The sequence below is a fragment of the Streptomyces sp. NPDC096193 genome, from assembly GCF_040302905.1.
Lineage (GTDB): Bacteria > Actinomycetota > Actinomycetes > Streptomycetales > Streptomycetaceae > Streptomyces.
In genome coordinates, this window is record NZ_JBEOSJ010000012.1 from 57,672 (window position 1) to 170,126 (window position 112,455).

General features: G+C 69.7%; 105 protein-coding genes and 7 pseudogenes (2 of these 112 running past the window's edge). 52 read left to right on the top strand and 60 right to left on the bottom strand.

Annotation, left to right across the window (positions count from 1 at the left end; all coding sequences use genetic code 11):
• Positions 1 to 835, top strand: the 3' portion of a protein-coding gene (locus tag ABTX78_RS19030) for a DMT family transporter (RefSeq protein ID WP_352207924.1). It extends 80 nt beyond the left edge of the window; the window shows 835 of its 915 coding nt (coding positions 81-915); the start codon falls outside the window, past its left edge; the stop codon is at positions 833 to 835.
• An 18-nt stretch (positions 836 to 853) separates the two neighbouring features.
• Here the strand turns inward: ABTX78_RS19030 and ABTX78_RS19035 are convergent, their stop codons facing one another.
• Positions 854 to 2,272, bottom strand: a complete 1,419-nt coding sequence (locus ABTX78_RS19035; protein WP_352207925.1) for an alpha/beta hydrolase family protein — start codon at positions 2,270 to 2,272, stop codon at positions 854 to 856.
• Between the two features lie 905 nt (positions 2,273 to 3,177).
• Between ABTX78_RS19035 and ABTX78_RS19040 the strand changes: the two genes are divergently transcribed.
• The gene (locus tag ABTX78_RS19040) at positions 3,178 to 3,807 is read left to right on the top strand and encodes an RDD family protein (protein ID WP_352207926.1); all 630 of its coding nucleotides are present in this window, start codon (positions 3,178 to 3,180) and stop codon (positions 3,805 to 3,807) included.
• Between the two features lie 153 nt (positions 3,808 to 3,960).
• Here ABTX78_RS19040 and ABTX78_RS19045 read toward each other — a convergent pair whose 3' ends face one another.
• From ABTX78_RS19045 to ABTX78_RS19135, 19 genes are all read right to left on the bottom strand, one after another.
• Positions 3,961 to 4,446, bottom strand: coding sequence for a flavin reductase family protein (locus ABTX78_RS19045; protein ID WP_352207927.1), 486 nt, complete (start codon positions 4,444 to 4,446; stop codon positions 3,961 to 3,963).
• 91 nt (positions 4,447 to 4,537) lie between these two features.
• Positions 4,538 to 6,106, bottom strand: coding sequence for an MFS transporter (locus tag ABTX78_RS19050; protein WP_352207928.1), 1,569 nt, complete (start codon positions 6,104 to 6,106; stop codon positions 4,538 to 4,540).
• On the bottom strand, positions 6,103 to 7,665 hold the full coding sequence (locus tag ABTX78_RS19055; RefSeq protein ID WP_352207929.1) for an alpha/beta hydrolase: 1,563 nt from the start codon (positions 7,663 to 7,665) through the stop codon (positions 6,103 to 6,105). The genes ABTX78_RS19050 and ABTX78_RS19055 overlap by 4 nt, the downstream gene beginning before the upstream one ends.
• Positions 7,666 to 7,737: 72 nt before the next feature.
• Entirely contained in the window at positions 7,738 to 8,538 is an 801-nt protein-coding gene (locus ABTX78_RS19060) for a class I SAM-dependent methyltransferase (protein WP_352207930.1), read from the bottom strand.
• 5 nt (positions 8,539 to 8,543) lie between these two features.
• Positions 8,544 to 9,446 carry an alpha/beta hydrolase family protein gene (locus ABTX78_RS19065; RefSeq protein WP_352207931.1) on the bottom strand — a complete coding sequence of 301 codons (903 nt, stop codon included), beginning with the start codon at positions 9,444 to 9,446 and terminating at the stop codon, positions 8,544 to 8,546.
• A gap of 48 nt (positions 9,447 to 9,494) precedes the next feature.
• The gene (locus ABTX78_RS19070) at positions 9,495 to 10,664 is read right to left on the bottom strand and encodes a LuxE/PaaK family acyltransferase (protein ID WP_352207932.1); all 1,170 of its coding nucleotides are present in this window, start codon (positions 10,662 to 10,664) and stop codon (positions 9,495 to 9,497) included.
• Positions 10,664 to 11,743, bottom strand: coding sequence for an LLM class flavin-dependent oxidoreductase (locus tag ABTX78_RS19075; RefSeq protein WP_352207933.1), 1,080 nt, complete (start codon positions 11,741 to 11,743; stop codon positions 10,664 to 10,666). The genes ABTX78_RS19070 and ABTX78_RS19075 overlap by 1 nt, the downstream gene beginning before the upstream one ends.
• Positions 11,744 to 11,799: 56 nt before the next feature.
• On the bottom strand, positions 11,800 to 13,254 hold the full coding sequence (locus ABTX78_RS19080) for an aldehyde dehydrogenase family protein (protein WP_352207934.1): 1,455 nt from the start codon (positions 13,252 to 13,254) through the stop codon (positions 11,800 to 11,802).
• Between the two features lie 6 nt (positions 13,255 to 13,260).
• Complete coding sequence (locus ABTX78_RS19085; protein WP_352207935.1) at positions 13,261 to 13,962, bottom strand: PIG-L deacetylase family protein; 702 nt, start codon at positions 13,960 to 13,962, stop codon at positions 13,261 to 13,263.
• Entirely contained in the window at positions 13,959 to 14,645 is a 687-nt protein-coding gene (locus ABTX78_RS19090) for a WbqC family protein (RefSeq protein WP_352207936.1), read from the bottom strand. The genes ABTX78_RS19085 and ABTX78_RS19090 overlap by 4 nt, the downstream gene beginning before the upstream one ends.
• A complete protein-coding gene (locus tag ABTX78_RS19095; RefSeq protein WP_352207937.1) occupies positions 14,642 to 15,580 on the bottom strand; it encodes a GNAT family N-acetyltransferase in 939 nt (312 codons plus the stop codon). The genes ABTX78_RS19090 and ABTX78_RS19095 overlap by 4 nt, the downstream gene beginning before the upstream one ends.
• Positions 15,573 to 16,817 carry a DegT/DnrJ/EryC1/StrS family aminotransferase gene (locus ABTX78_RS19100; RefSeq protein ID WP_352207938.1) on the bottom strand — a complete coding sequence of 415 codons (1,245 nt, stop codon included), beginning with the start codon at positions 16,815 to 16,817 and terminating at the stop codon, positions 15,573 to 15,575. The genes ABTX78_RS19095 and ABTX78_RS19100 overlap by 8 nt, the downstream gene beginning before the upstream one ends.
• Positions 16,814 to 17,854 carry an NAD-dependent epimerase/dehydratase family protein gene (locus tag ABTX78_RS19105; RefSeq protein ID WP_352207939.1) on the bottom strand — a complete coding sequence of 347 codons (1,041 nt, stop codon included), beginning with the start codon at positions 17,852 to 17,854 and terminating at the stop codon, positions 16,814 to 16,816. The genes ABTX78_RS19100 and ABTX78_RS19105 overlap by 4 nt, the downstream gene beginning before the upstream one ends.
• The gene (locus ABTX78_RS19110; protein WP_352207940.1) at positions 17,851 to 19,050 is read right to left on the bottom strand and encodes a DegT/DnrJ/EryC1/StrS family aminotransferase; all 1,200 of its coding nucleotides are present in this window, start codon (positions 19,048 to 19,050) and stop codon (positions 17,851 to 17,853) included. The genes ABTX78_RS19105 and ABTX78_RS19110 overlap by 4 nt, the downstream gene beginning before the upstream one ends.
• Entirely contained in the window at positions 19,037 to 19,990 is a 954-nt protein-coding gene (locus ABTX78_RS19115) for a sugar phosphate isomerase/epimerase family protein (RefSeq protein ID WP_352207941.1), read from the bottom strand. Before ABTX78_RS19115 ends, ABTX78_RS19110 begins: the two co-directional genes overlap by 14 nt.
• On the bottom strand, positions 19,987 to 21,237 hold the full coding sequence (locus tag ABTX78_RS19120; protein WP_352207942.1) for a nucleotide sugar dehydrogenase: 1,251 nt from the start codon (positions 21,235 to 21,237) through the stop codon (positions 19,987 to 19,989). Before ABTX78_RS19120 ends, ABTX78_RS19115 begins: the two co-directional genes overlap by 4 nt.
• Before the next feature lie 97 nt (positions 21,238 to 21,334).
• Positions 21,335 to 22,273, bottom strand: coding sequence for a glycosyltransferase (locus ABTX78_RS19125; RefSeq protein ID WP_352207943.1), 939 nt, complete (start codon positions 22,271 to 22,273; stop codon positions 21,335 to 21,337).
• A gap of 41 nt (positions 22,274 to 22,314) precedes the next feature.
• On the bottom strand, positions 22,315 to 23,250 hold the full coding sequence (locus tag ABTX78_RS19130) for a class I SAM-dependent methyltransferase (protein WP_352207944.1): 936 nt from the start codon (positions 23,248 to 23,250) through the stop codon (positions 22,315 to 22,317).
• Complete coding sequence (locus ABTX78_RS19135; RefSeq protein ID WP_352207945.1) at positions 23,243 to 24,163, bottom strand: fatty acid desaturase family protein; 921 nt, start codon at positions 24,161 to 24,163, stop codon at positions 23,243 to 23,245. Before ABTX78_RS19135 ends, ABTX78_RS19130 begins: the two co-directional genes overlap by 8 nt.
• Before the next feature lie 533 nt (positions 24,164 to 24,696).
• Here ABTX78_RS19135 and ABTX78_RS19140 point away from each other — a divergent pair.
• The 3 genes from ABTX78_RS19140 (at position 24,697) to ABTX78_RS19150 (ending at position 27,080) form a co-directional block, all read left to right on the top strand.
• The gene (locus tag ABTX78_RS19140; RefSeq protein ID WP_352207946.1) at positions 24,697 to 25,200 is read left to right on the top strand and encodes a GNAT family N-acetyltransferase; all 504 of its coding nucleotides are present in this window, start codon (positions 24,697 to 24,699) and stop codon (positions 25,198 to 25,200) included.
• A 608-nt stretch (positions 25,201 to 25,808) separates the two neighbouring features.
• On the top strand, positions 25,809 to 26,300 hold the full coding sequence (locus ABTX78_RS19145) for a sortase (protein WP_352207947.1): 492 nt from the start codon (positions 25,809 to 25,811) through the stop codon (positions 26,298 to 26,300).
• Positions 26,301 to 26,402: 102 nt separating this feature from the next.
• Positions 26,403 to 27,080, top strand: coding sequence for a class F sortase (locus ABTX78_RS19150; RefSeq protein WP_352207948.1), 678 nt, complete (start codon positions 26,403 to 26,405; stop codon positions 27,078 to 27,080).
• A 241-nt stretch (positions 27,081 to 27,321) separates the two neighbouring features.
• On the opposite strand, the gene ABTX78_RS19155 is transcribed toward ABTX78_RS19150, so the two are convergent.
• Positions 27,322 to 27,906, bottom strand: a complete 585-nt coding sequence (locus tag ABTX78_RS19155) for an HD domain-containing protein (protein ID WP_352207949.1) — start codon at positions 27,904 to 27,906, stop codon at positions 27,322 to 27,324.
• 179 nt (positions 27,907 to 28,085) lie between these two features.
• On the opposite strand from ABTX78_RS19155, the gene ABTX78_RS19160 reads away from it, so the two are divergent.
• Positions 28,086 to 28,637 carry an AAA family ATPase gene (locus ABTX78_RS19160; protein WP_352207950.1) on the top strand — a complete coding sequence of 184 codons (552 nt, stop codon included), beginning with the start codon at positions 28,086 to 28,088 and terminating at the stop codon, positions 28,635 to 28,637.
• Positions 28,638 to 28,726: 89 nt separating this feature from the next.
• On the opposite strand, the pseudogene ABTX78_RS19165 reads toward ABTX78_RS19160, so the two are convergent.
• From ABTX78_RS19165 to ABTX78_RS19175, 3 genes and pseudogenes are all read right to left on the bottom strand, one after another.
• Positions 28,727 to 29,881, bottom strand: a pseudogene (locus ABTX78_RS19165) (FAD-dependent oxidoreductase).
• A gap of 392 nt (positions 29,882 to 30,273) precedes the next feature.
• A complete protein-coding gene (locus ABTX78_RS19170; RefSeq protein ID WP_352207951.1) occupies positions 30,274 to 30,927 on the bottom strand; it encodes a TetR family transcriptional regulator in 654 nt (217 codons plus the stop codon).
• Between the two features lie 58 nt (positions 30,928 to 30,985).
• Positions 30,986 to 31,606, bottom strand: a complete 621-nt coding sequence (locus ABTX78_RS19175; RefSeq protein ID WP_352207952.1) for a TetR/AcrR family transcriptional regulator — start codon at positions 31,604 to 31,606, stop codon at positions 30,986 to 30,988.
• Between the two features lie 145 nt (positions 31,607 to 31,751).
• Between ABTX78_RS19175 and ABTX78_RS19180 the strand changes: the two genes are divergently transcribed.
• The 3 genes and pseudogenes from ABTX78_RS19180 (at position 31,752) to ABTX78_RS19190 (ending at position 33,661) form a co-directional block, all read left to right on the top strand.
• On the top strand, positions 31,752 to 32,111 hold the full coding sequence (locus tag ABTX78_RS19180) for an SgcJ/EcaC family oxidoreductase (RefSeq protein ID WP_352207953.1): 360 nt from the start codon (positions 31,752 to 31,754) through the stop codon (positions 32,109 to 32,111).
• 6 nt (positions 32,112 to 32,117) lie between these two features.
• Positions 32,118 to 32,493, top strand: a pseudogene (locus ABTX78_RS19185) (glyoxalase superfamily protein).
• Positions 32,494 to 32,529: 36 nt separating this feature from the next.
• Positions 32,530 to 33,661 (top strand): annotated as a pseudogene (locus tag ABTX78_RS19190) (IS630 family transposase).
• A 207-nt stretch (positions 33,662 to 33,868) separates the two neighbouring features.
• Here the strand turns inward: ABTX78_RS19190 and ABTX78_RS19195 are convergent.
• Together ABTX78_RS19195 and ABTX78_RS19200 are read right to left on the bottom strand one after the other, a co-directional pair.
• Positions 33,869 to 34,156 carry a hypothetical protein gene (locus ABTX78_RS19195; protein ID WP_352207954.1) on the bottom strand — a complete coding sequence of 96 codons (288 nt, stop codon included), beginning with the start codon at positions 34,154 to 34,156 and terminating at the stop codon, positions 33,869 to 33,871.
• 260 nt (positions 34,157 to 34,416) lie between these two features.
• Positions 34,417 to 34,959, bottom strand: coding sequence for an EF-hand domain-containing protein (locus ABTX78_RS19200; protein WP_352207955.1), 543 nt, complete (start codon positions 34,957 to 34,959; stop codon positions 34,417 to 34,419).
• 464 nt (positions 34,960 to 35,423) lie between these two features.
• Between ABTX78_RS19200 and ABTX78_RS19205 the strand changes: the two genes are divergently transcribed.
• The gene (locus ABTX78_RS19205) at positions 35,424 to 36,359 is read left to right on the top strand and encodes a glutaminase (protein WP_352207956.1); all 936 of its coding nucleotides are present in this window, start codon (positions 35,424 to 35,426) and stop codon (positions 36,357 to 36,359) included.
• A 16-nt stretch (positions 36,360 to 36,375) separates the two neighbouring features.
• On the opposite strand, the gene ABTX78_RS19210 is transcribed toward ABTX78_RS19205, so the two are convergent.
• The gene (locus ABTX78_RS19210) at positions 36,376 to 37,380 is read right to left on the bottom strand and encodes a MerR family transcriptional regulator (protein WP_352207957.1); all 1,005 of its coding nucleotides are present in this window, start codon (positions 37,378 to 37,380) and stop codon (positions 36,376 to 36,378) included.
• A 6-nt stretch (positions 37,381 to 37,386) separates the two neighbouring features.
• Positions 37,387 to 38,049, bottom strand: a complete 663-nt coding sequence (locus ABTX78_RS19215; RefSeq protein WP_502993904.1) for a HEAT repeat domain-containing protein — start codon at positions 38,047 to 38,049, stop codon at positions 37,387 to 37,389.
• Positions 38,050 to 38,462: 413 nt separating this feature from the next.
• On the opposite strand from ABTX78_RS19215, the gene ABTX78_RS19220 reads away from it, so the two are divergent.
• Together ABTX78_RS19220 and ABTX78_RS19225 are read left to right on the top strand one after the other, a co-directional pair.
• Positions 38,463 to 40,904, top strand: coding sequence for a SpoIIE family protein phosphatase (locus ABTX78_RS19220; RefSeq protein ID WP_352207959.1), 2,442 nt, complete (start codon positions 38,463 to 38,465; stop codon positions 40,902 to 40,904).
• 138 nt (positions 40,905 to 41,042) lie between these two features.
• Positions 41,043 to 41,528: a MarR family winged helix-turn-helix transcriptional regulator gene (locus tag ABTX78_RS19225; protein WP_352207960.1), complete on the top strand. Its 486-nt coding sequence runs from the start codon at positions 41,043 to 41,045 to the stop codon at positions 41,526 to 41,528.
• 78 nt (positions 41,529 to 41,606) lie between these two features.
• On the opposite strand, the gene ABTX78_RS19230 is transcribed toward ABTX78_RS19225, so the two are convergent.
• On the bottom strand, positions 41,607 to 42,257 hold the full coding sequence (locus tag ABTX78_RS19230; RefSeq protein WP_352207961.1) for an FMN-dependent NADH-azoreductase: 651 nt from the start codon (positions 42,255 to 42,257) through the stop codon (positions 41,607 to 41,609).
• Between the two features lie 146 nt (positions 42,258 to 42,403).
• On the opposite strand from ABTX78_RS19230, the pseudogene ABTX78_RS19235 reads away from it, so the two are divergent.
• The 6 genes and pseudogenes from ABTX78_RS19235 to ABTX78_RS19260 form a co-directional block, all read left to right on the top strand.
• A pseudogene (locus ABTX78_RS19235) lies at positions 42,404 to 43,063 on the top strand (nitroreductase); the annotation flags it as partial.
• A 252-nt stretch (positions 43,064 to 43,315) separates the two neighbouring features.
• Positions 43,316 to 44,380: a patatin-like phospholipase family protein gene (locus tag ABTX78_RS19240; protein WP_352207962.1), complete on the top strand. Its 1,065-nt coding sequence runs from the start codon at positions 43,316 to 43,318 to the stop codon at positions 44,378 to 44,380.
• A complete protein-coding gene (locus tag ABTX78_RS19245) occupies positions 44,377 to 45,588 on the top strand; it encodes a macrolide family glycosyltransferase (protein WP_352207963.1) in 1,212 nt (403 codons plus the stop codon). The genes ABTX78_RS19240 and ABTX78_RS19245 overlap by 4 nt, the downstream gene beginning before the upstream one ends.
• A gap of 3 nt (positions 45,589 to 45,591) precedes the next feature.
• Positions 45,592 to 46,074, top strand: a complete 483-nt coding sequence (locus ABTX78_RS19250) for a hypothetical protein (RefSeq protein ID WP_352207964.1) — start codon at positions 45,592 to 45,594, stop codon at positions 46,072 to 46,074.
• Entirely contained in the window at positions 46,071 to 47,009 is a 939-nt protein-coding gene (locus tag ABTX78_RS19255; RefSeq protein ID WP_352207965.1) for a hypothetical protein, read from the top strand. The genes ABTX78_RS19250 and ABTX78_RS19255 overlap by 4 nt, the downstream gene beginning before the upstream one ends.
• A complete protein-coding gene (locus tag ABTX78_RS19260) occupies positions 47,006 to 47,641 on the top strand; it encodes a TetR/AcrR family transcriptional regulator (protein ID WP_352207966.1) in 636 nt (211 codons plus the stop codon). Before ABTX78_RS19255 ends, ABTX78_RS19260 begins: the two co-directional genes overlap by 4 nt.
• Before the next feature lie 75 nt (positions 47,642 to 47,716).
• On the opposite strand, the gene ABTX78_RS19265 is transcribed toward ABTX78_RS19260, so the two are convergent.
• Positions 47,717 to 48,190, bottom strand: a complete 474-nt coding sequence (locus ABTX78_RS19265) for a carboxymuconolactone decarboxylase family protein (protein WP_352207967.1) — start codon at positions 48,188 to 48,190, stop codon at positions 47,717 to 47,719.
• 279 nt (positions 48,191 to 48,469) lie between these two features.
• Here ABTX78_RS19265 and ABTX78_RS19270 point away from each other — a divergent pair, with 279 nt between their 5' ends.
• The 5 genes from ABTX78_RS19270 (at position 48,470) to ABTX78_RS19290 (ending at position 53,677) form a co-directional block, all read left to right on the top strand.
• Positions 48,470 to 49,366: an RNA polymerase sigma-70 factor gene (locus tag ABTX78_RS19270; protein ID WP_352207968.1), complete on the top strand. Its 897-nt coding sequence runs from the start codon at positions 48,470 to 48,472 to the stop codon at positions 49,364 to 49,366.
• Between the two features lie 47 nt (positions 49,367 to 49,413).
• Complete coding sequence (locus ABTX78_RS19275) at positions 49,414 to 49,839, top strand: oxidoreductase C-terminal domain-containing protein (protein WP_352207969.1); 426 nt, start codon at positions 49,414 to 49,416, stop codon at positions 49,837 to 49,839.
• 209 nt (positions 49,840 to 50,048) lie between these two features.
• On the top strand, positions 50,049 to 50,798 hold the full coding sequence (locus ABTX78_RS19280; protein WP_352207970.1) for an SDR family oxidoreductase: 750 nt from the start codon (positions 50,049 to 50,051) through the stop codon (positions 50,796 to 50,798).
• 160 nt (positions 50,799 to 50,958) lie between these two features.
• Positions 50,959 to 52,704 (top strand): L-aspartate oxidase, encoded by a 1,746-nt coding sequence (locus tag ABTX78_RS19285; protein ID WP_352207971.1) that lies wholly within the window; start codon positions 50,959 to 50,961, stop codon positions 52,702 to 52,704.
• Positions 52,705 to 52,918: 214 nt separating this feature from the next.
• The gene (locus tag ABTX78_RS19290; protein ID WP_352207972.1) at positions 52,919 to 53,677 is read left to right on the top strand and encodes a sigma-70 family RNA polymerase sigma factor family protein; all 759 of its coding nucleotides are present in this window, start codon (positions 52,919 to 52,921) and stop codon (positions 53,675 to 53,677) included.
• A 14-nt stretch (positions 53,678 to 53,691) separates the two neighbouring features.
• On the opposite strand, the gene ABTX78_RS19295 is transcribed toward ABTX78_RS19290, so the two are convergent.
• The 3 genes and pseudogenes from ABTX78_RS19295 to ABTX78_RS19305 form a co-directional block, all read right to left on the bottom strand.
• Positions 53,692 to 54,420 (bottom strand): SDR family oxidoreductase, encoded by a 729-nt coding sequence (locus ABTX78_RS19295; RefSeq protein ID WP_352207973.1) that lies wholly within the window; start codon positions 54,418 to 54,420, stop codon positions 53,692 to 53,694.
• A 110-nt stretch (positions 54,421 to 54,530) separates the two neighbouring features.
• The gene (gene qcrB / locus ABTX78_RS19300) at positions 54,531 to 56,153 is read right to left on the bottom strand and encodes a cytochrome bc1 complex cytochrome b subunit (protein WP_352208070.1); all 1,623 of its coding nucleotides are present in this window, start codon (positions 56,151 to 56,153) and stop codon (positions 54,531 to 54,533) included.
• A gap of 1,025 nt (positions 56,154 to 57,178) precedes the next feature.
• A pseudogene (locus tag ABTX78_RS19305) lies at positions 57,179 to 58,047 on the bottom strand (helix-turn-helix domain-containing protein).
• Here ABTX78_RS19305 and ABTX78_RS19310 point away from each other — a divergent pair.
• Together ABTX78_RS19310 and ABTX78_RS19315 are read left to right on the top strand one after the other, a co-directional pair.
• On the top strand, positions 57,959 to 58,696 hold the full coding sequence (locus ABTX78_RS19310) for an alpha/beta hydrolase (protein WP_352207974.1): 738 nt from the start codon (positions 57,959 to 57,961) through the stop codon (positions 58,694 to 58,696). The pseudogene ABTX78_RS19305 and the gene ABTX78_RS19310 overlap by 89 nt on opposite strands.
• A gap of 76 nt (positions 58,697 to 58,772) precedes the next feature.
• A pseudogene (locus tag ABTX78_RS19315) lies at positions 58,773 to 59,936 on the top strand (low temperature requirement protein A).
• Positions 59,937 to 59,991: 55 nt separating this feature from the next.
• Here the strand turns inward: ABTX78_RS19315 and ABTX78_RS19320 are convergent.
• On the bottom strand, positions 59,992 to 60,360 hold the full coding sequence (locus ABTX78_RS19320; protein ID WP_352207975.1) for a low affinity iron permease family protein: 369 nt from the start codon (positions 60,358 to 60,360) through the stop codon (positions 59,992 to 59,994).
• Positions 60,361 to 60,423: 63 nt separating this feature from the next.
• Here ABTX78_RS19320 and ABTX78_RS19325 point away from each other — a divergent pair, with 63 nt between their 5' ends.
• From ABTX78_RS19325 to ABTX78_RS19335, 3 genes and pseudogenes are all read left to right on the top strand, one after another.
• A complete protein-coding gene (locus ABTX78_RS19325; RefSeq protein ID WP_352207976.1) occupies positions 60,424 to 60,675 on the top strand; it encodes a hypothetical protein in 252 nt (83 codons plus the stop codon).
• 72 nt (positions 60,676 to 60,747) lie between these two features.
• Positions 60,748 to 61,496 (top strand): annotated as a pseudogene (locus tag ABTX78_RS19330) (metallophosphoesterase family protein).
• Positions 61,497 to 61,821: 325 nt separating this feature from the next.
• The gene (locus ABTX78_RS19335; protein WP_352207977.1) at positions 61,822 to 62,559 is read left to right on the top strand and encodes a class I SAM-dependent methyltransferase; all 738 of its coding nucleotides are present in this window, start codon (positions 61,822 to 61,824) and stop codon (positions 62,557 to 62,559) included.
• Positions 62,560 to 62,604: 45 nt separating this feature from the next.
• Here ABTX78_RS19335 and ABTX78_RS19340 read toward each other — a convergent pair whose 3' ends face one another.
• The gene (locus ABTX78_RS19340) at positions 62,605 to 63,306 is read right to left on the bottom strand and encodes an alpha/beta fold hydrolase (protein WP_352207978.1); all 702 of its coding nucleotides are present in this window, start codon (positions 63,304 to 63,306) and stop codon (positions 62,605 to 62,607) included.
• A gap of 267 nt (positions 63,307 to 63,573) precedes the next feature.
• On the opposite strand from ABTX78_RS19340, the gene ABTX78_RS19345 reads away from it, so the two are divergent.
• The 3 genes from ABTX78_RS19345 to ABTX78_RS19355 all read left to right on the top strand — a co-directional run bounded on the left by ABTX78_RS19345 (position 63,574) and on the right by ABTX78_RS19355 (position 65,383).
• Positions 63,574 to 63,969 carry a GNAT family N-acetyltransferase gene (locus tag ABTX78_RS19345; RefSeq protein WP_352208071.1) on the top strand — a complete coding sequence of 132 codons (396 nt, stop codon included), beginning with the start codon at positions 63,574 to 63,576 and terminating at the stop codon, positions 63,967 to 63,969.
• Positions 63,970 to 64,138: 169 nt separating this feature from the next.
• Positions 64,139 to 64,744, top strand: coding sequence for a TIGR04222 domain-containing membrane protein (locus ABTX78_RS19350; RefSeq protein WP_352207979.1), 606 nt, complete (start codon positions 64,139 to 64,141; stop codon positions 64,742 to 64,744).
• Positions 64,745 to 64,918: 174 nt separating this feature from the next.
• Complete coding sequence (locus tag ABTX78_RS19355) at positions 64,919 to 65,383, top strand: pyridoxamine 5'-phosphate oxidase family protein (protein WP_352207980.1); 465 nt, start codon at positions 64,919 to 64,921, stop codon at positions 65,381 to 65,383.
• Between the two features lie 37 nt (positions 65,384 to 65,420).
• On the opposite strand, the gene ABTX78_RS19360 is transcribed toward ABTX78_RS19355, so the two are convergent.
• The 8 genes from ABTX78_RS19360 to ABTX78_RS19395 are packed head-to-tail and all read right to left on the bottom strand — an operon-like array spanning position 65,421 to position 69,323.
• Entirely contained in the window at positions 65,421 to 65,747 is a 327-nt protein-coding gene (locus tag ABTX78_RS19360) for a gas vesicle protein K (protein ID WP_352207981.1), read from the bottom strand.
• On the bottom strand, positions 65,744 to 66,004 hold the full coding sequence (locus ABTX78_RS19365) for a gas vesicle protein (protein WP_352207982.1): 261 nt from the start codon (positions 66,002 to 66,004) through the stop codon (positions 65,744 to 65,746). Before ABTX78_RS19365 ends, ABTX78_RS19360 begins: the two co-directional genes overlap by 4 nt.
• Positions 66,001 to 66,966 carry a GvpL/GvpF family gas vesicle protein gene (locus tag ABTX78_RS19370; protein WP_352208072.1) on the bottom strand — a complete coding sequence of 322 codons (966 nt, stop codon included), beginning with the start codon at positions 66,964 to 66,966 and terminating at the stop codon, positions 66,001 to 66,003. Before ABTX78_RS19370 ends, ABTX78_RS19365 begins: the two co-directional genes overlap by 4 nt.
• A gap of 5 nt (positions 66,967 to 66,971) precedes the next feature.
• Complete coding sequence (locus tag ABTX78_RS19375; protein ID WP_352207983.1) at positions 66,972 to 67,334, bottom strand: gas vesicle protein; 363 nt, start codon at positions 67,332 to 67,334, stop codon at positions 66,972 to 66,974.
• Between the two features lie 52 nt (positions 67,335 to 67,386).
• Entirely contained in the window at positions 67,387 to 67,710 is a 324-nt protein-coding gene (locus tag ABTX78_RS19380; RefSeq protein ID WP_352207984.1) for a gas vesicle protein GvpG, read from the bottom strand.
• Between the two features lie 3 nt (positions 67,711 to 67,713).
• Positions 67,714 to 68,460 carry a GvpL/GvpF family gas vesicle protein gene (locus tag ABTX78_RS19385; RefSeq protein WP_352207985.1) on the bottom strand — a complete coding sequence of 249 codons (747 nt, stop codon included), beginning with the start codon at positions 68,458 to 68,460 and terminating at the stop codon, positions 67,714 to 67,716.
• A gap of 2 nt (positions 68,461 to 68,462) precedes the next feature.
• Positions 68,463 to 68,963, bottom strand: a complete 501-nt coding sequence (locus ABTX78_RS19390; protein WP_352207986.1) for a gas vesicle structural protein GvpA — start codon at positions 68,961 to 68,963, stop codon at positions 68,463 to 68,465.
• A gap of 39 nt (positions 68,964 to 69,002) precedes the next feature.
• Entirely contained in the window at positions 69,003 to 69,323 is a 321-nt protein-coding gene (locus tag ABTX78_RS19395) for a gas vesicle protein GvpO (protein WP_352207987.1), read from the bottom strand.
• Positions 69,324 to 69,622: 299 nt separating this feature from the next.
• Between ABTX78_RS19395 and ABTX78_RS19400 the strand changes: the two genes are divergently transcribed.
• Positions 69,623 to 71,041, top strand: coding sequence for a DUF2252 domain-containing protein (locus ABTX78_RS19400; protein WP_352207988.1), 1,419 nt, complete (start codon positions 69,623 to 69,625; stop codon positions 71,039 to 71,041).
• Between the two features lie 44 nt (positions 71,042 to 71,085).
• Here ABTX78_RS19400 and ABTX78_RS19405 read toward each other — a convergent pair whose 3' ends face one another.
• Positions 71,086 to 71,730 carry a TOPRIM nucleotidyl transferase/hydrolase domain-containing protein gene (locus tag ABTX78_RS19405; RefSeq protein WP_352207989.1) on the bottom strand — a complete coding sequence of 215 codons (645 nt, stop codon included), beginning with the start codon at positions 71,728 to 71,730 and terminating at the stop codon, positions 71,086 to 71,088.
• Positions 71,731 to 71,925: 195 nt separating this feature from the next.
• On the opposite strand from ABTX78_RS19405, the gene ABTX78_RS19410 reads away from it, so the two are divergent.
• The 3 genes from ABTX78_RS19410 (at position 71,926) to ABTX78_RS19420 (ending at position 73,395) form a co-directional block, all read left to right on the top strand.
• A complete protein-coding gene (locus ABTX78_RS19410; RefSeq protein ID WP_352207990.1) occupies positions 71,926 to 72,279 on the top strand; it encodes a cupin domain-containing protein in 354 nt (117 codons plus the stop codon).
• Between the two features lie 130 nt (positions 72,280 to 72,409).
• Positions 72,410 to 72,964 (top strand): hypothetical protein, encoded by a 555-nt coding sequence (locus tag ABTX78_RS19415; RefSeq protein ID WP_352207991.1) that lies wholly within the window; start codon positions 72,410 to 72,412, stop codon positions 72,962 to 72,964.
• Between the two features lie 119 nt (positions 72,965 to 73,083).
• The gene (locus ABTX78_RS19420; RefSeq protein WP_352207992.1) at positions 73,084 to 73,395 is read left to right on the top strand and encodes a hypothetical protein; all 312 of its coding nucleotides are present in this window, start codon (positions 73,084 to 73,086) and stop codon (positions 73,393 to 73,395) included.
• Positions 73,396 to 73,530: 135 nt separating this feature from the next.
• Here ABTX78_RS19420 and ABTX78_RS19425 read toward each other — a convergent pair whose 3' ends face one another.
• Positions 73,531 to 74,181 carry a helix-turn-helix domain-containing protein gene (locus ABTX78_RS19425; protein WP_352207993.1) on the bottom strand — a complete coding sequence of 217 codons (651 nt, stop codon included), beginning with the start codon at positions 74,179 to 74,181 and terminating at the stop codon, positions 73,531 to 73,533.
• A 310-nt stretch (positions 74,182 to 74,491) separates the two neighbouring features.
• On the opposite strand from ABTX78_RS19425, the gene ABTX78_RS19430 reads away from it, so the two are divergent.
• The 4 genes from ABTX78_RS19430 to ABTX78_RS19445 all read left to right on the top strand — a co-directional run bounded on the left by ABTX78_RS19430 (position 74,492) and on the right by ABTX78_RS19445 (position 76,947).
• Positions 74,492 to 75,280, top strand: coding sequence for an SDR family NAD(P)-dependent oxidoreductase (locus tag ABTX78_RS19430; RefSeq protein WP_352207994.1), 789 nt, complete (start codon positions 74,492 to 74,494; stop codon positions 75,278 to 75,280).
• Positions 75,281 to 75,369: 89 nt separating this feature from the next.
• Positions 75,370 to 75,903, top strand: a complete 534-nt coding sequence (locus ABTX78_RS19435) for a GNAT family N-acetyltransferase (protein WP_352207995.1) — start codon at positions 75,370 to 75,372, stop codon at positions 75,901 to 75,903.
• 74 nt (positions 75,904 to 75,977) lie between these two features.
• On the top strand, positions 75,978 to 76,556 hold the full coding sequence (locus tag ABTX78_RS19440) for a hydrolase (RefSeq protein WP_352207996.1): 579 nt from the start codon (positions 75,978 to 75,980) through the stop codon (positions 76,554 to 76,556).
• 229 nt (positions 76,557 to 76,785) lie between these two features.
• Positions 76,786 to 76,947 carry a hypothetical protein gene (locus ABTX78_RS19445; RefSeq protein ID WP_352207997.1) on the top strand — a complete coding sequence of 54 codons (162 nt, stop codon included), beginning with the start codon at positions 76,786 to 76,788 and terminating at the stop codon, positions 76,945 to 76,947.
• Between the two features lie 156 nt (positions 76,948 to 77,103).
• Here the strand turns inward: ABTX78_RS19445 and ABTX78_RS19450 are convergent, their stop codons facing one another.
• Positions 77,104 to 80,469, bottom strand: a complete 3,366-nt coding sequence (locus ABTX78_RS19450; protein ID WP_352207998.1) for a S8 family peptidase — start codon at positions 80,467 to 80,469, stop codon at positions 77,104 to 77,106.
• A gap of 233 nt (positions 80,470 to 80,702) precedes the next feature.
• Here ABTX78_RS19450 and ABTX78_RS19455 point away from each other — a divergent pair, with 233 nt between their 5' ends.
• Entirely contained in the window at positions 80,703 to 81,068 is a 366-nt protein-coding gene (locus tag ABTX78_RS19455) for a hypothetical protein (protein WP_352207999.1), read from the top strand.
• 136 nt (positions 81,069 to 81,204) lie between these two features.
• Here the strand turns inward: ABTX78_RS19455 and ABTX78_RS19460 are convergent, their stop codons facing one another.
• On the bottom strand, positions 81,205 to 82,998 hold the full coding sequence (locus ABTX78_RS19460) for a S8 family peptidase (protein ID WP_502993898.1): 1,794 nt from the start codon (positions 82,996 to 82,998) through the stop codon (positions 81,205 to 81,207).
• 282 nt (positions 82,999 to 83,280) lie between these two features.
• Between ABTX78_RS19460 and ABTX78_RS19465 the strand changes: the two genes are divergently transcribed.
• Positions 83,281 to 83,565 carry a WhiB family transcriptional regulator gene (locus ABTX78_RS19465; protein WP_352208001.1) on the top strand — a complete coding sequence of 95 codons (285 nt, stop codon included), beginning with the start codon at positions 83,281 to 83,283 and terminating at the stop codon, positions 83,563 to 83,565.
• Positions 83,566 to 83,830: 265 nt separating this feature from the next.
• Here the strand turns inward: ABTX78_RS19465 and ABTX78_RS19470 are convergent, their stop codons facing one another.
• From ABTX78_RS19470 to ABTX78_RS19485, 4 genes are all read right to left on the bottom strand, one after another.
• Positions 83,831 to 84,511 carry a pyridoxine/pyridoxamine 5'-phosphate oxidase gene (locus tag ABTX78_RS19470; protein WP_352208002.1) on the bottom strand — a complete coding sequence of 227 codons (681 nt, stop codon included), beginning with the start codon at positions 84,509 to 84,511 and terminating at the stop codon, positions 83,831 to 83,833.
• A 125-nt stretch (positions 84,512 to 84,636) separates the two neighbouring features.
• Positions 84,637 to 85,266 carry a C39 family peptidase gene (locus tag ABTX78_RS19475; protein WP_352208003.1) on the bottom strand — a complete coding sequence of 210 codons (630 nt, stop codon included), beginning with the start codon at positions 85,264 to 85,266 and terminating at the stop codon, positions 84,637 to 84,639.
• Positions 85,267 to 85,815: 549 nt separating this feature from the next.
• Positions 85,816 to 86,166, bottom strand: a complete 351-nt coding sequence (locus ABTX78_RS19480; protein WP_352208004.1) for a hypothetical protein — start codon at positions 86,164 to 86,166, stop codon at positions 85,816 to 85,818.
• A 97-nt stretch (positions 86,167 to 86,263) separates the two neighbouring features.
• Positions 86,264 to 86,686, bottom strand: a complete 423-nt coding sequence (locus ABTX78_RS19485) for a hypothetical protein (RefSeq protein ID WP_352208005.1) — start codon at positions 86,684 to 86,686, stop codon at positions 86,264 to 86,266.
• Between the two features lie 303 nt (positions 86,687 to 86,989).
• On the opposite strand from ABTX78_RS19485, the gene ABTX78_RS19490 reads away from it, so the two are divergent.
• Together ABTX78_RS19490 and ABTX78_RS19495 are read left to right on the top strand one after the other, a co-directional pair.
• A complete protein-coding gene (locus tag ABTX78_RS19490) occupies positions 86,990 to 90,811 on the top strand; it encodes a S8 family peptidase (RefSeq protein WP_352208006.1) in 3,822 nt (1,273 codons plus the stop codon).
• A 227-nt stretch (positions 90,812 to 91,038) separates the two neighbouring features.
• The gene (locus ABTX78_RS19495) at positions 91,039 to 92,037 is read left to right on the top strand and encodes a helix-turn-helix domain-containing protein (RefSeq protein WP_352208007.1); all 999 of its coding nucleotides are present in this window, start codon (positions 91,039 to 91,041) and stop codon (positions 92,035 to 92,037) included.
• A 372-nt stretch (positions 92,038 to 92,409) separates the two neighbouring features.
• Here ABTX78_RS19495 and ABTX78_RS19500 read toward each other — a convergent pair whose 3' ends face one another.
• Entirely contained in the window at positions 92,410 to 92,589 is a 180-nt protein-coding gene (locus ABTX78_RS19500; RefSeq protein WP_327685898.1) for a hypothetical protein, read from the bottom strand.
• Between the two features lie 179 nt (positions 92,590 to 92,768).
• Here ABTX78_RS19500 and ABTX78_RS19505 point away from each other — a divergent pair, with 179 nt between their 5' ends.
• The 4 genes from ABTX78_RS19505 to ABTX78_RS19520 all read left to right on the top strand — a co-directional run bounded on the left by ABTX78_RS19505 (position 92,769) and on the right by ABTX78_RS19520 (position 95,975).
• Positions 92,769 to 92,918, top strand: a complete 150-nt coding sequence (locus ABTX78_RS19505) for a recombinase family protein (RefSeq protein WP_352208008.1) — start codon at positions 92,769 to 92,771, stop codon at positions 92,916 to 92,918.
• Positions 92,919 to 93,437: 519 nt separating this feature from the next.
• The gene (locus ABTX78_RS19510) at positions 93,438 to 93,923 is read left to right on the top strand and encodes a MarR family winged helix-turn-helix transcriptional regulator (RefSeq protein ID WP_352208009.1); all 486 of its coding nucleotides are present in this window, start codon (positions 93,438 to 93,440) and stop codon (positions 93,921 to 93,923) included.
• Positions 93,924 to 94,022: 99 nt separating this feature from the next.
• Positions 94,023 to 95,492: a DHA2 family efflux MFS transporter permease subunit gene (locus ABTX78_RS19515; protein WP_352208010.1), complete on the top strand. Its 1,470-nt coding sequence runs from the start codon at positions 94,023 to 94,025 to the stop codon at positions 95,490 to 95,492.
• A gap of 42 nt (positions 95,493 to 95,534) precedes the next feature.
• Positions 95,535 to 95,975 (top strand): pyridoxamine 5'-phosphate oxidase family protein, encoded by a 441-nt coding sequence (locus ABTX78_RS19520; protein WP_352208011.1) that lies wholly within the window; start codon positions 95,535 to 95,537, stop codon positions 95,973 to 95,975.
• A 278-nt stretch (positions 95,976 to 96,253) separates the two neighbouring features.
• Here ABTX78_RS19520 and ABTX78_RS19525 read toward each other — a convergent pair whose 3' ends face one another.
• From ABTX78_RS19525 to ABTX78_RS19555, 7 genes are all read right to left on the bottom strand, one after another.
• Complete coding sequence (locus ABTX78_RS19525; RefSeq protein WP_352208012.1) at positions 96,254 to 97,000, bottom strand: class I SAM-dependent methyltransferase; 747 nt, start codon at positions 96,998 to 97,000, stop codon at positions 96,254 to 96,256.
• 288 nt (positions 97,001 to 97,288) lie between these two features.
• Complete coding sequence (locus tag ABTX78_RS19530; RefSeq protein WP_352208013.1) at positions 97,289 to 97,660, bottom strand: VOC family protein; 372 nt, start codon at positions 97,658 to 97,660, stop codon at positions 97,289 to 97,291.
• A gap of 234 nt (positions 97,661 to 97,894) precedes the next feature.
• Positions 97,895 to 98,833 carry a carbohydrate ABC transporter permease gene (locus ABTX78_RS19535; RefSeq protein WP_352208014.1) on the bottom strand — a complete coding sequence of 313 codons (939 nt, stop codon included), beginning with the start codon at positions 98,831 to 98,833 and terminating at the stop codon, positions 97,895 to 97,897.
• Complete coding sequence (locus ABTX78_RS19540) at positions 98,830 to 100,167, bottom strand: ABC transporter permease (protein WP_352208015.1); 1,338 nt, start codon at positions 100,165 to 100,167, stop codon at positions 98,830 to 98,832. Before ABTX78_RS19540 ends, ABTX78_RS19535 begins: the two co-directional genes overlap by 4 nt.
• A 10-nt stretch (positions 100,168 to 100,177) precedes the next feature.
• On the bottom strand, positions 100,178 to 101,509 hold the full coding sequence (locus ABTX78_RS19545) for an ABC transporter substrate-binding protein (protein ID WP_352208016.1): 1,332 nt from the start codon (positions 101,507 to 101,509) through the stop codon (positions 100,178 to 100,180).
• Positions 101,510 to 101,546: 37 nt separating this feature from the next.
• Positions 101,547 to 103,220, bottom strand: coding sequence for a glycoside hydrolase family 13 protein (locus ABTX78_RS19550; RefSeq protein WP_352208017.1), 1,674 nt, complete (start codon positions 103,218 to 103,220; stop codon positions 101,547 to 101,549).
• 201 nt (positions 103,221 to 103,421) lie between these two features.
• Positions 103,422 to 104,690, bottom strand: a complete 1,269-nt coding sequence (locus ABTX78_RS19555; RefSeq protein ID WP_352208018.1) for an ABC transporter substrate-binding protein — start codon at positions 104,688 to 104,690, stop codon at positions 103,422 to 103,424.
• A 166-nt stretch (positions 104,691 to 104,856) separates the two neighbouring features.
• Between ABTX78_RS19555 and ABTX78_RS19560 the strand changes: the two genes are divergently transcribed.
• The 5 genes from ABTX78_RS19560 to ABTX78_RS19580 all read left to right on the top strand — a co-directional run bounded on the left by ABTX78_RS19560 (position 104,857) and on the right by ABTX78_RS19580 (position 112,244).
• Positions 104,857 to 105,363, top strand: coding sequence for a PadR family transcriptional regulator (locus ABTX78_RS19560; protein ID WP_352208019.1), 507 nt, complete (start codon positions 104,857 to 104,859; stop codon positions 105,361 to 105,363).
• Positions 105,360 to 106,151: an ABC transporter ATP-binding protein gene (locus tag ABTX78_RS19565; protein ID WP_352208020.1), complete on the top strand. Its 792-nt coding sequence runs from the start codon at positions 105,360 to 105,362 to the stop codon at positions 106,149 to 106,151. The genes ABTX78_RS19560 and ABTX78_RS19565 overlap by 4 nt, the downstream gene beginning before the upstream one ends.
• Positions 106,152 to 106,153: 2 nt before the next feature.
• Positions 106,154 to 108,472, top strand: a complete 2,319-nt coding sequence (locus ABTX78_RS19570) for an ABC transporter permease (protein WP_352208021.1) — start codon at positions 106,154 to 106,156, stop codon at positions 108,470 to 108,472.
• Positions 108,473 to 108,613: 141 nt separating this feature from the next.
• Positions 108,614 to 111,379 carry an ABC transporter substrate-binding protein gene (locus tag ABTX78_RS19575; protein WP_352208022.1) on the top strand — a complete coding sequence of 922 codons (2,766 nt, stop codon included), beginning with the start codon at positions 108,614 to 108,616 and terminating at the stop codon, positions 111,377 to 111,379.
• 55 nt (positions 111,380 to 111,434) lie between these two features.
• Positions 111,435 to 112,244: a Cof-type HAD-IIB family hydrolase gene (locus ABTX78_RS19580; protein WP_352208023.1), complete on the top strand. Its 810-nt coding sequence runs from the start codon at positions 111,435 to 111,437 to the stop codon at positions 112,242 to 112,244.
• A 64-nt stretch (positions 112,245 to 112,308) separates the two neighbouring features.
• Here the strand turns inward: ABTX78_RS19580 and ABTX78_RS19585 are convergent, their stop codons facing one another.
• A protein-coding gene (locus tag ABTX78_RS19585) for an aminobutyraldehyde dehydrogenase (RefSeq protein ID WP_352208024.1) crosses the window boundary here: on the bottom strand, positions 112,309 to 112,455 show its 3' end. The gene runs 1,269 nt beyond the window's last position; only the last 147 of its 1,416 coding nucleotides appear in the window; the start codon falls outside the window, past its right edge; it ends in the stop codon at positions 112,309 to 112,311.

The following is a 112,455-nucleotide window of genomic DNA, read 5'->3' on the forward strand; positions in this document are numbered from 1 at the left end:
GAAGGTGCCCGAATCCGAGTCGAAGCGGTTCGGCCTGCTCCGGAACCTGCTGCACAATCCGGCCTGGTTCGGCGGAATCCTCGGTGTGGCGGTCGCTGCACTCTTCCAGGCGCTGGCCCTGGCGGCAGGGTCCCTGGCCGCCATCCAGCCGATCTTCATCCTCGAACTACCGCTTGCTCTCCTGATCGGCAGCGTTGTGTTCCGGGTCAGGATTTCCCGGACGGCATGGCTGTGCGTGGTGTTCATCTTCGCGGGACTGGCGCTCAGCCTGTTCTCCACTGCGCCCAGCGGCGGGCGTTCCCAGGTTCCCGGGGTCTGGTGGGTACCCGCCCTCGCCGCCACCGGCGGGTTGGCAGCGATCCTCGTCGTGACGGGGCTGCGGCGCCCTCACGGCGTGGCTCGGGCGGCGTGCCTGGCCGGCGCGGCCGCCATCGGCAACGCCGTCACAGCCGCGCTGGTCAAGTCGGCCATGACCATCCTGTCCGACAAGGGGGCCACCGGGTTCTTCCTTGCATGGCAGACCTACACCTTCGTGGTCGTGGGCTCGGCGTCCGTCTTCCTGCTCGGGTATGCACTGCAGGCAGGGCCGCTCATCGCCTCGCAGCCCGCCCTCACACTGGGTGATGCGGTGGTGAGCTTCGTCCTGGGCATCACGCTCTACGCCGAGTCGATGCGTCAGGGGCTGTGGCTCGTGCCCGCCCTGTTCGGCGCCGCCCTGCTGTGCTACGGCGTCTTCACCCTGTCCCGCACCCGGTGCCTCGAACAGTGCATCACCCCGGGGGCCGAAGACAAACCGCGCCACCAGGACCAGCACTCCACTGCCCCAACGGCGTGACGACCGCGCACACCGCGCTCAGCTGCCCTGCATAGCCTCCCGGAGCCAGTCGAAGACGACCTCGCAATGCAGCTGGGGGGCCATGGGAGAGCAATGCAGTTGTGCGCCCTGCGCGGCCGTGAGCTTCAGGTAGTCCTTGGGTGACGTGAGAGCGTCGTACATCTGGCGTGGTTGGCCGGGGTAGAACTGTTCACCCTCGTAGTCCAGCACCAGGGTGGGAGCCTTGATCCGGCGGACGACGTCGGTGATCGACAGGGATTGGACACGCGTTGCGGGAGTGTAGAAGTCGGTGAACAGCTTGCCCTGGCGGGCTTCGAGCATCGCGGGGACGGAGAACGGCTCGAAGCGCTTCTTCATCACCGCGGCCGCCGACGGGGGCAGCTCCGGGACGACCTCCTTGTTCCAGATGTCGTTCGTCTCCTGCTTGTCCGGCGTGAGGATCTTGCGGATCTCGGGCGGGAAGCCCAACCACGGCTCCACGCACCCCGGCATTGCCACCAAGGCGGCGATCCGGGTCTCGAACGCCGCGGCCCGGGGCGCGAGATTGCCTGCCATGCTCAGCCCCGTCAAGGCGATCCTGGCCGGGTCCACGTCGGAGCGTGCCGTCAGCCAATCGACGAGAGGTGTGACGACCTTCTCCCACGTGGGCGTGAAGACGACCCGGTCGACGAACAACAGCTGGCCCTGCCCCGGCCCGTCGTAGACGAGGGCATTCCATCCGCGATCGAGCGCTGCCGGAACTCCGTACGTCCACATATCGACGTTCTGGCCGTCGCTGCCGTTGGTCAGGATCACGGTGGGGCGGCGTGTGTTGGACGTGTCGGGCCGGAAGAACCACACGGGCAGCGGTGTCTTGCCGTACGGGACAGTGGCCTGGACGGGGGCGGGTTCGCACAGGCCGCAGAAGGTGTCCCAGGCCCCGCGCCCGGCCCGGTAGAGCTTCTCCTCGCTGCCCGGGTCGTCCGAGCCGAGTACGAAGAACAGCGCCTGGCCGTAGTACTGGGCAGCACGCAGCGCCCGGAACCGCTTGGTCTGGTTGTCGGCCGGGGCGCCGGGAGGTGCCTCGAGGAGTTGGTCGCCCAGCTTGCGGAACCTCTCGACATAGGTCTGAGCTGACAGCCCCGCACTGTTGATCGCATTCACGGCGGTCAGGACCTCGCCGACCTCGGCAGAGCCCGCACCGGAGGCGCCGAGCGCGAGGAGTCCGTTGAAGTTGTACTCCGGATCCTTGAAGAGCGTCATCGCGCCCGGAGTGATCCCGCCCGCAGCGGCACTGGGCGCGGCGGAGCCGCTCGGGGTGGCGGCGGCCGCCGCCGGGACCCCCGTCGCACCTCCGTCCGAGCAGCCCGTCACGAGCGCAGCACCTGCACCGGCGCCGGCGGTGAGCAGGGCGCGCCGGCTGGGGCTACTGGGCCGCTGGCCCGGTCTGTGCTTCATGTCATCGGAACGTAGCTGTGGCCAGGCATGGCCGCATCCCGTCCGCTGTGCGTGAGCCGCGCCGACCCCCCTGCCACCTCTCCGCCCGGCAGGTGATTCGCCAGGTCATGGGCCCCATGCACCGACCGGCCCCCGCCGCGGGCCCGACACGGACCGCGTTGGTCCGCCCGAAGGATCCGAGAGGGGACCTCTGGGCCCTGCTCACGGTCTTCGCGGTCTTCACAGGGCTCCCGGCCATGGCGTGGGGCGAGCGAGCGGGAGGACCCGGAAGCGGGCCTCTTCTCCGCCCTGCTCAGGACCGGATCGACCAACCGCCCCACGCTCAGCGTCCTCGTCGGCCGCCTCACCTCGCCGGAAACGCACCTGATCGGGCCGCAGTGAAACGTAGGCGGAACGGACCACGAGACGTCGTGGAGCGTTGCCTCCACGTTGGATAGCAAGGGACTGGCTCGCACGAGACGGAGTACGCCTTCTCCTCCAGAGCCGCAAGTGACGCTCCCTCAGGCACGAGCGTGGTCTTCTCATCGGCGAAGCCCCGCGCCACCGGGCAGCCGTGCGCGGCGTCGCACGTACCGACCCCGGACGTACGGGACCTGGACGTACCGGTGCGCCTGTCCGCCCGGGAAGAACCTCGTCCGCCCCAGAACTTTCGGCAAGTCGTTGGAGCAGTGGCGTCACAGGCTCCGTTCGACGTGCGTTGCCCGTGGTGATTCGTCACGCGTTGCCGGGGTTGGTTCGACGTGCATCGCCGCCACAGGCCGGTGATCAGATTGGACAAGCGGCCGGTTTATGAACACGATGGGCTCGCAAGATCGCGGCTGCACGGGGGGCACATGGCTTATGCCGCGAAACAGCTCTCCGTTCCGGTTGCTTCGTCCCCATTTCAGGCATGGAGAGTCTTCGCCATGAGCTTCGGCGACCCCAACAACCCTTACAACCAGCAGCCTCCGCAGGGCCAGCCCGGCTATCCGCAGCAGGCACCGCAGAACGTGCCTCCGCAGTACGGCTATCCGCAGCAGGCTCCGCAGCAGTACGGCTACCCGCAGCAGGGTCAGCAGCCGTACGGGGCGTACCCGTCTCCGGGAATGCCCGGCATACCGGGAGCGGGAATGCCGCCGCTGGCCCACTGGGGGCTCCGCGTCGGCGCGTACCTGCTCGACGCACTGATCATCGTGGGCCCGATGTACGCCCTGGGGTTCATCGACCTGGCCGGCAGCGACGACCCGGCGAACGCCGGCCCCGGGCCCTTCTTCGCCATCGGTCTCGTCTACGCCATCGGTATGGGCTTCTTCCAGCTGTTCAAGGAAGGCAAGACCGGTCAGACGATCGGCAAGAAGGTCGCCGGCATCAGCCTGCTCCGGGAGGCCGACGGCAGCCCGCTCGGCTTCGGCATGGCGTTCGTGCGCAAGCTCGCGCACTTCCTGGACAGCATCGCCTGCTACATCGGCTGGCTGTGGCCGCTGTGGGACGCAAAAAAGCAGACCTTCGCCGACAAGGTGTGCAACACGGTGGTCGTCAAGGTCCCCAAGGGCTGAACCACCCTCCGCTGCCGGTCGGGACGACCGCACCGGGCAGAGGGGCGGGAGCGGGGCGGCAACCGGTGCCGTGCGGCATACGGTTGCTTTCCCGCCGCCGGCCGCCACCAGCCGGCGCAGCACAAGGGACCCCGGTGCTCCGCGCGTTCGCCTCTAGTCGGCGCTCGCCTTCGTGAGGGCCACGGCGGTCACCGGCTGCAACTCGCCGTGCAGATGCACCAGTCCGTCTCCGTGCGCGCCCGCCCGGGTGTGTTCCACGGCGCCGACGACCAGGTGATGGTCTCCGAGTCTGATCCGGTCGTACCGGGAGCAGACCAGCCATGACAGGCAGTCGTCGAGCAGCGGGACTCCGTGCGGACCGGTGTGCCAGCGGGTCGGCGGCGCGAAGCGGTCGATGCCGGAGGTCGCGAAACGCCGCGCCGTCTCTCTCTGATCCCCGCCCAGGATCTGGATCCCGAACCACTGACAGTCCTTGATCCGGGCCCAGGTGGAAGACGCGTCGGCCAGAGCGAAGGAGATCAGCGCGGGTTCCGTACTGATCGAGGTCAGTGACGTGATGGTCACTCCGGCGGGGCCCGCCGCGTCGGCGGCGGTCAGCACCGCGACCCCTGAGGCGTAGGGCCGCAGGGCGGTGCGCAAGGCCGTTCCTTCCACCGTCGCGGCCGGGCCGCGGGGCGCGCTCACCGCCTGGCCCTCCGGTCGGCGGGGACGAGAGCTGAGCCGGCCCATGTCACTCCCCCTCACGCTGTGGATCGATACGGACCGGGCGCAGCGCGACGGCAGCGACCACGGCGACGAACAGCAGAATCCCCGCCCCGGTGAGCACCGCGACCTGGAGCCCGTCCGTGAACGCCTCGATGCTGCCCCGTTCGAGCGCCTCGCCGGCCGGCGCGGGCAGAGTCCTGGCGACCTCCAGCGCAGCCTGCAGCGTGCCGCGGGCCGCCTCACCCGCCTCGGCCGACAGCTGTGCGGGCATGACGTCCTCCACCTCGCGGCGGTACACCGTCAGTGCGATGCTCCCGAGCATCGCGATGCCGATGGCGCCGCCGAACTCGTTGCTCGTCTCCGACAGCGCGGAGGCGGACCCGGCTCGCTCCGGCGGAGCGGTCGCGACGACGACGTCGGTGGCCAGCAGCACGACCATGCCCACGCCGCAGGTCATGATGCTGCTGCCGACGACAATGACGGCCAGGCCGCTGTCGGCTGTGACCAGGCTCATCACGGCAAAGCCCACGGCGGCGATGGTGAGGCCGGTGCAGACGGTGAACGCGGGTCGGATCCGCTGGGCCAGCACACCGGCCAGGGTGAGTCCGAGGAACAGCGTGGCGATCGCGGGCAGTTGCCACATCGAGGCGACGAGCGGCCGCAGCCCCAGTACCGACAACGCGTACTGCGAGCTCAGCATCATCATGCCGAGCATCGCGAGCTGCACCACCGTGGTGGTGACGATTGCGGTGCTGAACGCCCGGTCGCGGAAGAGCCGGGTGTCGATGAGGGGGTCGCGCGAGCGGCGCTGGCGGTGGATGAACAGCGCACCGACCGCGAGTCCCAGGACGACCGAAGCAACCGACGTCCCGTCGAGGTGGCCCTCGGCGAACTTCTTCGCGCCGTAGACCACGGGCAGCACAGCGGCCAGGGACAGGCCCGCGCTGAACAGGTCGAACCGTTCCGGGCTGGGGCTGCGGAACTCCGGGAGCAGAATAGGCCCGAGGACGAGTACCAGCAGCATCACCGGCACGTTGATGAGAAACACCGAGCCCCACCAGAAGTGCTCCAGCAGCACGCCCGCGGTGATGGGGCCGAGCATCGCACCAGCGGCGAACCCTGCGGTCCACAGCCCGACAGCCGCCCGGCGCTGCCCCTCGTCGTGGAACATGTTCCGGATCAGCGACAGCGTCGACGGCGCGAGTGTCGCTCCCGCGACTCCCAGCAACGCCCTGCTCGCGATGAGGAGTTCGGGGCTGCTCGAATAGGCCGCGAGGACGGAGGCCACACCGAACCCGGCCGCACCGAACAACAGCAGTCTGCGCCGTCCGATCCTGTCGCCCAGCGCCCCCATCGTGATGAGCAGCCCGGCGAGCAGGAATCCGTAGATGTCCATCATCCACAGCACCTCGGAGGTACTGGGGGTGAGATCGGCCGACACGAACGGCACCGCGTAGAAAAGCACGCTGATGTCCATCGCCACGAGGACACAGCACAGCACGATCACCACGAGGCCGAGCCACTCCTCGTACGTGGCCCTGACCGGAGGTGTTTCGGTGCTGGGGGCCGTCGGCGCGCCCGATGCCCCAGTCACCTCCGTTCGCCGCCGGTGATCGCCGCGTTGAGTGCGGGGGACGCCGACGCGGTACAGGTCGTGCCCGGCGACGGAACGCGTCCGGTCACGAGGTACTCGGCCTCATGGCCGCGCGCGCACGCGGAGTTGAGGATGCCGGTGTGACCGTCCCCCTCGACGGTGAGCAGGCTGCTGCCGTCGACCTTCGTCGCGAGCCGCTGCGCCCACAGATGCGGAGTCGCCGCGTCGAAGCGGGTGTTGACGAGCAGAATCGGCGGCGCGCCGCGGACCTTCAGCGGGGCGGGCGGGTTGGCGGGCTTCACCGGCCAGCCGGCGCAGCCGCTGGTCCAGTCCCAGAATTCCGAGTAGCGCCAGGTGTGCGGAGCCACCGATCGCAGGTGCGCGGACTGCACGGCCATGTCGAGGAAGCCGCGGGTGTTGGGCGCGAAGTCGTGGCAGCCAACGGCCCGGTATGCCTTGTATTCCGGCTGCAGGAACGACGCGGGGGTCACCAGGCCCGTGGCGTCGGCGTCGCCGGCGGGTCCCGCCGCCTGCGCGAGCGCACCGGCGAGGAGGGGCCACGCGGACGGCTGGGTCAGGAAGGTGTACGCGCCGTTGGCGAGCTCCTCGGCGGTGGCGTTTCGGCCGAGGTCGGAGGCGGGGATGCCCGAAACTTCGGCCGCCTTCATGACGGTGTCGTACGTCGCGAGCACGTCGGCGCCGCGCAGCACGCACTGTTCGTCCGTCTGGCACCAGTCGGCGAAGCGCCGCAGTGCCTTCTCGGTGGCACGTGCCTCGTCGACCGCGGCGAGGCGCGCGGGCCTGCTGTGGTCGACGACTCCGTCGAGCACCATGGTCCGTACCCGGTCGGGGTGGCGCTGGGCGTAGAGCGAGCCGATCTCCGTGCCGTACGACAGGCCCAGCCATGAGATCTTCTTCGCCCCGAGAGCCGTGCGAAGGGCCTCGACGTCGGAGACGACACTGCCGGTGTCGACGTGGTCGATCAGCGGTCCGGTCGCTTCGCGGCAGGCCACTCCCGCCTTCTGGTTGAAGCGCTTGAGCTGGTGGAAGGCGGCCGGAGTGCGAGGGAAGGAGCTCACGGCGGAGTCGTGCAGCGGCTCCGGGCAGGTGATGGGAGTGCTCTGGCCGACGCCCCGCGGATCGAAGCCGATCACGTCGAACCGCTGGCGCAGGGGTGCGAACTCGGGGGCGGCGGACAGCAGGTCGCTGTAGGCCACCGCCGCCACGCCCGAACCGCCCGGGCCACCCGGATTGAACAGCAGCGGGCCGATCCGGTTCGCCGGGTCCAGCGCGGGCAGCTTCGACAGCGCCAGGGTGATCTTCCTCCCGTTCGGCTTCGCCCAGTCCAGCGGCACCTCCACCGCCGCGCACTGGGCGCCGGGCACCGAGCCCTCGCCGCAGTCCGCCCAGTCGATCCCGGCCGCGCCGGCGGCACTCTCCTCCTGGGGCCGGTCCTGCGCCTGGGCCAGGCCGGGCATGACCACTGCGAGGGCCATGGTGCTGCCTGCGGCGACCATCCCCCGGACGCGGCGGGACCACCGCGCTCGATGTTCCGACATGTCAGATTCCTTCACTGTTTCCGGATCTCGACCCGGTAGGGGCTCGATGGACGCCGTGCTGGTTCCGGCCCGTCACGGTGTCCGTGCGACGACCGCGATGAGGGAGCTGCCGGCAGGCGACGGGAGCCTGCGGGTCAGCCAGTGGTCGATGCGGCTCAGCCGGTACATCAGCTGGTTGACGGGTGCTGCGGGGGCCTTCACGAAATGGCTGTACTCCGAGGTCGCCGCCTTGAAGAACAGCCTGCGCAGGAACAGCGGCAGGACCGTCCACGCGTAGTAGTACCGAATCTCCAGCACCCGCAGCCCGGCGGATTCCAGCGCCACACGCAGGGACGCGCGGGTGTAGCGGCGGAAGTGGCCGCTGAGTTCGTCGAACTCGCTCCACAGAGCCATGAGCGCGGGCACCGTGATGACGGCGCGGCCGTCGGGTCCGAGCAGGGAGGCGACCCGGCGCAGCGCCGCGTCCTGGTCGTCGATGTGTTCGAGCACATCGAGCATCAGCACCAGGTCGTGGTCGGCGCCGCGCGGCCGTCCCTGCGCGAAGTCGGCGACCTCGATACGGTCGCGCACCGGCGAGTCGGGGGCCACGAGCACACGGTCCGGCTCGATCCCCTCGACGTCACCGAAGGGCTCCAGCCGTCGCCAGATGAACCCGTCGCCGCAGCCGACGTCGAGGACCTTCGCCCGCCGGCCCTTCCACCGGCCGTGCTTGCGGACGTAGTGCAGCACCTGGTGTTCGCGGGCGCGCCACCACCAGTGCGTGCGGTAGATCTCGCCGTAGACGCCGCTGTAGCCGGCGTCCATGAGGGTCGAGTCCACGGTCGAGTCGGCCGTCACGTCGCCGTGGTCCTGAGTGGCCGGGTCCACGCTCATCACACCTACTCCGTGGGGTCTGCCTGGCCGCCCTCGCGGGAGACCAGGTGGTGGCGCTCGAGTTCACGTTCGGAGCCACGCAGCGAGACGATCTCCTCGAAACTCGGCATCGCCGGTTCACCCTCACCGGGGATCAGACTGCGGGTCACGTCCACCAGCAGTTGCTTGAGTGCCACCGGGTTGCGCAGCAGGGCATGACCGGAGACGGCGACCTCGACGACGTTGTCCTGGTCGAGACCGGCCGACTCGAACGCCTTGCGCACATCGGCGATGTCCACCCAGTCGTCGTCGGCGGCGACGAAGTTGCGCACCGGGATGTCGAGCACGGACAGGGCATCGGTCGTGGCCGACAGCTCCCACCAGTTGACGACCCTGGTCTCCGCGACGATGGGACGCGGGTCGACGGAGTGCTTGTCGATCTGCACCCGAGGGGGTAGGTCATCCAGCTCCCAGTCGAGGTAGTCGGTGTCGAGAACCTTCAGCAGTGTCTGCCGGCCGTTCACCACGCCAAGCATCAACGCGATGTTGTCGGCGCACTGGCGGTCCGCGGCGAACTGCACCACGGGCAGCGCCGAGAGACTGGTGGCGACCATCGAGACCGCCTCGACCCCCTCGCGTTCGAGCGCCGTGTCGACGACCGCGGTGAGGGCTTCCATCAGCTCGGTGACGGAGTAGTCGACGATCTCGCCGTCACTGAGCCCGACATGGTCGAGCGCGTCGAAGCGGTACACCGTGGCACCGTTGTACGTCAGCATCAGCGCGAGCACGCCGGCGCTGCGCATGCGCTGGCCGAACCCCGGCGCCATGATCACGACCGGCCCGGTGGCGCCGTCGTCCGCCGGACCGTCCCGCCACACCGCGACTGTCCGGCCGTCCTTCGTCCTCACGTCGAAACACTCTGTCGACATGACTCCCCCTCCTGTGAACCGTGTGCTGTTGGCTGTGTGTCGTGCTCGTCAGGTGGTCCGCACCGTCTCGGCCAGGCGCAGCGCACAGCCGTGGTGGGTGGACGTGCGCATCCTGCGGTGGATCTCGACCGTGGTGCCGCCTCGCCCGCAGGGGCAGACATCGGTCTGGGCGGATCCGAAGTCCTCCGCCAGCAGGAAGCACGGGTAGCTGCGCGCCGTCGGGTCCAGGTAGGACATCAGGCCCGTCTGCCCGTCGGGCACCGGGGACAGATCACGCGGGTCGCGGACGATGACCTCGACCCACGGCGGGACGTGCTTGCGGTGGTGCTCGCACTCGATGAACGCGGTGTTCAGCTCGACCTGGTTGAACACATCACGCACCTGCGACTGCGAATCCAGCCCGAAGGTGTCCACGGCAAGGGACCGCAGCTGTGCCGGGTCGAGCCGGCTGGACTCGTCCTTCTTCCAGCCGCCGCCGGTGATCACCGCCATCCGGTCGCCGGCGGACAGCTTCACACTGTTGTCCGACATGTGCCGCAGCAGCGCCGCCACGAACACCGGAGGGCCCGCCACGCACACGAACCGGCCGTCGGCCAGCGCGCCCTCCAGGTCCCGCACGACATCGTGAAGGCGCAGCACGCCCTCACTGACGTACGAGCGGGTGGAGGCGAACATCTCGACCAGCGTCATGATGTAGCTGATCCACACGCCGTCCGCCTCGCGCCGGTTGGGCCCGAGGTGGAACATCTCGCCGTCGTCGTCGAGGTCGATGTCGCCGTAGAGGTCGACCCAGATGTCGCCCTCGGGGCGCAGCGAACCCGCCAGCCGCTCCAGCGACGGCTCGTCACGCCAGACCATGCTGCGGGTCCCGCTGGTGCCGCTGGACTTGAAGACGTCGCAGTCCAGCGCCGGCACGCTGCGGACGTCGACGCGCTTGAACATCCGGGTGGGGAACTGCGGCACGTCAAGCAGCCCAGCGGGCTCGTCGAGGTCGGCGACGGCGAACCCTCGCGCCTCGGCGAACCTGCGGTAGTCCGCGTTGTGCTCCAGATGATGGGCGACGGCCGCGGTGATGAGCCGATGGCGCAGCGCGGCCTGGTCCGCGCTCGCCATCGACCACCAGTCGTCGTCCTCGAAGATCAGCCGGTCGAGTTCGGCGAACTCGGTGCCGATCAGCACGCCGGACAGCGGGTGCCCGGCATCGGTCCGGGTGACCATCAGGCGTCCTCGCTCGGCTTCCAGCCGATACGCGGCAGGACTTCCTCGGCGAACATGTTCATGTTCTCGAGGATCCGGTCGCGGTTGAGGGTGGCCTCCACGCCGAGCTGGAAGTTGCGCACCCCGGTGACCTCCATGGTGCGGCCGAGGCGGTCCACACACTCCTCCACGCTGCCCACGATGCTGTTCTCCAGCATGTAGTTGGTGAAGTCGGCGTTGGTGCGGTCGCCCCGGAGTGCGGCGGCCTGCCACTCGCCGTACTGGAACCGGTAGTTGGGCAGCTTCTGGAGCTGCTCCATGGTGAACGCGGCGTCGTCGTGCTCCTGCTCCCACCAGCACATGTGCTTCCAGATCTCGTCGTGCGCCTTCTGCGTGGTCTCGGCCACGTGGGCGACGGTGCACAGGGCGTGCGGCACGGTGGTGGGGTCGATGCCGTGGCTGTCAGCGGTCTCGTTGTAGAGGTCGATGATCCCGCGCATCGCCTCGTACGCACCGATGGCTGGCATGATCAGCGGAATACCGCGCGAGGCGGCCCACTCGATCGTCGACGGCGACTGACCCACGCCGTACATCGGCGGGCTCGGCTTGGTGTACTGGGTGGGGAACGGCGTCACGTCGGGGAGCGTGATCTCCTGGCCCTCCCACTTGGCGCTGCCGGTCTCCCAGATGCTGCGGATGATGTCGACGTACTCGGTCTGCAGGGTGTGCGACTTGGCCGGGTCGATGCCGAAGGCCTCGAAGTCCTTCGGGAAGTAACCGCGGCCCACGCCCAGGATGAACCGGCCGTGGCTGAGCTGGTCGAGCATGTTGGTCTGCTCGGCGATACGGATCGGATGGTCGAGCGGCAGGATGACCACCGCGGTACCGACCTTGATCTGCTTGGTCTTGCCGAGGACATAGCCCGCCATGGTGAGCGTGTTGGGGCACAGACCGTAGCGGGTGAAGTGGTGCTCCAGCAGCCACGCCGACTGGTAGCCGATCTTGTCGGCCTCGACGGCGAAGTCGATCGAGTAGTCGAAGACCTCCGTCTCGGTCCAGTGGTCGGGGTGGGCCGTCGTCAGCATCACGCCTACGTCCATCAGATTTCTCCTCTGTGTGGTGCGGTTTGGGAAACTTGGCGGTCGGCCGGAGGCCGTCACATGAGCAGGTCGCGCAGGCGCCGGTGCTCCAGGAACTCGGACTGGTCGATGGGGACGACCATGCCCTTGCCGTAGTTGAGCCTCGGGGCCTCGACGGCGACCATGCGGGTCATCATCTGGAGCGGCTGGAGGCCGTCGTGCGAGCCGCCGAGCCGGAAGAAGGGAGACAGGCCCGCCTCGACGAACCGACAGGCGCCGCGCCGGGCGAGCTCGTGGCGCAGCTGTTCGTGCAGCGACCAGGGAGCGAGGCCGATGGTCTGCACCGTCGGGTCGACCCACTGGGAGACCTCGGCCAGGTCGGCCACGGGGTGCACGAACACCGTGCGGGCGCTCGGGAGTTCGCTGACGGTGTCCGGTTCGGTGATCAGGATCGAGCCCCAGGAGCCGGTGCGGACGCGCTGCCCGAGGAACTGCTGGGCGGTGACCTCCATCGCTGCCTGCGCGGCCTCGTCGGCGGTCACCGAGGTACGCGGCAGCATCTCCTCGTAGCGCTCCAGCTCCTTCTGCAGCTGGTCGGCGAACTCCTCGGGCTCGGCGTCGGTGAACACCTGGTGGGTGGAGAAACAGGCGCGCTGCTCGTACATCGACGCGTCATGGGCAACGCCACGGGTGGCCCTCGCCATGTCGGCGTCCTTGCCGACGACGGTGAAGCTGCGCCGCGGGCCGTAGGGCACGACGATCGCCTCGGACGAGCAGTTCCGGTAGGCCGCGTTCACGGCCTCGGCCCCGCCCCAGGCGCAGATGACGTCGGCGCTGCCGATCAGCTGCCGGCCGAGGTCGCTGTCCCGCTCCCAGAACACCGCGCTCACGGACCTCGTCACCGGATGCGTGGGGTCGATGTCGGTGAAGCTCTGGGCCAGCGCGACGGCGGTGGCGGGCTCGCCGGCGGCGTACTTCAGCACCGAGGTGTTCTTGGTCAGGAGCGCGCGGATCAGGGAGACCGTGGTCGAGTACGGAACGTTGCCGGGCAGGATGTGGACGCTGCGGCCCCGCGGATAGGCGCGCACCTCGGCGTCCTCGCGGGGGATCCAGCGGTCCATGATCTGCCGGTGGCCGAGCTCGACGGCCACCATGTCGTGCAACTGCGCGTGCGCGCGCAGGGTCGCCGAGATCAGGTCGGCCTCGGCGTCGGCCATCTGCTGGGAGTAGCCGTGCATCCGCTTGAGTTCGCGGACGTAGAGCCTGCGGCGGGCGTACTCCTCGTTGTTCCAGAGGTGGCCGATGCGGTTGAGGTAGGCGACGATCTCCTGCAACGGGGTCTCGGCGAGGTCGGTCGGCGGGTTTTCCAGCCGTTCGACGAGCGCCGGGGTCAGCCGCGGGACGGCTGACTTCGCGCCGTTGGGGAATTCGAGGATGCGGGGGTCGCCGTCGGGCTCGATGCGCTCACCCCACACCATGAACGGGTGGGCCTTCACCTTCGTCGGCGCCGGCAGTACCACGTGACCGGTCACGAGCGGTCACACCTCCTTCGACTGGCTGATGTGTGTGTCCCAGGTCCCGCGCAGCACGCTGAAGGCCTCCGCCGCGGCGGTGTCGGCGTGTGCGCCGAACAGTTCGGCCTGCAGACCGATGGCCTTCAGTGAGCGCGGGTGCGGGAAGTCCCGCAGCTCCGAGGCGTAGCAGCGCATCGCGTCGAGCTTGAGCGCAAGCGTGTCGCTGATGTCGCTGTAGAGGGCGGGCACGAACGGTTGGCGTCCCGCGTAGCCCGCGTCGGTGGCCGACAGGGTGGAGAAGCCGAGCAGCCAGCGCACCGGACTCACATGCGGCCGGCACGCGATCATGCAGGCGCGGGCGGTGAGTTCGTGGTCGATGTTGAGGTCGCCGCTGTGGTGGGTGTAGACGGTGTGCGGGGCAAGCCGTTCGACCACGTCGCCGACCCGCTGCGCCAGGGTGAGCAACGGATATGTGTCGAGCTGGTTGTCGGCGAGGTCGAGCCGGTGCACCCCGGCGGCGCCCAGGACCGCGCAGGACGCGGCCGTCTCCCCGGCCGACAGCACCGCGCTGCCCTCGGGGTCGGGATCGTCCGCCCGTGACGTCTTGCCCTCGGCGAGGATCAGTACGTGCACCTCGTCGCCGGCCTTCGCGTGCCGGGCCAGCGTGCCGCCGGGGCCGATGACTTCGTCGTCGGGGTGCGCGACAACGGCGAGCACCGTGCTCATACGGGGGTCCCCCTGACGATGTCGGCGCTCTCCGGTCCGCAGTTCATCAACAGGTCCAGCACCGACAGATGCGAGTGGAAGCCGTTGCCCGCCTGCGGATACACCGGGTGCGCGTAGTGGAAGTACTCGATCCGGATGCCGTCCAGGCCGTCCGTGTCCAGGTAGTTGACCGCCTGGGGTCCCGCGACGAACGCGTCGGCGCCGAACCGCTTGCACAGCAGCGGAATGATCGTCTGACGGTCGAACGCCGGCAGGTCCAGTTGTGAGATCCGGTGCACCGGACTGTCGATCTTCAGATGCTCCAGGCAGTAGTCGATGAACGGGAGGCACACCTCGTTGAGCGTGGTGAACTCCGTGGCGTAGTAGGACTCCAGGAACTCGGCGTGGGCCCGGAAGTGGGGCGCACGGCGGTAGGCCATCTGGACGGCCTTCCAGTGCCTGCGACGCCAGCCGTCGTCGGCCAGGCGCACCTCGTCGATGGGCCGTTCGGCCCGCAGGTCCTCGTGGGCGAGGGGAATGGTCAGGAGCAGGTCGCCGCCCGGGCCGCCGATCCTGTTGCGGTTGAGCATGTTGCGCCGGCCGATCCGGCTGCGGTCGTGCAGGACGAACAGATCCGCTCTGGCGATCTTGGCGAAGTAGCCGAGCCACGGCAGGTAGGCGGGCTGGTGCGCGCTGATGATCACCGTGACTCCCCCTTCGGCCACTCGACGACACGGGCGACGGCCGCGTACGCCCCCCAGCCCGCCTTGAACCTCTCCTGGCCGTCGCCGGCCGCCGCCCCGAGGTCGACCGTGCCGATACCGCGGTCGGCGAGCGCCGTGAGCGCCGACCAGAACGCCAGATGACCGGCGTTGAGCTGCCGGCCCCGCTCGGAGGTCAGCTGCAGAAGGTGGAACGCGCCCGCCCCGCCCACCGCGAACACCGATGCGGCCTGCACTCCTTCACCGTCGGAGGCCACGGTGGTGACGGTGTGGTGGTCGCCGTCGGCGAGAAAGTCCAGGTCGGCCGCGGTCGCGGCCGACCGGACGCCGTTGCGTTCCAGCGTCTGGTGCCGCAACCGCACCAGGTCGGCCCGCTGCTCGGGCACCGCGGCCGACGCCACGAGGCCCTGCGTACCCGCCCGGCGCACTGCCGTACGGGAGCTGCCCCTGGCGGCTTTCCACACCGCGTCGGCCCCTGGGGTGAGATCGAGGAGGTAGGTGCTGCCGCCGGGCCCGGTGGGCCAGTGTCCGAGCTGCCGCTCCAGGCCCGGGCAGGCGCCCTCGGGCGGCAGCAGGGTCGACAGATGGGTCAGCCCCTGTTCCCGGCATACGGTCTCGGCCAGCTCGCCGAAGCCGGGCAGCTCCCCCCGCCAGTTTGCGGACACGGCCACCGAGCCGTAGCCGAAGCAGCCGATCTGTGCCCGTCGGCCTTTCACGCACAGCGGCAGCAGCACCTCCCCGGCCCGTCCCCAGCCCACCGCCGTCGGCACGAACCGGAAGTCCGGCGCGTCCGCCAGCCCGAGTGTGAGCCAGCGCCTGCGAGCGAACGGCAGCTCCTCGCGCGACTCGGCCAGCCGTGCGTCCCAGGCGGACTCCGCCACCACCGAAACGGTGTGCCTCTCCCGCAGATCAGTCACGGTGCGCCTCCTGGTCCCGCACCGACCGGTCGGCCGCGATGATCGCCCTGCCCAGCAGTCGGGCGGTGAGCCGCGGCTGCGGCTGCTTGGCCACCGTCAGCACGCGCGGCCACAGGGATTCCGCGCGGTCCATCGCACCGGCCGCGAAGTCCGCGTAGGGAGCGAGCTTGTGCAGCGGGTAGTAGTTCCAGGTGCTGGACACCCCGTGCTCCGCCAGTGCGGACGCGAACCGGAACCGCTGACCGGGACGCCGGAACAGCAGCTCGATCCCCGGCCCCAGATCGGGGTCCGCGGCGACCGGCGCACAGGTCGTCAGCTCTCCGGTGACCATCGTGCGGACTCGCTCGTGGGTGGCCGCGGCCTCGTCGGCTGCCTCCGCGGAGGTCTCCCACAGTGCGGCCGCCGCGGCCACTTCCCAGCGGGACGGGGAGTCTTGGCGGACGGTGCCCACCTCGGCCGGCAGATGGTCGGCCTTCGTGTGCGACCAGCCCGGCGTACGGGACTGCGCACGCTGGAGGGCCGCGCGGGCCGGGCCGGGCGCGTGTGCCATCAGCCGCGATCCCACCGCCCGTCGCAGCGGGGCCAGTGCGCCTCGCCGTCGCAGTGTTCCGGGGTCGGCGACAGGAGCCGAGGTCAGGAGGGCTCCCCCGCCGATACCGCCGAGTTGTTTGCCCTCGCCGAAGCTCAGCACGATGGGGCAGTTCGTCCGGCGGAACCGGCCCAGCACCCGGGGCGAGACGCCGGCCTGGGCCAGATCGAGCACCACGGTGCCGCCGAGCGTCTCGATACGGCCCGCGTGGCACCACTCGTTCAGCCCGAGGGCGTTGGTGAGCACGACGGCGCGACCGCTCAGGTCCACCGAGTCGAACGCGGGCCCGTCAGCGGCGTCGGCGTCGACCAGCACAGGCCGGGCGCCCGCCGCGAGTACGGCGTCCGCCACCGCGGGGCAGTTGAAGGTCGACAGCACGACCTCGGCAGCACCGGTCTGCCGCACGGCGAGTTCGAGCGCGGCCCTACCGGTGGCGGTCAGCACGCACCGGTCCCGTCCCGCCTGCTCGCGCAGCCGCGCGGCGAGGCCCGCCCTCGCGTATTGGGGCCTCGCGGCGGCGCGCGCCGTCGCGGCAAGGCGACCCGCGGTCATACGGGACGGGTGGAGGTAGCCGACCGGACGCCGCGGCACCGGCGCGTACCACAGGTCGGACTCCGCCTGGTCGGACTCTGCCTGGTCGTGGATCACGGCTGACGTTCACCCACCGCGTCGGCCGTCCACTGCGGCCAGTCGGTGCGCTCCAGGCGCAGCGGGACCTCTCCGCAGCCACCGCGCACCCACTCGATCGTCTCCCGCAGTCCTGCCTCGAAGTCACGCGCCGGCCGGTAACCCAGCAGGGTGCGGGCCTTCGTCAGGTCGGGCTTGCGCGACTGGATGTCCGGGCCGGTGTGCGCGATGTGCCGGATCTCGGCCCCGGTGCCGCTGAGTTCACGGGTCAGCGTCGCGAGTTCGGACACGGTCACGTCGTTCGTCTCGTCACCGATGTTGAAAGCCTCACCGGCCGCCTCGGGCGCGTGCAGGCAGCGGATCAGACCGGCGGCGAAGTCCTCGGCGTGGCACCACGCCCGCGACTGCGAGCCATCGCCGTGCACCGTGATCGGCTGCCCGGCCACGGCCTGAGCCGCCAGGACTCCGACGGCGTACGCGCCGGTCCGCAGCGGGCCGTACACGTTGAACGGCCGCACGATCGAGAAGGGCAGGCCGTCCTCGGTACCCCAGGCCGCGGTCATCGACTCGGCGGTGACCTTGCTGACGGCGTAGGACCAGCGCGGGTCGTCGGAACGGACCGACAGCCACTCGCCCTCCTCGGCGCCCTTGGCGTCGCTGCCGTACACCTCACTGGTACTCAGCAGCAGGAAGCGGCGCATGTTCGGGTTGCGGGCGGCGTAGTCCAGAGCGACGGCGGTGCCGTCGATGTTGACCCGCAGGGTCTCCCGGGGTGCGCTGCGGACCTTGTTCACGCCCAGGAGGGCGGCGGCGTGCACGACGTAGTCGGCCTCACCGAACCGGTCGAGCGACCCGCGCTCGGTGATGTCGGCTTTGCCGGTCTCGACGCCCGAGTGGCCGAGCAGCCCGGACAGCCAGGCGGGGGTGCCCTCCGGCTCGCGGTTGTCGACCAGGACCACCCGGTGTCCCGACCGGACCAGGCCGGCGGCGACCCAGGTCGCCAGAAAACCGAAGCCGCCAGTGATCAGAGTGCGCGGCGCGGTGTGCTGATTGCTCATGACCTGCCCCTCGGTTGAGTCGACCCGTGCACGATGTCGGTGACGACACCGATGACCCGGTCGCAGTCGTCATCGGTCATCCCGCGCCACAGCGGCAGCGAGACCAGTCCGGGGAAGGCGGCATCCATGGCCTTGAAGTCCGTCGTCAGCCTCGGCTCGTTCTCCGCGAACGCGGGCAGCCGGTGCAGGGGTGTGTAGTGCACCTGGCACCTGATCCGCCGGTCGAAGAACGCGGCCAGCAGGTCCTTCTTGGACAGGCCGAGGCCCTCGACGTCGAACACCACGGGAAACAGGTGGTGCGCGGATCCGGCACGTCGCCCCTCGGGCACGGCCCGTACGTAGGGCAGACCGTCCAGGGCATCGTGATAGCGCGCGGCGAGCCGGGCACGCGCGAGCCGGGACTCCTCCGCCCTGCCCGCCTGCACCGCTCCGACCGCCGCGTTGAACTCCGACAGGCGCAGATTCATCCCCGGTGCCTCGATGGTGTACGGCCAGGGACCGTGGTCGCCCATGTGTTCCTCCACCGGCGCCATGTTGTGGTTGCGCGCCAGGCGCAGCTGCCGCAGCAGGCCCGCGTCCGTCGTACTGACCGCGCCGCCTTCTCCGGCGGCGATCGGCTTGGTCGGGTGGAAGCTGAAGTACGCGGCGACCGATGCCGGCCACGATCCCACCGGGCGTACGCCGTCGTAGGTGCCCCCGACCGCGTGGCAGGCGTCCTCGACGAGATCCGCTCCGTAGCGCTCGCACCGCGCCGTCAGCGCGACCATGTCCGCGCAGTGGCCGGCGTAGTGCACCGGCAAAACCACGATCCTGGCGTAGTCGCCGTGCACCCGCTCCAGCAGCTCACCGAGACTCTCGGGACAGAGGGTGAGGTCCTCCGGGGAGACGTCGCAGAGCGCGACGTCCCAGCCGAGCAGTCGGGCCGACGCCGGTCCGGCGGCGAAGTTGAGTGTCGGCGACACCAGGAGCTTGGGCCCGGTCACTGCGCGCCCCAGTGCGTGCAGCAGCGCGAACACCGCGCTGGTCCCGCTGGACAGGGTGACCGTGGGGGCGCCGGTGAGCCGCTCCAGTTCCTCCTCGAAGCGCGCCACCTGGCTGCCGTTGGTCCAGAACCCGGACTCCAACGTCGCCATCAGGGCGTGCGCTTCCTCGGCGTCCCAGTGGGGGCGGGCGTAGGGCAGGTCAGCCTCGGTCATCGCCCCTCCCCCCGCAGTCGACCCGCTCGGCGAGGCCGGGGACGGAGGACAGCCATTCGTAGGTCACCCAGCAGTTCTTTCGGTCCTCGTAGTCGTCCTCCTGCACCTCGAAGACGACTCCGACCTCGTCGCTGTGGGAGGCTGCCGCGTCGAGTGCGACGGCGAGCATGCCGGCGAGCAGGTCGGGCGCGATGTCGCCGTGCTGCGGCGGCACGCCTTCGACGCACTGGTCGGGCCAGGTCGGCATGGCATGTCCGGAGAATGACGCGAAGTGCAGATGCCTGACGGGCAGCGCCGGGAGGTCGAACGGGCCCACCGGGTCCGGGCGTTGCTCCAGTCGCGCCATCGCGGTCAGCGTCGTGTACGACACCGCCCAGTGGCATACGTCCCAGGTCACCCCGACCCGGTCCGAGCCCAGTTCGGCGAGGGGCTCGAAGTCGGCCGGCCGTACGAAGACCGAGTCGAAGTCGATGCCCTGCGCACCGATGACGGGCATGTTCTCCATGCCGATCCACACCGGCGAGTCGCCGAGATACTCGTCGAGTTCGGCGACCCGCTCCACAACCCTGGCCCGCGCGCCGGGCAGATCGAATGCAGGCCAGTCGGCCAGCTGGACGAACTGGTTCGCGTGCAGGACGACACCGAGCGCACCCACGTCTGCGGCCAGGTCGCAGAACCGGCGGAGTCTGTCGTACACGGCGCGGTCGCCGACCCAGTCGGCGTTCTCCGTCGGGAAGTGCAGGGTCAGCCGCCGGGCGCCGACGTCGGACGCGTGGCGCAGGTTCGCGCCGAGCACGCGCCACTGGTCCTCGTTCTCGATGTCGCAGCCGTCGAAGACGTACGCCTCGAGGCCACCGAGTTCGCGGGCCCAGCGCGTTTCGATCTGCTCGCGCCGCAGCCCGTCGAAGGTGAGCCGCAGCGTCGCCGGGGCGCTGGTCACAACTGCTCGACCTCCGCCGCGTTGAGCATGCCCCGGCAGTCGAAGATCAGGTTCGCCGAGGCGAGCACCGTCTCGTAGTCGATCTCCTGGTGGTCCGTGACCAGCAGCACGGCGTCGGCCGCGCGGCACTCGGCCGCGGTGAGTTCGACGGCGGTGAAAGCGTCCGCGTCCATGTCGATGCCCAGCCACGGGTCGGTGACCTTGACCGTGGTGCCCATGCTGACGAGTTCGGCGCCGATGGCGAACGCGGGTGAGTTGCGCGAATCGGCAACGCCCGACTTGAAGGCGACGCCGAGGATGAGCACAGTGGCGCCGTCCAGGGTCTTGCCCTGCTGCTCCAGCGACGCGGACAGCCGCTGCATCACATGGCGTGGCATCGAGTCGTTGATCTCGGCCGCCGCATGGAGCAGTGCGCTCTTGTGTCCGGCCGAGTTCAGCGCGTGGTTGAGGTAGTGCACATTGTTGGGCAGACAGTGCCCGCCGACGCCGGGGCCGTGGTGGAAGGGCATGAACCCGAACGGCTTGGTCGACGCCGCGGAGATCACCTCGCGCAGGCTGATGTCCATCTCCGACGTCGCCTTGCTCAGCTCATTGACGAAGGCGATGTTCAGGTAGCGGAAGGTGTTCTCGAGCAGCTTGGTGAACTCCGCCACCTCGCAGCTGGAGACCGGCACGACCTCCTTGAAGACCGTGCCGTAGAAGCTCCGGATCGCTTCGAGGGCCTGCTCGCCGAGCCCCGACACCAGCTTGGGTACATCGCCGAGCACGCCCTCGCGTCCGGGGTCGACCCGGTCCGGGCTGTAGGCGAAGAACACGTCGACACCCGACGTGAGGCCGGAGAGCCGCTCAAAGAGGGGCGCGACGTGCCTGCGCAGGGCGCCGGGGTAGACCGTCGACTCGATCACGATGAGCGCACCCGGCGCGGCAACGGCGGCTATCTGCGCCAACGCCCTGTCGACATACGTCAGATCAGGTGTCTTGTCCTCGGTGAGCGGAGTGGGCGTGGAGATCAGATAGACATCGACCTCCGGCACGTCGGCCAGGTCGGACACCGGCACATAGCGCCCGCTCGCGGTCTCCCTGCGCAGTTCCTCGTCGGCGACGTCGACGATGTACGACCGGCACGCCCGCAGTGAGTCGAACCGGACCGGATCGATCTCGACCGCGTACAAGGTGTGACCGGAGGACGCTATGGCGATGGAAAGCGGCAAACCCACGTATCCCTGCCCGATAGCCGCGACTCGCACGTTCCCCTCCTTTCGTCGTAAGCCGTTGTGGCAGCACTCGGACCAGGACATGCCGACGGCACTGTCCGATGGTGGAAGGACTGGATGGAACTGATGCTCAGATCTGCTCGGGGGCCGCCGCTTCGCCTTCGAAGATCGGCAGCGCCTTGGTGGCCACCTGCAGTGAGCGCCGGTTGAACCGCGCGGCAGCGACCACCGACCCCAGCGACACCGCCGCCGTCACGGCGGCGGCCGTTCGCGCGGCTCGCGATACGGTGCGGGCGCCGGCCAGGCTGGCGAGCACCCCGCCCACCAGGCCGAAGCGGCTCAGCACCCCGGTCAGGGCCAGCGAACCCACGGCCTCCTCGACATGACCGCGCAAACCCAGCCGGGAGTCGTCCCGGTAGCTCTTGGGTTTGACGTACGTGACCGTGCGCATCTCGAGACCGAGCGCGGCCATGATCGCTCCGACGTTGCCCTTCGTGAACGTCAGGTGGCCCAGCCGGCGGGCGACGTCCTGACGCATCACGAAGAAGGAACTCGCACCGTGCGGAATCGGGTGCCGGCCGAACCGGGTCTCCAGGAAGTAGAACACCGCTTGGCCGACCAGCAGCCGGGTGGGATCGTCGCGCTTGCGGGTGGAGGTCACACCGAACACCGCGGCGACCTCCGGGCCCGCGTGTTCGAGGGCCGCGACCAGCCGCGACACCTCCTCGGGGGGCGTCTGCATGTCGGCGTCGAGCACACACACCATCGCTCCGCGCGCGGCGATCATGCCCGCCTTGCTGGACGCGGGCTGCCCGCAGTTGGGACGGAGCTGCACCCACCGGAACTCCGGTGTCGTGGCGCGCAGTTCGGCGAGAACACGGGCCGTGGAGTCCGTGCTGCCGTCGTCCACCGCGAGCACCTCGAAGGAGCGGCCCCAGTTCTTGCCGGCCTTCACCGCCCGCTCCACGGCCTCCCTGGCGATGTCCTCCTCGTTGTACATGGGGATGACGAAGCTGAGGTCCACGCCGTCGGCGGTGTCGGTCAGCTGCTCGTCGAGTGTCCGGCTCATGACTTCCCTAGGGTCGTGGTCGCTTCTGGCGCTCTCCGTCATCAGCGGGACCGCTTGAAACTGATCATCATCTGGGCGGTGGGGGCGAACCGGGCGCGCAGGAAGTCCACTCCGGCGAAGAACGCGGTCAGCGGCTCGTACACCCAGTTCGTATAGGCCGGCTTCTCCCGGCTGACCTTGATCCAGCCCCGGTCGCTGAGCCACGCCATGACACTGATCGCCCACTGGGGCGCGCCCTGCGTGTAGTAGCTGTCGGACTTGGTGAGGCCCACCTGGGAGCCGAGCCGGGCGAGACCTGGCTCGGTGAACAGCACGAAGTGCCGGGGACAGTGCAGCCCGCCCCAGTTGCGGTGCCGGAAGATGCGGGCGTCGACAGTGGCGGTGTTCGGCGTCTTCATCAGGAGCACACCGTCCTCCGAGAGGAGTCCCGCCATGGTGGCCATGACCTTCCGCGGATCGGGCACGTGCTCGATGATGCTCATCATCAGGATCAGGTCGAAGGGCTCGTCGGAGGTGAACTCCTCGATGGGCATGCAGTGGTAGACATGGCCCGCCGCCTCGGCAAGCGGCGCGGCCGCGGCCTGGAGGTCGACCTCATGGGTCTCCACCACACGGTCGTCCACCCGGCGCACATTGGTGAGCAGCCAGCCGGACCCGCCGCCGACGTCGAGGACCCTCAGCTTTTCGCCGGGAATTCCCTTCAGCACCTTCGACAGCATGCGGCCGTCGAGCTTCTCCTTGATCCGCTCGGTGAAAGTCGTCGACTCTACGATTCCGCCGTACGAATAGTAGTTGGTCGGATAGATGAAATCGAGGCGGTCTGCCGGCGGGGAATCCAGATAGACAGCGGTGCACGACGGACAGAGCGCATAGCTGTACTCCTCGTCGCTGGTGAAGTACTCCTTGTCGTACGCCTTGGCGAACAACTCGACGGCGGTCTCCCCGCATACGGGGCAGGCCATCAATGTTTCAGCCACGACGAGCCTCCGTTATCAGCGTCCTGACGGCCGCGCCGTATCCGGTGCGGCTTGCCTCCATGTCGGCGGCAAGCGGGGTGCGCAAGAAGAACAGCGCCATATCCGCGAAGCGGGTGTAAGAGATCGCCGGGTCCCAGTGATGCAGCAGGTGCTGGTTGAAGCCGGCCGAGCCGAAGGTGCGCGACACCGGCCCCGTACCGAACATGCGGTTCACCGGGCCGTGCAGTTCCACCGAGAAATCGACGTCGCACGGGGCGTCGAGGTGGCGGTGTTCGACGATCGTCCGGATGGTCGCGAGGAGCGGGAACACGGCGCCGACAGCGATGATCCAGGTCAGCGCCCCGAGGTACGCACCGGCGACGACGAGCCCGGCCAGGATCGCCGCGTGCACGGCGAACGAGCGCAACGACGCCAGCAGTCCGCTGGTTGTACGGCTGGACTTCTTGCGCGGCTCACTGAGCTCTCGCTTGCGCAGCAGGACCTCCAGCACATGGATCCCGGTGACCGCCTTGAGCATGTTCAGCACGGAAAGGCACAAGTGGTAGGTGGTCTCCGTGTCCTCGTGGTCGCCCAGGTGCGCGTGGTGGGCCATGTGCGTATAGCGGTAGTTGACGGTGGTGGACCCGTAGAGGATCCACACGAACCAGTCGCCCAGGCTGTCGTTGGTCCTGCGGCGTGGCGCCAGGTTGGAGTGCGCCGCCTCGTGGCCGAAGAGGAACAGCGAGTGCAGCCAGAAGCCGGTCCAGCAGGCCGCGGTCGCCACCAGCAGGACATCTGCCCAGACGGGCCACGACGTTGGCGCGAGCGCGACGACGAGGACGCCGACAGCCAGGAACAGATAGCACAGACCGATGTCGCGCCACACGATCCCGAAGCGCGGACGCAATGTCTTGCGGTAGTCGACCCACCGCACCCCGTCCTCGGAGACGATCGACGGTAAGTGCGGGGATCCGGGATTCCCTCTCCCCCGAGTCTCGCCTCTTGCTGACTCCATAACTGATTCCCCGGTTAGTCCTAGGCCTGTTGAGCGGACCGAAGCATCGATCCGCACGCACGGCAACTTCCCCAATTCATCCCGAGCCTGTCCGGCAGATCACAGAAACACGATCCGCTCGCGCGCCGTCGTCAGGTTTTCAGGCACAGGCATGCACCGGGTGCGGAACAATGGGCTCCGCCCACACCCGTACGAGCGCCTGCTATCTCTGCACCGCGGGCCCCTATGAGCTCAGGGCACCTCGGTAGAGACCACAGACGTGAAAAACTCCCCCAACATTTCCCCCCGGATTCAGGTCTGGAAGAAGTGAAGCACAGCCGCAACGCTCCGCACAGGCTCGGCCACTACTTTTTTGTCCACTGTCTAAGAGCTGACATGCTGACACGGCGGAACCACCTGCGCCGTTGGGTACTGTGCCTCCCAACGACCACTGGACAGGACGAAGGAGAGCCGTGATCCGGTTAGCCACAGCGGCGGAGCTGACGCAGCTTCAGGACATTGAGCGCGCCGCCGGGAAGTGTTTCGCCGACATCGGCATGGCCGCGATCGCCGAGGACGAACCACCGTCGCTCAAGGTCCTCGGCTCGTACGCACAGGACGGCCGCGCCTGGGTGTGGGCGGACGACGACGACCTGCCTGTCGCCTACCTGATCGCGGAGCTGGTGGACGGCAACGGACATGTCGAGCAGGTGTCCGTACACCCCGACCATGCCGGGAGGAGGATCGGGAAGGCCCTCATCGAGCACGCCGGCGAATGGGCCAGGGCGCAGGGAGCGCCGGCCCTGACCCTCACCACCTTCACCGAGGTGGTGTGGAACGGGCCGTACTACGAGAAGCTCGGATTCCGGCTCGTGCCCGAGGCGGAGCTGACGCCCGGCCTCCGCGAGATCAGGGCTGCGGAGGCCGCACACGGTCTGGACAGGTGGCCGCGCGCCAGCATGCGCAAGGAGCTCTGAGCCGCCCGTCCATCCCGGTCGCCCGCCCCGGCCGCTTCTGCCGGGCCGGGACGCTGCCGCGCTCCGAGATGCGGATGACCCTGATCATGTGCATGGTCGCCCGGTCGACCGCATCGAGGGTCTACAGGGCGGGGAAGGGCCGGGACGGCCGCCCGCCCTGGTGTCCCGCACGGCTCCGGACTCGGCGTCTGGCACCCCGGTCGCCGGTTCCTGCGGGCCGGACGCCGGCGGCCACAGCCGCTGGGGCGTCGAACACGCCACCGCCCGGCTGCACGGAGTCCGCCGCGCACGCAACCGCTGGGAACCTGGCGACGACATCCACGAAACCTGCCTCGACCGCGCCACCTGCCTCATGGCCCAGCGACACGTCCAACCCTTTGTGAGGATCCCTTAGGCCGTTCGCTCACACCCTGCCGTCGCGTTCGACGCGGTGTTCCCACTGCGCCGACCTGCGGAAACGCCGAAAGGAGGGCGGTTGTAAGACTGACTGAGTGACAGATGCGTCGACGTGTCGCATTGCAGTGATCACGGACTGTCGGTTGGCTCGTGCACGCAGCACACCACAGGCGCCGCGCAGACAGCCCGGACGCTGGTCACCTGGAGGAAACATGCGCATCGCACGTGCCGGTCTCAGGGCCGCCCTGGTCGTCGGCGTCCTCGCACTGTCCGCGCCGGTTGCCGCGGCGGCCGGGGAAAGCGACGGGGAAGTCCGTATCAGCCCGGAGCAAGCATCACCGGGCACCACGGTCACCGTCACCACCACCGCCTGCGGCAAGGAGATCTACGGCAAGGGCGAGTCGGACGCGGGCGGGAAGTTCCACCTCCTCGAGGGAGACCGCAAGGGCGTCCTGGTGGGTGAGTTCCAGGTTCCCGAGGACGCCGAATCCGGCACCGACACCGTCACTCTCAAGTGCCCGCCACGGACCAAGGCCACTGCCGAATACAGCATCGCCGACCGCCCCAGCGGTGCGCTCGACGCCGGCTTCGGCGACCCCGGGGACAAGGGCAGTCAGCTCGCCGTCGGTAGCCTGCTGCTCTCCGGAGCGGTCGTCGCCGGGGTGGTCAGGGCGCGCCGCCACCCTACCGGGGTCCGGGTCTGACAGTCGTCCCGCGGGCCCCCGGCACCGCAACGGTGCGGGGGCCCGCAGGGTTTCCCCACCCCCGCCGCTGCCCGCTCCGCTACCCAGCAAAGGCCCGCACCGATGCACGACTGCCCGAGGACGAGCGACGCCGACACCGACGCACCGTCACCCGGGGGCCCCTCGTTCAAGCTGCTCGCCTGCACCGCGATCATCGGGGCCTTGCTGGTGGCCAATGGGCTGCGCGACGACCATCCCCCACAGCCTTCGTCCGCCCACGCCCGGCCCTCGTCCGCGCAGCCCGCACTCCGCCACGCGCCCGACCCCTCTGCCGTACGCCACCTGCCCCCGGCGGATCCCGTACGGCTCCTGATTCCCGAGATCGGCGTGGACGCACCCATGATGCCCCTGAAGTTGGACGGCGAAGGAACGCTGCAGACGCCGCCCGCCGACAGCCCCGGCATGGCCGGCTGGTACGCCGACGGAACGGCCCCCGGCGCGGTGGGCACGGCCGTGGCGGCCGGGCACGTGGACACCCCGCTCGGGCCCGGCGTCTTCTACCGGCTCGGTGCACTCGAGCAGGGCGACACCATCGAGGTCGTACGGGAGGACCGGCGCACCGCCGTCTTCACCGTCGACGCGGTGGAGGTCCACGACAAGGCGGACTTCCCCGACGACAAGGTCTACGGCAACTCCGGCCGGCCGGAACTGCGGGTGATCACCTGTGGTGGCGACTACTCCAAGGGCACCGGATATCAGGGCAACGTCGTCGTCTACGCCACGCTCGAACCGGAGAACTGAACGTCCGGCCCGGGGATGCAGGGGCTCCCCGGTGCATCCGGCCCCGGCCGCGATACCCGCCACCGAGTTCCCGACTCAGGACACTGGGCGCTCATGGCGAACCCGCGGTACCGGGCAGGCCACGACCCTGGACGAAGGGTCGCCCTGGCGGCGCGCTTGCGCAGTGCGATCGCCGCCCTGTGAACGTACGTTGCCGCGGATCGGCGGCGCAGGGCCCCGGGAGCCGCAGGTGCCGTGCGTGTCACTGAGGGCGTGCGTGGGCACCATCGACGGCGAGATGGCCGAACGTCTCCCGCCAGACCGCATACCACTGGCGGAACCACGGGTGGGACTGGGCGAGCGGAACGATGGAGCGCACCGTCTCCTGGTAGTACGAACGGCGCTTCGCCGGCCGGGGATGAGTGTCCAGCCGCTGCACATTGCTCAGCCGGTCCGCCAGTTTCACCAACAGAGCACCGTCCGGGGCGTGTTGCAGGCGTGCCAGATAAGCCGCCCGGGCTTCCTCGCGCGTCTGTCCCTCCGTCGGCGCGGGCTTGGTGACCCAGTCGACCAGGACCGCGACGCGGTCACCGAAGCGCTCCCGCACTTCCTCCGGAGAACACTCCGTGTCCTCCACGACATCGTGCAGCACGGCGGCCCGCAACACATCGATGTCGGTCGTTCCCACCGCCTCGACCAGCACGCATACGGCCTCGAGTAGATGCTCGACATAGGGTTCACCCGCCGGCCGGGTCTGGTTTCCGTGCCACCGCACGGCGAACTCGACCGCCTCATCCAGCAACACGAGGTCCGGATCCGCGATCTGTCGCACCCATCGCTCGCGCACGGACGGCCATCCCCCCGCTGCCTCGAAAACCCTCAACATGACGAAGTCCCAACCCCCTTCAGCACGCCAGGTCGTGGTCGCCCGCCCGACAGGCCCAGCAAACCAGACTCTTCAGCAGCGACAGAACAGCTGGGAACATACGATTGCCGACACCCTGGGCCCACTGGGACGATGTCGGAGTGACCACTGTTGCGGCGCCGGACTGCGTGCTGGTGACAGGCATGCCGGGGGCCGGGAAATCAACCGTGACCAGGTTGGCCGCTGAGCGGCTGCCTCGTTCCGCGCGGCTCGACGGCGATGAACTCAACAGAATGATCGTCAGTGGCTTCGTCTGGGCTCTGGGTGAGCCCGCGGACGAAGCGGCGCGGCAAGTGGAGTTGTTGCACCGCAATCTGTGCACGCTGGCGAACAACTTCGCCGACGCCGGCTTCACGCCACTGATCGACGCCATGATCGCCTCACGTGAGAAGCTGGACTTCTTCCTCGATCTCCTCACACCTCGCCGGGTCTTGTTCGTTGTGCTCACACCAGGCATCGAGGTCTGCCGGTACCGCAACACCATCAGGGATCCGGAAGATCGGTTCGATTTCGACGGCTACGAAGCCCTCGACGCCGACATGAAGCGCGAATTCGGCGCCGTCGGCTGGTGGTTCGACACCGCAGCACTGACACCCGAACAGACCGCCGATCGTCTTGTCCACGCAGCGCCCCGCCATGCCATGGTGAACTGACCGCAGTCAGGCTGCAGAGGGAACCTGTCGTACCCCGCCCTGGGCGGCCGCCCGGGGGGCGGCGCGAAACAGGCCCTGGCGCGCGGCTTTCAGGGAGTCTGGACGTCGTCGAAGAGGGCGAGGGCTTCGGAGGGGTCCGGGCTCACGAGGCGTTCCAGACCAGTGATCGTGATGTTCGCCCACGTGCCGGCCCGCGCCCACATCTGTTCCTCGAAGGCACGTACGGCCTTGTCCAGATCCTGTGGGCCGGGGGAGGCGGCGATGGACTCGGCGAGTTCGGCGCCTTCCAGCATCGCGAGGGTTCGCGCCCGCCCCCAACGGAGGCATCAGGTGGGCGGCGTCGCCCAGCAGCGTCACCCCGGAGACGTGGGCCCAGGTGTGGGACGCGGGAAGTGTGTAGAGGGGACGGTGGACGAAAGCTGTGCCGTGGCGGCGAGTACGGGAGCGGCCCAGCCGTCGAACATGGACAGCAGGCTCGATCGCACGCCCTCGACGTCGGCCGGCCCCAGGTCCGCGCCCTGGTTCGGGCCCACATGCCGGTCCGGGTTCGCGTGCCAGTCCGGCGGCACGCGGAACTGGGCGTACACCTTGACGTGGCCGCCGCTGTTGCGCTGGGCGACGAGCGCGCGGTTCACGCCGTACACAGCCACGGAACCGTCACCGACCAGCCGGGCGAGATCGGGGTGGCGGGTGTCGACATCGTCCAGGGACGTCTCGACCAGGGTGACGCCGGTGTACTGCGGCGCCACGGACGAGACGGTGGGGCGGACCCGGGACCAGGCACCGTCCGCGCCGATCACGAGGTCGAACGTCTCCTGTCGCCCGTCCTCGAAATGGACGACTACGCCGTCCCGGCTCTCCGGCACCACCTCCGTCACGAGCCGCCCCCACTGCACGTCCACAGGCCCGAGCAGCAGGTCGCGGAGTTGCCCGCGGTCGATCTCGGGATTGGCCCGCTCACCCGGATGAGGTTGCCAGTCGCGGAGGACGGTCCCGTCCGTGTCCAGGATGCGCATGGCCTGCCCCTCGGGACGGGACAGCGCCTGGAACTCCTCCAGCACCCCCGCCTTCTCCAGCGCCAGTTGGCCCAGCCCCTCGTGCAGGTCCAGCGTCCCGCCCGCGGGGCGGGCATCGCGGGCCGGATCGCGTTCGAAGACGGTGACAGGGTGACCATGCCGGTGCAGGACGCAGGCAAAGGTAAGGCCGGCGGGGCCGCTGCCGATCACGGCGATACGGGGTCTCATGCCAATGCAACGTACGGCCCCGAACCAAGCCGGTCGCCCCCCGTCACCAAACCGGAACGACGGCATGGGGACGGCTTGCCTGCGAACCGAACGTCGACCGGAGTCGCCCGACGGATCACCGACATCGATGAGAGGACCGCCGTCCGCTACGCGGGCTCGGCGGGGGCTGTTGCCGCGTCCACCGAGCGCGCAGTGCAGCGGCTTCGAGCGGCGCTGGACGCACACGGTGCAGTCGACGGATTCTGGTTCGACTCCCGCGCCTGGCTGGTCATCGCGCGCCGACGTCGACCACTGGCAAGGGACGTCCGGGAAGCGTTCGCAGCGGGGCCCGCTCCAGTACGCGGTCGAGTGCTTCCGTCGTCGGCTGCGAGGCGCGCGAACGGTGCAGGGGGTCAGTGCGGGGCGGACACCACCGCGGCGGCAGGGGCGCTGGGCGTGCAGGTGCCGGACGCCACCAGCGACGCGAGACACGAGGCAGCAGCAAGCCGAGGCAGCAGCAGTGCCCAGAACCGGGTCAACGGAGTCTGCGACAGCCACTGCGGATCCTGCCGGCCCAACGTCTCCAGACCCGCCGTCACCGCCACCACCGCGGTGACCGCATCACCCACCGACCGCCCCCGCGCCCCCTCCCCCTCCGCCCGCCGCAAAACGTCCTCCACCCACTGCTGCCACATCACGCGCAGCCCCGCGCCGTCACTCAATCCGAACCCGGCCCGCAGCACAGCATCGTGATCCAGAGCCCGTACCAGCGCATGTGTCGCATCGATCGACACCTGCAACGCGCCACCCGCCTCCCGGCCGGTACTCACCTCCAAGCGCAGCGCCGCTTCCCGCCCCACCGCATCAGCCAGCGCCGCCTTGTTGGAGAAATGAAAATGCAGCGCACCGCTGCTCACCCCCGCCCGAGCACTGATCGTCGACAACGACGCCACCTCGAAACCGTCCCGGTCGAACAACACGGCAGCAGACTCGAGGACCCGCTTGACGAAGCCGTACCGGGCCGCGAGTTCGGCCGGGAAGTCATCCGCACCCCGCACGATCTCCATCACTCTCCCCCGGCCCACCAGCCGGGCCGAGGCGTCCCATCGGGTTCCGCCCGGCACGTTACGCGCGGGCTGCTTCCTCCTGCGGGACCCGAGCGCCCAGCAGGGCCAGGCAGTTCCCCCAGAGGACGCTCAGCCGGGAGGTGTTGTTGTAGAGCTTGGCGAACAGCACCTGTCCTTCGAGCTGCGCAACGACGGACCGAGCAGCGTCACGCGTGTCGGCGACGGCGACCTCGCCCCGCTCGAAGGCCTCGGCGACGACCGTCTCGACCATGTCGACCTGGGCGTCGAAGATCTCCTGCAGGCGCTTGCGAATGGCCTCGGTCTGGTTGCTCATCTCCAAGGTGAGATTGCCGAAGAGGCATCCGGAGACGGTGCCGCAGGTCTGCTGACCGGCGAGCTGAGCGGCCTCGGTCTCCTGGAAGAGCCGGCGCAGCCGCTGAAGCGGCTCGGCATCGCTGTCCAGGATGCGGGTCCAGTCGCGCTGCTGAGCGGCCCAGTGCTCGTCGATGACCGCCAAGGCCAGGGCCTCCTTGGACTCGAAGAAGTAATAAAAGCTGCCCTTGGGCACCCCAGCGGTCGTACAGATCTCGGCCACACCCAACGCCGAGTATCCGCGCAGCTCGATGAGTGTCTGCGCGGCACTGATGATCTTCTCTTTGGCGTCGCTCGTGCGTCCCATGCTTGCAAGTATACGACCGCTCGTCTAGTTTTAATAGACCGGTCGACTACGAATACACAGGGTGACACTCATTGCGCGGAGTAGTCGCCAGGCAGAGCGTGGATGACACCACCCACCCGTCCCACGAGAAGCAGGAGCCACTCCGATGAGCAACCCGATGCACGAGGTACTGCGGCGCTGGAAGTCCGCCTTCGACGGGCACCAGCCAGACGTCATGGCCGACCTCTTCACCTCCGACGCCCTCTTCCAGGGCTTCGGACCCGAAGTCCTCTCCGGCCGCGAGTCCGTACGGGGCTACTACGACGCCGTCGCGCGCGACCGCAGCGCCGACGTGACGGTCCTCCACACCTACGAGATCGGCGACGAGGTGGCCGGAGGGTTCGCGGACGTCACCTTCCGCGGTGACGGAGGCTGGGTCGCTCCGGTGCACATGTCGCTGACCCTCCAGCGGGACGGCGGGACCTGGCGGATCCGCCAGTACCACGTCTCCAGGATCATGACCTAGTGCCGCATCAGGCAACGTTCGCCCTGGGCGGTCTGCGACGATGGCGCCAAGGACGAGGAAGTCATTCCCATTCTTCGCGTCGAGGACGCTGCGGCGGCGGTCGCGTGGTATGAGCGACTGGGCTTCGCCAAGCAGTGGGAACACCGCTTCGAATCGGGGCTTCCCGCGTTCGTCGAGGTCGCCCGGGGCGGGGTGCGGTTGTTCTTGTCGGAGCACAAGGGTGATGCCCGATCCGACACGTTGGTCTACCTCCGCGTTCGTGATGTCGAGGCCATCGCCTCCGAGTTCGGTGTGCAGGCGAAGGACGCTCCGTTCGGCGCGTGAGATTGAGCTGCGCGATCTTGACCGCAACCGGCTTCGGATCGGCACGCCGACGGAATGACACTCGCCAGCAGCGCGCGGCAGGGAAGCTGTGCTGGTGGCTGAGCGAGTACGCGTCCGCGAGATCGATGACGACGAGGGGAAGCGCCTGCTGCGGATCATCCGCAGAGGCAGCGGGTCGGTGGTGACCTGGCGGCGGGCCCAGATGGTGCTGTTGTTCGCGCAGCGCATGCCTGTGGCGAAGATCGCCGAGGTGACGTTCACCAGCGCGGACCGAGTCCGGGACGTGATCCACAATTTCAACGCTGACGGTTTCGACTCGCTCTACCGAAGTACAAGGGCGGCCGACCCATGACCTCACCCTCCCAGAACGCCGCGAGATCAAGAAGATCGCCAAGTCCAGGCCGGCCGAGCACGGCCTGCCGTTCTCGACCTGGAGCCTGGCCAAGCTGGCCGACTTCCTGGTCGCTGAGGGGGTGGTCGACGACATCAGCCATGAGGGCCTGCGGGTCCTGCTCCACGAGGAGGGCGTGTCCTTTCAACGCATAAAGACCTGGAAGACCTCCCGCGACCCGGACTATGCCGCCAAGAAGGCCCGCGTCGAGCACCTCTACGCGATCGCTGATGGCGAGGTCATACCCGAGGAAGGCGAGCCCGAAGTCGTCTTATGCCTGGACGAGTTCGGCCCGCTCAACCTCCAGCCCCATCCTGGGCGGCAATGGGCCGAGCGCGGCGGACGGCACAAGGATCCCGACCGGGAGCCCAGGCCCCGACGGCGGGCGACCTACACCCGCCCGCACGGGGTCCGGCACCTGTTCGCCGCCTACGACCTGGCCAAGGACAAGCTCTACGGCCACATCAAACCGAAGAAGAACCGGACGAGGTTCCTGGAGTTCTGCCGCTACCTGCACAGCCTCTATCCGCGCAAGATCCGCATCGCGATCGTGCTCGACAACTTCTCCCCGCACCTGACCACGAAGAAGGACACCCGAGTCGGCGAGTGGGCCGCAGCCAACAACGTCGAATTCGCCTACACCCCGACCAACAGCTCCTGGCTGAACCGCATAGAGGCCCAGTTCACCGCCCTGCGCTACTTCGCTCTGGACGGCACCGACCATGCCGGCTACAAAGAGCAGGGAAGCATGATCCGCCGCTACATCATCTGGCGGAACAAGCACACCGCAAACGAACGCCTCCGCGAGGTCGTGAACAGGGCGAACGTGGCCTGAGCCAGTGGAGCACCCGGTGGTTCACACCCGCGGCAGACAGGCTCCCGGGACTGCGGCTCCAGGATGACCTGACGGTACTCCGCCGCGAGCTCCTTCCTGTTGCGGCACTGGCTGACCTGACGCTGTTCGATCGCGTGAGGAGGCTCCCCGTCGGCGGCATTCGCGCCGCTGGGACGGGCCCAGCACTGCCTCGAGGCAGCTGATCACCTAGGCGGACACATATGTGAGTGCCGGATACACCTCCGGGTCGCCCTCGACACCGGCCTCACGGAGGATCGGAATGAGGATCTCGGCGAAGCGGTTGAGGGCCTCCTGGGACTCCCAGACGTCGACGACGCGGAAGGTGCTCTCGCCCTGTCCCGCGATGTGTGCGAGCAAACCTTCTACGGGCCAGTCGGCTGGAGATTCCATCCGGTTCTTGCCCCCCGTCAACTTGCGGTTGGTCTGCTCGTACTGCTCCTGTGTGAACTCGGGGGAGATGAGGACGATCGGCATTTGCGTCCTTCCAGATCGCGGAGACGCGGCATGGGGCTGCCACGTCTGGGCCGGAATCAGGCGACGGCGACGTCCGCCTGTTCACATAGCGATCCTGGGCCGCGTCGCATCATCGCGCATGACTTGCTGCTCCACACGAGAGGGAGTCACGCCCGTCGAGAGGGCGAACGTTGCCTGATGCGGCACTAGCACTGACCGGTGCCGGCGGACGACGGAACCGTGGCCGCTGGTGGCACCCGCTCCGTCGCCGAGACCGCCCGCTACGCGGTCGCGAACCGGCCGCAGACCCAGTTGCCCGGCTCCTCCGGATCGTCGCTCATCCAGTACTGCCGCCACAACAACGCGAACTCCTCGCGGCTGAGGTGACCGTCACCGTTCAGGTCGAGCAACTCGAAGACACCGGTGGCGTCCAGCGGCTGACCGGTCCAGGTCTCCACGAGCCTGCGGTGTTCCTCGGCGCAGATCCGGCCGTCGCCGTCGGCATCAACCGCGTCGAAGACGGTGTCGGCCGTCGCGGTGACGTCCCCGGCCATGGCGGGCAGTTTGTCCACGAGCGAGAGCAGGTCGTCCATGTCGACCGCGCCGTCCCCATTCCTGTCCCCGGCTTCCCGCAGCGCTGACCACCATCCCATGAACAGCGTCGTCACCCGGGTTTGCAGGTCCGTCCCGGGGCCCACGCCCGGCAGCCGGCTCCACCGGGCTACGAGCGCCTTGAAGTCCTCCTCGCGCAGAAAGCCGTCGCCGTCCGCGTCGAATGCGGCGAACATCCCCTTGAGCTTGCGCTCCTGGAACGCGCTGGCCATGTGCAGCCCCTTCCCCCACGCCGAACCGAACCATGAACCGTCGGTAGCCGCCCCGGAACATGTCGGACTGCACATCACTTTAGGGCGGGCGTGCCCACGCTCCCACGGGCACATGTGAGCGAATGGCCACCCGGGCCCGGCACGGACACGCGCCGGTCAAGCTCCTCTCCGCTGCCGTTGCTCATCCTGGCTGCGGGTCGGCACTCGCACCCCGGCGCGATCACGCAGGTGGTGGCGACGTCACTGTTGGGGGCAGGTCGCCGCGAGAGTTCCGCACGCTCCTGTGCCAGGCGCACCCCCTACACGCTCCCGTCCCTGCCGGGCGCCGGCGTCCCTCATACCCCCGCGGTGCAGAATGTGCGAGTGCCTCTCCTCAGCGACATCGGACTCCTCCCCCGCGTCACCGTCCGCCCCCGAACGGCGGCGCCCCGCCCGGCCGCCAGGCCGCGATAGGTCGCCCCCGCATGGACTATCCACCGGACTACCGACTGGACTACCAAGCCGTCCTGGAGCAGATCGTTCAGGACATCGCACCGCAGATCGGCGGTGGTCGGCCCGCCGAGTACATCCCGGTACTGGCCAGTGTCGACCCGAGCCAGTTCGGTATGGCCATCGCCGAGGTGGACGGCACCGTCCACGGCATCGGTGACTGGCAGCGGCCCTTCTCCACCCAGTCGATCACCAAAGTCTTCACCCTGGCGCTGGCGCTCGCCCAGGGAGGCGACGGACTCTGGACGCGCGTCGGCCGCGAGCCCTCGGGCAACCCGTTCAACTCCCTGGTCCAGCTGGAGTACGAGAACGGCATCCCGCGCAATCCGTTCATCAACGCCGGTGCTCTCGTGGTCACCGACCAGCTGCTGACCCTGAACGGGGACGCCGGCAACGGTCTCCTCGACTTTCTGCGGCAGGAGAGCGGCAATCCACAGCTGGGATTCGACGCACAGGTCGCCGCATCCGAGTCCGAGTTCGGGGACCGCAACGCAGCGCTGGCCCACTTCATGGCGAGTTACGGCAACATCGCCAATCCCGTCCCCACGCTCCTCGAACACTACTTCCGGCAGTGCTCGATCGAGATGAGCTGCGCGGATCTGGCGCTCGCCTGCCGTTTCCTCGCCCGGCACGGCCTGCGCGCCGACAACACACGCCTGCTCACCCGCAGCGAGGCCAAGCAGATCAACGCGGTGATGCTCACCTGCGGCACCTACGACGCGGCGGGCGAATTCGCGTACCGGGTGGGGCTGCCGGGCAAGAGCGGGGTCGGCGGCGGGATCGTCGCCGTCGTGCCGGGGCACTGCACACTGTGTGTCTGGAGTCCCGGGCTGGACGCGCGCGGCAACTCGGTCGCGGGTGTCGCGGCGCTGGACCGCTTCACGACCCTGACCGGGCTCTCCATCTTCTGACCGCGGCCCCGGCTCTCTACGGGGCGCCTCGCAGCGTGAGGAGGTAGGTCGCGGTGAGCGCCACGGCACGGTCCTCGTCCTGGGACAGTTCCACGAGGGCCCTTGACGTCGTGGTCCCCGGAATGTCCGCGAGCGCTTGTGTCAGCCGTCGACGTGCGGCCGGTTCGACGGCCCCGGGGGCGAGGCAGGCGACCAGCCTGGTGGCAATCTGCTCCGCCGACGTACGACGTTTCGCCAACGCGCCCAGCGCATCGGCCGCTTCGACGTCATGTACCCCCTCGACGATCATGCCGATGAGCGTCGGGACAGCGTCCGCGACCCCGCGTGGTCCGAGTGCCAGAGCGGCATACCTGCGGACCACGACGTCGGGGTTCGTGAGGGCCTCCTGCAGCGGTACCTTCGCCTCGTCGTCCGGAATCTCGGCGATCGACTGCACGGCACGCTTTCGTACGTCGGCGACCGGTGAATCCAGGCCCTCCGCCAGGAGTGCCACACCGCTGTCCCCGGATTGCGCCAGGGCCCAGCGAAGGGCTCCGGCGACGTGCGGGTCGGTCTCGCTCAACACTGCCTCGACCAGTGCTTCCACCGGAACGGGTACCTCGTCGACCGAGGACAGCGCCGCACGCTGGCGCTTGCCCGCGCTCTCCGACCCCAGGGCCTGAAGCAGGGTGACGATCTGCAGGACGTCCTCCCACTCGGCCGGTTCCGCGGCACCGATCCGACGCAGCCGCCTCAGCAACGCCGTCTCAGCCGCAATGCGTTCCCGCGTCCGGCGGATGAGGTCGTCGACGAGCTCCGCGGGCTGAAAGCCGGGATCATCCAGTGCGCTGCGGACCTCGCGCAGCGACAGCCCCAGTGACCGCAGGCTCTCGATGTGGAAGATCCGCCGGATGTCCTCACCGGAGTACTCCCGATAGCCGGCGTCGGTACGTTCCGTGGGCCGCACCAGGCCGAGAGAGTCGTAGTGCCTGAGCATGCGGGCGCTGACCCCTGACCGTCGTGCCACCTCACCGATCAACACTGCCTGTCACCCGTCCTGGCTGTTCGGTCCCAGAGCTACGATGCGCTTCGCCTCCTCGATCGCGAACTCGAATCCGGCATCCGGATCGCGCGACAACCGTTCCGTGGCGATCGCGTGCTGACGCACATGAGGAGCACCGTCCATCATCGCGGCACGCAGGGCCGGCACCGCCGCCTCACCGAGCGCGATCACGGCGCGGCTGAGACTCAGTTGCGTGTCCCTCTCACCGCGCCCGAACTGTGTGGCCAGGACCTCTGCCAACGCAGATCGTTCACCCGCGGGCACGAGCGCGACGGCCGCTCGCCATGCGCAGCGAGCCACCTCGTCGTCGACGTCGGTCAGCAGCACCCGTGTGATCGCCGGCCACGCCTGCGGGTCCCCGATCTTGGACAAGGTGTGCAATGCCTGGCTGCGTGCCTGCGCCCGCTCCGAGCCGAGTTCGTCGATGAGTCTCGTGACCGTCGTCGGTGAGGGGTGGCGCGTGAGCGCCCACGTGAGCATTTCGCGCACGGAGAACTCGGGCTCGAGCGCGCACCGTTCGATGAGATGGTCGATGAACCCCTCGTGCGGTGTCGTACCGACCGCCAGGGCTGCCCGCAGCCGCACCGACGGGCTGCCGTTCTCCAGCCCCTGGAGAGCTCGCAACGTGTTCGTGTCCTGTTTCGGCATGGCCACCGGAACCACCTCCTCGGCCCCAGTGAAGACCTTGTCATCGTGACAAGGTCAAGCCCGGGCGACGGCGCGGTGCGCGCACCGGTGCCCCGCGGAGGCAGCAGAGCCGACAGATGTCCTCCTCCCCGCGCGACCCCCCTCACGTCCATCGGTCCGGAGATGCGTACCGGGACGGGGGCCGCGCCCAAGACGGCCCCCTGCGCGGCGGTCCCCGCTTTCCCGCGCGCATGACCCGCGTCGTCTTCGGCTCGACGAGTGGTGTCACAGGTCAGAGCGCCATCCGGTCAGTCGCCCAGAAGGTTCGCATCGCAGTCCGCGGTGGTTCCTGTCCGCCGCAAGCCGTGCACGCCTCGGCGATCGGCACCCGTCGGGCCCCTCCCCATCTACACGAGGACGACAGCTTGATGACCATGACTGATCAGGTGGCCTTCGGTCGCCGAGAGCCGAAGACGCGTGAGACCTCCGAGTCCGCGATCGCGATGGTCGACGAGCTGGGGGAGGTGGTCGCGTGGACGCAGGTCGCCGAGCGGCTTCTCGGGTACTCCGCGAGGGAGGTGGTGGGCGGGTCCGCCGCCCGCGTACTACCGGGCTCGGAGGACGCGCCGACGACATCGGCGTTCGTCGAGCAGTGCCGTGCCCTGAACGGCTGGCCGGGCACCACGGCGGTACGCCACCGAAACGGCAGCATGCTCGACATCAACCTGCGGTTCTCGATGGTGAGCGGGGACAGCGGTTCGGTCCGGTGGATCCTGTCCATGAGCGACATCGGCCCGGTCGCCGGCCGAGAGATGAACGCATCCGCACGGCAGTCGCTTCTCGTCCGCGCTCCGATCGGCATCTCCGTTCGCGACCCGGAGCTGCGCTGCACCTGGGTGAACGACACGATGGAGAGGCACGACGGCGTTTCCCGTGACCGACGGCTCGGGCGTCGCTTCAGCGACGCGCTGCCCGGCGCCAAGTCCGAAGCGGTCGAGGCCGTGATGCGGCAGGTAATCCAAACCGGCACGACCACGGTCCACGAGTACCGGGCGTGGCTGGCGACAGGCCCGCTTCAGGATCACACCTTCGCCGCTTCGTTCTTCTCCCTCCAGGGCGCCGACGGCCGGGCGCTCGCGGTGTGCACCGTCACCGTCGATGTCACCGAGACCCGGCGGGTGCGCGAGCGCCTGGCCGTTCTGGGCCAGGCCGGTACACACCTGGGCGGAACACTGGACGTGATGCAGACCAGCCAGGAACTGGCCGACCTCGCCGTGACACTGTTCGCCGACTACGCCTCCGTCGATCTGGAGCAGTCGGTCCCGTTCGGCGAAGGGCCCCCGGTCCACATCGACCCGATGGACGAGCGCCTCCCCTCATTCCGACGTGCAGGTGTGGCCTCCATCCACCACGGGGCCCCTGAATCCGCGTGGGGGCGCGGAGAGCCGGTCCCCGTGCCGTCCGTCTCCCCCATCGCCGACGTCGTGCACACCGGCACTTCCCACCTGGAGCCGATCGTGGACACCGCTCCGGGCACCTGGATCGACGAGGACCCGGTTCGGGCGCAGAAGATCCATGAGAGCGGCATGCACTCCCTGATGGTCGTGCCCATCCGCACGCGGCGTGCCCTGCTGGGCGTGGCGTTGTTCATCCGAACCGGGAACCCGGCGCCGTTCCAGGAGGACGATCTCGCGCTCGCCGAAGAACTCGTCGGCCGCGCCGCCCTGGCGTTGGACAACGCCCGCCAGTACACCCGCGAACACTCCGTGGCTCTGGCGCTGCAACGCCACCTGCTCCCGCACCGTCTGAGGGGTGGTCTGGCGGTCGACGCGGCCTCGCGCTACCTGCCTGCCGACATGGACCACGGCGTCGGAGGTGACTGGTACGACGTGATCCCGCTCTCCGGCGCCAGAGTGGCCCTCGTTGTCGGTGATGTGGTGGGGCACGGCATCAACGCCGCCGCGACCATGGGCAGGCTCCGCACCGCCGTCCACACGCTCGCCGACATGGATCTTCCGCCAGGCGAGCTGCTGGCCCACCTCGACGACACGGTCCAACGACTGGCGGAGGAGGACGCGGACGCCCTGGACGAGGCCCCCGCGGTCGTCGGCGCCACGTGCGTCTACGCCGTCTACGACCCGGTCACCCGCAGGTGCACCATGGCAGCGGCCGGGCACCCTCCTCCCGCGATCGTCGACCCGCAGGGCCACGTCACCTTCCCGGAGCTGCCCACCGGTACACCGCTCGGCATCGGGCTTGGTGGCCCTTTCGAGGCCGTGGAGTTCGAGCTGCCCGAGGGCAGCCTCATCGCCCTGTACTCCGACGGACTGATCGAGACCCGCGACAACGATCTCGACGTGGGAATGCGGCGCCTGGGCGTCGCCTTGGCCGAGCCAGGACGATCCCTGGAAGACCTCTGCACCGGGGCGATGGACACCCTCCCGGGTCATGGACCGCGCGACGACGCCACGCTGCTCGTCGTACGGACCCGTTCACTAGGCCCGGCCCGCATCGCCACCTGGACGCTGCCGAACGACGAGACCGCTGCCGGCACCGCCCGTCAGCTGGCTGCCCGCCGGCTGGCCGAATGGGGTGTGGAGCACCTGGAGGACTCCACGAAGATCATCGTCAGTGAACTGATCACCAACGCCGCTCGTCACAGTGACGGTCCGATCCAACTGCGCCTGATCCAGCATCAGGTCCTGACCTGCGAAGTGTCCGACACCGACCTCTGCTCCCCACGTCTGCGGCGCGCACGCACCATTGACGAACACGGCCGCGGCCTCAGTCTGGTCGCCCACCTGTCCCGTAGATGGGGCTTCCGCTCGATACCGAACGGCAAGATCGTCTGGGCGGAACAGGACTTGGTCGGTTGACTGTGCACGCCTGCCCGAAGCACTCTCCGAGCGTCGGCGCGGCCCGCTCGGGGCGCGGCGGGGCAGGCGTCGGACAGCAGACGGGTCAATTTCATTTGAAAATATCTCAAGTGAAACGATACCTGCTAAAATGTCCTCATGACCGCCGATGCATCCCACGCAGCCACCGCCTCGCGCGCAACGGACCGCCCCGGGGACACCTCACCCTTCGCGCTCGGCCTGCTGCTGCGCCGGGCGCACTGGCGCGCGGCCGCGGCCATGACGGAGGCGCTCCGCCCGCTCGGCATCGAGCTGCGCCATTTTGCCGTACTGATCGTTCTGGTCGACCGCGGCGCGACGGTGCAGCGGGACTTGGCGGAGGCGACGGGGACGGACAAGGCGGGCATCATGCGGGTGGTGGACGACCTGGAGCGGATGGGCCTGGCGGTACGCAAGGCTGTTCCCGGGGACCGCCGGGCGCGGGCGGTGGAGATCACACCGCAGGGCGTCGAGCTTTTCGACGCGGCCCATGAGGCGGCGACGCCGTTGAACGAGCGCCTGGTTGCCGACCTGGATCCCGGCGAGTCCGAGAAGCTGATGGACCTGCTGACCCGGTTCGCCCATCCCGCCGACGGCGCGGTCTGAGAGCGCACGCGCCAGGCACCGAGGGGCGCCGCGTGACGCACCGGGCCGGCAGCGTCACACAGCGCCCCTCGCCTGCCATCACACGGCGAGGCGCTCCGCGAGTTCCTTCGCCTTCGTCGTCGCGTCCGCGAAGGCGCGCTCGCGAGAGGCGCGGTAGAGCGGGATCAGGTCGGACATGGCCGGGTTCCGCGGGGCCATGGTGAGCTCGGCGACGATGAACTCGGGCTCCAGACCGAGGCTGCCCCTGAGGACGGCCTCCAGGTAGTTCTGCACGAACTCGTAGCCTTCGCGGGGCGTGCCCGGCGCGTAGGAGCCGCCGCGGCTGGCGACGACGGTGACCGGGGTGCCCTGGGCGGAGGGGCTGCCGCCCGAGGTGCGACCGAGCAGAATCACGTTGTCCAGCCATGCCTTGAGGGTCGACGGGATCGAGTAGTTGTACATCGGGGCGCCGATCAGGACGGCGTCCGCCTGCTCCAGCTCCTCGATGAGCTGCACGCGCGCCGCGAACGCGGCGGACTGCTCCGGAGTGCGCTCGGACGGATCGGCGTAGCCGGCGGTGTGTGCGTCGGCGGTGATGTGGGGCACGGGGTTGGCGGCGACGTCACGGTAGATCACCGTGCCCTCGGGGTGCTGCTCCTCCCATGCCGTACGGAAGGCGTCCGCGACGGAACGAGACGCGGACGCCTTGCCGGGGAACACGGACGAGTCGATGTGCAACAGCGTGGCCATGGGTTTCCTCCACAGAGCGGCCCGAGGCGGGCAGAGCCAGGGGCGCGGGGTACGTATCTGAAGTAGTAGCACTCGTGATCGTCTCGCATGATACCATCGCGAGTGCAACGAAGCCGAGACGATGCACAGATCGGAGGCGACCGGGGTTGGACGTCTATGAAGCGGTCACGAGCCGACGCGCGGTACGCGGATTCACCGACCGGCAGGTCCCAAGAGAGGTCCTCGAGCGCGTGCTTTCCACCGCGGCCTGGGCGCCGTCGGCATCGAACCTCCAGCCGTGGCACGCCTACGTACTGACCGGCGAGCCGCTGGCCGAGCTCAAGAAGCGCGTCGGCGAGCGCCTGGCCGCGGGCGACTCCTGGGACGAGCCCGAGTACGAGCAGTACCCGCCCGCTCTCAAGTCCCCGTACCGCGAACGCCAGTACGCCTTCGGTGAGCAGCGCTACGGCGCACTCGGTGTTCCACGCGACGACCTGGAGTCCCGACAGCGGGCCGCGGCGGCGAACTGGCAGTGTTTCGGCGCGCCCGCCGCCCTGTTCTGCTACATCGACCGTGATCTGGGCCGGCCCCAATGGGCCGACGTCGGTATGTATCTGCAGACCGTCATGCTGCTGCTCCGCGCCGAGGGGCTGCACAGTTGTGCGCAGATGGCGTGGGCGAAGTTCCACGCGACCGTCACCGAGATCCTGTCGCCCCCGGACGACCTCATTCTCTTCTGTGGCATGTCGATCGGGTTCGAGGACGTGACGGTCGACCACCCCCGCACCGGCCGGGCGCCGCTCGACAGGACGGTCACCATCGTCGACGCGGAGAACTCCGCACGCCGAGTTCGCTCCGCAGCGGGGACCGCCACCTCGACACCACGCGGTCCGGCGACCGCACCCGCGGATCTCGCGACGCCCCATGCACCGCGCGGCCGACGGTCGCCACGCATGGCCGCGAGGCTCAGGGGCGGCTTCACCCGACGCGCCCAGCGGTGGGTGTCACAAATCGGGTTGCCGCCCGGACCTGGTTGAAAGACCGACATCCGATTCCGCACGGTGGTGAGAAAGTTGATCATGAAGGTTGCTTGCGCCCGGAAACCGGCCCCACCCGTTCGCCCGGAGTTCCAAGGCGGCGACACGACGAGTGGCCGTGGCCGCGAGAGGCGCTGGACGGTCTCCGCCGACAAGGGGTCCGATCCCCCGTCGCCGAGTGAGCCGCCCGACGACCCGACCTCGGTGGGCCTGCGCGCCCTCCCTCGCCCCGTAGCCGTGGCCGTGGGCGCCGGTGGCGTGCTCGGAGCGGCGCATGTCGGTATCGGAGGCGCGCTGGAGCAGCGCGGCTTCGTCCCGGACATGATCGTCGGTACGTCGGTGGGTGCCCTCAACGGGGCCATCGCGGCCGCTCACCCCGACAAGGCCGCACCGTGGCTCGATCATGTGTGGACCCGGCTCTGCCGCCGTGAGGTGTATCCCCTCGGCTGCCCTCCCTCACGGGCCAGCATCTTCACCGATCGCGGCCTGCGCCGACTGATCGCGAGGTCCGGGCTGCCGTCCCGGATCGAGCAACTGGCGGTCCCGTTCACCGCGGTGGCCATGGACCTGGCCACCGGCGCTCCGGCGTTGCTCGACCACGGCGACCTCGAGTCCGCACTGCTGGCCAGCGCCGCCGTTCCCGGGTTCCTCCCCCCGGTCGACCGGGAGGGAAGAACGCTCGTCGACGGTGGGGTGATCGCGTACGTCCCGGTACTGGCCGCCCTGCAGGCCGGGGCCGCCAGCGTGGTCGTGGTGTCGACCGGACCGGAGAGCTCACCCCTGAGCCCTGTGATCCCGCGCCGGCGAGCCGGTGCGATCGCCTCCCGGGCCGGGCTGCTGTTGATGCGCCATCAGGTCGAGCGGGATCTGCACGAGGCGGCCCGGCACATCCCGACCGTCCTACTGCCGACCGGGGTCGAATCCTGGCCCGCGCCATGGGACTTCGGACACTCCCAGCGTCTGATCAGCACCGCGTCCCGGACGGCGGGACGCTTCCTCGACGAGCTGCGCGTCAGCGGGCCGGGCCTGTACCGGGCCGACGACCCGGCGGCGCCGGCAAGCACGGACCAGGCATCGACATCCTCACGATCGGGGGTCGCCCTGTGAGTACCATCGCGTTCCTCAACATCGCCATGCACGGGCGCGTCAACCCGACGCTGCCCGTGGTGGCCGAGCTCGTCCGGCGCGGCCACAACGTCACCTACCACACCTCGCCCGCCTTTCGTGCGGCGATCGAGGCCGCCGGCGCGACGGTGTACCTGTACCCCGGCGACCAGCCGCTCCCCGATCCGCCGACGCCCATCAGGCTGATGGAGGGACTCGCCGGCACGGCCGCCCGCCTGCTGCCCTCGGTGCTCGCCGACCTGCGCCTCATCCGGCCCGACCTGATCGTGCACGACAGTGCCTGTCCGTGGGGCGCGGTCGCCGCCCGCGAGCTCAGGGTGCCCGCGGCGTCGTCGTTCACCACCTTCGCCTTCAACCGGCACGTGCCCAGCCCGACCGGCCCCTCGTGGTCGATGATGGCCGCCGCGACGAAGCAACCGGGAAGCCTCCAGGGCTACGCTCGGTCGCGCCGGGCGCTGCACCGCGGCTTCGACACGAGTGGGCTGCCGCTGCTCGACATGGGAAACATCCGCCAACCGCTCAACCTCGTCTACACCTCGCGGGCGTTCCAGCCTGCCGCCGAGGAATTCGACCAGTCCTACCGGTTCGTGGGCCCGAGCATCGGCGCCCGTCCGGCCGACCCGTCGTTCCCGGCCGACCGGCTGCGGAAACCGGTGCTGTACGCATCGCTCGGCACGGTGTTCAACGCAGACCCGCGGCTGCTGCGCAGTTTCGCCACCGGACTCGCCTCACTGGGCGGCAGTGTCGTCGTCTCCACCGGGCAGACCGACCCCACCGCGCTGGGTCCGCTGCCAGGCAACGTGCTCGCCCGCCACTTCGTACCGCAGCCGGAGGTACTGGCCGATACGGCGGTGTTCGTCACCCACGGCGGGATGAACAGCGTCAACGAGGCCATGTACGCCGGGGTGCCGATGCTGGTGGTCCCCCAGGGCGCCGACCAGCCGATGGTGGCCCGTCGTGTCGAGGAACTCGGCGCCGGCCTGTCGATCCGTACCGAGAACGTGACCGAGGACTCCGTACGCGCCCTCGCCGAGCGTCTGCTCCACGCCCCCCGGTTCCGGGCGGCCGCGGCGACCCTGCGGGCCGCCCAGCACCAGGCGGGTGGATACCGGCGCGCCGCCGACGAGTGCGAGGGCTATCTGCGCGCGGCCGGTCACCCGGATCCCGCCGAGCTGTCGCAGAGAGGCTGAGCCATGACACTCGCTGTCCTGTTGCTGCTTGCCGGACTGTCGGAGGCCGCCGGGCGCATCCTGCCTTTGGCGGTACGCCGTCCGGGCATGTCGCGGCCCCGGGCGGCCGGGCTTGTCTGCGCGGGCGGACTCGTCGAGGGCGCCGTGTTCGCGTTGTGGCCGCTGACCACATGGACCCTGGCCGAGCTGGTGCTGTCGTCCCCGACGACAGGCACCGGGCTGGGCTGGACACCGCAACTAATCGCCCCGCTGATGCTCTCCGCCGTCCTCGCGTTCCCCTTGCTCGGGCCCCTCCTGCACCTGTTGCTCTTCGTAGGAGTCGGATCCGGTCTCGTCGGCCCGCTCACCGCGGCGACCGACCTGGGCTGGTGGGGCGCAGCCGGTTGCGTGGCCATGGCCGGCGCCGGGCTCGGCATCGCCGTGGAGGCCGTCCGGCGTCTGGTCGTGAGGATCAGCGCCGCCGAGGCACGGGAGTCGATCGCATGAACGGCTTCCTGCTCTGGGTCTTCGCGATCGGTCCCGCGCTCCTCGCCGAAGCGCTGCTGGCCCGGTACGAGGTGCTGGCCTACAGCGCCGGCTGGCGGGCCCCCATAACCGAGCTCCCCGAAGGCATGCCGTACGCCCGCGGGGCGGCCCCCGACACTCCCCCGCGCGCCTATCTCGTCTACCTCGACGGCATCGGCAAACGCCGCGTACGCGACAGCCGGGACGGCGGTCAGCTGGTCAAGGCTCTGCTCGCAGGAGCACCGGAACTGCGGATTCTGGGGCAGGTACAGCCCTACTCGCCCCTGGCCGACCCGCTCGCCGACCGACCGGTGTGGGCGTGGCTGCGCCGCCGGATCGAACTGCTGCTGTTCCTGCACAACGTCATGCAGATCTTCGTCGCTGCCGATCAGCGCTATCGGCCCCTGTACAACCGCGCCGTAGGCTGCCAGATCGCCACGCAGCTCACGCTCGCCGGCTACCAGCCCGACAGCGGTGTCCCCGTGGTGCTGCTCAGTTACAGCGGCGGCGCCCAGGTCGCCGGCGGGGCGGTCGAGGAACTGCACCGCCGGCTGCGCTGCCCGCTCCTGCTGATCACGCTCGGCGGCTTCCACAACGGCGCCAACGACCTCACCGATGCCGAGCACCTCCATCTGCTCGACAGTGCGAGCGACCGGATCACGCGGGTCGGTACGTGGATCTTTCCGCAGCGCTGGCCCTTGTTCGGTTGGAGCGCATGGAACCGGGCCCGCCGCGCCGGGAAGATCACCCTGCACCGTCTCGACCCCGCCACGCACGTCGGGCCGCGCAGCTACATCAGCACAACGGCCCGGTTGCCCGACGGCCGCAGCCACCTCGACCGCACGGCCGACACCGTGATCGCGATCATCCGTGCCCGCGACGGCGCGAGCGCGGCCATCGAGCACTCGTCGTCATGAGCCCTTCGGCGGGAGTGCCCGGCGCAGCGCGCCGGGGCGGGGGCCGCCGCCCGGGCCACAGCGACACCAGGGCCCAGATCCTCACGGCCGCGCTCGAACTCTTCGCGGCCAAGGGTTACTCGGGCGCCACACTGCGCGGGATCGCCCAACAGGCGGACGTGGACCCGGCGTTGATCCACCACTTCTTCGACGACAAGGGCGGCCTCTTCCAGCACGCCGTTTCCTCGCGCATCGACCCGTCCACCCTCTTCGACCCCCTGACGGACAAAGAGGCGGCCGGGCTGACGAACCCGGGCGAGTGGATCGCCCGGACCTTCCTCTCCCACTGGGAGAATGCGTCGACCCGCCCGGCGCTCGTCGCCGTCTTCCGCACCGCCCTGGCGGACGAGCCGATCGCCACGGAGTTCGGTGACCGCATCGAGAGGGCACTCGCAGCGTGCCTGGGCCGGATCGCCCCCGAAAAGACGGAGCGGACACCGGAGTTCCCGTCCCTGGTGTCCGCGCATCTGGCCGGCCTCGTCATGCTGCGCTACGTCTGCCCGATGCAACCACTCGCCTCACTCCACTTCGAGGAACTGATGCAGTTGCTCGCTCCCGCTGTCGACGCCCTTTTCGACGAGCCCCGGGCATAGCTCGCCGGACCCCATCGCCCGTCTCCCCGTTGCACGGGGGAGACGGGCGATGGGGTCCGGCGCGGCCGGATCGCCTCAGCCGAACATGCCGGGCTTGTAGTCCCCGGCAGGCTGCTGGTTGATGACGTTGATCCGGTTGTAGGCGTTGATGAGCGCGACCAGTGAGATCAGCGCGGCGAGCTCGTCCTCGTCGAAGTGCTTGGCCGCCTTCTCCCAGACCTCGTCCGGTACACCGCCGGCAGCGTCCGCGATGCGGGTGCCCTGCTCAGCGATCTCCAGAGCGGCGCGCTCGGCGTCGGTGAAGACCTTGGCCTCGCGCCAGGCCGCCACCAGGTTCAGACGCTGCTGCGTCTCACCGGCGGCGATGGCGTCCTTGGTGTGCATGTCCGTGCAGAAACCGCAGCCATTGATCTGACTGGCGCGGATCTTCACCAGTTCCTGGGTGGCGACCGGCAGGGTCGAGTCGGCCACCACCTTGTTGGCGGAGTTGAGGTGCTTCATGACCTTGCCCGCAAGAGCGTTACCGAAGTAGTTGACGCGCGATTCCATAGTGGGATCCCTTCGATGCAGAGGCAGTTACACAGAACTGACCGGGCACACCCGCCCACTGTGACAACCCCACGATGTGACGTGCGTCCCTCGAGCTGCCCACCGGGATCCATGACGATTCGGGTCGCTGCGCCCACCCGCCCAGCCACGTCGACATCTCCCCCGCGTCAGCGACCCAAAGCAGGGATAGACCCAGGTCAGAGGCAGTGTGAGTGACCGCGGGCCGAGAAGCGTGCTGCCCACAACGGTTGTAGGATTGCCCTGCGGGAAGGGGCCGCCATGCACCGGGAAGACGACACCGATTCGCTCGAGAGAGCGACCCGGGAGTTCATGGAGGTGCGTCCGCAACTGTTCGGTGTCGCCTACCGCGTGCTGGGCAGTTCCGTGGAGGCCGAGGACATCCTCCAGGAGGCCTGGCTGCGGTGGCAGAACACCGACCGTCGGGACATCGTCGAACCCAAGGCCTTCCTGACCACCGTCACCGCCCGGCTCGCGATCAACCTGGCCCAGTCCGCCCGAGTGCGCCGCGAAGCGTACATCGGCCCGTGGCTCCCCGAGCCGGTCGACACCAGCCAGGACCCGACCGTGGGCGCCGAACGTGCCGAGGCGGTCGAAATGGCCGTCCTCCTCATCCTCGAGAAACTGAACCCGGTGGAGCGGACCGCCTATGTCCTGCGGGAAGCGTTCGATTACCCCTACCCGCAGATCGCGGAGATCCTTGACACCAGTGACGCCAACGCCCGTCAGTTGGTGAGCCGGTCACGCAAGCACCTGGCCGCCGAACGCAAGGAGCCGGTCGACCCCGCCGAACACCGCCGCCTGCTGGAAGGGTTCCTCACCGCGGCGCAGAAAGGCGATCTGGCCACGCTCGAGCACATCCTCTCCGAGGACGTCGTCAGCTACTCCGACGGAGGCGGTCTGCGAGGCGCGTCGAAGATCCCGGTCGTGGGACGCGAGCATGTCTCCAAGTACCTCACGGCATTCGCCCCGCGTTTCTGGCCCGGGTCGGACACCAGCTGGGTCGAGGCCAACGGGCACCCCGCCGTCCTGGTGACCTCCGGCGGCAGCCCCGTCGCCCTGCTGTCCATCGACGTGTCGGCCCGCGGCGTCGAGCGGATCATGTGGGTGATGAGTCCAGCCAAGCTGGCCCCCTACGTCACCTCGCTCGCCGCCTGAACCCCGATCGAAAGGCGAGGAACATCGATTCTCCTGCGAGGGGTTGTGTGATCGTCGGGGGCGGTCCGGCCGCCGGCAATTCGGCCGCCCTGCGCGAGCACGGCCGCGACGGCCCCGTCGTCGGATCCGAGGGCGAGCGGCCCTCCGTCCGGCCACCGCCGTCCAAGGACTGTCTGCTCGGCGAGAGCGTCGCGTACGAGCGGCTGCCGTACCTCGACACCGAGCAGTACGACCTGGGCATGGACACCGGCCACTTCCACCGGGGCGGCTACGACCGGGTGGTCTTCCGCGGCAACAAGGAGAACCGGAAGTTCATCGCCTTCTGGATGCCAGGCCGGCAGATGCTCGCCGGTATGGCGGTCAACGTGTGGGACGTCATCGTCCCGATCGGTGACCTGATCCGGTCCCGGGCCGACTTCGACGACGCCGCCCTCACCGATCCCGACAGGCCTTTGGACAGCCTGCTGCCCTGACAGGACGAAGTCGACCCGCGCCCGGGAGGTCGCCGTGCGGTCGCACATCGCGAGAGACCTGGCCACCCCGTCCGAGGGGACGGAATCCGGCGCTGCGCGTCACACATTCCGACACCGTCCTGTCCTTGTGAGTACAGACACCGTCGACCGGCGCAGCGCTCGCGCTCAGCCACGCTGCACCGTCGCGAGACTCCGAAAGGATCCCCATCATGAAGGTTGTCGTCGTAGGAGGAACCGGTCTCATCGGTTCGAAAGTGGTGAGCGGGCTCGCCGAACACGGCCACGAGGCGGTACCGGCCTCCCCCGACAGTGGTGTGAACACCCTCACGGGTGAGGGCGTGGCGGAAGTCCTCGAAGGTGCCGACGTCGTGGTGGACGTCTCCAATTCCCCGTCCTTCGCGGACGACGACGTGATGACGTTCTTCCGTACCTCCACCTCGAACCTCCTCGCGGCCGAGAAGGAGGCCGGCGTCGGTCACCATGTCGCGCTGTCCGTCGTCGGCACCGACCGTCTCCAGGAGAGCGGCTACTTCCGTGCGAAGCAGGTGCAGGAGGAGCTGATCAAGGATTCCGGAGTTCCCTACTCCATCGTCCATGCGACGCAGTTCTTCGAGTTCATGAAGGGCATCACGGCTGCGGCCACCAAGAACGACGACACCGTCCATCTGGCCCCGGTCAAGATCCAGCCCATCGGCTCCGACGACGTCGCGGCCGCCGTGGGGCGCTCCGCGGTCGACGACCCGCTCAACGGTGTCGTCGAGGTGGCCGGCCCCGAAACGTTCCAGCTGGACGAGCTGATCCGTACCCGTCTGGCGGCCACGAACGATCCCCGCACGGTCGTGTCGGACCCCCGGGCCCCGTACTTCGGCGCGCAGCTGCAGGAGACCATGCTGCTCCCCGGCGCCGACGCCCGCATCGGCGAGATCCGCTTCGCCGACTGGGCCGCCCAGCAGCAGTAGACGTGGGGTGGGCCGTGTGCGCTGTCCGTGTCGACACACCGCGCGGTCCGGCCGCGAGCACAAGCCCCCCGCGTGCTCAGGGGCGCACTGAAGCACTGAGTCATCGGCCCCCGGTGTCACAAACAGCGGGGCCAACCGGTCGTACTCAATGACGAACCCGATGATCGGAGCGAACGTGGCTATCACCGAACAACGCCGTGCGACCACGGTGTTGGTGATCGGAACGGGCGGAGCGGGACTACGGGCGGCGATCGAGCTGGCCGAAGCAGGCATGGACGTCCTCGCCGTCGGAAAACGTCCCAAGGACGACGCGCACACGGCCCTGGCCGCGGGGGGTATCAATGCGGCCCTCGCCACCATGGACCCCGAGGACAGCTGGCAACAGCACGCGGCGGACACTCTCAAGGAGAGTTATCTGCTCGCCGATCCTCACACCGTCGAGATCGTCACTCAGGGCGCCGCTCGTGGCATCGACGATCTGGAGCGGTTCGGCATGGCCTTCGCCAGGGAGGACGACGGCCGCATCTCCCAGCGCTTCTTCGGCGCGCACAAATTCCGGCGTACCGCCTTCGCCGGTGACTACACCGGCCTGGAGATACAGCGGACGCTCGTCAGGCGTGCCGACCAGTTGGACATACCCGTGCTCGACAGTGTCTATATCACCCGCATCCTGGTGCACGACGGTGCGGTGTTCGGGGCCTACGGCTTCGACCTCAACGACGGGACGCGCTGCCTCATCCACGCCGATGCCGTCATTCTGGCAGCGGGCGGCCACACCCGTATCTGGCGACGCACCTCTTCACGGCGCGACGAGAACACCGGAGACTCGTTCCGACTGGCGGTGGAGGCCGGCGCGCGGCTGCGCGACGCGGAGCTGGTGCAGTTCCACCCGTCGGGAATCATCGAGCCCGAGAACGCGGCCGGCACGCTGGTCAGCGAGGCGGCCCGCGGTGAGGGCGGCATCCTGCGCAACGCCCTCGGGGAACGGTTCATGTCCCGCTACGACCCCGAGCGCATGGAACTGTCCACGCGCGACCGCGTGGCCCTCGCCTCCTACACGGAGATCAAGGAGGGCCGCGGCACACCCAAGGGTGGTGTGTGGCTCGACGTGTCTCATCTGCCACGACAGACGATCATGAACCGTCTGCCACGGGTCTACCAGACGCTGCTGGATCTCCAGATGCTGGACATCACCCGCGATCCGATCGAGATTGCGCCGACCGCGCACTACTCGATGGGCGGGGTGTGGGTCAGGCCGGAGGACCACAGCACCGACGTGCGCGGCCTCTACGCCATCGGCGAGGCCTCCAGCGGCCTGCACGGCGCCAACCGCCTCGGCGGCAACAGCCTCATCGAGCTGCTCGTCTTCGGACGCATCGCGGGACAGGCCGCAGCCGCCTACTCCCAGGGCCTGACCGCACAGCCGCGTTCGGCGGCAGCGGTGGCCGAGGCCCGGCGCGAGATCGACGACCTGCTCGCTGCGGACGGCCCGGAGAACGTCCGTGCCCTGCAGCGCGCCATCCGCAACACCATGACCGAGCACGCGGGCGTCGTCCGCGACGAGGAAGGACTGCGCGCCGGTCTGGCGGAGCTCGCCGGGATCGAAAAACGCATGGAGAACGTCGGGGTCCACCCCGACATCGCCGGCTTCCAGGACCTGGCGCACGCCTTCGACCTCAAATCCGCCGCCCTCGCCGCCCGAGCAACGCTGGAAGCGGCGATCGAGCGCCGGGAGACCCGCGGCTGTCACAACCGCAGCGACTATCCGAACATGGATCAGTCCTTGCAGGTCAATCTCGTCTGGTCGCCGACCACGGGAATCACCCACGAGAGCATCGCCCCGCTTCCAGAAGAGATCTCCGCGTACATGGCGGAGGTCTCCAGCGAGGGAAAGCTCGTGGAGTGACCCGCCGGCCGTCGCCCTGCGCTTTCGGGGCCGGCGACCGCGGGTCCGCGCCCGCGGTCGCCGGCCGGTGAGATGGTCACCCGGTGACTGCTGCGAAATCGACACTGCCCCGTGTCACAACAACTGCGTCTGTCCGGTCTTCATGGGCAAGGGCGCAGGACGATCGAGGCGATCGTCCGTTCTGAGCGGTGCCGTATGAGTGGGAGGACGCCGTATGGACACGACCAGTGAACCGGTGTCGGTCGCAGAGCTGCTCGACGAGCGGCGGCACCTTCTCGATGTCGCCTGCTCCATTCTGGGCACCGGCACGGAGGCGGAGAGTGTTGTCGCCGAGACCTACCGGCAGTGGTACGAACTGCCCGATCCGGCGCGGGCACGGATCAGCACCCCGCGGTCCTGGCTCGCGGAGCTCGTGGGCCGTATCTGCTCGGCCGAGCCGTCGGCGTTCGTGCTCCACGACCCGTTCCGGACGGCTCCCGTCGCGGTCCTGGGCGTCGGGGGACAGACGTATCCGGACTGCACCGAACTCGCCGACCACGCACGCCGCAGTCTGCGGGCGCGGCGCTCGCGTCCCGCCGCACCGCGGCAGCACGACGCCGTGGTCCGTACCGTTCGCCTGGCCTGTGCCACCGGGGACGCACCTCTTCTGGCCTCCCAGCTGGCACGCGACGTCACAGCGGTCTTCGACGGCGGCGGCAAGGTCCGCGCGCTGACCGAGCCCGTGCACGGCAGCCCGGAAGTCGCCCACAGCCTCCTTACCCTGCTCGCTCCACGCCCGGGCACCGCACTCCACACCCACTCCGTCAACGGCCGCACCGGGATCGTCGCGCGCTACGACCATCGGGTCTCGGCCGTGATCAGCCTCGACATCGCCGGCTCGCGTGTCATCCAGGCATGGGTGATTGTCAACCCGGACAAGCTCCTCTCCTGGAACCGGCCCACAGCAGGGAGGGGCAGCCCAGGACGTGCGTGAGGCCGAGTACCTGGTCAGGCGAGCCAGTCGGTGTAGTGCGTGGGTGCGAGGCGGGCGCTGCGATCGGTCAGGACATCTCCGGGGACAGCGACGAACATGCCCGCGCCGTCGTCGGTGACGACCGAGCGCGCGTCGCCCTTGGTGGAGAGGGTGAGGCGGCCCAGTTCGTCGAGGGCGTAGATGTCGGGTCCTGCGATCTTGAGAACCCCGTTGAGAGGGTCACCGACAGCGACCTCGCTGACGGCCGCGGCCACGTCCGCGGCCGCGATGGGCTGGACAGGCGTACGGGAAAGGCGGACGGTGTCACCCTCGGTCGAGGCAGAGATGACCGTGTCCATGAATTCCATGAACTGTGTCGCCCGCACGATGGAGTACGGAATGGGCCCGTCCTTGAGCAGCTCTTCCTGAAGCACCTTGGCCCGGTAGTAGTCCATGTCCGGCACTTGGTCGACGCCGACGATCGAGAGGACGACGAAGTGCCGGACGTGCGCCTTGTCGCTTGCCGCGAGGAGGTTGCCCATGGACGTACGGAAGAAGTCGAGCGAGGCGGCGTCGAACGTGGGAGAGTTCGCCAGGTTCACGACCACATCGCTGCCGGTGACGGCCTCGTCCAGACCCTCACCGGTGATGATGTCGACTCCCGTCGACAGGGAGAACGGTGTCGCCTCGTGGCCTTGGGCATTCAGGTTCTCCACGACCTGCGACCCGATCAGGCCGGTTCCTCCGATGACGGCGATCTTCATCTCTCCACCTCTCCGGTCCTCCCCGCTTCGGGCCCCTCTCCAGGAAGCGCTTCCGCGGGCGGGCCTGCAACTCCTCCACTCCAGGGGCCGTCCCGTTATCGGGACAGCCCTCAGGAGTGGGTACGGCCGCGGTCCTCGAACTCCTCGGCGGTCGGCTTCGGGACCTGGTTGTCCTTGCTGAAGTAGCTCTTTCTGAGCTTGGTCCGCAATTTCTCGGCACGCGTGAGTTCGCGTTCCTCCTGGCCCTTTTCGACGGCCGGCGCGGCCTTCCCGGGCTCGTACTGCTCATGCGCGGTGAGCAGGTACAACTGGCTCTGGGGAAGCGGCTCGTGGATCTCGACGAACTCGCCGTGGGGCAGCCGGGTGATGACGCCTGTTTCCCGTCCGTGCAGCACCTTGGACCTGTCACGTCGTTGCAGGGCCAGGCAGATCCGCTTGGTGACGATGAAGGCGACGACGGGGCCCGCGAACAGGGCGATGCGGACGAACCAGGTGACGTGGTTGAGAGACAGATCGAAATGGGTCGCGACGATGTCGTTGCCCCCGCCGATGAGCATCACGATGTAGCCGACGGACCAGGCCACGCCGAGAGCGGTGCGGGTCGGGGCGTTGCGCGGCCGGTCGAGGATGTGGTGCTCGCGATCGTCACCGGTGATCCAGGATTCGATGAACGGGTACACCGCGATCACGCCGAGGTACAGAGCGAACGCGATCAGCGGGACGAGGACTCCCAGCGCCAGCGTGTGGCCCCAGAAATCGATCTCCCAGCCGGGCATCGCCCGCACGAGCCCCTCGGCGAAACCCATGTACCAGTCGGGCTGAGCACCGGCCGACACCTGGTCCGGCCGGTACGGGCCGATGGTCCAGATCGGGTTGATGGTCGCGATGGCGGCGAGCATCGCGATGACACCGAAGACCAGGAAGAAGAAGCCCCCTGCTTTGGCCAGATAGATCGGGAAGAACGGCATGCCCACGATGTTCTCGTTCTTCCTGCCGGGCCCCGCGTACTGCGTGTGCTTGTGCAAGAAGAGCAGGATCAGGTGCCCCACCACCAGGCCCACCATGATGCCGGGCAGCAGCAGGATGTGAATGGAGTAGAACCTCGCCACGATGTCGGTCCCGGGGTATTCACCACCGAAGAGGAACATCGACAGGTACGTGCCGACCAGTGGGACTGCCAGGATCAGGCCTTGGGTGAGGCGCACGCCGGTGCCCGAGAGCAGGTCGTCCGGGAGCGAGTAGCCGGTGAAGCCGGTGAACATTCCGAGGACGAGCAGCAGGAAGCCGAGCAGCCAGTTGATCTCGCGCGGTTTACGGAACGCACCGTTGAAGAAGACGCGCATCATGTGCACGAACATGCCGGCGATGAAGATGACTGCGGCCCAGTGGTGGATCTGACGGATGAGCAGACCACCGCGCACGTCGAAGCTGATGGCCAGCGTGGAGGCGTACGCCTCGCTCATCAGGATGCCCTGCATGGGGATGTAGCTGCCGTGGTACTCCACCTCGTTCATCGACGGGTGGAAGAACAGCGTCAGGTAGATCCCGGTCAGGATGATGACGACGAAGCTGTAGAGGCAGATCTCCCCGAGCATGAAGGACCAGTGGTCGGGAAAGATCTTGCGCATGTTGGCCTTCGCGAGGCCGAAAAAACCGACCCGCCCGTCGGCCCAGTCGGCGAGCCTCTCTCCACGATGGGCACGCCCCCGGCTCGATGGCGCCTCAGTGTCCATAGTTCCGTCTTCATCCATCCGGTAGGCGTCACCGCGCAAATGCGGCATTTGCGACCTTATGAAAACGGAGTATGCCAATCGCCTCAAACGTCTGCCGGATGACTCACAGACGTTCGCCCACCAATTTTCCGCGAATGGCCGTGCGGAGAGAGCGGGAGAAGGCGAGCCTGGCCGCCGCCCTACACCTGCTCACCCGGGCGGCGGTGCGAGGTTCCCGCGACTCGATCCCTCGCAGCTCAGCCGGCACCTCCCGGAGATCGGCGCGCATCTCGGCGACAAGGCGATTCGCTCGCTGCGCAAGCGTGGCATCGAAATCTTGCTGGAGACGGGCGTCACCCGGCTGACGCCGCGTTCCGTCGAACTCACGGACGCACTCTGCTCCACCAGGACCCTGGTGTGGACAGTGGGGCCGCCCCGAGCCCGCTCGTGAGGGGAAAGGAGGAACAACAGACGCTGCGGAACCCGGGGCAGCACTCGGATGCCGCAGCATCGCGGATTCGGGTGCGCGACACGACACCGACTCGCTCGGGCCCTGTGGCCTCGGCGCGGGGACGCCCAACAAACACCTCGCCCCCTTGATCATCGGGTCAGTAACGTCACCCCCATGTGCCGTTACGCCGACCGCCTACAAGCTGCAATACGCGTGTCTGTCCTGTCGTGTCAGCTACAAGCAGCATGCGTACCCGCAGCGGGAGCAGTTGTGCCCCAATTGCGCACGGCCCCTTGTCTGTGCCGGTCATGATTTCGCGCCGCCTCGCAGGCGTGGTGTCCGTGCATGGTCTGTGGTGGCCGTGGTCTTGAGCGAAGGGCTGCGCTACGAAGGACGAGAACCCTGTGGATGCGGGAAGGAGCCCAAGTACCGCCCCCAAACACGCGCCGAGGTGTGGGTACGTCGGATCGTTGCCGCGCGGGATGGGCTTTCCCTGTCCGAAGCGATGTCCCGCCCGGATCCGCTGACCCCGACAGTGAGTTGACCCCGCAGCGCGGCAACAGCCCTTGTGGCAGAGGAGATGCCAAGAGGGCCGTCACGGCTGCCGGGTCGGAGCGTGGGACACGCGGTCGCCCTCCTCCGCCACCGCCGCCAGCCGGCGAAGTCCCTCGTCCGATGCGCTGCCGGGCTCTGCCGTCCAGATCACCACATGCTGGTCGGAGGCGGTGGAGCTGGTCAGCGTGTCCCAGTCCAGGGTGAGAGTGCCGGCCACGGGATGGTGGAACACCTTGTTCCCCGTGCCCTGGACAGCGACCTCGCGCGCCTCCCACCAGCGCTGGAAGTCCGTATGAGCGGCCATCCGGGCCAGGAGTGCGCGAAGACCGGGGTCGTCCGGGCGGCGGGCGGTGTGCATGCGCAGATACGCGACGCAGGTTGGGCTCCGGATTCCCAGTCGTCGTACAAGGCGCGCAGCGTGGGGTCGTTGAACAGCAGCCAGACGTAGTTGCGGTCGGTCTCCGGGACCTGTTCGAAGTCGGTGAGGAGGGCCGCGGCGAGCCGGTTCCAGGCCAGGACGTCCATGGCGTCGGACAGCACCAGCGCGGGTGATGCGGTCAGCTGGTCGAGGAGGCGGCGGGTGTGGGCGCCGACAGCCCGCTCCGGCCGGGCGGGCGGTTCCGCCGGTGCGCGACCGGCGAGCTCGAAGAGGTAGGTGCGCTGGTCGCCGGTGAGGCGCAGTGCGTGGGCGACTGCCTCCAGGACGGGCACGGAGGCCTGCATGCGCCCCTGTTCGACCCGGGTGTAGTAGTCGGTGCTGATCGAGGCCAGCTCCGCGACCTCCTCGCGGCGCAGGCCCGCGACCTTCCGCTGGTTACCGGTGTCGGCCAGGCCCACCTGGCCGGGTTCCAGCCCCGCCGAGGACCCGTATGCCCGCGTCGAGGACGTCCGCGCGGCCGTCGACCACATGCAGTCCCTGGACTACGTCGACGCCGAGCGCATCGGCACACTGGGCGTCTGCGCGGGTGGTGGCTACAGCGTCAACGCCGCGATGACCGACTACCGGATCAAGGCCCTCACGACCGTCAGCGCGGTCAACATCGGCACCTCCTTCCGCCGCGGCTGGTACGGCACGGAGTCCGACGCCGCCGCGGTGCCCACCCTGCAGGCTCTCGCCCAGCAGCGGACCGCCGAAGCCGCTCAGGGTGCCGAGCCCACGTATCTGCCGTATGTTCCGGCCGAGCCGGACGACAACACCCCGCGTGACCTGGTCGAGGCGAACGACTACTACCTCACCCCGCGCGCCCAGCACCCCAACGCCAAGAACAAGTTCCTGTTCACCAAGAGCGTCTCGCGGATCTTCACCTTCGACGCCTTCCACATGGTCGAGGACCTGCTCACCCAGCCGATCCTGGTCGTGGCCGGCAGCGAGGCCGGGTCGCTGTGGATGTCCACCGAACTGCACGGCCGGGTCCGCAGTCCCAAGCAGCTCCAGGTCGTCGAGGGCGGCACGCACATGGACTTCTATAACGTGCCGAAGTACGTGGACCGCGCCGTCGCCGTGGCCACACCGTTCTTCAGGGAGCACCTCGCCGCCAAGCCCGCCGAGCAGGGCTGAGCAACCCGTTGGACGATTGTGGCGGCCGGACGCGCATGCGTGCGGCCGCCGCACACGATCTCGAAGAGAGTCCCTGATGAGCGTGCCCGAGTCGCTGAGACTGCGGCGGGGGATCTCCCCGCTGGAGCTGTTCTACGACCTCGTCTTCGTCTTCGCGGTTTCCCAGCTCTCCCACCATCTCCTGGAACACCTCACCTGGCGGGGCGCGGCGGAGACCGCGGTACTGCTGGTCGCCGTCTTCGGCACGTGGGCCTACACCAGTTACGAGGCCACGCTGCTCGACATCCAACGCAACGTCACCCGGTGGATGGTAGTCGTCGTCATGGGCCTCGGGCTCTTCATGAACGCCGCGATCGCCCACGCCTTCGGCGACCGGGCCTGGGCCTTCGTCGTGCCGCTGCTGCTCATCCTGTTCCTCGCGGGCACGGTGACCGCCGTCGCCGGCCGTACCGACGCGCTGCGCGAGCACTTCCGCCGCACCCTCATCTGGATGGTGGTCTCCGCCCCGCTGTGGATCGTCGGCGCCGCGGTCGGCTCCGGTCCCCGCCTGTGGTAGAGGGCTGCCGCCGCCCTCGTCGACCTCACCGGCACCTGGCTCGCTCACCCGCTGCCCGGCCGCACTCTCAGCGGCCGGCAACTCGCGTTCGACGCCGAGCACATGATCGAGCGTCTGCGGCTGTTCTTCATCATCCTGCTCGGCGAGACCGTTCTGACCGCGGGACGCGTGATGGCCGACGCACCGTTCGGCCTCCCCAGCGTGCTGGCGACCGCGGGCGTCTTCACCGCCCTGGTGTGCCTGTGGGCCGCCTACTTCGGCGGCGGCGAGGACATCTTCCGGACCACCGTCGCCACCACGACCGATCCTGTCCGTTCGGTCCGGCTGGGCGTGAACAGCGCGTACGTCGTCCTCGGCGGGCTGGTCGCGCTGGCGGTGGGCAGTGAACTGGTCATCGCCCACCCCCTCGGGCACGGTTCCGTCTCGCTGGCTCTGCTCCTCTTCGGCGGACCCGCGCTCTACCTGGCCGCGACCGGCTGGTTCTTCCGCACCACGGCGCACGGGGCGTGGACCGAACGCCTTCTCGCGTGCGCCGCCTGCATCGTGGCCGGTATCGCGGCGGTCTGGCTGCCCCCGCTCGCCTCGCTGGCGATCCTCGACATCATCCTCGTGGTCACGGCCGCCGTGCTGACGCGCGCGCATCAGAGGCTGGCACGGTCGCTGGAGACCGCCCCGGGAGCCTGATCCCTGGCCCCCGGCCGGGCAGCTCATGGTGCCCCTGTGCCGACGACCGCTCCCCTCAGGTCTCCTCCTCCATCCGTATGGCCTCCTGGAGACTCCGTACCGCTTCGCCCGGCTCGCGCTCCTGAACCTCCAGCAGCGCCGCCGCGATGGCGTCCAGCTTCCGCTGGATCGCGTGCTCGGCCCGGCGTTCGGAGTTCTTGAGCAGAGCGAGGAGGAGCAGCGTGACGGCGGTCATCGTCTCGCCGGTGAGCATCAGCCATTCGATCGGCAGCTTGAGGGCATGGGTGGTGATGACCACGGCCACGAGGACCAGGCAGAAGCCGAAGAACGCCGGAGAACTCGTGAAGTTCGAGGCGTTCTCCGCGAGGCGGGAGAACCAGCCTCGACGGTCGCCGTCCCGGTCAGAAGGGTGCTGGAAGGTCATTCCTGCCGTCTACCCGGTCACTGGTGAACACACCTGAGGGGCGTCCGCAATCGTTCACCCGGGTTGCGACGGCCCTTCGCCGGCGCCGCACCGCAGGCCCCGGGGACGCGTGGCGCGGAGCCGGGCGGGATCAGGCCTCCACTCGGCGTCCCGGCCGAGAAGGGCCGCACCTCCGCCATCCGCCAACTCGTCCTCCAGGCACCGCCGCCCGTCATCGCCCAGGCACTTGGCTATCACCACAAGAGCACCACACGCATCGCCACCGAGGCCGGAGCCCCCTGGAAGAACTACGCACCCGGCGACCACACACGCTGAACGGCGCCCCTTGAACTACGCGCCGGGCGAAAGGCCACACCGCTCAGCTGCCTTCGCCCCACCGTGGTGACCATGCTGAACCGAGTAGCCGTCCTGTCCGACATTCACGGAGTCCTGCCGGCCCTGGAGGCAGTACTCGCCGAACGAGACGTCAGTACCGCCGATCACATCGTGCTCACCGGTGACATCACCGCCGGCCCGCAACCGGCCCAGGTTCTCGACCTGTTGACCAGCCTCGGCGACCGTGTCATCTGGATCAGCGGCAACGCCGACCGCGAACTCCTCGAATACCGCCGGGGCCAACGCGAAACGATCCCCGATCCGATCGCCCCCTGGGCGGCCGAACAACTCCGCGAAGACCATCTCGACCTTCTCAGCTCGCTTCCACGATCACTCTCCCTGTCCGTCAATGGTCTGGAAAAGGTGCTGTTCTGCCATGCCACCCCTCGCGACGACGAGGAGGTCGTCCTGGTCGACTCCCGCCTCGACCGCTGGGAGGAAGTCTTCGACGGACTCGATGCCGACATTCGCACCGTGGTCTGCGGCCACACCCACATGCCGTTCGTCCGCCTCGCCCACGGCCGACTCGTGATCAACCCCGGCAGCATCGGCATGCCCTAGCACACTGGGCCCTCCTGGGCCCGGGCGTCGAACTCCGTACCACGCACTTCGACCTCCAAGCCGCAGCCACCCGGCTCGGCCAGGACTCGTCCTACCCCGACATCACCGAATGGGCCGACTACTTCCTGCACGCTCGCGCGACCGACGCCGACGCCCTAACAGCCTTCGCTCCACGGGACGGACGCGACCACAGCCAGTGACATTCGCCCCACCGACGACAGCTGGCAGCCGAACACCAACTACACGGTCAACGACGCCTACCAATCCCGGGCCCGTAGCCACCCGCACCGACCACAAGCCCGCAGTGACGTCCGCTCGGAAACCCTGGCCGCGGGCGCCCGGCAAGGGCCCTGCGCGGCGGTCGACGGAGCCCTGGGCGTCGGAGCGACACCCCTCGTGGGTGCCGCCCTGCTCGTACCGCCGAGAGCCCCGCACGGAACCGGCGGCGGCATCCGCGCGCGCCACCTGGGCTTGGGAGCTTCCTCCTCCGGAGCCTACGATTTCCGACGGAGCAAAGGGGGCCGGATGGACCGGAGCATCCGCACGACCGAGGACGTACTCAGGCTTCTTGACAGCCTGTTCGCGCCGGACGCCGACCGGTGGACGGCCGGCGCCGGGTCGTGGTGGGACGGCTTCTACGCCGACCGCTCCAAGCCGGTGCCGTTCTTCGTGGACAAGCCGGACGAGAACCTGGTCTCGTACCTCGACCGCGGTCTGATCACTCCGGGGCGCGCCCTCGATCTTGGGTGCGGGCCGGGGCGCAATGCGCTGCATCTCGCCTCGATGGGCTTCGAGGTGGATGCCGTGGACCTCTCGCCCACGGCCATCGCCTGGGCCGAGGACCGCGCCGGCGAGGCGGGAGCGGGGATCCGGTTCCACTGCGGTGACGCCTTCGCCCTCACCGGCACCGCCCTGAACGGTCCCTACGACCTGATCCACGACTCAGGCTGTTTCCACCATCTGCCACCGCACCGGCGCATCAGCTACCTCGCCCTCCTGGATCGCTGCCTGGCCCCCGGCGGACATCTCGCCCTGACCTGTTTCGCAGCGAGTGGGATGGGGTCCGAACTCGGCGATCAGGACTTCTACCGCCAGGCCCGCCTCCACGGCGGTCTCGCCTATACGCCTGAGTCTCTCCGGTGGGTCTTCTCCGACCTGGAGGAGGTCGAACTGCGCCGGATGCACGACGAGCCGGCGCAGTCCCCGTACTTCGGCGAACCCTTCCTCTGGACGGCGCTGTTCCGCCGGAACGGCCGACCGTAGCGTGATAGAGAGCGGGCGGGGCTCAACCGATGGGCCGCACCCGTCTCAGGACTCTTCGGCCGCGCCGAGCAGGATCTCCGCCAGCTCGTGCGGTTGGGAGAACATCGGCCAGTGGCCGGTGTTCATCTCGACCAGGCGCCACCGCTCGCCGGTGAGCAGCTTGACCACGTCCTCGCTCGGCTCGGGACCGTCGAGCAGGCACTTGATGTAGGTCGCCGGGAGCTCACCGAGCGGACGCGTCAGTACCGCGGGCTCGGTCAGCGTGGCGCCCGGGTGCGGTGTCGCGCCGTCCACGAGCCGGGCGATCTGTTCGTCCGTGAGCCCTTGGCCTTCGCAGTCGGCCGCGGTCAGCGGCGCCCAGAAGCCTTCATGCTCGGCGATCGACGCTTCGAAGGCCTCTTGCCCCTGCCACCAGCTGGAGGCGAAGGATCCGCCGTCGGCCGGAACGTTCGAGTCGACGAAGACCACACGCCTCAGCCGGTCACCGATGCGCTCGGCCGCCTGGCCGACCGGAATGCCCGAGTAACTGTGGCCCGCAAGGATCACATCGCGCAGATCCAGGCGCTCCACCTCCTCGACGATGTCGTGGACATGGGTCTGCTGCCCCGCCCGCACCCCCCGCTTCTCGGCGACTCCGGAGAGCGTCAACGGGTGGGCGCCATGCCCCGCCGTACGCAGCTCCGGTACCACGTCGTCCCACGCCCACGATCCGAGCCATGCGCCCGCCACCAGTACGAAGTCAGCCATGGGGCCAACGTAGCGCGAGGGTCTGACAACTGCCCCGGAGCCGGGTGCTCTTCGGCGCCGATGCGCACCGGTGGGACGTATATGGACTGCGACCGCCGGCGGGGCCCTGGCAGGCTCCGCACATGCTGCTCGACACTCCCCGGCTGCGACTCCGCCGTTTCCGCCCAGACGACGCCCCGGCTCTCGCGGCCTACCGTTCGGACCCGGCGGTCGCCAGGTTCAAGGTCTGGGAGGCACCCGTGGTCACGGGAGTCGGCCTCCACCTTGGTGCGAGAGTTCGCGAACGGCGACCCCGCCGAGCCCGGATGGTTCCAGTACGCCGGCGAACTCAAGGCGGACGGCGCGCTGGTGGGCGATGTCGGCGTCCTCCTGCACGACAACCGGATGCAGGCGGAACTGGGGTACACCCTCGCTGCGGAGCGCCAGGGAAGGGGCTACGCCACCGAAGCCCTACGAGCCGTCCTGGACGATCTGTTCACCCAGGGGCTGCGGAGGGTGTCGGCCGAATGCGACGCCCGGAACACCCCTTCCGCACGGCTGCTCGAACGCCTCGGCTTCCAGTTGGAGGGACGGCGGCCGGAGTACACCTGGATCAGGGGCGAGTGGACCGACGACCTCCTGTTCGGTCTGCCGGCCGAACGGTGGCGGACCCTCGCACAGTGACGGAAGGCGCTCCGCGGCGGGGAAACCGTCGTCGCCGACGCGCGGCCCCGCGCCCGGAGGAGAGCTCAAGTCTTCCTCTGAACCTGTGCCCTTAGGGGTTGGCCGATGCCCCGCGGGACATCACAGCAGAAAACGGAAGAAGCTTCCGGGCAGGACTGGGGGAACGGCCATGAGGACTCTCTTTCGGCGACCCGCCGCCACGACGGCGCCGCAGACACTCGATGTGTACGACATCGCCCACCTGGCCGGCGGGCCGCGGCGAGTGGTCGAGGTCGCGCTCGTGACACTGAGCGAACGAGGCGCCGTGACCCTGCGGGCAACGCGCGTGCGTGCCGTCGACCAGCAGGCGCGCGGGCACCGGGTCGAGCGTGCGCTGCTTGCTCTCTGCCCCCGCGGCAGGAGCACCGCAGCCGTGTTCGCCGCGCTGAGAGCCGCCCCCGAGGTGGAGGAGATCGGTTCGCGACTCGTTGCCTACGGCCTGGTCGCGCGGTCGGGACGTCGCCCCACCGCGACGGGACGGCGGAGCCTGGAGAAGGCACGTCAAGAGGGAGTGCTCCCCCACTACGTGTTCGAAGGGCCCGCCGCCCTACCGGACAGACGGGTGCGACAGGCGGTCGGGGAAGCATCAACCGTGCCTTCAGGGCTCGGCAAGCGGCTGGTCCGGATGGCCAAGGCCGTTGACGACAGCGGACCGGACGCTGACCACGGCACGGGAGGCGGTGGTCATGCGGGCGGGCACCACTCGTGCGGAGGCGGTGGAGGAGGCAGCGACTGACCCTCAGCACCGCGATGCTCCGGGGCCTGGCCGACAGGGCCAACTCGCGGCGTGGCACAGTCTGTTGATCCGTACGACGATCTCATCGTCGGCCGCTCGTCCCCGAACCGCTTCTGGGCCCCACCCACGAAGCTCGCCGACCGACGAAACCGATTACCGAAGGAGTCTGCTCTCATGACCCTCCCGCCGCCACGCAGCCTCGCCGAGCGCCGACACGACGTGCGCACACGATTCGAAGCCGATGTCGATGCCTGGGTGTCGAACGCGGACGGGGACGGCAACCCCTATCTGGTGCCCCTGTCGTTCCTCTGGGACGGCACCGCCTTTGTCATCTCCACCGTCCGCACCTCCCCGACCAGCCGCAACCTGCTGGCAGGTGGCAAGGTGCGGCTCGCGTTGGGTGGCACACGCGACGTGGTGCTCGTCGAAGGCTCCGCCGTACCGATCGAGGTCGGCGAGCAGGCGGGGACGCCGGGCGGTGATCTCGGTGACGCGTTCGCCACGAAGACCGGGTTCGACCCCAGGGAACTGGCCACGCCCTACCAGTACTTCCGTATCGAACCCCTCCGGGTACAGGCATGGCGAGAGGTCAACGAACTGCCGGGCCGGGATGTGATGCAAAAGGGCCACTGGCTGTGATCCACCCCGGGCAGTCGACGCAGCCGCCTCGGTCGCCTTACGGGTGACCCGCGTCGGGCAGCAGAGACCCGAGCGGGCCGAGGTCGAGGTTGAGGTCCGATCGCTTGAGGCCGTGGCGCGCGCACAGGTCGTCCATGCGTTCGTCGAGCAGCATCAGCGCGGTACCCATGCGTTCCTCCTGCTCCGGCGTGAGGCTCTGGTCGTCGAAGCGGCGGACGGCCTGGCGCTCCATGAGCTGGCGCAGGAGTTCGACCACGGTGAGGACGAGGCCTGCCAGGTCGCGTGCTGCGTGCTCGGGATCGAGGTCGAGCCGCGGTTCCTGCCCCCGTGCTGTCCGGGCTTCGGACCCTCGCTCCGCCGTCACAGGGGACCGCTGTCGGGCCAGGGCGCCGGCACACGGTCGCTGACCGAGGAGAGCAGGGCGTGGAGCGAGATTCGGACCAGCGGCACGTCGGCGAGAGCGAGGACGAGGTCGCCGCTCACGACGACGCCGGTGGCCAGCACGCGATCGAGAAGGTCGACCAGCGGGACGCCGAGGGGGCTGAGCGTCTCCGGGCCTTCCCAGGGGACGGGGTGCGGCTCGTCGGCGTAGCCGACGGTCGGCAGGACTCGTTCCGTCATCGGGCGTTCCCCTCCGGTCGCGGCGCGGAAGCGCGTTCGGCCCGGTCCCGGTCCCCCGCGCCCGGCTGCCCCGGCGCACAGTCCCCGAGTTCGGCGAAGGAGTAGGGGGCCCACGGGCCTGTCACGTCGATCTCGATACCCGCCAAGGCGGGCGTCCCGCGCAGCTCCGTCACCGTCCGTACGAAGGCAGGGTAGGCCTCTTCGGCAATCAGGTAGGCGGCGTTGAGTACCTGCGCCTTGCTGCTGCCGGTGAGTTCGGCGCTGTGCAGGCGGTGGCGTACGGCGGCCGTGGCATGGCGCCGAACGGCTTCGTCGACCTGTTCGGCCGCGCGGAACGCGGCCTGGCGTTCCTGGTCCGCCTGCCTCTGGCGTCCGCTGACGCGACTGAGGTAAGCACGGCCGGCTCCCTGACCCGCCGATCCCCGAGCCGGCGGTCCCTGACGCGATGATCCCTGCCCCGGGGCCGGCCGGGCTGTCGCTTCGGCGGGCTCCGGGTGGGCGGCGGGCCGCGCGAGGTGGACCTTCACCGCCCACTCGACGTGCCCGGTGAGGCGGTCGAGCAGCGCGCTGAAACGGGGTTCGCCGGCACGGAGCGCTTCGAGCGCCCTGTGGTCGCTGCGGTAGAGCGTCGCGAGGGGGAACGGAATGACCGGGCCCGACGCGCGGGCCGCCTCGACAGCAGCGTGATGGTCCCGGGCACAGCGTTCCAGCTCCGCGCGGTCACCGAGGCGGCGGCGCAGTTCGTCCTCGGAGAAGGCGTCCGCCGGCACGCTCTGGACGAGGAGTGCGAGCCGCCCGAGGCGCAGGGTCCGCAGGGGCCCGCCCTCGGCGTGACCGCGGGCGGCGAGGACGTCTCCCTCGGCCGGCCGGCACATCGCGAAGACGTACGTCGCCTCCCCGGTCTCCGCAACCGGTCCGTCAGCGCCGAGTCGGGGCGCCGGCGCGGTGTCCGAGCCTGACATTCCGCTCACCGGTCCGTCCTCCGCAGTGCAGGACGCTCGTCGGCGTCGTCGGCCGGCTCCAGCTCCCGCAGTCGCGCCCGCAGTTGTTCGTTCTCCTCGGCCAGCGCGTTCTTGGCTGCTTTGGAGGAGAGCGCGGGGTCCGTCTCCCACCAGTCGATGCCGGCCTTCTTCGCTGTCTCGACGGAGGCGACGAAGAGCCGCAGGCGGATCGTCAGGAGTTCGATGTCCAGCAGATCGATCTTGATGTCTCCCGCGATGACGATGCCCTTGTCGAGCACCCTCTCCAGGAGGTCGGCGAGGTTGGTGGTGGTCGTGCCCTGTTGGACGGACCGCGGGGCCGCGTCCCAGGTCTCCATGCCTGTCGCCATCACGCGCCCCCTCGGCCGGCGGGCGTCGTCGTCGTACGCGCGCTGCTCTCGTTCATCGGCTCGCTCCCGGGCTGTGCTGGGCGGCGGACGGTGGATGGCCGAAAGCCAGGGGGTGCGTCGTCGGGTGGTCGGGGCTCACGGGACGATGGGCCTCGCGTCGCTCCAGGAGGTCGAGGAGGCGTTCCTCCTCGCGGTCGAAGGTCGCCTCGTCGATCTCGCCGTCGGTCAGGGCGCGGTTGAGCTCGGCGAGCTGCCGGCGAACGGCGTCGGGCGAGTGGAGCTGGCGCTCGGCCTCGTCCGAGACGCACTGTGCCACCCACAGCACTCCGCGTACGGGTGCCAGGGGCAGCAGCAGTACTTCGGTCAGCAGTCCCATACGTCAGGCCCTCGCCGGGACGGCGTCGTCGGTCACGAAGCTGTAGCAGGGCAGCGGACCGGTGAGGCTGAGCGCGAGATGGCCCCGGTGTCGCCGCACCGCTTCGGTGACCGCCGCGGTGAACTCCGGGACGGAGTCGGCCGGAATCAGGTACGACATGTTGAGGACCGTGTCGCCGGCCGGCTCCGCGCCGGCTGTCCGCTCGGCCAGGGTGGCGAGCCGCGCGAGTACGTCCGCGGCCGCCCGCTCCGCCCGCCGCCGCACACCGGCCGCGATGGCCTCGCCGAGCTCCACGTTCGTCTGGTAGTCGGGGCTGTGCCGCGCCTTGAGGGCCAGGGCGCGGAGGCGGGTGTCGCTGCGGACGAGATCGTCGAACGAGTCGGGCACCACACTGCCCTTCACGTTCATCTCCGTCCGGCCTTCGAGTGCGGCCAGTTGCCCGGCGCACTCCGCGTGCCGGGTCATGAGCCCTTCGTGGACGGCGGGTTCGTCGGCAGCGATCACGCCGAACCTCATCGGCAGGACCGGGCCGGCTGCTGCCAGCTCGGCCAAAACGTTCTGGTGGGCCATCAGGTCGCGGCGCCGGGCGCGCAGACCGGCGGGCGCGTCGGAGACGGCGGCGGCGAGGTCGCCCGCCGGTACGAGTCGCACAGCCGCTCCGCCCACGCCGTCGGCCACGGGGGACGGCATGCCGTCCCGTACGAAGGCGTACACGTAGATGCCGTGCTCCGGTCGGGGGTCGACGGCCACGATCAGTCCTCCTCGGTACGGCGCCGGGTGCGGGACGAAGTGCTGTGTTCGCGGGAGCCGCTCTCACGCGTACGCGAGGAGGAACGCCGGCGCGGTGTGCGCGACTCGCGCTCCTCTTCCTGTTCATACCTGTCGTCATCGCCGTCGTCATCGTCGTCGCCGTGACCGAGGGCGCCCTTGACCTTCTCGCCGAGAGACCGCGCGGTCCGCTTCGCACCGGCCTTGCCGACCCGGCTTGCCACGCCCCCGCCGAACAGCTCGGGCACCGTCGTGCTGCGGGAGTCGTGCTCCAGGTCCAGGCGGTTGCAGGCTTCGGCGAACCTCAGATAGGTGTCGACGCTCGCCACCACGATCCGGGCGTCGATCTTGAGGATCTCGATGCCGACCAGGGAGACGCGGACGAAGACGTCGATGACCATGCCTCGGTCGAGGATGAGTTCCAGGACGTCGTAGAGCGTGCCGGCGCGCGGTGCGCACACGACCTCGTCGCTGTAAGTGGTCATGGACGGGCGATCCTCTCGGGTGATCCGGGCAGCCGAAGGTCAGCTGTCGGCCGATCCCCTGCGGTACCGGCTGATGCGGCGGTACTGGATCAGTCCGCCCTCGTCGTCGAGTTCCACCTCGTAGGTGGCGAGCAGGCTGGTGGTGTCGGGGATCCGCGCCACCTCCAGCACGTCGACGTTGACCATCCAGCCGTCGTCGGTGCGGCTCACGGCCGACACACCTTCCGAGGGATGGTCGATCAGCCCGGTCAGCGTCCGGCAGGCGCTCCGGGCGGCGTCCTCCGCGCCTCGTACCGACCGGCCCTTGGAGGAGCCGGCCGCGGACGACGGCTTCGTACGCCGCTCACGTGTGTCTGCCATGAGCTCACCCTCGTCGCCGGTGACGCGGGGCGCGCGCCGGGTTGGGCCGGACGGGTGCCCGGGCGGGCGGTCACGAGTGCTGCCCGGCGGTCGGTAGCGATGTTTTCCGGGCCGGTGCGCGGCTCCACGGGCCCAGGTGCCCTTGGCGCCGATGTGCGGTTTGCTGGAGAGGTGCCCCGCCGGCCGTGGGCCGTCGCTCCGTGTGCGCGGGCCGCACGCAGGGTTTGCGCCCGGGCACGGCGCGGAGCCCGCCCACAGAAGGCTGTGCCGTGTGCGTGCCCTGTTCAGGAGGTTGCGCGATGAAGCGGAAGACGTTGACGGCCTTGCAGGACCTACAGCTGTCGCCCGGCGAGCGAGCGGCCCGCGGGCGCGCCGCACGGGCGCGCGCCCCCCGATCCGCCCACGCCGAGTTCATGCCGTCGCGGCATCGTCCCGACCCGATCGACGTCATCGACAAGCAGTCCGCACGGCGCGTGCCGGAACTCGTCCCGATCCGCTACGGACGGATGTCGGAATCGCCGTTCCGCTTCTACCGGGGTGCCGCCGCGGTCATGGCGGGCGATCTGGCGACGACCATCGACTCGGGTCTGCGCGCCCAGCTGTGCGGCGACGCCCACATGATGAACTTCCGTCTGCTCGCCTCTCCCGAACGCAATCTGCTGTTCGACATCAACGACTTCGACGAGACCCTGCCCGGACCGTGGGAGTGGGACGTGAAGCGTCTCGGCGCCAGTCTCGCGATCGCGGGCCGGGAGAACGGATTCTCGGACGCGGAGCGCGCCACGATCGTCCGGGCCGCGGCGCGGTCCTACCGCGAGCACATGCAGGGCTACGCGGGCATGCGCACCCTCGATGTCTGGTACGCCAAGTCCGACGCCGACCAGATGGCGGTCCTGGCATCGGGCCGGCTGCACAAGCGGGGTCGCAGGCAGGTGACCCGGGCACTGGCGAAGGCCAGAGGCCGCGACAGCCTCCAGGCCTTCGACAAGCTCACGCGGATCATCGACGGCGAGCGGAGGATCGTCGCGGATCCGCCGGTCGTCACTCCCGCCTCCCACCTCATGCCGGACGTGGAACGGATCGACCTGGAAGAAAAGCTCGCCGGCCTGATCAACCACTACGCGAAGAGTCTTCAGTCGGACCGCCGCCACCTGCTGGAAGCGTTCACGCCGGTGGATGTGGCACGCAAGGTCGTGGGAGTCGGCAGTGTCGGTACCCGCTGCTGGATCGTGCTGCTGCTCGGACGGGACGGGCAGGACCCGCTGATCCTCCAGGCCAAGGAGGCCGATACGTCCGCGCTGGCTCCGCACCTCGGCAGCAACAGGCTCGCCACGGAGGGAGAGCGGGTGGTCGCCGGCCAGCGTCTGATGCAGGCGGCGAGCGACATCTTCCTCGGCTGGGAGCGTGTGCACGGGATCGACGGCTGGGAGCGGGACTTCTACGTTCGCCAGCTGCGGGACTGGAAGGGCGTTTTCGAGCCGTCGTTGATGGTGCCCCGGGGCATGACTCTCTTCGCCGAGCTGTGCGGTGCGACCCTGGCCCGCGCGCACGCGCGGTCGGGCGACCGGATCGCCATCGCGGCCTACCTGGGCAGCAGCGACATCTTCGACCGCTCACTGGCGGTCTTCGCCGAGGCCTACGCGGACCAGAACGAACGCGACCACCAGGCACTTCTCGACGCGATCAAGAGCAAGCGGGTCACGGCCCAGGAGGGCTGAGCCGCCCGACGGGCCCACCGTGCTCGGCGACGCGCCGGGCGGGTTCAGATGGCTGCCAGGAGCCGGCCCAGGGGCCGCGGCACCTGCTCGGGTTCGAGGACCTCGACGAGCGAGCGCGCGTACTGCGCCTTGCGGCCGGCGTGCGTGCCCATGAACCGCAGCAGTTGCCGCTCCACGGTCCGCTCACGCTGCGCGGGTTGCTTCTGGAAGATGCGAAACGAGCGCAACTCGCCCTGGGCCTCGACCACTTCCTGCACCTCGTCCGCTCCGAGGGCGCGGATCAGCTCGTCTTCCAAGTCGGCCACGCAGACGTAGAAGCCGAGTTGCTCCATCTCGTCGCGACTGCGTGCGGTGCCGACGCCCGCCGCCTCCAGCCGCTGCTGGAAGAAGTCCTCCTCGCCGGCGTCGCACAGACCGGCCAGCCGGACGTCGATCCCCCGCGGTCCGAACATCTTCAGGAACCGCCCGATACTGGTGGCACCGCCGAGCGGCACGACGGAGATCCCCTCGGCGTCGAGCCTCCTGCCGTACCTCGCGGCCAGCACTTCGAGCGCGATCCGGTCGCTGTCCCCCTCGACCAGGACGACGGTCCGCACACCGACGGCGAGCCGCTGGGCGACCGCTTCGGCCTCCGCGGCCCGCTCGCCCCCGGCCGCGCACTCGACGACGGCCAGTCGGAATCTCCTCATGTCCTCCGGGTGCCCCGGCATCCGACGCGGTCCTCCCGTTGATCGAGCGTCCTTGGCCGTCCATTCTCGTCGTTCGCCCCCGAGCCTCGCCGCCCATTTCTGACCGGCGCCTCGTCAGACTGTCTCTCCGCCGGTCGGAGCGTGCGGCAGTGTGTCTCTGCCGCACGGCATCTCGTCCTGCCTAGCGTCATCTCCATGACGACGTTCAGCAGTTTCGCCGTGCACATCCCCGACGCCGACCTGGAGCCGGACCCCCTGGATCCCGCGCAGATCGTGCGGGGCACGCCCGAGGTGTCGGGAAAGGTTCTGTGGGAGTCGCAGGACGGCAGGAACATCCGGGGGATCTGGCAGATCACGCCCGGCGTCGTCACGGACACCGAGGCGGACGAACTGTTCGTGGTCGTCAGCGGCCGCGCCACCATCGCCGTCCAGGACGGACCGACGTTCGACGTGGGGCCGGGCGACGCCTGCGTCCTGCGCGAAGGTGACCGGACCACGTGGACCGTGCACGAGACGCTGCGCAAGGCGTACCAGATCACGACGTCCTGAGGGCCGTCCACGACAGTCCGCAGCACGCTTCCCCGTTCCGCATGCCCGGTTCCGTATGTCCGGTCGGCTACCTTCTGGTGCGTACCCGCCCGAAACGGGCACCCAGGGACGACCACGGAAGGGCGACCGCATGTCCAGCGACCCCCCGCACCCGTCCGCGGGCGATCCCGTCACCGGCGCCACCGGCATCACCGCCGCCCGCGCGGGCGACCCCGCGGCCGCACGGCTCAAGGAACGGATCTACGCCGCCATCACCCTGGCTGCCGTAATCGTGACCCTCGTCGAGGCGGAAACACCGGGCCACAGCGAGTCCGCGATCACCGTCACCGTGACCGCGCTCGGGATCTGGCTGGCCACCCTGGTCGCCGACGAGCAGTCGCACCGCGCCATGAGCGGGCGAGGGGCGACCTGGACCGAGGTCCGGACGGCGCTGCACATCTCCAGCCCGCTACTGCTGTGCGCGGTGGGACCGCTGGTACTGATCGGCACGTCGGCCTTGAGCGTCATGGAGCTGGACACCGCGCTGCTGATCAGCGCCGGCGTGGAGATCGCGACCCTGTTCCTGTGGGGCTGGCGGACGGGGCTGCGGATGGGCAACGGCCCGCTGAGCGCCCTCGTCTCGGGGCTCCTGGACACGGCGATCGGGCTGGGAGTCGTGTGCGTGAAGCTCCTCGCGGGTCACTGAGCCGGTGCCCGCGGATCTCCCGCACCGCGTTCGAAGATCCGGATCGAGGGCAGGTCCTTGTGCAAGGCCGCAGAGCACATCGTGTGGGTACGCCAGTCCGTTCGAGCGAGGAGGATTGCATGACCACGTACGTCATCACCATCCCGGGCACATTCCTGCGCGAGCTGAGCGACGGGGCCAGGGCCGAGGTCGAGGAGACGCTGCGTCCCGGCGATCCGCAGCAGACGTCGCTGGGGCGTCGGGAGGATCTCGACATTCTGACGATCAACGAGAACGGAACGTTCAGCATCCGTCTGGAGGTGGAGGCCGACGACAGCGGCAGCGCGGAGGCTCGGGCCAAGGAGGCCGCCGCGGCCGCGCTCAGCCGCGCGGGCTTCACCGAGGACGACGCACCGCTCGGCCCGGCGGCGGTGACGGGCATCGACGTCTAGGAGACGTCGTCCGGGTCGGGCTACTCGACGTCCGGGAGGCGCCGTCCGGATCGGACGGGAACTCAGCGACCGTGGGGGTGATGGGGCGCGGCGGCCGTGGGCGCGGTGGGCGGTGGACTCGTCAGCACTCGCCCATCAGGGATGGCGGCAGGCGTTGCGCTGGTCCCGGGCCGGCCGGTGGCCCGGCCTGCTCTTCCGCCGAGGGGGCGGGGACGACAGGATGTGCGCGGCCTGCGCCCGGTCCCACGCCCGCCCCCACACCTCCAGGTCGTCCTCGTCCGTGACGCCGCAGGTCTGAATGAAGGCCAGGACGAACTCGCGTCGCGGGTGGGCCCGTTGGCTGAGGACCCGGCCGATCGTGGCGTGCGGCAGCTGCCCGTGGCCGCCGGCCTGTCTCTCCAGCTCCCGGTAGGGGCGGCTGCCGTCCCTGCGGTACAGCTCCAGCAGGGCGAGATGCAGTCCGGCGAAGGTGGTGACGTAGTCGATCCTCAGCCGGCTCGCGCCATGGCAGGGCCAGGTGTTGCGGGCGTCGTAGCGCGCGCCCTTCCACAAACGTTCCGCCTCCGCCGGGTCTCCCCCGCAGACTTCGGCGAGCGCTTTGACGACCACCAGCCGGGGCACCGTACGGCCCGACACGGCCCGGCTGAGAGTGGCCTTGCTGAAGTGCGTGCGCTGGGCCAGTTCCGTGTAGCTCACCTGCGCGTCGGCCCGGCGCTGTCGCAGCCAGCTGGCAAGAGCGTGCAGCGATTTGGTGCACGGCGCGATGGGATTCTCGGCGCGCCCCATACGACGCCCTCCTGGGTGGGAACGGAGGCGAGCCCGAACAATGGACATGGGGTGGAGAACGCACAGCATTTCTCAGCCGCCGTCTCGACATTTACAAGATCAGATTACCTGCCCGGAGAGTCGAGTGTCGGCACTTGCCACAGGAGCACTGCCGGAGCCCAGGCGGCGAGGCCGCTGCGGCCCCACGGGCTGACTCCCCTCGAACATCGCGGACCTGCGCATCTGCCGACGGCCCGCGGATGGGGGAAAATCGGTGATACCGGACACCCGCTCCCCGGTCTGCCCGGCACCCGCGATCCAGGGAGTCCCCATGGAACTGCATCTGGCAGGCAAGGTCGCCGTGGTCACCGGCGCGAGCAAGGGCATCGGACTGGCGGTGACCCAGGGGCTCGTGACCGAGGGCGCGAACGTGGTCGCGGGCGCCCGTACCCTCACGGACTCCCTCGCCGAACTCGCTGCAGGCCCCCGAGTCCGGCCGGTACTGGTGGATCTCACGGCGGTAGAGGGACCCGGTGGTCTGGTGGGCGAGGCGGTCGACCACTTCGGTGGGGTGGACATCGTCGTCAACAACGTCGGTGCGGTGCGCCCGCGATCCGGCGGCCTCGCCTCCGTGACCGACGAGGACTGGTGGGAGTCGCTGACGATCAACTTCCTGAGCGCGGTGCGCACCACGCGGGCGGCTCTGCCGCACCTGTTCGACCGCGGTGGCGGTTCCGTCGTGACCATCGGTTCGGTCAATGCCTACCTGCCGGATCCGTCCATCGTCGACTACAGCGCGAGCAAGGCGGCCCTGTCGAACTTCTGCAAAGCCCTGTCCAAGGAAGTCGCTTCCCGCGGGGTTCGCGTCAACACGGTCAGTCCCGGTCCGGTCGAGACGGCGCTGTGGCTCGGCGAGGACGGGGTCGCGGCGACGGTCGCACAGTCCAGCGGCGCAACGCCCGACGACGTGACACAGCACGCGGCGGCGCAGTCGGCCACCGGGCGCTTCACCCGCCCACAGGAAGTGGCCGATCTGGTGCTGCTGCTGGCCAGTGACCGTACGGGCAATGTCACCGGCGCCGACTTCACGATCGACGGCGGTCTGATCACGACGCTGTGACGCCTCCGGTCCGTCGAACACCGGGTGGCAGGCGTGCCGGACGTATACCGGTTACCACTGAACGCACTGCTTCGGCCAGGATGGTCCCCATGACCGAGATCCGCACCCCCCGCCTCATCCTCCGCCGCTGGCACGACGACGACCTCGTACCCATGGCGGACATCAACGCGGATCCACGCGTCATGCACTGGATCCGCGACGGTTCGGTCCGTGATCTGGAGGAAACCGCGGACGACATCGAGCGGTGGGAGGAGGAGTGGGACGAGGAGGGCTTCGGTCTCTTCGCCGTCGAACTGTTGGCTTCGGGCGAGCTGATCGGCTTCGTCGGTCTGTCCGTGCCCCAGTTCCTGCCGGAGGTGCTGCCTGCCGTGGAGATCGGCTGGCGGCTCGGCCAGCAGTTCTGGGGGCAGGGATACGCGTCCGAAGCCGCCCAGGCCACTTTGGAGTTCGCCCTTCAGGACCGCGGTCTGGACCGTGTCATCAGCATCGCCCGGCTCGGGAACGACGCGTCGGAGAACGTGATGCGCAAGCTCGGCATGACACCGGAACGCGAGACGACCCACCCGGTGTACGGCCACGCGCTGACCGTCTACGCCATCGACCTCACGGAATTCGCCGCCTGACGGCCGCCGGGCCGACGCCCGGCCTTGTCGCCTGCACCGGGAACGCCCCCACACGAGCGGAAAAGAGCACGCCCATGGCTCTCACCACCCTGGACCCCACCACCGCGCTGGTGGTGATCGACCTGCAACAGAGCATCGTCAGCAGGCCCGTCACCCCGCACTCCGGTGCCGACGTCGTGGCGCGCGCCGCGCAGCTCGCGGACGCCTTCCGCGCCCACCGCTCCCCCGTGGTCCTGGTCCGTGTCAGCTTCGCCGCCGACGGGGCGGACGCCCCGCCCGGCCGCACCGAAGCCGGGCCGCGCGGCGCCATGCCCGAGGGGTGGGACGTGATCGTGGACGAACTCGCGCGCGGCAGCCACATCGCCGTCACCAAACACAACTGGGGTGCCTTCCACGGCACCGACCTCGACGTGCAGCTGCGCCGCCGCGGCGTCACACAGATCGTGCTGGCGGGCATCTCGACCAGCATCGGCGTGGAGACCACCGCGCGCGCCGCCTACGAGCACGGCTACCACGTCACCCTCGCCACGGACGCCATGTCCGACACCGACGCCGACGCGCACCGCAACAGCGTCGAGCGCATCTTCCCGCTCCTCGGCGAGACCGGGACCACTCGTGACATCATCGCTCTTCTGGAGAAGACATCCGGCTGACATCCGTGACAGGCTCCGCCAGACCGATCGGCCACGGGGGCCGCACAGGGGCACAAGATCCTGCTGCGGTGCACGCGTTGCGCGTCAATTCCTCCTGTCGAACGGGCATATGATTCGTCGGGCTTCGTACCCACAGCGCCCTGTCGCGGCGGTGGTGGTGCGGGCCGGCACCCCACAAGCGTCGGCGGAACGAGCACGCCGCGTCGCACCTCATCCTCGGAAGGCCTGCATGACCACTGATGCGCCCCGGCGCGACGGCGACGAGCCGACGCGCAGCACCACAGCTGCCACGGGTTACACGGATCTGTTCCGTGAGCCGCAGTACCTCATCGAACTTCCTCCACTGGAGGAGGACGAGGCGCTCCCCGGCCGGCTTTCTTCGCAGGCCTGACGCCTGTCACGGGCGCGTCCCGCACAGAGGAGAGCGGCCCGGCGGACATCCGCCGGGCCGCTCTCCTCTGTGTTCGCCCGCCCAATCGTGAGGTCGGACTGCGCCCCGTGCCGGGGAATGCGCCGATGGCGGCTGCTTCCCCCGGCGAGATCGTGGCTACTTTCCCCGGTAGGCGTTCCGGATCGTCTGGGTGAGCGTGTTGCCCTGCTTGTCGGCGACAGTCGCCCGGAACGAAATCGCCTGTCCCGCCTGCGGGTTGCGCACGACCACCCCGCCGCCCACGACCGGGGTCTTCTTCCAGGTCTTGCCGTCGTGACTGACGTGCACGACGAGCGAGGCGAGGTTCTTGCCCGCGGCAGCGCCCTGGACGCTCACCGGCACCCGCATCAGGGCTCCCGCCCTCGCGGTGGAGTCCACCGCGATGCGCGGCGTGAAACGGACGACGGAGATCGGCAGGGACTGCGCGGAGTCCGTGTGCCCGGAAGTGAACGTCCATGCGGCGCTCACCTCGGTCGCGGCGGTGGAAGCGCCACCTCGTACGGCCGATGCGGTCAGCCGGAACGTGCCCGTTTCCGCGGGGACGGCGACACCCTGCCCGCAGTTCAGCATGTTCCCGGAACCGTCGACCTCGACGCCGTTGCGATACAGCGCCGTCGAGAGGGTGTCGGTGTCCGTGAAGCTCCAGTTGCCCCCGCCGTCCTGGAGCAGGTCCAGGCAGCCCGTGACGGTGTCACCGTCGCGGACCACCCCGTGCGAGATGCCGAGCCCGGGGCCGAACACGCCGATGCCGAGGTCGTTGCGGTATGCCCGTCCTGCCTCGTACCGCTTTATCCCCGTCCCGTGCGAGATCTCCGCGAAGGAACCGGTGTTATCCAACTGGTCCAGCCAGATCGACCAGGTGGTGCCGGCCGCGGCGGTGAGGAACAACGTGGCCGCGCCCGGAAGCGGCCGGGTCACGGACGGGCTGAAGATCGAGCCGAAGCTGCCCTCGATGAACGGCATCGCCACGAGGGCTCCCTGCTTGCCGCCGACCGTGGCACCGAGCCGCAGGCCGACCCTGGCGAGCTCCGCCCGCTCGGCATGCCGTTCGAAGCCGGTGGCCAGCCGTGTCACCTTGTCGCCGTACGCGAGGCGGTACTCGTTCGTGCCGCGCCGGTCGAAAGCGTTGAACTGCTGGAACAGCGTGCCGTCCGTCGAGAAGTCCGGTCCCAGCTGTGCCGTCCGCATGGTCGCGAACGAGGCTCCGGTCATACCGGCCGAGAATCCGAAGTCAGGAGTGTCGAGTTCGATGAACGTCTCGGCGAACACCCGCTCGGCAGCAGGGTCCGGACCGGTGATGCTGATCGGCTTCGCCGTCCGGGCGTCCAGGGTCACCGTGGTGTCCTTGCCGACCTCGAAGTGGGGTGCCGAGATCTGGCTCCTGCTCTCGTCCTCCTCGAAGATCAGCGCGTCGAGGTAGTAGACGCCCTTCGGCAGCCGCGCCGTGTAGGTGCCGTCGCCGGCGCCCGCGGTCGCGTAGTCCTGACCCGGAGCACCGAGCCCGGAGAGCCGGTTCAAAGAGGGCCAGTAGTCCTTCGCCGGCTCCCCCGCGCGGTCGAGGTGGCGGACCGTCACTTCGTAGGTCTCCACCTCGCGCTCAACCGCGGCCGCGGTGCGTACGGTCCCACCCGCTCCCCGGGCCGTCACCATCGCGCTGTACATGCCGTTCACGTCGCCGCCCGGACGGGTGTCGGCCGTCAGGTCGACCGCGACCGTGCCGCCCGCCGGCACGGTCAGCCGCTTCGCGCCGAGAGTGAACATGCCCGCAGGTCCCGGCTTCCCGTCGGGCCCTGAGGCGGTCACCGAGAGGTCGAGCGTCATCGGCTCGTCGTCCAGGTTGCGGTAGGTGAGCTTTCTGGTCTCCGGCTTGTCGTCGGCATGCGGGTAGGCCTGGCGGGCGAAGCCGACGGATGCGGGCTCTGCGACGACCGACACCTTCATGGCGGCCGCCACGTCGACACGGCCGCTGCCCTCCGCGAAGACCCCCGCGCCGCCGGGCCGCGCGCCGGCGACCAGCGCGGCCTTGAGTTCCGTGTTCGTCCACTGCGGATGCTGCTGCTTGAGGAGCGCGGCGGCGCCCGCGACGTGCGGGGTGGCCATGGACGTCCCCGAGATGGTCACGTAACCGGGCGGCTGCTCCCCCACCTCACCCGCGATCCTGCTGTTTGGCGCGGAGGCCGCGGTGATTCCCACTCCGGGCGCGGCGACGTCGGGCTTGACGGCTCCGCCGCCGGCGCGCGGCCCACGTCCGGACGACGGCGCGATCACATCGCTCGCGTCGACCGAACCCACGGCGAGCGCGGCGTCCGCACTGCCCGGGGATTCCAGAGTGCCCGCGCCCGGGCCGGAGTTGCCCGCGGCGGCCACGAAAAGGATGCCGCGTTCCGCGGAGAGCCGGTTGACGGTCTCCTCCACAGGGTCGACGCCGGGGCGGTCGGGTCCGCCGAGGCTGAGGTTCACGATGTCGGCGTTTTGGGAGGCGGCCCATTCCATACCGGCGATGACGGCGGAGTCGGTGCCGTACCCGTCGTCGTCGAGCACCTTGGCGTCGAGGATGCGTGCACCTGGTGCCACGCCCCGGAACTTCTCCGCGGACCTGGCGCCCGTGCCGGTGGCGATGGAGGCCACATGGGTGCCGTGTCCGAGGCGGTCCGTGGTGTCCGCGGCCCAGGAGAAGTTCGCCTCGGCCGCCTGCCGGCCCTGGAGATCGGGATGCGTTTCGTCGACTCCGCTGTCCAGGACGGCTATCCGGACGCCCTCACCGTCGTAGCCGGCTGCCCAGGCGGCGGGCGCGCCGATCTGCGGAACGCTCCGGTCCAGGTTCGCCTTCCGGACGCCGTCGAGCCAGATCCGTTCCAGGCCGGGCGCCGCGCTGCGCTGCCCGGCACCGGTCGTGGAAGCCCGGGTCAGGGTCTTCCACACGCTGCCCGCGGACGTCGCGGGGAAAGTGACCGCGTCCGCGTCGATCCGCGGGAAGGTGCGCCTGACCGTGGCCGTGCCGTCCTTGCGCAGCGCGCTCTTCAGCCCCTGGGCGGTGCGAGCCCCTGACGCGGTGCCCTGGCCACCGTAGGTGACGATCAGCGGCAGCCCGGACCGCTTGTTCCCCCGGTACTGGGACCTGTTGAGTTCGCCGATGTCGAAGAGCCGCTCGTCGACGCGCCCCGTACGGATCAACTGCCGTGCGTCCTGCGGCAGAACAAGGGTGCGCCCCTTCGTGCGTTCGATTCTGATCGGTATGTCGTCCCGCCCCTTGCCGGGCACGATCCGTACGGGTTCGCCGGACGCGTCGACGCCCACCGAGTCGCCTGTGACCAAGGTGATCCACCGTGCCACGGCGGTGTCCGCGCGGGCACCCGAACTGCCCGGCGCCGCCGGACTGTAGGCCGGAGCGGCGGCGGCCGGTGCGGCGGTGACCAGCCCGGCGACACACGCGAGCGCCACGGCCGCGACGACGGTGCTCGGTCTGCTGTGTCTTCTGTGCAACTCTCCCCCTCAGAGAATGCTGAGCACATGAGGGACATGTGGCTCCTATTGGGGAAGACGCGGTCGGCGGTGCGGAATGTTTCACTTCCACATGCCTCGGGGTCACACAAACGGCCCTGACCTATGAAGAGATGCCGATTAGGGCGTCCGGCTGATAAAGCCGGGGCCCTGCAACCCACCGCGGGAGTTACGCCTCCTGACACTCAGTGACACGCACTTCACAGGAGGCTCTCATGCACAGCCGGCACACCACGGAGACGACAGCGCCGCAGACGTCGCTGGAGATCGACCCGTACCGCTTCCCCGGTGCCTGGTACCTCGGTGGGCGCACGGTGGACACGCTCACGGACTCGGCCGGTGACTATCTCCTGCCGGCTCCGGACCCGAGGGAGCGCGTCCCGTACGCGCTGCCGGTCGGCGACCAGCGCCGGTTGGACGTGCAGACGGCTCTCACCAGGGCGGGGGTCGCACCCTGCCCCGGCGACCTCGCCGCCATCGACGCGCTGTGCGCTCTGGAGGACTCGGCCTTCAGCACGGTTCTGCGGTGGATCACGGGTGACCGAGCGGTCGAAGCGCAGTGTGCGAGCAGTGCTAGTTGAACGCTATACTGATGATGTCCGGCCCGGTGGTCCGTTCCCCCCGTGCGTACCACCGGGCCGGCTTTGCCGTGGGTCCCGGGCAGAGGCGAACAGCCTGTGCCCGGGACCTGTTGCGTTGAAGGGACGCGTCCCTGTCCTAGAAGGTCAGGTTCCAGGCGTCGATCTTTCCGGTGTCCTGCGAGGCCACATCGCGCACGCGCAGCTTCCAGGTGCCGGCGGCCGGCTCCGACGACGCGTTCACCGTGTAGGTCTTCACGACGTTGTCGGCGCTGTCGCTGTTCGGGAAGTCCTCCAGCGTGTAGACCGTGCCGTCGGGCGCCACGAGGGACAGCACGAGGTCGCCGCGGTAGGTGTGCTTGATGTCCACGCCCACTTGGAGCGTGGCGGGGGCGTTCCCGCTGATGCCGGTCACCGCCAGCGAGGAGTCCACCGTGCCGTTGTCGGCGATGGCGACGTCCGCGGTGGTCTCGAAGTACTTCCCGGGCGGCGGCGTGCCGCCGACGGCCTTCAGGGCGTCGACCTGGCCCTCGCCGAAGAAGGCGTTGTTGGCGGTCGTGCCCGTGCAGCGACTGTCGGACGGGCAGGCGATGTCCGTCGCCTGGGTGGCCAGCTTGGCCCGCAGGTCCGCCGGGGTGGAGCCGGGGGCGGAGCTCGCCAGCAGCGCGGCGACGCCCGCCACATGGGGCGAGGCCATCGACGTGCCGTTCATGTTGCCGTACTTGCCGCCGGGCAGCGTCGAGTAGACGCCGGAGGCGCCGTCGCCGCCGGGGGCCGCGACATCGACAATGTTCCGGCCGAGGTTGGAGTACGACGCCTTGACGCTGCCGTTGCCCATGGCCGCCACCGTCACCACACCGGGCAGTTCGGTGGGGATGTCGATGCAGGCGTTGGTGATGGTGCGGGTGACCGGGGTCGAGTCGTTCGGGCTCGACGTGTCGGTCCGCTTGTTGGCGAGGTCGTAGTTGGAGTTGCCCGCGGCCGCGACCTGAAGTGAGCCCTTGGTCTCCGCGTACTCCTGGGCGCGCCTGACGCCCTCGATGATCGCCGCCTGGTCGGCGTTGTCCGGGCAGTTGAACATCCACGGATCGGTGTAGTAGCTGTTGTTGGTGACCTTGAAGCCGTGGTCACCGGCCCACACGAAGCCGCAGATGGTGTTCTCGGCGAAGAACAGGCTGGTGCTCGGCTCGGCGATCCGGACGGACGAGATCTTCACGCCGGGGGCCACGCCGATGACGCCCTTGCCGTTCTTCGCGGCCGCGATCGTGCCCGCCACGTGCGTGCCGTGCGTGCCGACGTCGCGCCATGCGCCGGTCCGGGTGTCCGCCTTGCCGTAGGCGCAGGAGACGGAGTCGGCGGCGTTGAAGTTGGGCGCGATGTCCTGGTGCAGGTCGTCGACGCCCGTGTCGAGGACGCCGACCTTGACGCCTGCGGAACCGGTGCTGACGGCCCAGGCCTTGTCGGCCTTGATCTGGGTCATGTCCCAGCGGTTCGACTCGGTCAGCGTGGTCGGGGTCTGGGCCGGAGTGGGGGGCAGCGCGGGGCTGTACGCGTCGGCGGGTACGTCCGAGGTCCGAGTGGCGCCCACCTGCTGGACGCCGCTCACGCCGCGCATGGTGGCGGCGAAGGAAGTGGACGTCGAGTGCGCCACGACCACACCGATCGCGTCGTAGTGCGCGAAGACCGTGCCGCCGTTGTTCGTGACCGCGGTCCGCAGCGCCGAGGTGTCGCCCGGCGCGCCGATGACCAGGTACGCCCGGGTGCCGGCGGCCCATGCGGCCGTCGAGGCCGGGGCCGAGAGTGCCGCAGGGCTTCCCGGCGCGGTCGCGGGTGCGGGAGCCGCGCCGGCGGGGTGCACGAACACCGCGGTCGCACCGAGAGCGGCCACGGCTACGACCGAGCGTCTCAGGCGGCTGGATATGAGGGTAAGCAAGACATCCTCCGTGGGCCCGGGACGCTGGTGGCGCCGACCGGGCGGGTCGGGAAAGGTGAACGAAACATGTCAGATCTCGGACCCGCATGGGAAGAGTTCGATCACACAAGTGCCCTTGTCCGACAGGTGGTTGGTCGGCCTCCGCTTGTCGGCCCATGATGGCGACCGCCCCGACATCGGGCAGGGGCAGATGGGCATCGGCCTGAATCGCAGGCGCATCGGTAGTTTCAGCGGCCGATCGCCGGTGACCCGAAGGGGAGCCCGGCAACACAACGTCTGCGAATGGAGGAGGCACTCTCCGTGGAGTACGAGAACTGGCGTGAGACAGCCGCATGCCTCGACGAAGACCCCGACCTGTTCTTTCCCGTCGGCAACACCGGCCCGGCCCTGCTCCAGGTCGCCGAGGCCAAGGCGGTCTGCAACCGGTGCCCGGTCCAGCAGCAGTGCCTGGAGTGGGCCATGGAACACGGCCAGGACTCCGGAGTGTGGGGCGGACTCGGTGAGGACGAACGCCGGGCGCTCAAGCGCCGGAACGCCAGGCGGCGATCGGCGGCGTCCGCCCACTAGGGCCGCCAGGGCCGTTCGGCTGCCCGGCTGGTGCCGAACGACCGGTCGCGGCTCGGCGGAGTGCCGGGAGGGCCCTCACCCGGTGAGGTGACGGGTCACTCCTCGCTCCGGCCCCTCACCCATTACGCGCGGCCGGCGGCACCCCGGACGACGCGGCGCGGCTCAGCGCACAGGCACGGCGCACCCCTGCGACGGCTCGACGGGTCCTGCTACGACAGGTGAGGTCACTGCGACAGTTGCGGCTGCGGCGATCTGTCGGTCCCTGCTACGGCCAGAGCAGATGCTGCTGCCAGATGCTGTCCGGCTCGTCCCGTTCGTAGCGCACACGCGTATGGATCCGGCTCGCGTCGGCCTGCCAGAACTCGATCTCGGTGGGCACGAGCGTGTACAGGGTCCAGGACTCGGCGACCAGCCCCGGTTCCCTCTCGATACGGGCCAGGGACTCCTTCACCCCCAGGTCACGCTCTTCGAGACTGCTGAGATGCCTGCTCTGGCAGCCGAGCAGGGCCTCCGCCCGCGCCGTGTCCGACCGGGCGAGATAGTCGGCGGCGCTGCGCTCGGCCGACTCGGGCGCGACCGCACCCCGCACCCGGACCTGGCGCCCTTGCCTCGGCCAGTAGAACGTCAGCGCCGCGGAGGGACGGTCCGCCAGCTGCCGCCCCTTGGGGCTCCCGGCATGAGCGGCGAACTGCCACCCCTCCACCGCGTCCACGTTCTTCAGGATGAGCGTCCGGGCGTTGGGCTCACCGAGCGCGTCGACGGTGGACAGGGTCATGGCGTGAGGCTCCGGTACGCCGGCCTCGACCGCCTCCGCCAGCCACCACAGGAACAGTTCCACCGGCTCGCCCGGCGCGTTCGCGGGGTCGAACTCCGGCAGTGGTCCGGCAAAGACCTCCAGACCGCGCAGCCACTCCCGCACGCTCCCGGTCCGCTCGCTCTCCGACACCGCAACCTCCCGCTATCGCCCCGTATATCCGCACTGCGAATCCTATCTACGGACGGGCAGACGGCTCAGGGGGGACCGGCGAGTCGGCGGACAGCGGGGTTCTGGGAGTCCTCTACCCCGCCCGATCAGGGTTCGCGACCCAGCACCACGCCACGTCCGGCGTAGTACCGGTCCAGCAACGCCCACGGCACCCGGGCGAACTGCTGGGACCGGCCGGGGAAGCCGGACGGATTGTGGATGAGGAGGTGCTCGTCGGTGACACCGACGGCGAGTACCAGATGGCCGCCGCGGCGCGGGGGCAACGCGTCCAGCTCGCGGATCGACGGGTGCACGGACAGCATCAGCAGCCGTCCGGCGGCAACCAGCTCAGGGATGTCGGTGGCGGGCAGGTCGGGGCGGGACTCCGCGAAGAGGCCCCACCGGCGTTCGGCGTAGGCGGCGAAGGGTGCGTAGATCAGCCCGTCCAGGCCGTCGTCGCGCCGGACGTACGCCCCCGCTTCGACACATTCCGCGGCGAGGGCCATCGGAGTGGGCGCGGTGCCCTGCCAGAATTCGAGTGCCATACGCAGGCAGGCCATTCCGCACAGCCGCCAGGACCACCAGGCGTACTCCTCGGGGCTCTCCGCTCCGTACTTGGGCCACAGCGGATCGTCGGCGGCGGCCACCGCCCCGGAAATGATGCCGGGCACCAGGTCGGGTGACGCCCACTGGGCGTGGTACGGAACGGGGTGCTGGATCGCGGGGTGGTCGACCATAGGGCTTCAGTCTGCCGGACGGGTGCCGTCGGGCCGGCGGACGGGTCCCCGGTGGGGAGGAACGGAACCGGGCGGGGTGGGGCCGGACGGCTCAAATCGACCCGGCCGGGCCGGAGCGTACGCCCGTACGAGGGCCTGACCGGCGACAGGTACGAGGACGGGATCGATGGCCCGGGTCGAGGAGCGCACGTGCCCACCTAGCTTGCGCCGGCGTACGCCGGGCTGAATCACCGGGGCCCGCCGGCGTGGCCGCGGCGGCGACCGCGTGGCGCTCCGCCACCGAGACCCCGCCCCCGGCACCGAGCGGGACTCCGGGAGCACCCGCAGCGAGGTGCTCCGGCACCCGAGCGAGGCGGACCGGGTGGACGAAGTACGGGACTGGCGGAGGCCGGAACGGATGAAGGACGCCCGGCCGGCTCCCGTGCCGGAAGACGACTGAACCGAGCAGAGCGGGCCGAAGGGACGCGGGTGAAGCCGGGGACCGAATCCACTGCAGCCCCGCGCCCGTTCGGCCGCCACAGACTCACGCGTCGGGTCCGAAGGCGCCGGTTACCGGAACCGCTCGCGGGCCGCTTTGTCGGACGACGCGAGGCGGTCGAAGCGCCGTTCTCTGGCTCGGTACAGCGCATCGGAGAACTTGTTGGCCGCCCAGATGAACCCGAGTGCCAGCAGGATGAACGGAACGACGAAGACACAGGCCACCATGAGGAGCGGCAGCCATTGAAACGCGGGTGCGCTGCTCTGGAACAGCGGCCCCGCGGCTCCTCCCGCAGCGCCAACGGCCGGTACCAGCACCGCGGTCATCAGCACCAGCCGCCAGCGCGGCCGCTCGTCGCCTTCGGGCGAGGGTCTGCTGCTGTCGCCGTACGGCGGCGGTTCGGGCTCGCTGCTCCCCCTCATGAGGTTGCATTGTGCAGCATTTCCCTCTGTCCGGAGGAACGTATGTTCCACTTCGCGCAGCGACGGCGGACCCAGATCGCGCACCGGGGTCACGTCCCTAGACATCCCGATCGGAGTCGGAGTCCCCGTCGTCGTCCCCGCCTGAGTCTCCGTCGGCATCGGAGTTCCCGTTGGAGTTGAGGTGCTCCGCGCGGAGCGCCAGTTCGCGCAGGACATCGTTGGTCGTGATGTTGTCCCGTCCGGAATCGTGTACTTGGGCCAGTTCCACGAAGGCCAGGGTGAAGGCCCCGACGAGTTGGTGGATCGCTCCGCCGACCTTCTCGGCCACGAGGTTCGCGATCTCCTCGTGCGTCGCGTCCTCCGGGATGCGGATCCTGGGCAGCGTTTCGCTGAGCAGTGCGGTGATGACACTCGGGTCGCTCCCGATGTCGTGCTCCTCGTCCTCCTCGAGAATGCGCCGCCAGTCGGTCATCTGGGTCAGGATGCCGATCACACGCTTGAGGACCTCGCTCTGTTCCATTCCGGAAGCATAGGAACCTCAGCTCCGGTCCGGGCGATCTTGGCGGACCCGCCTCGAAAGCCGTGGCGCTGCACGGAGCTCGCGGCTCCCTGGGCGCCGGCGCGGCGCGGCGAAAGCGGAAGCAGGCCGACCGGACGACCACGGCGAGCGTTCCGAAGGGGCGGCAACAGCGGAGCGGCACGCGACCGTCGCCTTTGTGACATGTCGCATCTGTGCCACGTGATGCCAGTGACATGCCCAGTGACCTCGGCGGATTCTGTCGTTCATCACCCGACCACCACCCGCTCGAAAGGTGTTTGCCTGATGAGATGGATTCGTCGATCAGCGGCGATATCGACCGTACTGATGGTCACCGTCGGAGGCGTGACGACCGCCTCCGCCGGAACGCCGTCGGACGGTCCCTCGCCCACCGCCGACCGCGAGGTCTCCGCCACCGTGCGGCTGATCACCGGTGACCGGGTGACCGTGACGACGGTGCCGGGAGGCAGACAGGTCGCGTCGGTCCGGCCCGGACCGGGACGCGAGCGCGTCTCCTTCCGTACGGAGGAGGGCGGCGACAAGGCTCTGACCGTCATCCCCTCCGACGCACAGTCGTTGGTGACCGCCGGCACACTGGACCGCCGGCTGTTCGACGTCACGGCGCTGATCGCGGCGGGCCTCGACGAGAAGCACTCCTCCTCGCTCCCGCTGATCGTCTCCTCCGAGTCGTCACCGGCCGCGGCGAAGGACGCGCGACGGGCACAGGCCACCGCGGTCGCGGCCGACCGGCTGATGGCCTTCCGGGCCACCAAGACGCCGGCCTACGACCTGGACAGCATCAACGCCCGGTCGCTGAGGGTCGCGGCGGGCGAACTCGGCCGCTTCTGGAGCACACTGGCATCCGCCGCCGGCTCCGGCGCCGCCCGCGCCGCCGTCACTCCGCGCGTCTCGCTCGACGGCAAGGTCAGGGCCGTACTGGACCGCAGCACCGGGCAGATCAACGCGCCCGCCGCGTGGCGGGCCGGCTACCACGGCAAGGGCGTCAAGGTGGCGGTCCTCGACACCGGCGTCGACGACACGCACCCGGACCTGTCCGGACGTATCGCACAGGCCAAGGACTTCTCCAACAGCGGCGGCACCGGCGACCGCTTCGGCCACGGCACACACGTCGCCGCGACCGTCGGCGGTACGGGTGCCGCGTCCGGCGGGTCCATGCGCGGTGTCGCGGCGGAGGCCGAACTGATCGTCGGGAAGGTGCTCGACGACAACGGGTACGGGACCGAGTCCTCGGTCATCGAGGGTATGGAATGGGCGGCCGCCCAGGATGCCAAGGTCATCAACATGAGCCTGGGGGGCGGGCCGACCGACGGCACCGACCCCATGAGCCAGGCCGTCAACGCGCTGACGGCGTCGACGGACTCACTGTTCGTCATCGCCGCGGGCAACGACGGAGGCAACGGCCAGTCGACGATCGGCTCCCCGGGTACCGCCGACGCCGCGCTGACGGTGGGAGCCGTCGACCGCGACGACTCCCTCGCCGGCTTCTCCAGCCGCGGACCCCGGCTCGGCGACGGGGCGGTCAAACCCGACGTCACCGCGCCCGGCGTCGGCATCGTGGCCGCCCGCGCGGCCGGTACCACCATGGGCTCGCCGGTCAACGCCAACTACGTGGCGGCGTCCGGCACATCGATGGCCACACCGCACGTCGCCGGAGCCGCGGCGATCCTGGCGCAGCAGCATCCGGGCTGGAGTGCCCAGCAGCTCAAGGACGCTCTCATCAGCACCTCGAAGACCGTGCCCGGCACCAAGGTGACCCAGCAGGGCGGCGGCCGCATCGACCTCGCGACGGCCACGGGGCCGCTCACGGCCTCCGGTTCCCTCGCCTTCGCCCCGGTCCGGGCCGGCGACAGGAAGGGGCAGACCCAGACGGTCGCCGTGCGCTACGCCAACACCAGCAGCCGCCCCCTCACGCTCGACCTCGGCGTCAGCCTGGCCACCGATGGCGGTCAGTCCCCCGCCGCGGGCGCGGTGCGCCTCGGTTCGACCTCGCTGACGCTCGCCCCCGGTGCCGAGGCCGAGGTGCCGCTGCACCTCGACGCGGCCGGCGTGAGCCGCGGGAAGTACTACGGCTACGTCACGGCGAAGTCCTCGGACGGCACGGTCCAGGCCCACACCACTGTCTCCCTCCAGGTCGGCGGCCGGCAGCACGTGCTCACCGTGGTCCCGCGCGACCGCCAGGGCCGGCCCTCGGGCAGCGAAGGCCTTCCGAACATCTGGAGCCCCGCCGGGTACGTGAGTTACACGGACCTGGAGAAGGGTGTCGCCGTGGTGGAGGAGGGCACGTACCTCCTCCAGGGCGGCTTCTCCTCGGAGAACGAGATCGGCGGTGAGGTGGGCGAACTCATCGTTCCCGAGGTCAAGGTCACCAAGGACACGACGGTGGCGTTCGATGCCTCCGACGTCACCGAGGTGACGATCCGCACTCCGCGCCCCGCCGAGCAGCGCGGCTTCCTGAGCACCCAGTTCTACCGCGAGTTCGAGGGTGAGAGGAGGAGCTGGGGCCACCAGATGTTCGACTTCGTCAAGCGCGTCTACGTCAGCCGCACCGCCCCGGTCACCGAGGGCGCGTTCGAGTTCAGTTCCCGCTGGCAGCTGACCGCGCCTCAGCTGGTGGCCGGCGTTCGCGGCATGTCCCAGCCCCTCGCCCCGTACTATGAGCAGGACTCGCCCGTCTTCGGCGACCGGGGTGCGCGGCTGAGTGCCGTGAACGCCGGCACCGGGACCGCACCCGACTTCCGCCATGCCCGGGGGAAGCTGGCTGTTGTCCGCGTCGAGCCGTCGGACGACACCCGGGCACTGGCACGTGCCGCCAAGTCCGCCGGCGCCAAGGCGCTGATGGTCGCCTGGCCCGAGGGGATAGCCCACTGGACGCGCTGGCGCCCCGACACCGAGCGGATGGCTCTGCCCACCATGCGGATCTCCTTCACGCAGGGTGCGGAGCTGCTGGAGCGCGCGAAGAGAGGCGCGACGGTGGAATTCTCGGGCACGACGCACAGCCCGTACCTCTACGACGTCATGCAGGTGGCCAAGGGACGCGTGCCCGACAAGCTGGTGCACACCGTCTCCGAGCGGGAGAGCGCCGTCATCCGCAGCGCCTACACACAGACCGGGGCCTCGTCCTGGACGAGCGAGCAGCGGTTCGGCTGGCGTCCGTTCCAGAACACGGCCTGGGACGTCACCAACCGGTTCACGCCGGTCGGCCGCGAGCGCGTCGAGTACGTGAGCGGCGGCGACACCCTGTGGGACCAGGTCGTCCATCACAACGTCATCGACTCCCCCGACCGGCCGCTGGGCGCCGGAATGATGAACATGCCGCGCACCTACCGGCCCGGCGAGAAGCTGTCGGAGCGCTGGTTCGGGGCTCCGACCCGGCCCTCAATCCCCCGCGGAGCGGGCCGGGCCTCGGTGCGCACGGGTGACACCCTGTCCGTCTTCATCCCGGAGTTCACCGATTCCACCGCCGGTCACTACGGGTTCGCCGAGACTCCGGCCTTCCCCGGCGGCGGTGTGGGCGGCGCACGTCCCGGCAATGACCTCGCCGACACGACACACGCGGTCCTGTACCGCAACGGGCAGCTGATCGAGGAGTCCGACAACGGCGCCTGGGGCGACATCGAGGTTGCCGCGGGTGACGCCGAGTACCGCCTCGACCTGACGACCGCCCGGACCTCGGACGACTGGCGCTTCGGCACGGGCACACGCACCTCGTGGACCTTCCGTTCGGACACGGCCGCGGCTGTGACGCGGCTGCCCCTGCTCCAGGTCGACTACTCCGTGGCGACCGACCTGTTCAACGCGGTGACTCCCGGCCGTACCCATGCCCTCGGGATCACCGTCCGGATGCAAGACGGCATGCAGGCCCCGCGCGGTACGTCGGTGAAGGTCGAGACGTCCTACGACGGTGGCCGGACCTGGACCACCGCCACCACTGCCCGCAAGGGCGAGGGCTTCACGGCCACCGTGAAGCGTCCGGACCGGGTGCACTCCGACGCGTACGTCACGATGCGTGTGACCGCGAAGGACGCGGCCGGCAACAGCGTCCGCCAGACGGTGGACCGCGCCTACCTGCACCCCGTTACTCGGTGACGGTGAACTAGGCACATTCCCGCGGACCGCGGCGGATGTCGGGGTGTGGGGCCCCGGCATCCGCCGCTCGGCGCTGCGTGCCACACGGCCGGCCTCGTCCGCGAGGAGGCGAAAGGACCATCGTCGCCATCGGTGCGCGACACCTCAGTCAGTTATAGTTCAACTTTCAATCTCATCCGCCGGTTCGCCTCGGTCGTGTGCGAACCCCTCAGCCCTGGAGACCCGGCATGCTGGAGGCGGCTGGCCTCACGTCGGTCGAGGAGACCGTCTACCGGCTTCTGGTGATCACACCCAAGGCGTCGGCCGAGGAAATCGCCGCGCAGACCGGACTCGGGCGGGAACAGGTCGAGAGCGTCCTCGCGGCGCTCACCGCCAAAGGGCTCGTCATTTCCGGTGACGGGAGCCCCCTCCATTTCACCGCCGCGCCTCCGGACGTGGCACTGCTGCCGCATCTGCAACGCCGTGCGGACGCCCTCGAACAGAGCCGGGCCGCCGTCGCCGACCTCTTGGAGAGCTATCGCAGCACCCGGCGGCAGGACGCCGGCCATGTCATCGAGGTCATCACCGGAGCCGAGGCGCTGCGCCAGCATCTGCGCCGGCTGCAGAACGACGCGCGCCACGAGATGCTCTGGTTCTGCAAGGCGCAGTACGTGGCCATGCCCTCGGGAAGCAATCGGGCGGAGTTCGACGCCCTGGCGCGCGGGGTCCGCTACCGGGTCCTGTACGAACGGGCCTTCTTCGACGACGACGGGGCCGTCGACAACGTCATCTCCGGGGTGCGCGCCGGAGAACTCGCCCGTTCCGTGCCGCATCTCCCCCTGCGGCTCGCCGTCGCCGACCGCGAGACGGCCATCTGCCCGTTGGTGCCGGGTGGCCCCTACGGCAGTCCCGGTGAACCCACGGCCGCACTGCTGCGTGACAGCAGTCTGGTGGAAGCTCTCACCGCACTCTTCGAGCGCTACTGGGAGGACGCCGTGCCGCTGCACGTCAGCGCCTCGGGCACCATCGTCGGGCCGGACGACCCCGAGGACGGTGAGGTCCTGCGGGAGACCGACCGCAGGGTGCTCTCCCTGCTGGTGGCCGGCATCGCCGACAAGGCGATCGCCAGCCAGATGGGGCTGAGCCGCCGCACCGTCCAGCGCCGGATCCAGCACATGATGGCTCTCGTCGGCGCCGGGACGCGGATGCAGCTCGCGTGGCACGCCGCCCGTCGGGGCTGGCTCTAGCGGGGCGGATCCAGGTGGACAACAGAGCCCGATCGCAACGGGGGCTGGCAGGATCCGGGCTGGGCGGCTGGGCTGGGCTGGGCTTTCGGCGGTACCCGGTCAGCCCAAGTGGACGTCCCCTGCCTTCCGCCACGAATTCGTGCGGGAACGCCGGCCCCCTCCTTCGACGAGGGCGGCGCGACCACCACTGCTCACGTGCGCTGCTAGAACACCTGGAGAAAACACCCGACCGCGACCGCACCGGCAGCAGCGATCGACGTCAGTTGGACAAGGATCTTCCGTGGCTTCACACAGGCCTCTCTGAGGGAAGTCGGTCGGGACGGGGCTCTACGGCATCGGCGTGGAGCCCCGGCCGGCCAGGGGGTACGCGACTCAGATGCCGCCCATGCGTATGAGCCACCAGTCGGAGTTGTACGCACCGCTGACCGAGTCGTGCGTGCCGGCCGGTCGCTCTTCAACCGTGTCTTCCAGCCGGATGGGCTCCGGCAGCTTCGAGAACCGGAGGCTGCGCTGCACCTGCGCCGCATCGACAGGCTTGCGTTCCTGATCCATCTCAACGCCTCCTCAGCACGGTTTTCACGCCGCACTCCGTGGCAGTCGCTCCGCCCTCTGCGAGAGGGGTGAGAAGCACATGCCTCCTGGTGAGTCACCCACTCAACGGATGACGACGGTGACAAATTCCGGGCACCCCGCGCGCCCCCGCCGACCGGCCACGCATCGGCCGGACATCAGTGGCCCCCTACAGGCCCCGGGCCGCGCGCAGCCTCCAGGACCTGATGAACATGGTCGCCGAGCTGCGCACGCGCGGGATCGGGTTCACCTCGCCGCACGAGAGGCTCGACACCCTCACCCCCGGCGGCCGGCGGCCGGCGGCCGGCTGATCTTCCACGTCTTCGCGCGGTTGCGGAGTTCATCCGGGAGCTGATCGTGCGGGGCACCAGCGAGGGCCTGGCCGCAGCCCGGGCCGGCGGCGGCGTCGGCGGCCGGCCCACCCGTCGTCACCGAGCAGCTGCTGCGCGCCGCCCGCGATCGCCCATCCTGCCCGCCCCGGTCATCAAGCTCGCGCCCCCGGTGCCGCACCGTCCCTCTGTCCGCCGGCTCCAGGAAGAAGCAGGGGCGATCCTGCTGGACAGGTGCCCCAACTCCACTTGTGCGCGGTGAAGACCAACCGTCGCTGTTGCCTTCGCCACGGGGCCATCCTTCGCCCGAGTGGTCGTGCGCCAGCTGCTTCGGGTGCCCGCGATGCGCAGAGGTTGCCGCGCGGAGCATCCCTGCGCCGCGCACGGTATGGGCGCCCTCGACACCGGTAGCGCTCGCCTGGGCGATGCGGTCTACCCGGGCTCCATCAAGGTCTCTTCTGGATAATCCGTCTCGGATCGAATTGCTCTAGCCTGGCAGGCATGACCGCCATGACGCCCGCGCGCACCGAACCGGACCTGTCGTTCCTCCTCGACCACACCAGCCACGTCCTGCGGAGCAAGATGTCCGCCGCCCTCGCCGAGATCGGCCTGACCGCTCGAATGCACTGCGTGCTCGTCCACGCCCTGGAGGAGGAGCGCACTCAGATCCAGCTCGCCGAGATCGGCGACATGGACAAGACCACGATGGTGGTGACGGTAGACGCCCTGGAGGAGGCGGGTCTGGCCGAGCGCCGCCCTTCCAGTACGGACCGGCGGGCCCGGATCATCGCCGTCACCGACGAGGGCGCCCGCGTCGCCGGGCAGAGTCAGAAGATCGTCGACCGCGTGCATCGCGACGCCCTGGCCACGCTTCCCGGCGGGGACAGGGCGGCCCTGCTGCGGGCTCTGAAGCGTCTGGTCGGCGACGGCCTGTCGACCCCTGTCGAGGCCCCGCGCACCGCCCGCCGGGCGCGCCAGTCAAGGTAAGCGGGAAGCGAGGCACAAAAGTAAGACCGAAAAAAATAGTCTGCAACAAAACCATCTGCTACGGTCCCTCCTGTTGCCCCAACTGACAGGAGAGACCGCATGTTTGCCGCATCCGGCTCCGCGCCATCACCCGCCGCCCCGCGCTCACGCCGGCTCGCCCTCGGAGTCGTCGCCACCGGGATACTGATGATCATCCTCGACGGCTCCATCGTCACCGTGGCGATGCCGGCCATCCAGAACGACTTGGGGTTCACCCCCGCCGGCCTCAGCTGGGTCGTCAATGCCTACCTCATCGCATTCGGCAGTCTGCTCCTGCTGGCCGGCCGGCTCGGCGACCTGATCGGCCGCAGGCGCATGTTCCTGGCCGGCACCGCCGTCTTCACCGCCGCCTCGCTGCTGGCCGGCGTGGCCACCTCGCCCGCCGTACTGATCGCCGCCCGCTTCCTCCAGGGCATCGGCAGCGCGATGGCCTCCGCCGTCAGCCTGGGCATCCTCGTGACGCTGTTCACCGAGCCCAGGGAGCGCGCCAGGGCCATCGCCGTCTTCAGTTTCACCGGCGCGGCGGGCGCGTCCATCGGCCAGGTCCTCGGCGGCGTACTCACCGACGCTCTCAACTGGCACTGGATCTTCTTCATCAACCTGCCGATCGGCATCGCCGTCCTCGCGATCGCCGTACGCGTCCTGCCCGGTGACGTCGGTTTGGGCCTCAAAGCGGGCGCGGACGTATGCGGCGCGGTACTGGTCACCGCAGGCCTCATGCTCAGCATCTACACCGTCGTCAAGGTCGAGGAGTACGGCTGGACCTCGGGCCGCACCCTCGGCCTCGGCGCCCTCGCCGCCGTACTGCTCACCGCGTTCCTCGTCCGTCAGGCCACCGCGAAGAACCCCCTGATGCCGCTGCGGATCTTCCGCTCGCGCAGCGTCTCCGCCGCCAACCTGGTCCAGATCCTTATGGTCGCCGCGCTCTTCTCCTTCCAGATCCTCGTCGCCCTGTACCTCCAGAAGGTGCTCGGATACGGCGCCGCCGAGACCGGCCTCGCGATGCTCCCGGCAGCCGCAGTCATCGGTGCCGTCTCCCTGGGAGTCTCCGCCCGCCTCAACGCCCGCTTCGGTGAGCGCAACGTCCTGCTGGCGGGCATCGTGCTCCTCATCGGCGTCCTCGGCCTTCTCACCCGTGTCCCTGTGCAGGCCGGTTACGCCGTCGACCTCCTCCCGGTCATGCTGCTCGCCGCGGGCTTCGGCCTCGCGCTGCCGGCGCTGACCACACTCGGTATGTCCGGCGCGAACGAGGAGGACGCCGGTCTCGCGTCCGGCCTGTTCAACACCACCCAGCAGATCGGCATGGCCCTCGGCGTCGCGGTTCTGTCCACCCTGGCCGCCTCCCGCACCGAGAGCCTCGCGGCGGCCGAGGCGCTGACCGGCGGCTACCGGCTCGCCTTCGCGGTGGGCGCGGGGCTCCTCGTCATCGCCTTCGCCGTCGCCCTCACGATGCTGCGCCGCCCCGAGCGCCAGGCCGCCGAGGAGCCGCCCGCCGACACACAGGCTCCCGCCCACGCCGCAGCCGCCTGACCCGCCCTCCAACCCATCACCACCACGGAAAGGCTGATCCCCATGAGCGAGAACACCGCCACCGAAACCACCACCGGCACCACCGAGAACGACGGCCCGTCCCCCCGGGTGCTCACCGATCAGGAGCTCTCCGAGCTGCTGCGGCAGCAGCAGTTCGGCGTACTCGCGAGCGTCAGGAGCACCGGCCACCCGCACCTGTCGACCGTCCTCTACGACTGGAACGCCGAGGAGCGCGTACTGCGCGTCTCCTCCACCGCCGACCGCCTCAAGGTCCGCCAGCTGCGCCGCGACCCGCACACCTCACTGCACGTCAGCGGTCCGGACGTCTGGTCGTTCGCCGTGGCGGAGGGCGAGGCGGAGATAGTGGACCCGGCCGACGAGGCGGCCCCCGGCGAGCAGCCGCTGCCCGACCGGCGCGTGGTGATCCTGATCCGGGTATCCCGCCTGTACGGGACCGCACTGGACATCCCCTCCCAGGACTGAGATAGCAGTACGTACGCCGGATCGCGGAGGAATCGACGCAGCCCAGGGCGGAGCGGGGCTGGATCACGTCGCATGACTTCCCTCCCCACCCCGACGACCGACGCCGTACCGGCCACGTAGGCCGCGGCCTTGATCTGGTTACCGCCGGGGCCCGTCCTGCCTCACGCGCGGCGCGCCGCGCGCGAGCGATCGACTCTGACGCCCTGGCCTTCCCGGCGGCCCGGCCCCATCAGGGGCGGATTCCACAGGCCGGGCCGCCAGGATGTCCGATCCGATTGTCAGGCGCGGCAGCGCAGCATCTCGAACGCCGGGTTGGCCCGGTAGTCCGCCCAGTAGGCGTCGCCGTACGCGGCGATCCCGGCCGGCGACACCGTGGTCGGGACCCATGTGATCTCGCTGAACCCGACCTTCGCGAGGCAGGTCTCGAACACCTCGCGAGGCGCCAGCCCCGAGGTGAAGGTGATCGGCGCCTCCTCCAGCAACGCGGTGGTCCTCACCCGGGGTCCGATGCCGCACTCTTCGCCGGTCAGCTCCGTGAGGAACCCGTAGGGGCGCGGCGACGGGCCGGAGAAGTCGTAGTCCGGCGTCTGGTGGAGCATGAGGAACTCTCCGCCGCTCCTCAGGCTCTCGTGGACCTTGCGGCACAGGTGCTCGAACTGGGCGACGGTGTCCGCGTAGTTGAGCAACATCACCGCGGTCGCCAGGTCGAACCGCTCCCCCGCCGGCGACAGGTCGGCCACATCGCCGACCTGGTAGCGCACACCCAGCGGCTGGGCCTGCTCGAACCCTTCCGCGGCACGGATCATCTCGCCGGAGATGTCGACGCCGAGGACGTCGGCCGCGCCGCGCCGCTTCAGCTCACGGCTGTAGAAGCCGGTACCGCAGGCCAGGTCGATCACCTTCTTTCCGGTGACCTCGCCGACCATGCCGAGGAAGCTGGGCGCTTCCACGTACCGGGCCAGCGGCAGGGCCTTGAAGCCCTCGAACGCCTCACCGATCTCGTCGTACGTCTGCTGCGCACTCATCGCGTACTCCTCCCGTTGTGGTGTCCTCGCCCGGACACCCGGCAGTCTCTCCATACGCGGCAGCGGGCCCGTACTGGCAGAAGCCACAAAGATCGAATGGTCGGCGTCTCGGGTCACACGAACGCGACGTCGGCGGGCAGGGGGGATCTCTGCGCCGAGACGGGCGCATGACCGCAGGACCGAGAGGCTGGTCCGCCTCGGTGCGGTGGCTGTCGGCGTGGCGCTCGGTGCTCTGCCGGGAGCCCAGGCGCATCCCATCGGTGCGAGCCGGCCCCTGTGGCTCAGGGCTCAGGCGTCGCCGCCGGTGTCGATCACGCAGAAGCGGTTACCGTCGGGGTCGGCCAGCACCACGAAGTCCGCGTTCGCGGGGTAGCTGTCCCACTCGATCCGCCGCGCCCCGAGGGACACCAGCCGCTCCACCTCCGCCGCCTGGTCGGCCGCGTCTCCCGCGTACAGATCCAGGTGGATCCGCGGATGGTCCTGGACCGGTGTCTCGCTGCGGCCGAGCGAGAGTTGGGGCCCGGTCCCCCGCGCCGGGATCAGGACCACCCAGTCGACTTCCATCGCGTCCCGCGGCACGTAGTCCAGGGCCTTCGTCCAGAACGTCGCGGCGCGGCGTACGTCCGAGACCCCCATCACGACCGATCCGATGCGCAGCATGCCACGAGTCAATCAGACGGCTCCCGCGCGGGCGCCGAGCAACAGCCTGCCGGCCAGTCTGCGGCCCCGGTCCCGGGCCCCCGAAAACTTCCTGAGAATAATCCCGCCCGAGAGGTATCAGGTGCCGAAGAGGGGGCAGACGGACTGTCGACCCGAGCTCGCGGCCTCTCCCCCCTGGCCGCTCGGGCTCCTCGGCCCCACCGGCCCCCCCCCTGCCGGTGGGGCCGCTTTCTGCTATTTGACCGATCCCGCCATCACTCCCTGGACGAAGTGCCGCTGGAAGGCGAAGAACACCACCAGCGGGACCACGACCGAGAGGAAGGCTCCTGGCGCCAGGACGCCGATGTTGCTGCCGAACTGCCTCATCTCGGACTGGAGGGCGACCGTCAGCGGCTGGGACTCGCTGTCCGCGAAGAGCAGCGCGACCAGCATGTCGTTCCAGACCCAGAGGAACTGGAAGATCGCCAGGCTGGCCAGGGCCGGCCGGCCGAGCGGCAGGATCAGTCGGGTGAAGATCCGCCATTCACCGCCGCCGTCCATCCGCGCCGCTTCCAGCATTTCGCGGGGGATCTCCGCAAAGTAGTTGCGCAGCAGGAAGATCGCGAACGGGAGACCGTAGGCGACGTGGAAGAGGATCACGCCCGGGATGGTGCCGAAGAGTCCGATCGCGCCGAACAGCTTGGCGACCGGCAGCAGTCCGATCTGGACCGGCACCACGAGGAGTCCGACGACGACCAGGAAGATCGCGTTGCGGCCGGGGAACTCCAGCCAGGCGAAGGCGTATCCGGCCAGTGCGGCGACGATGACGACCAGTGCGGTGGTCGGCACCGAGATCAGCACGGTGTTCCAGAAAGCCTGGGTGATCCCGGAATCCGCGAACAGGGCCGTGTAGTTGTCGAGGGACAGCTGGCCGGGGTCGGTCAGAGCCGTCCACCAGCCCTTGGCCGCGTTGTCGCCGTCGGATCGCATCGACGACAGGAACAGCCCGGCCAGCGGGGTGATCCAGATGAGAGCGACGATGATCAGGACGCCTTGGACAACTCCGTTGCCCAGCAGGCCGGTGAGCCTGCCGATGCTGCGTCGGCGGGGGGTTGCGGCCCGGGTGGGCTCGGGGGCCGGGGTCTTGGCCGGCGGCGGGGACGGCCGGCGCTCGATGGTGCTGTGGCCGCTCATGCTCCGCTCCTTCGGAAGCGCCGGACGTTGAAGATCATGGCCGGGACGACAAGCAGCAGAAGGAGGACGCTGATGGCGCTGCCGAGCCCCTGGTTGTTGCCGCCGCCGAAGGAGACCAGCCACATCCGGGTCGCCAGCACATTGGCCTCTTCCTGCACGGGTCCCGGCGCGATGATGTAGACGAGGTCGAAGACCTTCATCACGTTGATGACCAGGGTCACGAAGACGACCGTGAGGACCGGAGCGAGCAGCGGGACCGTGATCCTGCGGAAGATCTGCCACTCGTTGGCGCCGTCCATCCGGGCCGCCTCCAGTGCGTCCCGTGGCAGCGCGGCGAGTCCCGCGCCGATCAGCACCATCGAGAAGCCGGTCCAGATCCACAGATAGGCGCCGATGATCGCCGGGGTGACCAGTGTGGGTCCGAGCCAGGAGATGCCCTGGTAGGGAGCGGCGAAGTTCTCCGCGGGGAGACGGACGGTGTACGAACCGCCCTTCAGGCCCGTGAAGGTGAAGGATCCGTCGGCGGCGGTGGTGGACTGCGCGACCACCTTTCCGTCCCGTACGGCCTCGACCGACATGCCCGGCAGGCCCTTCTCGGCGGGGTCGACCTTGCCCGGGCTGCCGCCGCCTCCGGGCGTGAAGTCGTGGTAGACCACGCCGCTGAGTTCGTCCGCGGCGGGTGCCGCGGGGCCGGCGGACCGTGCGGGCTCCGCCTCGGCCGGCATCTTGTCGGGTGCGACACCGACGAATCCCAGGGTGACGGACGTGCCGGGGGCGACCGCGTCGGCCGTACGGTACGAGCCGCCCTTGTCGGCGGCGAGGCCGAACCCTTGCCGGGCCCGTGCCGTCGGATAGGCGGACCGGTCGTCGAAGGCGTCGTGGACGCCGACGGCGACGGCGTTGAGTACGCCCTTGTTCGGGTCCTCCTCGTAGGCGAGGCGGAAGATGATGCCGGCCGCCAGGAACGAGACCGCCATGGGAAGGAAGAGGACGAGCTTGAAGGCGGTCGCCCAGCGCACCTTCTCGGTGAGCACGGCGAGGACGAGCCCGAGGCCGGTCAGCAGCACCGGGGCCACGACGACCCAGATGGTGCTGTTGCGGATGGCCTTGAGGGTGGCCGGGTCGCTGAATATCTCGGCGTAGTTCTGACCGCCGACGAAGCGGTCACCACTGGCGTCGAAGAGGCTGCGGCCGGCGGAGAACAGCACCGGGTAGACGACGAGTGCACCGAGCAGCAGCAGCGCGGGAAGGACGAACACCACAGCGATGTTGCGCTTCTTGAGCTGGGCGCGGCGCCGTGGGTTCGCGGCGCGGGCGGATGCGAGGACAGCCATGATCGCTGCCTCAGCCCTTGTACGCCTTGGCGGCCGCGGCTTCGAGCCGCGCCGCGGTGGCCTTGGGGTCGGAGGGGTCGCGCAGGAAGTCCTGGAGGAGCTTCCACTCCCCTGTGCCCTTGGTCCCGCCGAAGGCGGCCGGGGCCTGGTCGGACATGTCGAAGCGGACCGAGTCACCGGCCTGGATAAGCGACTTGGCGGTGGCGCGTGTCGTGTCGTCTCCGTACGAGGCGAAGTCGACGTCCTTGTTGGGTGACAGGAAGCCGCCGGCGCCGGCCCACACGGAAGCCGCTTCGGGAGTCGCCAGGAACTCCAGCAGCTGGTGCGCCGCCTTCTGGTTCTTGCCGTCCTTGAGCACGACGGCGGCGTCACCGCCACTGACCACGGGCGCTTTGCCACTGTCGACGGCGGGAAACGGGAAGAACTTGGCGTCCTCGCCGAGCTTCTTGCCGAAGTCGTCCTTGGCCATGCCGCCGACGAAGTCGCCCTCGTAGACCATGCCGGCCTTCGGCTCGGGGCCGAAGACCTGCTCGACGGAGCCGGGGAAGTCGGTGCGCAGTGCTCCGGCCGCGCCTCCGGCGACGAGCTGCTTGTCCTTGAACACCTCGCCGAGCGTGGTGAGGGCCTTGACGACGCTGGGGTCGGTCCAGGGCAGGGTGTGGGCGGCGAGCTGGTCGTACTTCTCGGGTCCTGCCTGGGAGAGGTAGATGTTCTCGAACCAGTCGGTGAGGGTCCAGCCGTCCTCGCCGGCGACGGAGAAGCCCGGGAGGCCGGAGTCGGCGATCGTGCGGCCGGTCTTCACCATCTCGGCGTAGCTCTTGGGCTCCGCGACGCCGGCCTGTTCGAAGGCGCTCGGGCTGTACCAGACGGTCGACTTGTGCGCGGCCTTGAAGTAGAGGCCGTAGTAGGTCTTGTCGACCGTCCCGTACTCCTTCCAGACCGAGGCGAGGTTGGCGGTGGCGGTCGTCGCCGCCTTCTTCGACAGCGGAGCGAGCCAGCCCTCCTTCGCGAACTGCTGGAGCACGCCGACCTGCGGGACCATGGCGACGTCCGGGGCGTTGCCGCCCTCGATCTTGCTGCCGACGAAGGTGGAGACGTTGTCACCGGTGGGCACGAAGACCGTCTTGGCGCCGGTCTCCTCGGTGAAGGCGTCGAGCACCTTGCGGAAGTTCTTCTGCTCGCTGCCCGTCCACACGCCGGCGACGGTCACGGTCTGGCCGTCGAGGGTCTTGCCGCCGCTCGCCGGTCCTGTCGTGCCGCCGCAGGCCGTGGCGCCGACGGCGAGGGTGAGTGCGGCCGAAGCGGCTGCCGCTGTACGGCGGTTGATCGAGGGTCGTCGCATGGTGGTTCCTTCCGAGGGTGGGTGAGGAAGAGGGACGTCAGGCAGTGGGGCAGTCGCCCGTCCACCAGGCGGCGGTCGCTCCGGGGAGCATGCCGTCGGGGCAGGGGCCGCTCGACAGGAGCGGGGTGCCGGGGACCGGCGCGGGCACCGGGTCGGTGCCGAAGTTGACGGCGCAGATCAGTCCGTCGCCGCGGACCATGGCCAGCACCTGCGGCGGCGCGTCGATCCAGCGGAGCGAGCCTTCGCCCAACTGGGGCAGGCCGCGCCGGAGTTGGAGTCCTTCGCGGTAGAGGTGCCAGAAGGAGCGGGTGTCGGCCAGTGCCAGGTCGGTGGCGTGCGCCGCGAACCACTCTGGCTGCGGCAGCCACGGCCGGGCGCCGGCCTCGCCCTGGCTGAAGCCGAACGGGGAGGCGTGGCCGGACCAGGGCAGCGGGACGCGGCAGCCGTCGCGGATGCGGGCCCGGCTGCCGGTGCGGTGGAAGATCGGGTCGGTGAGGACTTCGTCCGGCAGGTCCAGGACCTCGGGGAGGCCGAGTTCCTCGCCCTGGTAGACGTATGCGGCTCCGGGCAGTGCCAGCATCAGCAGGGCGGCTGCGCGGGCGCGGGCGGCGCCGAGTCCGCTGCCCTCGACGCCGGGCTCACCGGCGTACCGGGTGACCGTGCGCACCTGGTCGTGGTTGTTGAGGACCCAGGTGACGGTGGAGCCGGTGCCGGCGATGTCGCGTATCGCCTCGGTGATGGTCTCGCGGAAGGCCCCGGCGTCCCACGGTGCGCTGAGGAGGTCGAAGAAGAACGCCTGGTGGAGTTCGTCGGGGCGCACGTACTCGGCGTGTTCGCGTGCCGTCGGCACGGAGACCTCGCCGACGAGCAGCCGTTCGTTGCCGTCGCGGGCGGCGTACTCCTCGCACACCGATCGCCAGCGGCGCCACACCTGGTGGACCTCGGGCTGGTTCCAGGCGAGCGGGTTGACCGAGTCGCGGGAGCGTTCGTCCGCCTCGGGGTCGCCGGAGTCGGGGAGTTCGGGGTGCTTGTAGAGGCCGGCGGCGACGTCGATACGGAAGCCGTCGACGCCGCGGTCGAGCCAGAAGCGGAGCACGTCCTCGAAGGAGTCGCCGACTTCGGGGTTGCGCCAGTTCAGATCCGGCTGCTGCGGGGTGAACAGATGCAGGTACCACTGTCCCGGGGTGCCGTCGGGCTCGGTGATCCGGCTCCAGGCGGAACCGCCGAACATCGCGCGCCAGTTGTTGGGGGGCTCCTCGCCCCGCGGGCCGCGTCCGTCGGCGAAGTGGAAGCGGCTGCGGGCGCGGCTGCCGGGTCCGGCGGTGAGGGCCTCGCGGAACCACGGGTGCTCACTGGAGCAGTGGTTGGGGACGATGTCGAGCAGGAGCTTGAGCCCGAGCCGCCGGGCGTCGCCCATCAGCAGGTCGAATTCGGCGAGGTCGCCGTAGACCGGGTCCACGTCACGGTAGTCGGCGACGTCGTAGCCGTGGTCGTGCTGCGGCGAGGGGTAGAAGGGGCTGAGCCAGATGCCGTCGACGCCGAGCTTGCGCAGGTACGGCAGTCCGGCGCGGACGCCGGCGAGGTCGCCGATGCCGTCCCCGGTGCTGTCGAGGAAGCTGCGGACGTAGACCTGGTAGATCACCGCGTCGCGCCACCATGCGGCGGTCGTGCGGGACGTGCGGCCTGGGGCGGCCGGAAGGGTGGTGAGCATCTCGCGTCGACCTGTTCCTGCTGGATGCGAGTGCGCCCCGGATCGGGTGCGCTGTGATGCCTGCATGTTAAGTAGCGATGACGGCAGGGTGTCAACGAAGTCGCCTAAACCAGCCCGATTATGCCCGACTATCTCCGCATTACAAAGAACGCTCGTTACATAACATGTAAGTAGTGAGCCGTTCAGAGGGGCAGAGAGGGATTACTGTCCGCGGGCGATGGAACCCAGTTCGCGGGACAGTCGCACCGTGGCCTGTCCGGGCGTCTGCCGCAGCGCCATGACGTCCTGCACGACGGCCTGCACCGCGAGGCTCACCTGGTCGTACCGCGGACTCTTGGGACGCGGCTCGGCCGCCAGCACGCTCTGCCGCAGCGTGGGCAGATACGGGTACGCCCGGATCAGCGCGGGATCCTCGTACAGGTCCGCGCGCACCGGCGGCAGCGAGCCCTCCGTGAGCACCTGACGCTGAACGCGCTCACTGGTCAGATAGGTGATCAGGTCGGCGGCGGACTCCGGATGGCGCGAGTGACTGCTCACGGCGAGATTGGAGCCGCCGAGCACACTGGTGCCGGGACCGTCCGGACCGGGCAGCGGTACCGCGCCGAACTTCCCCGCCACTTGGGACCCGGGGGCGTTGGCCTCCGAATGGACATAGGGCCAGTTCCGCAGGAAGAGCAGTCGGCCGTCCTGGAAGGCCTGCCGGGACTCCTCCTCCTTGTAGTGACGGGCCTCGGGGGAGATCCACCCCTCCCGCACCCCGCTCGCCAGGAACTCCAGCCCGTCGCGGGCCGCCGCCGAGTCCACCGTGACCCGGGCGCCGTCGTCGCGGAGGATCGAACCGCCCGCCGAGTGGACCGCTTCGGTCGCGTTCACCGTCAGTCCCTCATACGGAAGGAACTGGCCCGCATAGCCGTCCAGGCCGTACCGGGGGGCGAGAGTCCTGGCCTGCCGGGCGAGCTCCGCCCAGGTGCAGGGCGGCTGTTCACCCGCTTGCTCCAGGATGTCCTTGCGGTAGTACAGCAATCCGGCATTGGTGACATACGGGACCGCATACAGGCGGCCATCGAAGGTGGCCGTGTCGACCACCGGCGCAAGGAAGCTGTCCAGCGGAAACCCGTCCCGCTCCAGCGGAGAGATCCATCCCGCGGCGGCGAACTCCGAGGTCCACGCGACATCGATGTTGAGCACGTCGAAACGGTCGCTGCCGGAGCGCAGTTCGCTGGTCATCTGCGCCCGGGTCTCGTCCGCCGAGTCCGGCAGCTCGACCAGGGACACCCGCTCCCGCGGATGCCGGCTGTTCCAGTCGTCGAGCAGCGGACCGAGGTACTCGGTCAGATCGCCCGCCGTCACCAGCGTCATGGGACCGCGGCCGTCACCCGCCGGGCCGGCCCGGCTGCCGAAACCCGCGTAACCGGCGAGCAGCACGGCGAGTACGAGGAGCCCCCTACCCGCGGCATGCATCCACCGCATAGGTTCCTCCCGGTACACCGATCCGGCCACGACGCCGTCCAATGTGGCCTATGTATACCCGTTAGGCATGGGCGATACTAGACGTCCAGGCAGACAAGGCGGGTGGCACGAACCACACCCCGCGTCCGAGCAACAAGAGACTACGGACCTCGGAGGGAGGGAGCGCGTGCGGCTGCCGCTCCTGGCTCTCCTCACCCGTGGCCCGGCGCACGGTTACGAGCTCAAGCAGGACCTTGAGAAGCTCCTTGGCGCCGCGTACCCTCAGCCGAACGTCGGCCAGATCTATGTCACCCTGGGGCGGCTGGAAAAGGCCGGTCTGATCGCCGGCGAGGACGTCGAGCAGGCCGGCAGGCCCAACAAGCGCACCTACCGGCTCACCGATGCCGGACACGAGGCCGTACTGGCCTGGTTCGAGGAGACCACCGACGAGCCGAGGGTCCGGGACGAGTTCTTCATGAAGATCGCCCTTGCCCCGGAGTCCGGACTGGCCGACCCGATCGTGCTGATCAACAAACAGCGTCGGCAGTATCTGAACACCATGCGGGACCTGTCGAAGCTCGCGGCGGCCGAGGACCGGGACAACCGGGTCTCCCAGCTGCTGATCGAAGGCGCGATGCTGCATCTGCAGGCCGACCTCGACTGGCTCGAACGCTGTCAGGAGGAGCTGGAATGAGCGACGACGCCACTCCCGCCGAGCCGGGCACGCCCGGCGAGCGGGGCGTCGTACCGATCGTGCGCGCCGAGGGCCTGACCAAGACCCACCACGGCGAAGGCGCCCCGGTACCGGCCGTGCGCGGGGTGGATCTCGTGGTCCAGCCCGGAGAGTTCGTCGCCGTCACCGGGCCCTCCGGCGCGGGCAAGTCCACCCTGCTCCATCTCATCGGCGGACTTCAGCGGCCGGACAGCGGAAGTCTCTGGCTCGACGGACGCCAGGTGGACGGCTACCGCGAAGCCCGCTGGGCGATGCTGCGCCGGCGCAGCATCGGCATCGTCTTCCAGTTCTTCAATCTGGTCTCCGACCTCACGGTCGCCGACAACGTGGAACTGCCCGCCCTGCTCGCGGGCGCCTCGCCCAGGGCCGCCCGCAAGAGCCGGGCGGAACTGCTCGGCGAACTCGGCCTCGAAGGCCGGGAACGGTCCATGCCCGGCGAACTGTCCGGCGGTGAGCAGCAGCGAGTGGCCCTCGCCCGGGCACTGGTGAACCATCCGGCGCTGCTGCTCGCCGACGAACCGGCGGGCAGCCTGGACAGCAAGGGCACCCGCGAGGTGCTACGGCTCCTCTCGCGCTTCCACCAGCGTGGCCAGACGATTCTGCTGGTCACGCATGACGCCCGGATGGCCAGCGCGGCCGACCGGGTCATCAGCTTCTTCGACGGGCGCATAGCCGACGACGCGGCACTCGGGGCGGGGTCCCGCGCCACGGGAGCCGGAGTCTCCGGTGTGCTCGAACTCAAGGAGTGAGCGTGCGGGCCACACTTCGCTGGGCGCACGCCGATCTGCGGGCCCATCGCGGGCAGTCGGTCTTCGTCGTGCTCGCCAGCGCCGGGATCATCGGTTCGCTGCTGCTCGCCGTGGCCCTGTTCAGCTATGCGGCCAACCCCTGGCAGCGGATCTTCACCCAGTCCGACGGTGCCCATGTCTGGCTCCACACCCGGGCCGCGGCGGACACCGACGCCCTGTCCGGACTGTCCGACCTCGAAGGCGTCGCCGGGGTCTCGGGCCCGTATCGCACCGGGAAGGCGACGCTGGAGTCCCGAGGTGTACGGGCGAGTGTGTCCCTGCGCGCGACCGGGCCCCGGCCTCCCGATGTCGCCCGGCCGCTGGTCACCGGAGGCCACTGGCTCAAGGCCGGGGCGGGCGGTGTGGTGCTGGAGAGTTCCGTCGCCCGTGTCCTGTGGGCGGAGCCGGGTGACAGCCTGACCGTGAAGGGGCCGGACGGCGCCTCGCACACGCTGCGGGTCGCCGGGGTGGCCGAGGCCGCGGAACCTCGCTACCGGCCCGGGGGCGAACCCGGCGTCGGCTGGGTGCTGCCCGGCACGCTCGACCAGGTCGCCCCGCGCAGCACCTCGCAGAGCGTGGGACTGCGGCTGCACGACCCCGCCGATCTCGACTTCACCGTCCAGCAGGCCGTGACGCTGCTCGGCGCCGACCGGGTCGCCGAAGTGACGAAGTGGCAGCAGGCGCGGGCCGAGGCAGGCAGCGACGACCGGCTGCTCGGGCAGCTGTTCGCGGTGTTCGGACTGGGTGCTCTGCTGGCCGCCGCTCTCGCCGCGTCCGGGGCGATCGGCGCACGGATCCGGAGTCAGCTGCGGGACATCTCCATCCTCAAGGCGATCGGTTTCACCCCGGGCCAGGTGGTCCGCGGCTTCCTGCTCCAGCACCTCGCGTTCGCCCTGCTCGGTGTCGCTCTGGGCACCGCCGCGATCGCCCTGCTGGGCTCCCGGATACCCGGCCGGATCGGTGAGGCGGCCGGAGTCTGGCAGGACCTGCCGGGGCACACGGCCCTGATGATCGGGGTCCCGAGCGGCGCGGTCCTGTTGATCGCCGCCGCCACCACGCTCGCCGCCTGGCGGGCGGGACGGGTGCCGCCGGTACCGATGGCACGGTCCGCGCTTCCGTCGGCCTCGCCCATGACGGGTCTCGGCCGACGGGCTCTCGGCCTGCGGGTGCCGCCCGCTCTGGTGCTCGGGTGGCGGGCCGCGTTCCCCCGGCGCGCACGCACCCTGCTGACGGTGGCCCGTCTCGCGCTCCCGCTGCTGCTGATCACGGTGGCCCTGGTCGCCTGGACCACGCTGGACGTGTTCCGCAGCCGGCCCGCCGACATGGGCGTACCCGCGGCGCTGACCGTACGGGCCGAACAGTCCGGCAGCCCGTCCGGGCAGCAGCTGGACCGCGCACTCGCCGCGCCGCCGGCCGTCGCCGCCGTCCATCCCGGAGTGGAGGTCGCCGCCCTCGTACCGGGGCAGACCGGCACCATCACCCTGCGCGGTCTCGGCACCGCCCGCTCCCCCTACCCCTTCACGGTGGTCGAGGGACGGGCGGCAGACGGGCCCGACGAAGCCGTCGCCGGACAGGGGCTGCTCGACCTGCTGGACGTCCGGGTCGGTGACTGGGTACGCATGACCGTCGAGGGGCGGCCGCAGATTCTGCACATCGTCGGGCGGAGCATCGAACCCGAGGCGGGCGGCCGGGTGATCTCGACGACGGTGGACACCCTGGCCGAACGCGACCCCGCGGTGCGGCCCGACTTCTACCATCTCGTGTTGCGCCCCGGCGCCGACCCGCGTGCCGTGAGCGACTCGCTCGCCGCGGCGGCCGGCGGTGCCCTGGAGATCCGCGAGACACCGAATCCGGCGGACCGGCTGGAGCCGGCCCGGGGCGTGATCGCGACGCTGATCGGTGTGCTGGCCCTGATCGGGCTCACCGAGCTGCTGACGGTCATCGGCACAGGTGTACGCGACCGCGGCCGCGATCTGCTGGCGCTCAAGGCGATCGGGCTCACGCCGCGCCAGATCAGCGCGGCTATCGTGACGGCCGCCGGGTTCACGGCGCTACTGGCCGCCGCGCTGGGCACCGGGCTCGGCGTGCTGTCGGGCAGCTGGCTGGTCGACATCCAGGGCCGCTCCAGCGGTATGGGCGCGGGCATCGCCCATGCCCCGCCCGCGCTGCTGCTCGCCTCGGTGGCCGCCGGGGCGGTGCTGGGTGCCGTCGCCGCAGCGGCGCTTCCTGCCACCAGGGCGGCGCGCCGGCGACTGGCGGACTCCCTGGCCGAGACGCTCTGAGGCGCACCTCTCTGCCGTGACGCGCAGTTGGGTCGGACTTGGCTCGGAGTTGTCCCACTCCGTGATCCAACTCCGTGCTTTCATACGGCAGTCAGCGGGAAAGACTCATGTTCCTCGGGGGAACGGGAGAGGGGCCTGCTCATGTCGACGGGGGATCCACAGAACCGCATTCCGGCCTATCCGGGCGTCGAACGCTTCATCGACGCCTTCGACAAGCTGGTGGTGCAGCCGCGGCGCAGCCGCAGCAGAGTGCCGGTCGTCCTGCTCAGCGAGCCGGGAGAAGGAAGCGCCGGGCGACGGATCGTCGCCGGGCTGCGGTCCCGGATGCGGGGCCGCAGCGAAGTCCTCGCACCGCACGCGTACATTCCGCAGATCCCGGACGGGGCGGATCCGCCGCCGCTCGAACTCTTCGAGCATCTGACCCTTCAGCTCGCCGAGACGATGCCGCCCGGCACCGGCGAACTGCGGCTGCACAGCTACCGGTTACTCCGTTCCGTCGTGACCGCCCCGGCCATCGAGGGCCTGATGGAGCGGCGCCACGCCGAACTGCGCAACCACTGCTACGCGGAGCATCGCAACTGGTCCCGCACCGCGCAGACCCTGTGGTGGCTCGGCGGCCGTGACCAGGCGAGCGGCGGCACCCTCCTCGAACTGCTGTGGAACTTCATCGCCGGCCCGCTCTTCCAGCGGCTGCCGCGCGCCCTCTACAGCTGGCGCGCCAACCGCCGCATGCTCGGCCGGGCCCGCAGCCGCAGCTGGTACGCGGAGTGGGTACGGCGCCAGCACGGCAGCCCGCCCACCGACTTCTTCCGCTCCGCCCTCGATCTCGTGCACGGTGAACCGGCGACGGAGCCTGAGCGGATGGACCGGGTACTGATGCACGCCCTGCTCGCCGATCTCGACCAGGCGTGCCGTTCCCGGATGTTCAACCCCTGGCGGCGCCGGCGCACCACCCGTTTCGTGCTGCTCTTCGACGAGGCGGGTCCCGCCGACTCGCGCGTCCAGCGTTTCCTGCGGGAGTTGCGCTCCGCGATGGAGGACCTGCGCTGCACCTCGGTGTTCGCCGTCGCGGGCGGCGTGCGCTCGCTCGCCTCGCGCATCCCCGACATCGACGCCACCGGTCTCGCGCATGCCGGCGCGGAGCTGATCAACATCGAGCGCCGCGGGATGACACCGGGGCAGCCGACGGGCATCGTCGTCCCGGTGACGGAGGTCCCCGAGGACGATCAGGCGGCGGTCTACTGGCTGGGCCGCTGGCCGACGCTGGTCACGCCCTCACCGCGCTGGGGCCCGGGAGCGGAGGTGGCCGGTGTTCTCGGCGTCGGCACCCTGGCACTCGCGGTCGCGGCCGCTCTGGTCCTCGTACCGGATGTCCGGGGCGGCGACAACGACGATCCGTGCCAGGGCTCCACATTCCTCGGCACGGACGGACAGTGCGTGGGTGTCGCCGAGGGAGCGGCGGGCTTCGGAAGCGGGCCCAGCGAACAAGCCGTACGGGCCGTCCTTCAGCAGATCGAGCGGCAGAACGGCGAGGTCGACACCGCGCTCGCGGGCAGGCGCGCCGACGACCGCCGCCCCGGCCGCCGTACCGTCGTCTACTTCGGTCCGCTCACCGGCGGCAAGGACGCCGAGGATCCGGTGCGCGGCGGCACCCTGGCCGAGCTGCGCGGAATCGCGCTGGCACAGCAGCACATCAACGCCCAGGCGTTGCGGTCGGGCGAACGCGTACCGCTGCGGGTGCTGGCCGCCAATGCCGGCGACCGGTTCAAGGACGCACCCGCCGTCGCCGAGCGGATCGCGGAACTCGCGGCGCGGGACCCCTCCATCGCGGGTGTCGTCGGCTTCGGGCAGAGCCGTCGCAAGACCTACGACGCGATACGCGTTCTCGACAAGGCCGGCATCCCGATGGTCGGCACCTCGGGCACGGCCGACGAACTCCTGCGCCAGGGCGAGCACTACTACCAGACGGCACCCACCGATTCCCGGGCGGCTGAACTGATGGCCGTGTTCGCCAAGAGCGCGGCCATGACAGGCGGACGGACGGCCGTGCGGGTCAGCCTCGTCGCGGACGCGACCGACGCCTACAGCAACAGCCTTGCCGCCTCCTTCCGTTCCTCCTACGGCCCGGCCCGCACCGACGTGCTCCTCTACACCCCGAACGACGCCCCGGAACCGGAGCCCGTGCCGGGTGCGGTCAGCGGCCGGCCGGTGCCCACCGTGGAGGACCTGGCCCGTGAGGTCTGCCGCGCGGTCCAGAAGGAACCGCGGACGGCGGTGGTGTGGTCGGCGCGCGCCAGTCAGTTCCAGCTGTTCCTCGCGGAGATCTCCCGGTTCTCCGGCGACTGCCCGAAGATCAGCGTGCTCGGCGGTGACGACGTCACCAATGCCCTGACCGAACAGCAGCGCCCCTGGGACGACTTCAAGGGCCTCACCCTCTTCTACGCTTCGCACGGCTACGCGCCCACACTGGCGAAACAGAGCCCGGAGGCCGCGGCCTTCCTCGCCGCGTACGACCGCGCCTACAGCACCGACCGCACGCCCAGCACCAAGGCGATGCGCGAGGACGGCCATGTCGCGCTCGCCTGGGACGCGCTGCGGTATCTCGCCGAAGGCATCGACCAGGCGTGGCGCACCACCGGCAGTCACGACGACCGCCTCGACCGCGGACTGCTGCAAGGGGTGCTCTACCAGGGTCTGGGCGGGGGCGGTTTCGACGGCGCGACCGGCCGGATAGACGCCCACGGCGCGGCGGGCGGCGGTCGGGTGACGGAGAACAAGCTGCTCGCGGTGTTGCGGGGCAGCAACGGTCAGCCGGCGACCGAGCTGTTGTGCGGCACGGTGACGCGCGGCGACGAACGCCGGACGTGGGGCCCGAAGGGCAAGGAGTTCCCCTGCCCGCAGAGGTGACCGGTCACGGAGTGCAAGGGGGTGAGCCGGACGGGCTGCTCGGTAGCATCGGGCGATGAACCGTCCTCGGCTGATCGCCACCGACCTCGACGGCACGCTGCTGGGCCCCGGCGGCGTCCTGTCGCCGCGCACGCTCAACGCCCTGCGGGCCGCCGTTTCCGCCGGTACGGAGGTCGTCTTCGTCACGGCCCGGCCGCCCCGCTTCGTCGACATGCTCACCGCCGCGACCGGCCTGGTCGGCACGGCGGTGTGCAGCAACGGAGCCCTCGTCTACGACGTCGCCTCACGGATCGTCCTGGAGACGCGGGCCCTGGCGCTGCCCATCGCCCGCCAGGTGGCCACGGCTCTGGCGGCGGCCGCTCCCGGGCTCGGCTTCGCCCTGGAGACCGGACACCAGATGCTGTACGAGCCGGGGTTCGGGCTGCGCTTCGACGGGGCTGCGGAATTCGAGGTGGCGGTGGCGTCCCTGGTGGACCTGTGGCTGACCGAGGTGCCCGTCACCAAACTGCTCGCCTGGTCGGCACAGCTGGACGCGGACTTCCTGCTGGCCGCGGCGGAGGAGTCGGCGGGCGGGGTCGCGCAGTTCACGCACTCGGGCGGCCGCGGTCTGCTGGAGATCAGCGCGCCCGGCGTGAGCAAGGCGAGCACGCTGTCCGCGCTGTGTGCCGTCCGTGGCATCGACGCGAGCGAGGTCATCGCCTTCGGTGACATGCCGAACGACCTGGCGATCCTCCAGTGGGCGGGCACCGGCTACGCCATGGCCAATGCCCACCCGGCGGTGCTGGCGGCCGTGGGACGGCACACGGCGTCGAACGCGGACGACGGGGTCGCCGTCGTGCTCGAGGAGTTCTTCGGCCGGGCCTGACCGTACGTCGGTTTCCGCTCGGCACAGGCCGGAGCACGTGCTGAGTGCCCCGGTCCGAGCGCCGTCACAGCATCACGTGCTTGACCTGCGTGTAGTCCAGCAGTCCGGACATCGACAGGTCGCTGCCGTACCCCGAGTGCTTGACTCCGCCGTGGGGCATCTCGGACACGGTCGTGCCGTGGGTGTTCACCCAGACGATCCCCGTGTGCAG

Coding starts and splice junctions, on each gene's coding strand:
- qcrB (WP_352208070.1), bottom strand. CDS start 56,153: ATGGACACTGAGGCGCCATCGAGCCGGGGGCGTGCCCATCGTGGAGAG.
- ABTX78_RS19260 (WP_352207966.1), top strand. CDS start 47,006: ATGAGCCCTTCGGCGGGAGTGCCCGGCGCAGCGCGCCGGGGCGGGGGC.
- ABTX78_RS19060 (WP_352207930.1), bottom strand. CDS start 8,538: ATGAGCGTGGACCCGGCCACTCAGGACCACGGCGACGTGACGGCCGAC.
- ABTX78_RS19465 (WP_352208001.1), top strand. CDS start 83,281: ATGGAGGAGGCACTCTCCGTGGAGTACGAGAACTGGCGTGAGACAGCC.
- ABTX78_RS19225 (WP_352207960.1), top strand. CDS start 41,043: ATGACCGCCGATGCATCCCACGCAGCCACCGCCTCGCGCGCAACGGAC.
- ABTX78_RS19495 (WP_352208007.1), top strand. CDS start 91,039: ATGCTGGAGGCGGCTGGCCTCACGTCGGTCGAGGAGACCGTCTACCGG.
- ABTX78_RS19365 (WP_352207982.1), bottom strand. CDS start 66,004: ATGACGGAACGAGTCCTGCCGACCGTCGGCTACGCCGACGAGCCGCAC.
- ABTX78_RS19515 (WP_352208010.1), top strand. CDS start 94,023: ATGTTTGCCGCATCCGGCTCCGCGCCATCACCCGCCGCCCCGCGCTCA.
- ABTX78_RS19430 (WP_352207994.1), top strand. CDS start 74,492: ATGGAACTGCATCTGGCAGGCAAGGTCGCCGTGGTCACCGGCGCGAGC.
- ABTX78_RS19425 (WP_352207993.1), bottom strand. CDS start 74,181: ATGGGGCGCGCCGAGAATCCCATCGCGCCGTGCACCAAATCGCTGCAC.
- ABTX78_RS19540 (WP_352208015.1), bottom strand. CDS start 100,167: ATGGCTGTCCTCGCATCCGCCCGCGCCGCGAACCCACGGCGCCGCGCC.
- ABTX78_RS19280 (WP_352207970.1), top strand. CDS start 50,049: ATGAAGGTTGTCGTCGTAGGAGGAACCGGTCTCATCGGTTCGAAAGTG.
- ABTX78_RS19295 (WP_352207973.1), bottom strand. CDS start 54,420: ATGAAGATCGCCGTCATCGGAGGAACCGGCCTGATCGGGTCGCAGGTC.
- ABTX78_RS19220 (WP_352207959.1), top strand. CDS start 38,463: ATGACTGATCAGGTGGCCTTCGGTCGCCGAGAGCCGAAGACGCGTGAG.
- ABTX78_RS19145 (WP_352207947.1), top strand. CDS start 25,809: ATGCGCATCGCACGTGCCGGTCTCAGGGCCGCCCTGGTCGTCGGCGTC.
- ABTX78_RS19290 (WP_352207972.1), top strand. CDS start 52,919: ATGGACACGACCAGTGAACCGGTGTCGGTCGCAGAGCTGCTCGACGAG.
- ABTX78_RS19270 (WP_352207968.1), top strand. CDS start 48,470: ATGCACCGGGAAGACGACACCGATTCGCTCGAGAGAGCGACCCGGGAG.
- ABTX78_RS19400 (WP_352207988.1), top strand. CDS start 69,623: ATGAAGCGGAAGACGTTGACGGCCTTGCAGGACCTACAGCTGTCGCCC.
- ABTX78_RS19420 (WP_352207992.1), top strand. CDS start 73,084: ATGACCACGTACGTCATCACCATCCCGGGCACATTCCTGCGCGAGCTG.
- ABTX78_RS19240 (WP_352207962.1), top strand. CDS start 43,316: ATGAAGGTTGCTTGCGCCCGGAAACCGGCCCCACCCGTTCGCCCGGAG.
- ABTX78_RS19170 (WP_352207951.1), bottom strand. CDS start 30,927: ATGGAGATCGTGCGGGGTGCGGATGACTTCCCGGCCGAACTCGCGGCC.
- ABTX78_RS19125 (WP_352207943.1), bottom strand. CDS start 22,273: ATGAGCCGGACACTCGACGAGCAGCTGACCGACACCGCCGACGGCGTG.
- ABTX78_RS19480 (WP_352208004.1), bottom strand. CDS start 86,166: ATGAGGGGGAGCAGCGAGCCCGAACCGCCGCCGTACGGCGACAGCAGC.
- ABTX78_RS19580 (WP_352208023.1), top strand. CDS start 111,435: ATGAACCGTCCTCGGCTGATCGCCACCGACCTCGACGGCACGCTGCTG.
- ABTX78_RS19200 (WP_352207955.1), bottom strand. CDS start 34,959: ATGGCCAGCGCGTTCCAGGAGCGCAAGCTCAAGGGGATGTTCGCCGCA.
- ABTX78_RS19375 (WP_352207983.1), bottom strand. CDS start 67,334: ATGGCGACAGGCATGGAGACCTGGGACGCGGCCCCGCGGTCCGTCCAA.
- ABTX78_RS19525 (WP_352208012.1), bottom strand. CDS start 97,000: ATGAGTGCGCAGCAGACGTACGACGAGATCGGTGAGGCGTTCGAGGGC.
- ABTX78_RS19205 (WP_352207956.1), top strand. CDS start 35,424: ATGGACTATCCACCGGACTACCGACTGGACTACCAAGCCGTCCTGGAG.
- ABTX78_RS19390 (WP_352207986.1), bottom strand. CDS start 68,963: ATGACCACTTACAGCGACGAGGTCGTGTGCGCACCGCGCGCCGGCACG.
- ABTX78_RS19285 (WP_352207971.1), top strand. CDS start 50,959: ATGATCGGAGCGAACGTGGCTATCACCGAACAACGCCGTGCGACCACG.
- ABTX78_RS19405 (WP_352207989.1), bottom strand. CDS start 71,730: ATGAGGAGATTCCGACTGGCCGTCGTCGAGTGCGCGGCCGGGGGCGAG.
- ABTX78_RS19490 (WP_352208006.1), top strand. CDS start 86,990: ATGAGATGGATTCGTCGATCAGCGGCGATATCGACCGTACTGATGGTC.
- ABTX78_RS19410 (WP_352207990.1), top strand. CDS start 71,926: ATGACGACGTTCAGCAGTTTCGCCGTGCACATCCCCGACGCCGACCTG.
- ABTX78_RS19075 (WP_352207933.1), bottom strand. CDS start 11,743: ATGGACGTAGGCGTGATGCTGACGACGGCCCACCCCGACCACTGGACC.
- ABTX78_RS19195 (WP_352207954.1), bottom strand. CDS start 34,156: ATGCCGATCGTCCTCATCTCCCCCGAGTTCACACAGGAGCAGTACGAG.
- ABTX78_RS19550 (WP_352208017.1), bottom strand. CDS start 103,220: ATGCTCACCACCCTTCCGGCCGCCCCAGGCCGCACGTCCCGCACGACC.
- ABTX78_RS19545 (WP_352208016.1), bottom strand. CDS start 101,509: ATGCGACGACCCTCGATCAACCGCCGTACAGCGGCAGCCGCTTCGGCC.
- ABTX78_RS19070 (WP_352207932.1), bottom strand. CDS start 10,664: ATGGTCACCCGGACCGATGCCGGGCACCCGCTGTCCGGCGTGCTGATC.
- ABTX78_RS19415 (WP_352207991.1), top strand. CDS start 72,410: ATGTCCAGCGACCCCCCGCACCCGTCCGCGGGCGATCCCGTCACCGGC.
- ABTX78_RS19340 (WP_352207978.1), bottom strand. CDS start 63,306: ATGGCTGACTTCGTACTGGTGGCGGGCGCATGGCTCGGATCGTGGGCG.
- ABTX78_RS19150 (WP_352207948.1), top strand. CDS start 26,403: ATGCACGACTGCCCGAGGACGAGCGACGCCGACACCGACGCACCGTCA.
- ABTX78_RS19380 (WP_352207984.1), bottom strand. CDS start 67,710: ATGGGACTGCTGACCGAAGTACTGCTGCTGCCCCTGGCACCCGTACGC.
- ABTX78_RS19530 (WP_352208013.1), bottom strand. CDS start 97,660: ATGCTGCGCATCGGATCGGTCGTGATGGGGGTCTCGGACGTACGCCGC.
- ABTX78_RS19055 (WP_352207929.1), bottom strand. CDS start 7,665: ATGTCGGAACATCGAGCGCGGTGGTCCCGCCGCGTCCGGGGGATGGTC.
- ABTX78_RS19215 (WP_502993904.1), bottom strand. CDS start 38,049: ATGCCGAAACAGGACACGAACACGTTGCGAGCTCTCCAGGGGCTGGAG.
- ABTX78_RS19555 (WP_352208018.1), bottom strand. CDS start 104,690: ATGCGGTGGATGCATGCCGCGGGTAGGGGGCTCCTCGTACTCGCCGTG.
- ABTX78_RS19355 (WP_352207980.1), top strand. CDS start 64,919: ATGACCCTCCCGCCGCCACGCAGCCTCGCCGAGCGCCGACACGACGTG.
- ABTX78_RS19445 (WP_352207997.1), top strand. CDS start 76,786: ATGACCACTGATGCGCCCCGGCGCGACGGCGACGAGCCGACGCGCAGC.
- ABTX78_RS19475 (WP_352208003.1), bottom strand. CDS start 85,266: ATGGTCGACCACCCCGCGATCCAGCACCCCGTTCCGTACCACGCCCAG.
- ABTX78_RS19485 (WP_352208005.1), bottom strand. CDS start 86,686: ATGGAACAGAGCGAGGTCCTCAAGCGTGTGATCGGCATCCTGACCCAG.
- ABTX78_RS19535 (WP_352208014.1), bottom strand. CDS start 98,833: ATGAGCGGCCACAGCACCATCGAGCGCCGGCCGTCCCCGCCGCCGGCC.
- ABTX78_RS19320 (WP_352207975.1), bottom strand. CDS start 60,360: ATGACCTTCCAGCACCCTTCTGACCGGGACGGCGACCGTCGAGGCTGG.
- ABTX78_RS19255 (WP_352207965.1), top strand. CDS start 46,071: ATGAACGGCTTCCTGCTCTGGGTCTTCGCGATCGGTCCCGCGCTCCTC.
- ABTX78_RS19350 (WP_352207979.1), top strand. CDS start 64,139: ATGAGGACTCTCTTTCGGCGACCCGCCGCCACGACGGCGCCGCAGACA.
- ABTX78_RS19395 (WP_352207987.1), bottom strand. CDS start 69,323: ATGGCAGACACACGTGAGCGGCGTACGAAGCCGTCGTCCGCGGCCGGC.
- ABTX78_RS19265 (WP_352207967.1), bottom strand. CDS start 48,190: ATGGAATCGCGCGTCAACTACTTCGGTAACGCTCTTGCGGGCAAGGTC.
- ABTX78_RS19065 (WP_352207931.1), bottom strand. CDS start 9,446: ATGTCGACAGAGTGTTTCGACGTGAGGACGAAGGACGGCCGGACAGTC.
- ABTX78_RS19440 (WP_352207996.1), top strand. CDS start 75,978: ATGGCTCTCACCACCCTGGACCCCACCACCGCGCTGGTGGTGATCGAC.
- ABTX78_RS19110 (WP_352207940.1), bottom strand. CDS start 19,050: ATGACCGAGGCTGACCTGCCCTACGCCCGCCCCCACTGGGACGCCGAG.
- ABTX78_RS19435 (WP_352207995.1), top strand. CDS start 75,370: ATGACCGAGATCCGCACCCCCCGCCTCATCCTCCGCCGCTGGCACGAC.
- ABTX78_RS19520 (WP_352208011.1), top strand. CDS start 95,535: ATGAGCGAGAACACCGCCACCGAAACCACCACCGGCACCACCGAGAAC.
- ABTX78_RS19575 (WP_352208022.1), top strand. CDS start 108,614: ATGTCGACGGGGGATCCACAGAACCGCATTCCGGCCTATCCGGGCGTC.
- ABTX78_RS19175 (WP_352207952.1), bottom strand. CDS start 31,606: ATGGGACGCACGAGCGACGCCAAAGAGAAGATCATCAGTGCCGCGCAG.
- ABTX78_RS19230 (WP_352207961.1), bottom strand. CDS start 42,257: ATGGCCACGCTGTTGCACATCGACTCGTCCGTGTTCCCCGGCAAGGCG.
- ABTX78_RS19370 (WP_352208072.1), bottom strand. CDS start 66,966: ATGTCAGGCTCGGACACCGCGCCGGCGCCCCGACTCGGCGCTGACGGA.
- ABTX78_RS19455 (WP_352207999.1), top strand. CDS start 80,703: ATGCACAGCCGGCACACCACGGAGACGACAGCGCCGCAGACGTCGCTG.
- ABTX78_RS19335 (WP_352207977.1), top strand. CDS start 61,822: ATGGACCGGAGCATCCGCACGACCGAGGACGTACTCAGGCTTCTTGAC.
- ABTX78_RS19105 (WP_352207939.1), bottom strand. CDS start 17,854: ATGAGCAATCAGCACACCGCGCCGCGCACTCTGATCACTGGCGGCTTC.
- ABTX78_RS19510 (WP_352208009.1), top strand. CDS start 93,438: ATGACCGCCATGACGCCCGCGCGCACCGAACCGGACCTGTCGTTCCTC.
- ABTX78_RS19035 (WP_352207925.1), bottom strand. CDS start 2,272: ATGAAGCACAGACCGGGCCAGCGGCCCAGTAGCCCCAGCCGGCGCGCC.
- ABTX78_RS19180 (WP_352207953.1), top strand. CDS start 31,752: ATGAGCAACCCGATGCACGAGGTACTGCGGCGCTGGAAGTCCGCCTTC.
- ABTX78_RS19500 (WP_327685898.1), bottom strand. CDS start 92,589: ATGGATCAGGAACGCAAGCCTGTCGATGCGGCGCAGGTGCAGCGCAGC.
- ABTX78_RS19085 (WP_352207935.1), bottom strand. CDS start 13,962: ATGAGCACGGTGCTCGCCGTTGTCGCGCACCCCGACGACGAAGTCATC.
- ABTX78_RS19250 (WP_352207964.1), top strand. CDS start 45,592: ATGACACTCGCTGTCCTGTTGCTGCTTGCCGGACTGTCGGAGGCCGCC.
- ABTX78_RS19040 (WP_352207926.1), top strand. CDS start 3,178: ATGAGCTTCGGCGACCCCAACAACCCTTACAACCAGCAGCCTCCGCAG.
- ABTX78_RS19565 (WP_352208020.1), top strand. CDS start 105,360: ATGAGCGACGACGCCACTCCCGCCGAGCCGGGCACGCCCGGCGAGCGG.